Origin of the sequence: Catenovulum sp. 2E275 (assembly GCF_025515275.1) — a bacterium.
GTDB lineage: Bacteria > Pseudomonadota > Gammaproteobacteria > Enterobacterales > Alteromonadaceae > Catenovulum.
The window spans coordinates 1-92,951 of sequence record NZ_JAOPFU010000013.1 but is presented as its reverse complement, the minus strand read 5'-3'; the positions used below and the strand labels follow the sequence as shown (position 1 = coordinate 92,951).

General features: G+C 37.6%; 76 protein-coding genes, 1 tRNA gene and 1 rRNA gene. 14 read left to right on the top strand and 64 right to left on the bottom strand.

Translation table 11 applies throughout. The features are described 5' to 3' along the window. Positions 1–237: 237 nt before the first annotated feature. The 11 genes from N7931_RS08770 to N7931_RS08720 all read right to left on the bottom strand — a co-directional run bounded on the left by N7931_RS08770 (position 238) and on the right by N7931_RS08720 (position 16,521). Positions 238–1,026 carry a hypothetical protein gene (locus N7931_RS08770; protein WP_262793439.1) on the bottom strand — a complete coding sequence of 263 codons (789 nt, stop codon included), beginning with the start codon at positions 1,024–1,026 and terminating at the stop codon, positions 238–240. 115 nt (positions 1,027–1,141) lie between these two features. Beyond that, positions 1,142–2,122: a hypothetical protein gene (locus N7931_RS08765; RefSeq protein WP_262793438.1), complete on the bottom strand. Its 981-nt coding sequence runs from the start codon at positions 2,120–2,122 to the stop codon at positions 1,142–1,144. Between the two features lie 556 nt (positions 2,123–2,678). Further along, positions 2,679–3,602 carry a rhodanese-related sulfurtransferase gene (locus tag N7931_RS08760; protein WP_262793436.1) on the bottom strand — a complete coding sequence of 308 codons (924 nt, stop codon included), beginning with the start codon at positions 3,600–3,602 and terminating at the stop codon, positions 2,679–2,681. Between the two features lie 137 nt (positions 3,603–3,739). Then, positions 3,740–5,791: a glycoside hydrolase family 97 protein gene (locus tag N7931_RS08755; RefSeq protein ID WP_262793435.1), complete on the bottom strand. Its 2,052-nt coding sequence runs from the start codon at positions 5,789–5,791 to the stop codon at positions 3,740–3,742. Between the two features lie 240 nt (positions 5,792–6,031). Next, positions 6,032–7,525: a tryptophan halogenase family protein gene (locus N7931_RS08750; RefSeq protein ID WP_262793434.1), complete on the bottom strand. Its 1,494-nt coding sequence runs from the start codon at positions 7,523–7,525 to the stop codon at positions 6,032–6,034. A 17-nt stretch (positions 7,526–7,542) separates the two neighbouring features. Continuing rightward, positions 7,543–9,036 carry a 2OG-Fe(II) oxygenase family protein gene (locus N7931_RS08745; protein WP_262793433.1) on the bottom strand — a complete coding sequence of 498 codons (1,494 nt, stop codon included), beginning with the start codon at positions 9,034–9,036 and terminating at the stop codon, positions 7,543–7,545. Positions 9,037–9,187: 151 nt separating this feature from the next. Further along, positions 9,188–11,653: a TonB-dependent receptor plug domain-containing protein gene (locus tag N7931_RS08740; protein ID WP_262793432.1), complete on the bottom strand. Its 2,466-nt coding sequence runs from the start codon at positions 11,651–11,653 to the stop codon at positions 9,188–9,190. 430 nt (positions 11,654–12,083) lie between these two features. Then, on the bottom strand, positions 12,084–13,124 hold the full coding sequence (locus tag N7931_RS08735) for a LacI family DNA-binding transcriptional regulator (protein WP_262793430.1): 1,041 nt from the start codon (positions 13,122–13,124) through the stop codon (positions 12,084–12,086). Between the two features lie 167 nt (positions 13,125–13,291). Next, positions 13,292–14,734 (bottom strand): glycoside hydrolase family 32 protein, encoded by a 1,443-nt coding sequence (locus tag N7931_RS08730; protein WP_262793428.1) that lies wholly within the window; start codon positions 14,732–14,734, stop codon positions 13,292–13,294. 11 nt (positions 14,735–14,745) lie between these two features. Further along, complete coding sequence (locus N7931_RS08725) at positions 14,746–15,975, bottom strand: MFS transporter (RefSeq protein ID WP_262793427.1); 1,230 nt, start codon at positions 15,973–15,975, stop codon at positions 14,746–14,748. A gap of 132 nt (positions 15,976–16,107) precedes the next feature. Continuing rightward, a complete protein-coding gene (locus tag N7931_RS08720; RefSeq protein ID WP_262793425.1) occupies positions 16,108–16,521 on the bottom strand; it encodes a CBS domain-containing protein in 414 nt (137 codons plus the stop codon). A 191-nt stretch (positions 16,522–16,712) separates the two neighbouring features. Here N7931_RS08720 and grxB point away from each other — a divergent pair, with 191 nt between their 5' ends. Beyond that, a complete protein-coding gene (grxB, locus tag N7931_RS08715; protein ID WP_262793424.1) occupies positions 16,713–17,363 on the top strand; it encodes a glutaredoxin 2 in 651 nt (216 codons plus the stop codon). Positions 17,364–17,437: 74 nt separating this feature from the next. Here the strand turns inward: grxB and N7931_RS08710 are convergent, their stop codons facing one another. Beyond that, positions 17,438–18,010, bottom strand: coding sequence for an HD domain-containing protein (locus tag N7931_RS08710; RefSeq protein ID WP_262793422.1), 573 nt, complete (start codon positions 18,008–18,010; stop codon positions 17,438–17,440). A gap of 110 nt (positions 18,011–18,120) precedes the next feature. Here N7931_RS08710 and N7931_RS08705 point away from each other — a divergent pair, with 110 nt between their 5' ends. Next, complete coding sequence (locus N7931_RS08705; RefSeq protein WP_262793421.1) at positions 18,121–19,536, top strand: energy transducer TonB; 1,416 nt, start codon at positions 18,121–18,123, stop codon at positions 19,534–19,536. Between the two features lie 179 nt (positions 19,537–19,715). Here the strand turns inward: N7931_RS08705 and N7931_RS08700 are convergent, their stop codons facing one another. Next, positions 19,716–20,906 (bottom strand): ROK family transcriptional regulator, encoded by a 1,191-nt coding sequence (locus tag N7931_RS08700; protein ID WP_262793420.1) that lies wholly within the window; start codon positions 20,904–20,906, stop codon positions 19,716–19,718. Positions 20,907–21,116: 210 nt separating this feature from the next. Between N7931_RS08700 and fucP the strand changes: the two genes are divergently transcribed. Beyond that, the gene (fucP, locus tag N7931_RS08695) at positions 21,117–22,442 is read left to right on the top strand and encodes an L-fucose:H+ symporter permease (protein ID WP_262793418.1); all 1,326 of its coding nucleotides are present in this window, start codon (positions 21,117–21,119) and stop codon (positions 22,440–22,442) included. Between the two features lie 35 nt (positions 22,443–22,477). Further along, positions 22,478–23,443, top strand: a complete 966-nt coding sequence (locus N7931_RS08690) for a carbohydrate kinase family protein (protein ID WP_262793417.1) — start codon at positions 22,478–22,480, stop codon at positions 23,441–23,443. Positions 23,444–23,475: 32 nt separating this feature from the next. On the opposite strand, the gene N7931_RS08685 is transcribed toward N7931_RS08690, so the two are convergent. From N7931_RS08685 to rluD, 4 genes are all read right to left on the bottom strand, one after another. Next, positions 23,476–24,147 carry a PilZ domain-containing protein gene (locus N7931_RS08685; RefSeq protein WP_262793415.1) on the bottom strand — a complete coding sequence of 224 codons (672 nt, stop codon included), beginning with the start codon at positions 24,145–24,147 and terminating at the stop codon, positions 23,476–23,478. A 258-nt stretch (positions 24,148–24,405) separates the two neighbouring features. Beyond that, positions 24,406–24,654 (bottom strand): DUF2999 domain-containing protein, encoded by a 249-nt coding sequence (locus N7931_RS08680; RefSeq protein ID WP_262793414.1) that lies wholly within the window; start codon positions 24,652–24,654, stop codon positions 24,406–24,408. 67 nt (positions 24,655–24,721) lie between these two features. Continuing rightward, positions 24,722–25,456, bottom strand: coding sequence for a peptidoglycan editing factor PgeF (gene pgeF, locus N7931_RS08675; RefSeq protein ID WP_262793413.1), 735 nt, complete (start codon positions 25,454–25,456; stop codon positions 24,722–24,724). 47 nt (positions 25,457–25,503) lie between these two features. Continuing rightward, entirely contained in the window at positions 25,504–26,478 is a 975-nt protein-coding gene (gene rluD / locus N7931_RS08670; RefSeq protein ID WP_262793412.1) for a 23S rRNA pseudouridine(1911/1915/1917) synthase RluD, read from the bottom strand. Between the two features lie 129 nt (positions 26,479–26,607). Here rluD and N7931_RS08665 point away from each other — a divergent pair, with 129 nt between their 5' ends. Next, positions 26,608–27,366 (top strand): outer membrane protein assembly factor BamD, encoded by a 759-nt coding sequence (locus N7931_RS08665; RefSeq protein WP_262793411.1) that lies wholly within the window; start codon positions 26,608–26,610, stop codon positions 27,364–27,366. Between the two features lie 105 nt (positions 27,367–27,471). Here the strand turns inward: N7931_RS08665 and N7931_RS08660 are convergent, their stop codons facing one another. Next, positions 27,472–28,563 (bottom strand): AI-2E family transporter, encoded by a 1,092-nt coding sequence (locus N7931_RS08660; RefSeq protein ID WP_262793410.1) that lies wholly within the window; start codon positions 28,561–28,563, stop codon positions 27,472–27,474. 96 nt (positions 28,564–28,659) lie between these two features. Between N7931_RS08660 and folX the strand changes: the two genes are divergently transcribed. Together folX and N7931_RS08650 are read left to right on the top strand one after the other, a co-directional pair. Then, positions 28,660–29,028, top strand: a complete 369-nt coding sequence (gene folX, locus N7931_RS08655) for a dihydroneopterin triphosphate 2'-epimerase (protein WP_262793408.1) — start codon at positions 28,660–28,662, stop codon at positions 29,026–29,028. 121 nt (positions 29,029–29,149) lie between these two features. Then, positions 29,150–30,058 (top strand): TIGR01777 family oxidoreductase, encoded by a 909-nt coding sequence (locus tag N7931_RS08650; protein WP_262793406.1) that lies wholly within the window; start codon positions 29,150–29,152, stop codon positions 30,056–30,058. Between the two features lie 61 nt (positions 30,059–30,119). Here N7931_RS08650 and N7931_RS08645 read toward each other — a convergent pair whose 3' ends face one another. The 25 genes from N7931_RS08645 to clpB all read right to left on the bottom strand — a co-directional run bounded on the left by N7931_RS08645 (position 30,120) and on the right by clpB (position 59,150). After that, on the bottom strand, positions 30,120–32,267 hold the full coding sequence (locus tag N7931_RS08645; RefSeq protein WP_262793404.1) for an EAL domain-containing protein: 2,148 nt from the start codon (positions 32,265–32,267) through the stop codon (positions 30,120–30,122). Then, a complete protein-coding gene (locus N7931_RS08640) occupies positions 32,267–32,767 on the bottom strand; it encodes a Rab family GTPase (protein ID WP_262793402.1) in 501 nt (166 codons plus the stop codon). The genes N7931_RS08645 and N7931_RS08640 overlap by 1 nt, the downstream gene beginning before the upstream one ends. 27 nt (positions 32,768–32,794) lie before the next feature. Next, positions 32,795–34,576 carry an OmpA family protein gene (locus N7931_RS08635; protein ID WP_262793401.1) on the bottom strand — a complete coding sequence of 594 codons (1,782 nt, stop codon included), beginning with the start codon at positions 34,574–34,576 and terminating at the stop codon, positions 32,795–32,797. Then, positions 34,576–35,115: a hypothetical protein gene (locus N7931_RS08630; RefSeq protein WP_262793400.1), complete on the bottom strand. Its 540-nt coding sequence runs from the start codon at positions 35,113–35,115 to the stop codon at positions 34,576–34,578. Before N7931_RS08630 ends, N7931_RS08635 begins: the two co-directional genes overlap by 1 nt. 119 nt (positions 35,116–35,234) lie before the next feature. Then, positions 35,235–36,632, bottom strand: coding sequence for a UDP-N-acetylmuramoyl-L-alanine--D-glutamate ligase (murD, locus tag N7931_RS08625; RefSeq protein ID WP_262793399.1), 1,398 nt, complete (start codon positions 36,630–36,632; stop codon positions 35,235–35,237). Next, the gene (locus N7931_RS08620; protein WP_262793398.1) at positions 36,625–37,983 is read right to left on the bottom strand and encodes a hypothetical protein; all 1,359 of its coding nucleotides are present in this window, start codon (positions 37,981–37,983) and stop codon (positions 36,625–36,627) included. The genes murD and N7931_RS08620 overlap by 8 nt, the downstream gene beginning before the upstream one ends. A 552-nt stretch (positions 37,984–38,535) precedes the next feature. Beyond that, positions 38,536–38,611 (bottom strand) — tRNA-His (locus N7931_RS08615). Positions 38,612–38,768: 157 nt separating this feature from the next. Beyond that, a complete protein-coding gene (gene hemN / locus N7931_RS08610) occupies positions 38,769–40,151 on the bottom strand; it encodes an oxygen-independent coproporphyrinogen III oxidase (protein ID WP_262793397.1) in 1,383 nt (460 codons plus the stop codon). A gap of 95 nt (positions 40,152–40,246) precedes the next feature. Continuing rightward, positions 40,247–42,031: an alkaline phosphatase D family protein gene (locus N7931_RS08605; RefSeq protein ID WP_262793395.1), complete on the bottom strand. Its 1,785-nt coding sequence runs from the start codon at positions 42,029–42,031 to the stop codon at positions 40,247–40,249. Between the two features lie 132 nt (positions 42,032–42,163). Beyond that, positions 42,164–43,204, bottom strand: coding sequence for a DUF2955 domain-containing protein (locus tag N7931_RS08600; protein ID WP_262793394.1), 1,041 nt, complete (start codon positions 43,202–43,204; stop codon positions 42,164–42,166). A 36-nt stretch (positions 43,205–43,240) separates the two neighbouring features. Continuing rightward, positions 43,241–44,308 (bottom strand): HlyD family secretion protein, encoded by a 1,068-nt coding sequence (locus tag N7931_RS08595; RefSeq protein ID WP_262793393.1) that lies wholly within the window; start codon positions 44,306–44,308, stop codon positions 43,241–43,243. A gap of 1 nt (position 44,309) precedes the next feature. After that, entirely contained in the window at positions 44,310–44,822 is a 513-nt protein-coding gene (locus N7931_RS08590) for a MarR family transcriptional regulator (protein WP_262793391.1), read from the bottom strand. Positions 44,823–44,934: 112 nt separating this feature from the next. Further along, positions 44,935–45,546 carry a LysE family translocator gene (locus tag N7931_RS08585; RefSeq protein WP_262793389.1) on the bottom strand — a complete coding sequence of 204 codons (612 nt, stop codon included), beginning with the start codon at positions 45,544–45,546 and terminating at the stop codon, positions 44,935–44,937. Between the two features lie 179 nt (positions 45,547–45,725). Continuing rightward, on the bottom strand, positions 45,726–46,649 hold the full coding sequence (locus tag N7931_RS08580) for a LysR family transcriptional regulator (RefSeq protein WP_262793387.1): 924 nt from the start codon (positions 46,647–46,649) through the stop codon (positions 45,726–45,728). Positions 46,650–46,663: 14 nt separating this feature from the next. Beyond that, complete coding sequence (locus N7931_RS08575) at positions 46,664–47,776, bottom strand: DNA alkylation repair protein (protein ID WP_262793386.1); 1,113 nt, start codon at positions 47,774–47,776, stop codon at positions 46,664–46,666. A gap of 168 nt (positions 47,777–47,944) precedes the next feature. Then, positions 47,945–48,703: a sulfite exporter TauE/SafE family protein gene (locus N7931_RS08570; protein WP_262793385.1), complete on the bottom strand. Its 759-nt coding sequence runs from the start codon at positions 48,701–48,703 to the stop codon at positions 47,945–47,947. Between the two features lie 132 nt (positions 48,704–48,835). Continuing rightward, positions 48,836–50,347, bottom strand: coding sequence for an amidophosphoribosyltransferase (purF, locus tag N7931_RS08565; RefSeq protein WP_262793383.1), 1,512 nt, complete (start codon positions 50,345–50,347; stop codon positions 48,836–48,838). 14 nt (positions 50,348–50,361) lie between these two features. Further along, entirely contained in the window at positions 50,362–50,859 is a 498-nt protein-coding gene (locus N7931_RS08560) for a CvpA family protein (protein WP_262793442.1), read from the bottom strand. 64 nt (positions 50,860–50,923) lie between these two features. Continuing rightward, entirely contained in the window at positions 50,924–51,565 is a 642-nt protein-coding gene (locus tag N7931_RS08555) for an SPOR domain-containing protein (RefSeq protein ID WP_262793381.1), read from the bottom strand. A 5-nt stretch (positions 51,566–51,570) separates the two neighbouring features. Next, on the bottom strand, positions 51,571–52,821 hold the full coding sequence (gene folC, locus N7931_RS08550) for a bifunctional tetrahydrofolate synthase/dihydrofolate synthase (RefSeq protein WP_262793380.1): 1,251 nt from the start codon (positions 52,819–52,821) through the stop codon (positions 51,571–51,573). After that, positions 52,821–53,681: an acetyl-CoA carboxylase, carboxyltransferase subunit beta gene (gene accD / locus N7931_RS08545; RefSeq protein WP_262793378.1), complete on the bottom strand. Its 861-nt coding sequence runs from the start codon at positions 53,679–53,681 to the stop codon at positions 52,821–52,823. Before accD ends, folC begins: the two co-directional genes overlap by 1 nt. A 193-nt stretch (positions 53,682–53,874) precedes the next feature. Next, complete coding sequence (truA, locus tag N7931_RS08540) at positions 53,875–54,672, bottom strand: tRNA pseudouridine(38-40) synthase TruA (protein ID WP_262793377.1); 798 nt, start codon at positions 54,670–54,672, stop codon at positions 53,875–53,877. Positions 54,673–54,746: 74 nt separating this feature from the next. After that, the gene (locus N7931_RS08535; protein WP_262793376.1) at positions 54,747–55,559 is read right to left on the bottom strand and encodes a DUF1080 domain-containing protein; all 813 of its coding nucleotides are present in this window, start codon (positions 55,557–55,559) and stop codon (positions 54,747–54,749) included. A gap of 174 nt (positions 55,560–55,733) precedes the next feature. Further along, a complete protein-coding gene (pssA, locus tag N7931_RS08530) occupies positions 55,734–56,486 on the bottom strand; it encodes a CDP-diacylglycerol--serine O-phosphatidyltransferase (protein WP_262793375.1) in 753 nt (250 codons plus the stop codon). An 87-nt stretch (positions 56,487–56,573) separates the two neighbouring features. Continuing rightward, on the bottom strand, positions 56,574–59,150 hold the full coding sequence (gene clpB / locus N7931_RS08525) for an ATP-dependent chaperone ClpB (RefSeq protein ID WP_262793373.1): 2,577 nt from the start codon (positions 59,148–59,150) through the stop codon (positions 56,574–56,576). Between the two features lie 241 nt (positions 59,151–59,391). On the opposite strand from clpB, the gene N7931_RS08520 reads away from it, so the two are divergent. Then, positions 59,392–61,107, top strand: coding sequence for a diguanylate cyclase (locus tag N7931_RS08520; protein ID WP_262793372.1), 1,716 nt, complete (start codon positions 59,392–59,394; stop codon positions 61,105–61,107). Between the two features lie 65 nt (positions 61,108–61,172). Here N7931_RS08520 and N7931_RS08515 read toward each other — a convergent pair whose 3' ends face one another. From N7931_RS08515 to yegD, 4 genes are all read right to left on the bottom strand, one after another. Next, complete coding sequence (locus N7931_RS08515) at positions 61,173–62,894, bottom strand: potassium/proton antiporter (RefSeq protein ID WP_262793371.1); 1,722 nt, start codon at positions 62,892–62,894, stop codon at positions 61,173–61,175. Between the two features lie 344 nt (positions 62,895–63,238). Beyond that, on the bottom strand, positions 63,239–64,939 hold the full coding sequence (gene dld, locus N7931_RS08510) for a D-lactate dehydrogenase (RefSeq protein ID WP_262793370.1): 1,701 nt from the start codon (positions 64,937–64,939) through the stop codon (positions 63,239–63,241). Positions 64,940–65,062: 123 nt separating this feature from the next. Then, the gene (locus N7931_RS08505) at positions 65,063–65,629 is read right to left on the bottom strand and encodes a uracil-DNA glycosylase family protein (protein WP_262793369.1); all 567 of its coding nucleotides are present in this window, start codon (positions 65,627–65,629) and stop codon (positions 65,063–65,065) included. 23 nt (positions 65,630–65,652) lie between these two features. After that, positions 65,653–67,023: a molecular chaperone gene (gene yegD, locus N7931_RS08500; protein WP_262793368.1), complete on the bottom strand. Its 1,371-nt coding sequence runs from the start codon at positions 67,021–67,023 to the stop codon at positions 65,653–65,655. A 197-nt stretch (positions 67,024–67,220) separates the two neighbouring features. Here yegD and N7931_RS08495 point away from each other — a divergent pair, with 197 nt between their 5' ends. Then, on the top strand, positions 67,221–68,390 hold the full coding sequence (locus tag N7931_RS08495; protein ID WP_262793367.1) for a hypothetical protein: 1,170 nt from the start codon (positions 67,221–67,223) through the stop codon (positions 68,388–68,390). Between the two features lie 215 nt (positions 68,391–68,605). On the opposite strand, the gene N7931_RS08490 is transcribed toward N7931_RS08495, so the two are convergent. The 7 genes from N7931_RS08490 to N7931_RS08460 all read right to left on the bottom strand — a co-directional run bounded on the left by N7931_RS08490 (position 68,606) and on the right by N7931_RS08460 (position 78,681). Next, complete coding sequence (locus N7931_RS08490; RefSeq protein ID WP_262793365.1) at positions 68,606–72,109, bottom strand: response regulator; 3,504 nt, start codon at positions 72,107–72,109, stop codon at positions 68,606–68,608. A gap of 176 nt (positions 72,110–72,285) precedes the next feature. Beyond that, positions 72,286–72,576 carry a DUF1244 domain-containing protein gene (locus N7931_RS08485; protein ID WP_410369346.1) on the bottom strand — a complete coding sequence of 97 codons (291 nt, stop codon included), beginning with the start codon at positions 72,574–72,576 and terminating at the stop codon, positions 72,286–72,288. 5 nt (positions 72,577–72,581) lie between these two features. Continuing rightward, positions 72,582–73,346: a 3-deoxy-manno-octulosonate cytidylyltransferase gene (gene kdsB / locus N7931_RS08480; protein ID WP_262793364.1), complete on the bottom strand. Its 765-nt coding sequence runs from the start codon at positions 73,344–73,346 to the stop codon at positions 72,582–72,584. Beyond that, positions 73,346–73,531, bottom strand: coding sequence for a Trm112 family protein (locus N7931_RS08475; RefSeq protein WP_262793362.1), 186 nt, complete (start codon positions 73,529–73,531; stop codon positions 73,346–73,348). Before N7931_RS08475 ends, kdsB begins: the two co-directional genes overlap by 1 nt. Beyond that, positions 73,521–74,510 (bottom strand): tetraacyldisaccharide 4'-kinase, encoded by a 990-nt coding sequence (lpxK, locus tag N7931_RS08470; RefSeq protein ID WP_262793361.1) that lies wholly within the window; start codon positions 74,508–74,510, stop codon positions 73,521–73,523. The genes N7931_RS08475 and lpxK overlap by 11 nt, the downstream gene beginning before the upstream one ends. Further along, complete coding sequence (gene msbA, locus N7931_RS08465) at positions 74,510–76,279, bottom strand: lipid A export permease/ATP-binding protein MsbA (protein WP_262793359.1); 1,770 nt, start codon at positions 76,277–76,279, stop codon at positions 74,510–74,512. The genes lpxK and msbA overlap by 1 nt, the downstream gene beginning before the upstream one ends. 59 nt (positions 76,280–76,338) lie before the next feature. After that, entirely contained in the window at positions 76,339–78,681 is a 2,343-nt protein-coding gene (locus N7931_RS08460) for a DNA internalization-related competence protein ComEC/Rec2 (protein WP_262793358.1), read from the bottom strand. A 35-nt stretch (positions 78,682–78,716) separates the two neighbouring features. Here N7931_RS08460 and N7931_RS08455 point away from each other — a divergent pair, with 35 nt between their 5' ends. Then, complete coding sequence (locus tag N7931_RS08455; RefSeq protein WP_262793357.1) at positions 78,717–79,250, top strand: DUF2062 domain-containing protein; 534 nt, start codon at positions 78,717–78,719, stop codon at positions 79,248–79,250. A 9-nt stretch (positions 79,251–79,259) separates the two neighbouring features. Here N7931_RS08455 and N7931_RS08450 read toward each other — a convergent pair whose 3' ends face one another. Next, a complete protein-coding gene (locus N7931_RS08450; protein WP_262793356.1) occupies positions 79,260–79,628 on the bottom strand; it encodes a hypothetical protein in 369 nt (122 codons plus the stop codon). Between the two features lie 94 nt (positions 79,629–79,722). On the opposite strand from N7931_RS08450, the gene N7931_RS08445 reads away from it, so the two are divergent. The 3 genes from N7931_RS08445 (at position 79,723) to N7931_RS08435 (ending at position 83,656) form a co-directional block, all read left to right on the top strand. Beyond that, positions 79,723–81,048 (top strand): DUF2254 domain-containing protein, encoded by a 1,326-nt coding sequence (locus tag N7931_RS08445; RefSeq protein WP_262793354.1) that lies wholly within the window; start codon positions 79,723–79,725, stop codon positions 81,046–81,048. A gap of 135 nt (positions 81,049–81,183) precedes the next feature. Next, positions 81,184–82,299: a phosphoserine transaminase gene (locus tag N7931_RS08440; RefSeq protein ID WP_262793353.1), complete on the top strand. Its 1,116-nt coding sequence runs from the start codon at positions 81,184–81,186 to the stop codon at positions 82,297–82,299. 187 nt (positions 82,300–82,486) lie between these two features. Then, complete coding sequence (locus tag N7931_RS08435) at positions 82,487–83,656, top strand: 3-phosphoglycerate dehydrogenase family protein (RefSeq protein WP_262793351.1); 1,170 nt, start codon at positions 82,487–82,489, stop codon at positions 83,654–83,656. Positions 83,657–83,694: 38 nt separating this feature from the next. Here N7931_RS08435 and phoR read toward each other — a convergent pair whose 3' ends face one another. From phoR to N7931_RS08400, 7 genes are all read right to left on the bottom strand, one after another. Continuing rightward, positions 83,695–85,029 (bottom strand): phosphate regulon sensor histidine kinase PhoR, encoded by a 1,335-nt coding sequence (gene phoR / locus N7931_RS08430; protein WP_262793350.1) that lies wholly within the window; start codon positions 85,027–85,029, stop codon positions 83,695–83,697. Beyond that, positions 85,029–85,718, bottom strand: a complete 690-nt coding sequence (gene phoB / locus N7931_RS08425) for a phosphate regulon transcriptional regulator PhoB (RefSeq protein WP_262793440.1) — start codon at positions 85,716–85,718, stop codon at positions 85,029–85,031. The genes phoR and phoB overlap by 1 nt, the downstream gene beginning before the upstream one ends. Before the next feature lie 307 nt (positions 85,719–86,025). Further along, entirely contained in the window at positions 86,026–87,495 is a 1,470-nt protein-coding gene (der, locus tag N7931_RS08420) for a ribosome biogenesis GTPase Der (RefSeq protein WP_262793348.1), read from the bottom strand. 126 nt (positions 87,496–87,621) lie between these two features. Continuing rightward, positions 87,622–88,041, bottom strand: coding sequence for a phosphate ABC transporter substrate-binding protein (locus tag N7931_RS08415; RefSeq protein WP_262793346.1), 420 nt, complete (start codon positions 88,039–88,041; stop codon positions 87,622–87,624). Between the two features lie 11 nt (positions 88,042–88,052). Continuing rightward, the gene (locus N7931_RS08410; RefSeq protein ID WP_262793345.1) at positions 88,053–89,210 is read right to left on the bottom strand and encodes a porin; all 1,158 of its coding nucleotides are present in this window, start codon (positions 89,208–89,210) and stop codon (positions 88,053–88,055) included. Between the two features lie 95 nt (positions 89,211–89,305). Further along, positions 89,306–90,031: a UDP-2,3-diacylglucosamine diphosphatase gene (locus N7931_RS08405; RefSeq protein ID WP_262793344.1), complete on the bottom strand. Its 726-nt coding sequence runs from the start codon at positions 90,029–90,031 to the stop codon at positions 89,306–89,308. A gap of 101 nt (positions 90,032–90,132) precedes the next feature. Continuing rightward, entirely contained in the window at positions 90,133–90,624 is a 492-nt protein-coding gene (locus N7931_RS08400; protein ID WP_262793343.1) for a peptidylprolyl isomerase, read from the bottom strand. Between the two features lie 136 nt (positions 90,625–90,760). On the opposite strand from N7931_RS08400, the gene cysS reads away from it, so the two are divergent. Beyond that, positions 90,761–92,161, top strand: a complete 1,401-nt coding sequence (gene cysS / locus N7931_RS08395; protein WP_262793342.1) for a cysteine--tRNA ligase — start codon at positions 90,761–90,763, stop codon at positions 92,159–92,161. A 29-nt stretch (positions 92,162–92,190) separates the two neighbouring features. On the opposite strand, the gene N7931_RS08390 is transcribed toward cysS, so the two are convergent. Beyond that, positions 92,191–92,562: a c-type cytochrome domain-containing protein gene (locus N7931_RS08390; RefSeq protein ID WP_262793341.1), complete on the bottom strand. Its 372-nt coding sequence runs from the start codon at positions 92,560–92,562 to the stop codon at positions 92,191–92,193. A gap of 127 nt (positions 92,563–92,689) precedes the next feature. Next, positions 92,690–92,804, bottom strand: a 5S ribosomal RNA gene (gene rrf / locus N7931_RS08385). Positions 92,805–92,951: the final 147 nt, after the last annotated feature.

The following is a 92,951-nucleotide window of genomic DNA, read 5'->3' as shown; positions in this document are numbered from 1 at the left end:
ATGATGACCATGCTGGTTTGGTTGTAGTTGGCTGGAATAAACTTAGGCAAAATCAATCTCCTATGAAGATTTGATAATCCTATTAGATCACAAATAGATCTGCGCTTAAAGCTGTATTTTGAGGTTTTTCTACAGGCTCAACGCCGCAATATGGGCTTATTAAGCTTGGCTAAAATTAGCGAAGAATGAGCGCCAGCCAAGCTTTAGACGTCCCATCCATAATTGCCTTGTTAGCTTTTAGTAATACTCATCATATGGGTTTTCTGTTTCCAGCTTTTCATAGCAATCCTTGCAAAAATACTTCCAGTTTTCAATACCTTTCATATTACCGAAATCGACACCATGTATTTCACTTTCAAGTTCCAATTCCGAGCAACTTTCGCACTCAAGGGTAGGTTCGTAATAACCGCAAACATAACAAGTGTCAATTGCATCTTCAATAACAAATGAACCTCTTTTGCAAGCACTACATTCCCAAACATTTTCGGAGTTGATGCTTTCATTTTCTATTCTAGATTTTGCTCTTTGTTCAAGTTCATCGACATATTTGTCAAGTTTCATTACTTCTTGGTCTAAGGGGTAAGGTAAGTCGGCAATAATGTCTTCATCTAAATGTTTTTGGCAAAATTCAGTATAGAAGCCTACTAGTGTTACAAAATTTGATTTTATTTGCTCAATTGATAAATTGAATTCAAAGTGAACAATCTGATTTCTTAAGTCCGATGCTGTTTTTATCGCTGAAAAGTCTGAAGAATCCAATTCTACTTTTGATATTTTTTCTAACCGGCTAATGGCAAGCCATAGATCTACAGTGTGTTTTGGTCTATCAATATTAGAGTATATTAATACCTCTTGAGTCCACCTTAACCTTTCTTTTAAACAAGTTTCAATTGCTTGTACGAGTAATAAAATTGCAAATTTCCAATGTTCTTCTGACTTTTCTGCCAGAACTGCTTTTGATATTGACTCAATAAAAAAACTTTTTGAGTTCTCAAGTAGTGTCATTTTAAGTTTGGACAAATTCACCTCGATCAGAAATAAAAGCTAACGCTTGTGACAACGGCGGTTTAGGCTTGGCAATTTTTTTGCGTCTTTTTGCAAAAACAGTGACAAGACTAAAACGTCCGATTGCTCGCACTTGTTAAACATCAGATTGATCAAAGTTACCGTTAAGATCTGTTTGCCCCCAACGAATATAGCCTGTATCAAATATCCGTTCAGCAAAATTACTCTGGTCAATTGAAAATCCAACTTTACTTACTTGTTCGAAATCATTTTCATCGATTTCACGAAAGTGTGAATTTACAACAAACCTGTTCTCAGATATTAATCCCACACCCAAAATAAAATGAGGGAAAAGAGCACCTTTAACTGCAACTTCCCTTTGGCGAGGGTATAAACCCAAAGCCTTGTACGTTGGCAAACCACATCCAGTTACAACCGATTGATGATGGTCACTTACCCATGGTGCAATAGCATGAGCATGGAAGGGTTTAGGTATAAAATAATGAAATATAAGCTTTTCTTTAGGGTTTTTATTAACTTTTGAAAAACCCATTGCAACTCTTTTTTCAACGCTTGTTGAAACTAACTGTGTTTCAATACGTATGCCAGGCGAACCTGCAATATGTAGCCAATACAGGTAATAATCTCGAGCTTTTAACTTAGTTTGTTCTGTATATGCATTAATACTTTCTACAAAATTTCTGCAATTCCGTGGTTCATTAAAGTAGTCTCTAAACTTTCTAGAGGTGTTCTGTAATACTCGATTGCGTCGTTCCGGGGTATTTATAACGTTCGATATTCTCTCGAATATAAATTCTAACGTTCTCTCCGAACAATCATTAATACCAGTAAGAAATTCGCGATTTTCATCAAAATGATCCACTGAAAAATGCCGCGCTTTTTCCCCAAAATAGAATGCACGTTGAAATAGATCACCAGTTTCAAAGTCGCTTTGATCACCAAAGAGACGACGCCTTACATTTTTCTGCTCCTCACCTCTGTACAGCAAGAGAACTTCACCCTCTTTATCTTTCTCACGAATATAGCTTTTAAAAGAACAAAATTTCATTTGCTCTTCAATAGAGAGAGGAGTGAAGTCAGAATTTACGTATTCCATATGCCTTCCATGAGGTTTAACAATTTAATAGTGCGCGTTTTTCGCATTTTTCTTCCGAAAATTCGCTCATTTATCTACTTGCTGTATTTTTAGCAAATTAGCTAACACTTTGCCAGATATATTATTTCTTCTGTTACAAAAGATATTTTAAGCAAGAATATACGCAAATGGCGCATTTTCTTGAATATAGGGGAAAGGCAATGATTATGGGTGTGTACACAATCTACGCAGGCTGTATTTTTTACGACATATTACTTAATTACAAATTCGATTGTAAGTCGCCATTTCTGGCGAAATAAATAATACTTTACGGCTAAAGTCGAACCGACAAAACTCGGTATTTAGCTCAAAATAAAATTTTAAATAAAATACCAGCCGGTGTTTTAAAACAGATTAAATATGTACTGCTATTTAACGGCGAGACAAATGTAAGGTATGACCACTATTCACTATAATGCCTATAAAACAACAAACGGCCTGACGGCCTGACGGCCGTTTGATTGATAAACATTTGATAGCGTTAAAATCGCTTGGTCATTATACGGTGGGCAATCAATTAACCTTTTACCGCGTCTTCATCACCAATATGAACTGCGCCGCGTTGCTCGGCTAGTTCAATTTGGCGTTCACGCTCGGCAAAACGGGCTTTATCTTCCTCTGAGGTTTTATCAAAACAATGCGGACAACTTACGCCTTTTTGATACTGTTCGGTTTGTTTTTCAGCTTCGGTAATTGGCATGCGGCAAGCATAACATTGGTCGTAGCTGCCTTGATTAAGTGCATGATCAACCGTGACTCGCTGATCAAATACAAAACACTCACCTTTCCACATAGTTTGCTCGGCTGGTACTTCTTCTAAATATTTTAAAATACCGCCTTTTAAATGATAAACCTCATTAAACCCCTGCTCTTTTAAATAAGCAGTTGATTTTTCGCAGCGAATACCGCCGGTGCAAAACATAGCGACTTTTTTATGTTTATTTGGATCTAAATGTTTTTCAACATACTCTGGAAATTCACGGAACGTTTTTGTTTTTGGATCGACCGCGTTTTCAAAGGTGCCAATGGCAACTTCGTAATCGTTACGGGTATCGACTAATAATACTTCTGGATCAGAAATTAATGCATTCCAGTCTTTTGGTTCAACATAAGTACCAACCACCTGATTAGGATCAATTCCCTCAACGCCCATGGTCACAATTTCTTTTTTAAGCTTAACTTTGGTGCGATAAAACGCTTGCTCGTCAGCCTCTGACTCTTTGTGTTCAATATCCACTAATCGAGGATCAGATTTAAGCCAGTTTAAAACTGCATCAATTCCTGCTCGCGGGCCAGAAATCGTGCCGTTAATACCTTCATTAGCTAATAATAAAGTGCCTTTTACCTCGTTATCGGCCATTACATTGTGTAATGGCTCACGCATGGCTTCAAAGTTTTCAAGGCGGGTAAATTTATATAAAGCTGCGACAACAAATTTCATTGGATTTCCTCTTGTTTAAGTCCAATCGCAAATTGGATACAAAATTCAGGCGGCAAATTATACCCGGTTAAAACAAAAATGCGAGCTTAACAAGCTCGCATTGATTTATAACCCAGTTAACGAATTAAAGCGGTAGTTTAAAGTGCTTCAATTCTGGCTGTGTAACCGCCGCCGGGGGCAAGTTTCATCGTTAACTTAGATTGTTTATTCACTTTAATCACTCGTTTTTTGTAATCTTCAGCAAACCGGTCAGCGTTTATGCCATCTTCAAAAATGGTCATTTGATAAGTTTGACCGTCTGTTAAAAATGATAAATCTAAGCTAAGTTCTCGTGCGTTTTCATCATTTAATGTGCCGATAAACCAAGTATTAGCATGTAACCGAGCTACGCTAATGTAATCTCCTATTTTGCCATGTAAAACTTGAGTGTCATCCCAAACCGTTGGCACTTTCGCCATAAAACTGGCTGACTCGTTTTCCTGACGATAACGGCTTGGTGTATCCGCCATCATTTGTAGCGGGCTTTCGTAAACCGTTAACATTGCCATTTGGTGCACTCTGGTGGTTTGGCTCATAGGGCGATTAAAACGAATGGCAAAATCCTGATGATCTTCGGCTTTTCCACCATATTCAATATCTTCAAACGCTTTTGGACCAACCGCATTAGACATAGCACCCGGCGTATAATCCATAGGGCCGGCAACCATTCTAATAAATGGTAAAGTGGTATTGTGCTCAGGTGTACTATCTTCACTCCATTTATTCCACTCTAATCCTTTTACCCCTTCTCTTGAGATAACATTTGGATAAGTACGGCGAAGCCCTGCTGGTTTATATGAGCCATGATAATCAACTAATAAATGACGTTTGGCTGCCTCTTTTGCTATTTTCCAGTAAAAATTAACCATTTGCTGATCATCTCGCTGAAAAAAATCTGGCTTAATGCCAACGGCACCAAGTTCAGCAAATCTATCCATTGCCTGCTCAAATTGGTCTCTTAGGGTTAACCATGAGGTCCATAAAATAATATCTACATTTTTACTTTTTGCATAGGCAATAATTTCCGGTACATCCATATCCGGCACTGTGCCCATTAAATCACCCAGCGGATACCAGCCCTCATCCAAAATCACATATTCAAGGCCATAATCTGAAGCAAAATCAATGTAATACTTATATGTTTGTGTATTCACACCAGCTTTAAAATCTACCCCAAACAGGTTATTTGCGTTATACCAATCCCAAGCAACTTTACCCGGTTTAATCCAACTGGTATCGCCAATTTGATTCGGTTTAGCCAGTTGATAAGTTAATTGATTCGTCACTAGCTGGCCGTCGTTTTCAGCAATTGCCAGTACACGCCACGGAAAATCGCGTTTACCTTGAGTTTTAGCAATATAAGCAGCGCGTTTGGTAATTGGCTCGTTTCTATCTACCAAAGGTTTTAATGCTTGTTTAGCTAAAGGATAATTTGCAAAAGTACCGGTTAATCCTTTGCCATTACCTAATAGCCACAAGCCAGCATAGTCTTCCAGCGCAGTTTCGGTAATTAAAACTTTTATGCCCTGACTATCAACTAAAGCAGGCGTGCTGGCTAAATCTTGGGTTGAAATATCAGTAAGCTGCTTTTTTAAATAGCTTCTTTCGTTATGTGAATAAAAACCTTCTTCTTGCGGATAATAAACCAATGCATTTTTTGCAAAGTTAAATTCAGCAATTTCTTGATTTACCTGAATATCTTGATTGATATTTGTTTTAAAGCGGTAAGCAACACCATTATTAAATGCTCTAAACTGAACATGATATTGGTTATCAAAAATCAATTCTAACTGGTTATAATGATTTTTAATTTTGGCCGACTTTACTTTAACTTCCGGCGCTAGCCATTCATCAACCGACTCTGTAGCTGTATTGACCACTTTTACATTAGCTGACAAGTTTGGGTGTTTATCGACAACTAAATCAAGCTGTGATGGCGAAATAACTAACTTATCATCCACCTCAACCTGATAAGTTAACCCCTGATTAAAATTTAGCTCAACTTCAATATTTGAGTCTGGTGAAGACAATGTGTAGGTTTGCGCTTGAGCCGCAAAATTGGGTAATACGTTTAACCCTAAGATACTAAAAAAAATAAGCTTATGTTTGGAAGCTGTTAACCTACTCCAGCTTTGCTTGCTAAATATCATTTTGACCTCTCAATATGTATAGATAATGTTAGTGCGTGCTTTTAATAATAGATAAAAAACTTAAAATATCAACAAAAACTTAAACGTTTTAGTTATTATTTAAAAACAACATAAAAAGAAAAATAAAAATTATACAAAATGGTTTAAGTTTATTGAGTTTAGCAGTTATGCATACAAGAATAGTTGGACAGATAACCTATGTTGATCAAAAACAGGAAAGTGTCAGTTAGGTAAATTGCTTTATGTACAACTCTGATTAATATAATCTTGATGAGATGGCGCTTGTAAGGCAGCAGCTTGCATGGCTGCTTTTAAACGATTAAGCCAATCGACTGAGTCAAATTTTCGGTAAGCCATTAAAGGGTCACTCTTTTCAGGCAAGTTTAATTGACCAAAATGCACTGCTAACCAACTCGCATTACCAAATAAATCTTTTTCTCCTGCAATTAAACGCCCATATCTTTTAAAATGTTGTATTTTATAGCTCAAGCTCTCGGGTAACTGCATGGAGGCACAATAACGCCACATTTCACTATCAGTCCTTTGATTTAAGTAATAATGTAATATGATGAAATCTCTAATATTTTCTATTTCAGCAATCGCAATCCTGTTATATTCATCAATCACAAGTTGGTCAAAATCTTTATCTGGAAATAGAGCTAATAATTTTGCTATCCCTGCTTGTATTAAGTGAATACTTGTTGACTCTAGTGGCTCAATAAAACCACTAGAAAGCCCAATTGCGATTACATTTTTATGCCAGAATAGGTTTCTTCTCCCTGTGGTAAAGCTTAGCAATTTAGGCTCAGCTAAAACATCGGTTTCAATATGCTCAATTAACCTATCCTGAGCTGTTTGTTGATCTGTAAAATGGCTGCTAAAAACGTGCCCATTGCCTGTTCTATGCTGTAACGGTATTCGCCATTGCCAACCTGCTTCATGTGCAATTGAACGAGTATAGGGGGTTAGCTGTCCTTTTGCTGATGGCACTGCCCAAGCTTTATCGCAAGGTAACCAATGAGACCAGTTTTGATAACCTGTTTTTAAAACCCCTTCGATTAAGAGACCACGAAAGCCTGAGCAGTCAATAAATAAGTCAGCATCTACAATATCACCTGAACTCAATTCAACAGAGTCAATAAACCCATTTTCCAGATGTTGGTGAACTTTGACTATTTTTCCTTCATGCCGAGCGACTCCTCTTTGTTGTGCATACTCTCTTAAAAATCGCGCATACAAACCAGCGTCAAAATGATAAGCATATTCGTGAGTAGACAATACATTTCGAGGATCACTCAAAGGTGGTTGAAACTTATTTGCTTTGGCTAATTGCCAAGCCATACAGTAATCATCAAAAACGGATGCTTGTCCGTTTTGATACGCTTGCCACCAATATTGGTGCAGATTAACCATATCAAACGGTCTGGCATAACTACCAAATGGGTGAAAATAACTATGCCCTTTTTTACCCCAGTTAATAAATTCAATACCTAACTTAAATGTGCCCTGAGTAAAACAAAGAAACTCTTTTTCATTTAAGCCTAATGTTTTATTAAAACTACGAATAGGCGGTATAGTCGCTTCACCAACACCTACTGTCCCAATATCATCTGATTCAATTAGATGGATATCACAATTATGCTGTAAAGCATTAGCTAGCGCAGCTGCACTCATCCATCCAGCTGTACCACCACCAACAATAATTATTTTTTTTATCTGCTTTGTGTCATTCATATTATTCTTCCTAATAACTAAGGCCGTACATCAAAAGCAACAACTAATCTCTGCCCTTTATCAAACGGTACAGTGGAATGCCACATAGTAGACGGAAATAAAACCAATTTAGCTTTTTCCGGTTTAACTTGTGTATGGGCTGATAAATTAAGATTAAGTTCTGGTGGAGGCGTTCCAAACTGAAGGTATCCAGCTGGAGGATTCCCCATTTCTGAAGATTTAGGTAAATCTACGTACAAAGCGCTACTGATCCATCCCATTGGATGAGTATGACTAACGTTAAACCCTTGCGAATTTAATTTAACAGACCAACTTCCAGAGAAACGTATACCTATGTCAGATAATTGATTTCGGTTAACGCCCAACAAAGGATGTCCAGTTTCGTGAGCGGGTAAACTACTAATGTATTTTTTTACCTGTTTCTGAATTTCTATTTTTAATTTTTGAATAATAGGCTCGTGGCGCAAAAATAAATTCTGATCGGTTTGTGTTCCTTTTCGAACAGATTGTTGAGCAAAAGGGTTTACCGCGGTATGTAATTGCTCAAGCTTTACTTTTAATGCAGATAATTGTGCTGCATTAAAGTTAACCTGATAGCTTTGAATGAAATTACGAGTGCCTTCTTGTCTATGGCTGCCATCTAACCATGACGATTTATCTGCATTAGTTAAGCGCCAAATTAATGATAAATAAGGCCAAAATACCCGAGCTTGAGCAGTCTGAATATACATTAATGCAATTTTTTCAGCATCATTATACAAACCTTGTTTAAGATAGCTCCGAAGCAACGCCATATCACGTAATGGCTCTTGGATTTGCTTTGTTTGCTGGAATAGCACTTGTGCAGTGTCAAACTGACCGGATTCACTCGCTACAAACAAACGAGCCAATTTTAATGAGTCAATTTCACCGAATATATTCTCTGCTCGCTCAATAATATCAAGAGCTGGCTGCCACTGTTTTAGTTGCGCAAGCTGTCTAAACCAGCCTAACCATAACTCAATTTCATTAGGGTTATGGTTTATTGCTTGCTGATAAGATTGAGTAAATTGATTTAAATCACCCTGAGTATATTGTTGCTGGGCATATAATTTGTGCCCTTCCAGCCAAGTAGGGTGCTGCTTTAATACTTGATTTAACAAATTATGAGATTTTAATAAATCACCTTCTGCAGCTAAAGCCATAGCCAAGCCACGTGTTGCATTTAAATCTCCAGGTTTTAATCTGTCTAAATATTCAAATGCAGTTACAGCTGGCAAGCCACAATAAAAACGACTTTGCGCGTAGGCCAATGCTGTATCGTAATCATTTGGTTTTATTGCCAAGGCCCGTTTAAATGCCTGCATCGCATCCATTTCGGACTGAATTTCATGATAAGCAAAACCTAACAATTTCCAACCATCAAAGAGCTTTTCGGACTGCTTAACGATTTTTTGTAAAAGGGCTATCGCTTGTTTAAATTTAGATTGTTGCATCAGCAAATAAGCTTGCTGTGTAGATGACTGCATCATATTCAAAACCTTAAATTAGTCCTAATTGCTGGACTTTTAAGTTAATTTTTTGAACTACTCAGATTATATAAAAAGTAGTAGTTGCTTTAACTTAAAACAACTACTACTGTCATCATTTATCAATTTAGGTACAACTTAGTGTAGATATAAACTACTCAAAGCTTACCTTTACAGAAGCGGTTATTGTGCGCCCCAATGTTGGGTTAACTAATAACACGGCAGTTTCACTAGATTCGTCCACGCTAATAACCTGGCCTGGGCTTCGTACTGCAAACTGATCAAAAATATTATAACCAGTTACACTAAATTCAAGATTCTCTGTCGGAGCATAACGTAAGCTAGCCCCCCAAGTAGTTGAACCTTCATATTTATCTAACGAGCCACGAGCATAAGTTTCAGTTTGGCCTGTCATATTAATACCGGCAATAACCTCATCGGTAAACTCATAATTTGCAGACATGGTATAAGTTAGGTTTGGAATTTCCCATGCTTCGCTCCAACCAGAATCTCCGGCAGCTCGTGCTTTTGCATCTGTGATAGTCGCGTTTGCAATTAAATTCAACCCACCAAATCTCAGCGTCCCTAAAACTTCAGCTCCTTGTGATTCATATTCACTATCTAATACACAACCGCCATTAGGGCACGAAGGAGTTGAAGTCGGCTCGTAAGCACTTTGGGTAAAGTCACCCTGTAACAAGGTTAATTCAAAAGTATAATACCCATAACCATCGCCCACATCACCACGGTTTTTAACACCAATCTCATACTGATTCACAAAATCAACAGCAGCTGTACGGCCTGCTTGAGTTAATGAACCATCAGGATTAATTTTACCGCTCATTGTTTGACGATCTGCATTAAAACGACCGCCACGAGAACCCCGCATGAAAAAGCTGGTGTCATCACTGTATTTGTATAAACCACCAACAGTCCAAGAATTGTAGCTCACTGAATAATCTAAATACTCAGCATCTCCATCTGGTATTAAACCAGGAATAGTTACATCTTCACCAGATACATCAACATTAATCACTTCACCACTTGAGCCGACGGCCCAGCCTGATGCTTCCACTGTATCGCGACGCACACTTGCATCCAGCGTAAACATGTCAGTATCTAAATCAACAGATACATAAGGTGCGGTATCTGTGTAAGCTAAATCAACTTCACGAGCAACAGCTGCTCCCCATGCATCATTATAACCAGCAATACCATTCGCGGTTAATTGATTACCTTCATCATCTAATAATTCCAGCATCGCTGGGTTATTACCACTTAACTCTTTATAAGTTCTGTTAGGATGCCAATCTTGGGCAATATTTTGGTTCATGTAGAAAAAACCACCGCGTACAGACAGTGTATTTCCGTCAACATCAAACTCTTTTGACAAGGTCAAATCATTGACAAAACTACCGATATCGCTAATGTTTGTATGAACATTAACATTACCATCGTAATAAGCTTTATCATACGCTTCGCCCTGCATAGGTCCGTTTGCATATACTAAATTTAAATCGCCAACAGGTGTCATCCCTAAAAACGAACTTGAAAATGAACCACTCATATCGGTCCAACGCATTTTATTGTCTAAAATTAATTCATCTTCAAATTCGTAATGTAGCTCTGTACCGATAGCAAAAGTTTTTGTGCTAATACCTGATAAATTAACTCGTTCCAAACCGCCTTCACGATTTAAAACTAAAAAGTTTTGGTTATTAATGGAATAATTAGAAGTATCTCGACCATCAAAACCTGGGTATTGTTTAATGCCTGTTATAGAGTAGCTGCCATTGGCGTTTTTCTTGGCTTTTGCTAATGCCGGAGAGCCAGTATAATTTGGTTCTTGAGTATCTGCTAGCTTAACCAAAAATCGAATATAACTGGTGTCATCAGCCAGATACTTAGTTAAATTAGCCTTAATTTGCATGCTGTCACTGACAACATAACCAGCATCTTGCGGGCCTTTACCCACTTTATAAAAACCACCTACGTGATAATTAACGCTGTCGCTGGCAAACCCGCCGTATCTAAAATCAACTTTGGTTTCATCGTAACCAACACCGGTTGTTAATTTGACATGACCACCATCATATTGACCGTAATTACTGATATAGTTAATGATTGCACCTGGAGCTTGTGAAGCAAACGTGCCGGCTGTACCACCTCGAACCCCTTCAACTCGTTCTACTGATGAATCAAACCGTGTCCAATAATCATTGTTACCAAATTGAATATCGCCAAATAAAACAGTTGGTAAACCATCTTCTTGTATCTGAACAAAAGGCGAACCACCAGTCGCAACCGGTAAACCTCGAACAGCAATATTTGAATTCCCCCCTGGACCTGCAGTACCTGATACCTGAATACCTGGGATCATTCTAAATACTTCTGATTCAGAACTGGGTTGAAAATCTTTGATCATATCCGCATCAACGCTAGTGACAGCCATTGCCGACTCAATTTGAGTACGCCCACCCGGAGAACCGGTAATAACAATGGTTTCAAAATCTGACTTAGTTTCTTTTTCTGTAGATTGCTCTTCTTGAGCTAAAGCACCGGTAGCAAATACAGAATTAATTGAAAGTGCGATCAATGAGTACTTAAAGGTTTTATTCATCTTGATATCTCCAAGCATTTTTAAAATTACTTAAGCAATGCAGGTGCATACTTAAATATAGAACCAATTAATCGAAAGTTCTTCAAAACAAACTTAAACGATTAAGATTGAGTAAATATTAGACCTTTGTTTATCTTTTGTAAATAAATAAAGCTTATTTATTTTTATTTTTATCACAATAAACAAACAAGCCACTGAAAAATAATAAAAAATAATTTTATTATTTTGTTTAGAATTGAATATATCTAGCTGAATACACCTTAAATAAACTTAATGCATTAAGTTTATTTAAGGTGTATTCAGCTAAGAGTTAAGCATTGAAAGCAAGAGTAGGAAGGAGCTCACTATGGTATGAAGGCTAAATAACCCGTTCTACATCAAAGAAAAACGGGTTAATCTACAGAGAATTATTAAAAGCGAGTGTATAGCGTTAGCAAGATTGTCGAATAACAATATCAACATCTAAGATTTCTTTCGTTTCTAGCTCCCCTGCCAACAAGCGCTGAGCTGCGCGTATTCCTTTTTGTTTGATATATTGATGCACGCTGGTTAAAGGTGGATTAACCAATGCGGATTCCGGAATATCATCAAAGCCAACTAGTTTTAACTCTTCCGGTATTTTAATATTAAGTTCTTTCGCAGCTTCAATTACCCCGATTGCTAGCTTATCTGTCATGCAAATAATAGCATCTGGTCTGGGGCTAATAGTCAAAGCCTCTTTAGCTGCCTGATATGCAGCATCTAGTGTATTAAGTGGAACATGCCATATTCTATCAGGAGCAATTTGATGGTTATATTCTTGTAAAGCCTTAATATATCCATTTAATCGCCGCCTTGAAACAGCCTCCGACTCATCATATAACTCACCTTGTGTAATCCGACATACCCGATCAGAGTGGATCAATCTAAGTCCTAATATTGCAACATGATTGACTTTTTGAGCCATAACATGAGTGGCTATTTTATATGCAGCTTGAACATTGTCTATGTTGACTGAGCCAAGCTCTGGAACATCGAAGTCAACCGTAATAATAGGTTTACCTTGTTTAATAATTCGCTCAAATAATGGGTTATGATCCTGCGTCCCATAAATAATAAAACCATCCGGAAGAGCCTCAATTCCAGTTGAAGGAGCATCACCATGAGCGCCAGATAACATCAACAGTTGTTTCCCATTTTTTTCTAATACTTCGGATATACCTTGTAAAAACTGATTAGCAACCGGATCCGTAAAATGATAAGCCAGTGAATCTGTCAGCAAAACAGCAATCACCCCCGACTCCCCTTTACGTAATGAACGCGCTGCAATATTAGGGCCGTGATAACCCAAACGATCACATTCAGCTAATAACTTCTCACGCAGGCTAACAGAAAGTTGATCGGGCCGATTAAATGCATTTGAAATAGTCGCAGTTGATACGTTTAAGATTTCAGCGACTTTTTTAAGTGTTAGGGGTTTTTTAGCAGACATAAATTTATATAGTTTTTGATTTTGGTTTAATCTAAAAGCATTAAGTTGATAAATCAAATTTAATTTATAGCTGAGTAAATTAAAATCCGTACTAAGAGTGGATTGAGAATAAAGTTAACTGGCGCGTCTATTATGTTAACCTTATTCCCAATCCAGCAATAAAAGTGCTATGAATCTGTATGTTTGATACGAGATACATTAATCGTTTTCCCAGAAACTTCTGCAGTATCAACTTCTATTTTATTAAAAGCTTCTGTTGGTAACAGGCATATTGTCATACTGGTTGTACCGTCTTGCCAAAAGACTTCAAGCGAGCTGGAATCTAATACCAAGCGACAATTTATATCGCTATCACAGGTATGAGTAAATGCTTCTATCCTCGGAGTTCGCCAAAGTTTGTATTGCCAACCAGCTTTACTTCTATCGACCAGTATTTTTTGTTGTGCAGGTAAATATTTTAACTCAACAAGCTCTCCCAAGTCATTCGTTAATCTGATATATAGCTTGTCCGTTTGCTCAAGCTGTGAGCTAATTTTAATATCCAGCGCACTATCAGTTGGTAACTCTGTACTCAATTTTGTGTTTGTCTGAGCCTTTTGCTCAAATACAATTAAGTTATCATCAATTTCTTTAGCTGGCTGATTTGCAATAAAATATTGATGATTACGCTTAACTAATAATAAATCACGTGGCAAACACATAGCTCCGCGCCAAGGAAACGTTGGCATATCGGCAGCATAAATCCAGTTCGACATCCATGCAATTAATGTACGGCGGTTATCTAAACTTTGTTTTCCATCCCAAGTCACGCCAGCATAATTATCCGGCCCATAATCCAGCCAACGAACATCCTGGTGTTCAGCAGTAAAAGTTTGACCATCAAAGTCACCAATAAAATATTGAGTTCCGTTACCGCCATTTGGCCCACCCGGCACTAAACTAACCAATAAAACCCATTTTGTTTCATCCTCACCTGTTGTCAGTTCAAATAAATCAGGGCATTCCCACTCACCGCCATGACAGCCTTCATCTTCACCAAAGCTGCTAATAAATTGCCAGTTCAGTAAATTTTCAGAAGCATAAAAATCAATTTGATGACCGGCAGTTAAGACTAAAATCCAGCGCTGACTTTGCTTGTGCCAAAATACTTTAGGATCCCGAAAATCAACCAGCCCCGGATTATCTATCACTGGGTTATTATCGTATTGAAGCCAGTTAAAACCACCGTCGGTACTATAAGCCAAGCTTTGTCTTTGCGTTTCACAACCCGCTTGAGTATGGGTAAAAAGCGCCACTAACGGCGGATGCTCGCCTTGCTGTAAACCACTGGTATTATCAAAATCAACAACTGCACTACCAGAATAAATATAACCTAACCCCTGCACGTCCATTTCAATCGCAACCGGATGATGCTGCCAGTTAATTAAATCGGTTGATGTTGCATGCCCCCAATTCATATTACCCCAGTCATTTCCATGTGGGTTATATTGGTAAAATAAATGATATTGTCCGTTGTAATAAACCAAGCCATTCGGATCATTCATCCAATTTTTTTCAGGCGTAAAATGAACTTTTGGTCGCCACTGTGGCGTAAAAATATTATTTGGCATAATAAAAACCTCTATTTAGCTACATCAATTGGCGGCTCTAAATTCTCAATTTCTTTAATATGTTGATCTGTAGGATCAAATAACCAGTTATACACACAACCAGCGCATAATAAAAAAGCAAAACCGGCGGCCAATACAAAACCATGTCGAGCTTCTCCCCCCATCCAGTCACTATACACTCCCATAATCATAGGCCCGAATGAAGCAGCTGCAGCTGTTGAAAATAACAGCACGCCAGCAATAGCCCCGTGCTCGTGTTTAGGAAAACAGCTAATTCCTTTTGAATTTAAAGTTGGGTAAATCATTGCCATAAATAGGCCAGATAGAGGTAGTAAAAATACTGCGACTTCAAGACCAAACCAAATACTAGCTAGATAACAAATTGCAATAGCAGCAGAAAACACCACCATAGCAATTTTCCAATTAACCAGATTCAAAAACCATACAGCCAAAAATCGGCCACATGCTCTGAAGGTAAAGAAAATAGTTAATGACCAAGTCGCAGCCCAAGTATATGAACCTGTGTAATCTTTTAATAAGGTTGGCATCCAAACATAAATTGCAGCCTCGGCCGCCACATACAATGCAATTAAAATGGAAAAACCAATAGCATAAGGACTTTTAAGTATGGAAAAAGTACGAGATAAATTAATTTGCTCAGTATTAACTTGAGTTCGAACAGGATATGCAACTAATGCGGCAATTAAGCATAAAACAATACAAATGCCACCAGCGATTATATATAAAAACTTCCAGTTTACACCGCTGGCTAATAAAGCGGTAACAATAAACGGACCAATAATGGCCCCAACCCCAAAAAAACCTTCTGCTACATTCATGGTTTTAGTGTGGGATTCAGCCGTTTTAGAAATATCACCAATTAGCGCTAGCGCGCCGGTTTTAAAAATACCAATCGCCAGACCAGATAAAACCAATAAAAACAGAAAAAAGCTAAATGTATTACCAACCGCAAATAAACCACAAGCAGTAGAAAATAAAGCTAAACCAATAATGATTGTTTTTTTTCTGCCTATTTTATCAGCTAAAAAACCCAGTCCAATGCCACCAATGGCTATTGCAGCCATTGGTCCGTAATGAAAAGCACCAGCCGCAGTTAAACTTAAATTAAACTCGCGAATTATTTCAGGAATAATGACTCCAACTGCATCAGTAGTCATCGCAAACATCATAAACATTAAATAGGTGAGCCACTTAATGGTTTTTATATTATTAGATTGCATAGAATTAACCTTAACACAACAAACTTAAACGTTTAAGATAATTTAGTATTAATTTAAGATAAACACAAGAACAAAAAATTAACTTTTTAGAAATAATTTAAAAATAGCTTTAAAATCAATAATTAATGAAATTTATTTTTTATTATGTACTTTGATTGCTCGAATGATATCTCGCCAACTAATAATACCTATTGGCTGATTAGATTTATTCACTACGGGAATACATGAAATATTTTGCTCTGCAAATATATCAATCACCTCGTGAATACTGTTTTGGAGTGTTAAAGTAATAGGCTGGCGGGTCATTATTTGATGCACCCGTTTATTAAGGGTTGCTAAATCTTTTTGCTGCTCAGAAGCTGTTCCAATATTCGGGCTAATTGCTTTCAGCCAATCTCGATCTGAAACCACTCCAATTAGTACACCTTTTTCAACCACTAATAAATGATGGAATCGGGTATTATTGAAAATATCACTGACAATAACTAAAGAGTCATCTGGTTCAACAGTAACAACTGGATGCGACATAATTTCACTAATTTTCATGATATTACCTCCCAAGAAAGGACTCAATAAACTTGAATATTTCATATAACCATATATGAAATATCAATAACTTGATACCACTCTGTGTTCTTTTAGTTAATATCAATTTTAGAACTAACTTCATCGATCAAGTCGAAATAAAAAGTAAAGGCTGATATGATAACCCCGTACTAATCAAAAAGGGAAATCACATGAAATTATTTGTTTTTGATCATTGCCCATTTTGTGTAAAAGCCATGATGCCTGTTGGGCTTAAAAACTTACAGGTAGAAATAGAAGCAATTCAAAATCACGATGTGCAGGCTCGTATTGATAAAGTTGGCGCCAATATGGTACCGATTTTACAAAAAGAAGATGGCAGCTTTATGGCCGAAAGTTTAGATATCGTTAAATATCTGGATAAATCCGACAATCAACCCGTCTTAACCCCTGCTACACAAGCTAACCAAATTAATAACTGGTTAAGTCAAGCTAGCCAAGTCAGTCATATTTTAGTGTTTCCGCGCTGGTTAAAAATCGAGTTACCCGAATTTCAGTCGCAGCAAGCTAAAAACTGGTTTGAAAAAAACAAAACTAAAATGATAGATATGAGTTTTGAAAAAGCATTTGAACAATCTAATTTGGCAATTGAGCAAATGCATGCAGTTTTACAAAAACTGGACTTTATTCAACTGCCGTCAGATAAAAATAATCAGCTAAGTTTTGATGATATTAATTTATTTCCGTTTTTACGTAACTTAACTGTTGTTAAAGACTTAAAACTGCCGAATAAAGCAGAAGAATATGTCACTCAAGTCTCTAAACTAACCAAAGTACATTTATATAAAGATCAAGCAATTTAACGGTTTAAGCTCTAAGAGAATATATCTAAATAAATAGCTGAGCCCACCCTACAAATTTTGCTGCGGCTCAGCGTTTATTCGTTTATCAACCAACCTTGTTTAACTGCCTCAGCTACCTGAATTTCAATCCAGTTAAAAATCTCAGGAAATGTCTGTTTAATAAACCCATGTTTTGCTAAAACCTGTGATTTTTTAACCCCCAACTCACGCCAAGCACGGCCTTTGGTATGAATATTCATCATTAAAGGTAATAACCTGTCGGCTGCTTTTAACAATTTAACTTCAGCACTGTCGCCGTATTCCTGTTCATCCCATAGCTTAATTAAATCCGTTACATAATTGCCTTTATGCTGAGCTAAACGTAAAACCCCTTCTCTTTCTTTTATATCTGCATCTTCTCTATTATTGGAATATAAAAAAGTATCACCGGCATCAATTTCGCCTAAATCATGTACTAACGCGAGTTTTAATAATTTGCCGTGATCAACATCTAATTTAAAATATTCAGCTAAATTCCAACACGCCATTGCTAAATGCCAAGAGTGTTCGGCTGAGTTTTCCTGACGGCTTTGATCATTTAAATACGTTTTCCGGCTAACCAACTTTAAATGATCCAACTCAACAAAATAATCAATAATTGCTTGCATTTATGCTCCACTAAAACAGTCTGAAACTTGCTTATTAAAGCACATATATTCAGCTTCACTAAATGTAATTTATTTGTTAAATTAAAAGCTAAATATCAAAGGATCTGACCATGCATAAACTAAAACCTGCCTTATACCCATTTATAGTCTTGTTAATGTTAAGTTTTAACCTAACAAACACAGCATTAGCAGCAGACGATATTCCAACCAATCAACAATTATTACCCAGAGCAGCGGTAGGTGATGAAGTCGCTCAATATTTTATTGGTCAGAATTATTTGACCGGTAATGGTGTAGAGATTAACCGTTTAGAAGCCGCAAGTTGGATGTATTTAGCTTATGTAAATAGCCAGCGTGAAGATATTCAGAATAGCTTTTTAGACGCTTTTACACCGATGAGTGATGCTTTTATTGCCGAGATTGAAGTTAGAGTTAATGAGCTTTATAAAACTTATGGCAGAAAAGTTACTCTCGATAAGTTTAGTCCGCAATATTTATCAGATATTGAATGCGCAAAAAACCTGCCAAAAAAATTGAGTAGAGTTGACCCTTATTATCCAAGACGTATGGTTAAACAACTGAAAGACGGTCATGTTTTAGCTAAATTTACAGTGTCCAAACAGGGCCATGTACGCGATATAGAAATAGACACCTACACAGATATAAAATTTGTTGCCCCTACATTAAAAGCGCTATATCAATGGCGATATAGCAAAGGACAACGACGTTATACTGGTTACACCGTATCTTTACACTATTTAATAGCGGGTAAAAAAGATTATGATCGGGCCATTAGCAGCTTAAAAAAAGATGTTAAAGAGCTCGATAATAATAACCCAACAGAGCTTTACCATTTTAGCCGAAAGTTAAAAGTGCTCGAACAAATGTTTGACGACAAAGCAAAACAGACATTTAGCCAGTGGTATCAAACTGAAAAAAATATTCAACATTCTCCTTTTGAGTATCAGGAAATTAACCGGTTATTATTCCAAGCGGCACAAAAAGGTTCACCTCACGCTCAATTTGATCTGGCCGTTAACTTACAAAACGGAATAGGCTGCAAAGTAGACTTACCTGCTAGTAAAGCTTGGATGCAAGCTTCTGCAATGCATTATTATATTCCAGCACAAATTCATGCAGCTAAAAGTTACTTGGCTATTAACGATTTAAACAGCCAAAAACTCGGATTATCGCTATTTCGTAAAAGTTTAAAAGATAAAGATGAATTAGTTAAATTACACTTTACTTGGCATTTGGCAACTAATCCGTTTCAAGAGCTGCAAAAGCCACAGGAAGCAATTGATATTTTAGATAATTTATCGAATAAACTGATTGATAAAGTTCGCTATTACGAAACCTATGCAGCCGCTTATGCCGCTTTAGGTAATTTCAAAAAAGCCATTAATTATCAAAATGAAGCATTGGAACAAGCACAAGAGCAAGGCTGGGAGGTGTATCCTGATATTGAACACAGGCTCAAACTTTATCAAAACAAACAAGTTTCTAGTTCAGAGTATTACCTATAATAATTTAGCTTTATTAGCATTAAAAACTATATGAAACACCTTAGAGCAGTTTAATGCTATATAAAACCTATTTAACACAATCAAATTAGTAAATTTTATTTATTAATAGTGATTTTGCTCGAACTAAAACCTATCGAGGAATATACCTGTGATTTAGCCATTCAGCGTTAAATAACAAATTAATAATACTGTGCCAGCAAGGGTAAATTAGCGCTGCCTATTGCCTGCGCTTGCCGGCCTAATTCGCCACAGCAAAATTCAAGTTGAGTTAAACCCCGAGTATCTGAGCTTTGATATTTTTGTTTAACCGTTTCCACAATCCGCTGTTTAACTGCTTGCGGCACTGCTCCGTCAATAATCACAGCTTCTAAATCTAAAATAGCTGTTGCGGTTAAACTGGCATAAACCAAACCATCGGCAATGGTATCAATCCAGTTTGTTAAAATATCGTCAAATCCTTGCCATTGGCTATTTGCAAAATACAAAATTCGAGTATCAATTCCTTGTGTTTTAAGCCGATTTTCTAATAAAAATAAAGATGATTGATTAATAAGTTGGCGGTTTGGCGCAGAACTGGAAAGTGACGCGACACTAGAAAGCCCTAGTGGAATCGAGCCTATCGCGGCTGCATTACCGGATTTACCACTAAATATTTTTTGATTCAGCACTAAACCGCCCCCAATAAACGGGCCAATAAACATATATAAAAAATGCTGATATTGTTGAGTATTACCAAAACAAAGCTCTGCACTACAGGCTGCGGTATCATCATTTGAAATATAAATAGGCAAATGGGTTAAAGCTGACAGCTGGTTTTCAAAATCAAAATTTTGCCATTGATGCATCACATCCTGTGGCGCACCAGCCTCTTCTGCCCAGTTCCAAATTTGATACGGTGTAGCTATGCCGAGGCCTTTGATTCGGTTTTTACTCTCAGCTGATAAACTAACTGAAATCGCTTTGATACCACGTTTAACAAATGCCAGAAGCGCACCAACCGTCGGATAAGCAAAATTTTCACTTAAACTTGCACGCACATTACCAACAAAATCGATCAAGGTTAATTCAAAATTACGCCGGTCGACTTTTAGCCCAATGGCAAAAGCACCATCGGGGTTAATCGACAAAGGGACAATAGGCTTCCCAACTTTACCTTTTTGCGAACGCTGTTTAATGATAAGCCCTTCTTCTTCTAATTCAGTGGTGATCACAGTGACCGCCTGAGCAGATAACCCAAGATTTTTGGCAATTTCAGCTTTAGGCAGCTGCCCCTGCGTTCTGATTAATGAAAGGATTTGACGCACATTATGGTCACGCAATCCGGATTGGCTGCGTCCCTGAGATAAGGTTTTTTTAGCTGTTGGTTTCATGGGGCACGGACTTAAAAAATACAGGCTGAAAAATAACGTTTAAAAATACCTTAAATCTGTATTGCAAACAATCAATTAACTTATTTCAGTTAATTTTTTTAACCAATACTTAAGGCCAAAAACAATAAATCAACTTAATTGATTTATTGACATGTCGTTTTTTGAGTGGTTAAATTCGCTCAATCTTAATGTAAATGAAAAGTGATAAAGATGAAAAACCGCCCTGCCCTGGTCTCAAAAAATATGTACCTGCAATTTATTTTACTCACTTTATGTTTTGCCGCTTGGGGAACAGCAGCCAATATGACAGATCCGCTGGTTAAGGTGTTTAGCAAAACATTTAGCATGTCGGCGTTGCAAGCTGCATTAGTTCAGTTTGCTTATTATGGTGCGTATTTTTGTTTGGCGATTCCGGCGGCAATGCTCAATAAAAAATTTAGCTACAAAACTGGGGTTTTAACCGGATTAGGCTGTGCAGCTATTGGCGCATTTATGTTTTACCCAGCCAGTCAAACCATGACTTATAGCTATTTTTTAGCTGCATTATTTATTTTGGCTGGCGGTTTATCTATTTTAGAAACCTCGGCAAACCCTTATGTTATGTGCATGGGCAGTGAGCAAACAGCCACCCGCAGGCTTAATTTAGCGCAAGCTTTTAATCCGGTTGGCACTAATGTTGGGGTATTTTTAGCAGCTACTTTAATTTTGCCAAATTTAGATAAAGCCGACGCAATTGAGCGCAGCTTAATGTCACAGTCTGAATTAAAACAAGTGATCAGCCATGAATTATCTGCGGTAATGACACCTTATGTTGGAATGGCTTGTATTTTAGTCATTATCTGGCTGGCAATTGCTTTTAGCCGAGCGCCTGCATCTATAAAACCTCAGACAAAAATCGCGACTAATTCAACGTCATTTGTTTTGTCTAAAGTACTTAACCGCTTGTATCAAAACCGCCATTATCGTTTTGGCGTGATTGCGCAATTTTTTAACGTGGGCGCGCAAACTTGTGTCTGGACTTTCACGATTCAATACACAATGAAAGCACTTGGCGGTGATGAAGTCACGGGCGGTGAAGTGCTGCAATACAGCATGATCTTATTTTTATTATCCCGCTTTATTATGACTTGGCTAATGGGATTTATTCGCCCAGCTAAACTTTTATTATTAATGACCAGTACAGCAGCTTTGTTATCTGTATTTATGTTATTAAATGTCAATTTAGCGGGCGTGGTTGCACTGGTACTCATTTCAGCTTGTTTATCTTTAGTTTTCCCAACTATTTATGCGCTGGCATTAAAAGATTTAGGTGAAGATACCAAATTTGGTGCAGCCGGTTTAGTTATGGCAATTGTTGGCGGTGCAGTCATGTCTATGACACAAGCTTGGGTGATAGACCATTTTGGCATTGTGATTTCTTTTGTGGTGCCTGCAGGCTGTTTTTTAATGGTCGCAGCTTATGCCTTGTTTGATTTAACCAATACTCAAACGGTTAAAACCACTAAACAAACTCATGCTTATTCACATTCAATTTAACGTATAAATTTACTCTAATTCAAAAGGTTATAAATATGAAAGTCATTTCTGTTGGTGAAGCCATAATTGATATGATGTCAGTTCAGGCTGATGATAACGACAATCAAAATATGTATAAAGCTTGTGCCGGTGGCGCACCAGCTAATGTTGCAGTTGCTGTGGCTAAATTAGGCGGTGATAGCCGCTTAGTTGGTAAAGTCGGCGAAGATCAATTTGGCAAATTTTTACGCAGCGAACTCACCCGCTTTAAGGTGAATATTGATTGTTTAAATACCGCTAAAGATAAAAAAACTGCAATGGCGCTGGTTTCGTTTGATCACAACCGCGAGCGCAGTTTTGACTTTTATTTAGAAAATGCCGCACATACTTATATTGAACTGGCTGACTTTAACGCTGACTTATTCAGTGAACAAAGCTTATTTCATTTTTGTTCAGGCTCGGTTGCCAGCCCTGAGTTGGAATCTATTACCAATGCTGTGATTGAAAAAATTAAAGCCACTCAAGGTTTAATTAGTTTAGATATTAATTATCGCCATGCTTTTTGGCAAAACCCGAATACCGCCGCACCTAAAATAAATCAACTGGCTAAACAAGCCGATATTATTAAAGCTAGCCGTGAAGAAATCGAAGTATTATATGGCGCAACTAATGTCGATAGCACTATTCAAAATTGGGTAAATCAAGGTTCACTGGTCTTGTTAACCGATGGTAGCAAACCAGTTGAGTTTATTTCTACTCAATTTAAAGGGACCTATCCAACACCTAAAGTCACACCAGTTGATACCACTGCGGCGGGTGATTCTTTTATTGGTGGTTTTTTATTTTTTGCCTGTCAAAAAGCATCGAATACAGATGGGTTAAGCCAGTGGCTAAATTTGTTTGAAAATGTAATTGAAGCGGTTAACTTTGCAGCTCGATGCGGCGCTTATACTGTTACTCAGGTAGGATCTTTTATTGCACTGCCTCAACTTGAGGACTTAAATACAGCTAAAACCAATTAAGCTTTTTATTGTTTATGAGTTGATAAATGCGCTTATAAGCCATGTAAGCGCATTAATAAAATTGCAAAAACAGTTTTAACTAGATCACTTTTAGCTGCATCAAACTGAACTCCCACCATTATTTTACCATTTTTGCGAGCATTCTTAATTGTACCTGTAACTTCAAAATCAGATTCAAAGTCATTATTCACGCCAAAGTTGATTTTGACTTTATGATCAACTAGAGCCTCAATCTTTTCTTTATTGTAAGCTGCTTCCTGCTGTTCTGTCAGATTAAAGCTGCATTTCAATCCTGTTAAAGAAAAATCAGATACCATAGTCAAAAAAGATTCTTTAGATTCAACAATAACCAATTCAGCCATTGCTTCAACAGATAACCTAGGCTGTGTCCTGAGAGCCTGGCTATACACTTTCTCTGGATACTGTACTAATAGTACTGGTTCTCTTAATTTAGAAAGGCCTAAAGATGAAGCTTTAAATGTCAAAACATTCAGCCTTTCTTGCGCCAGCATAATTTTAAATGATAAATGAGCTCCAGGGGCTATACCTATTTTACTGTTAACATAAACTCTCTGATTGGGAAAACGTAAAATGAGATACTCATCTTCAATTAAACCAACATATATTAATTGAATATTCTGAGTTTTATGGCTAACGTCTAAATAACTGACACTGACCGAAGATCCAGGCTTTAATTCACTCAACAGACTCAATATGTCTGCTCCCTGTTTTATAGACTTATTATTGATTAAACAATAAAGCTATTAAAGGGTCAAATTTAATAACCAAGTCACTACCCACAATAAATAATACCCTGCTGTTTTTTGGTATCTCAATGTACGTTAAGGTAAGTATGGGTAAATATTAAATTTCAGATAATAAAAAATAGAATAGAGTTATTCTCCAGCCTCATAAACCATTAAATAAAGGTAGAGAATAACTGAAAATTAGTTTAATAATGCTTAGCCCAGCTTTGCTTTAGCCGATTCAACTTTACTAAAGTCTAAACCTAACTCATCGACTGCTTCTTTAATTAATGCAGGATTACTCATCACTAACATCATTAAGCCTTGTAATTTTTCTGGCGGTAACCCTAACGACTGAATGGTACTCATTGCCATAGTTGGGTTTTCAGTTAGTGTGGTGAATAACTCAGCTATTTTTTCATCGCTGATATTTAAGTCTTTTAATGTTTGAATAATTGGATTCATACTTAACTCCGATTTTTATGTATGGTTTTATACCTTGAATTTAATTGAATGTCAGTATAAAAACCGATTAGGGTCCTAGCCAAATTAAGCTGGCTTGCCTGCCGGTTATACCGTCGCGCCGGTACGAAAAATATTTATCAGGTTGCGACACGGTACATTCATAATCTGAAAAAATGTGTTTTATGCCCAAAGCCGTTAACTCATTATTGGCAAGCTGATAAATATCCGCCAGATATTTATCATTGCTTTGCTCGTTAAACGCCGTTGAGTTAACTGGATTTAACTTGCTAAATATTGATTTAACTTCTGCGCCTACTTCAAATTGCTGTGGACCAATTGCCGGCCCCAACCAAACTAGGATATTAGCCGGATCATAAGCAATATTTTGACTAATTTTTGCCAAGGTTTTGGTTAAAATTGTACTTGCCAAACCACGCCAACCACAATGTACAGCCGCAACAAACTGACCCTGAGTATCGGTTAATAAAACCGGCAGACAATCTGCTGTCATCACAGCGCAAACTTGATTAGGTTTAAAACTATAAACCGCATCGGCAGGTTTATCCAAAATACTATAATCTGCCAACGGTAACTCAAGCGCATTATCGCTATGAGTTTGATTCAACCATAAAACTGGCTGCGGTACTGCCAGTTTTGCTCGGTTGGTTGTGACATCTGCTAATTTATCACCAACATGAGCACCCAAATTCAGGCTGTTAAACGGCGCGTTACTCATACCGTTTAATCGGGTTGTTTGCAGAGTTTTAACGTGCGGTGGCACTGGCCAGTTAACTGAAAACATAGCTTTGGCGACTCATTCGAGGATCAATGTAAGCATTAATATCAATATTAATAATCTTTTAGTCCGTTTATTTTAGTATCTTCACGTAATGCAAGTGTCATCGCTTGCATGTCTTGAGGAATTTCGGCCTCAAATTGCATCCACTCGCCGGTCGCCGGATGCTCAAGTTCCAAAATAGCCGCATGTAAAGCCTGACGCCTAAAACCGCGTAAGTGCTCAATAAATTCAGGCGTGGCGCCTTTTGGTGGGCGTGCTCGGCCACCATAAGCTATATCGCCCACTAAAGGATGTTTTAAGTGTGCCATGTGAACACGAATTTGGTGAGTTCGACCCGTTTCTAAACGCAAACGTAAACGGGTATGCACTCTAAATTTTTCTGCCACTCTAAAATGTGTGACCGCAGGTTTACCATCGGATACGACCGCCATTATGGTTCTTTTATCGGGATGACGACCAATTGGGTAATCCGCAACCCCACCAGCAGTTAAATTACCATTCACTAAAGCCTCATATTCGCGGGTAACCGTTTTATCTTGTAACTGAGCAACTAATGAAGTTTGCGCAATTAAATTTTTGGCAACCACCATTAACCCTGTGGTGTCTTTATCTAATCTATGCACAATACCCGCTCTTGGGACAGCTTCAATTTCAGGGTAATGATGCAGTAAAGCATTTAAAATAGTACCACGACGATTACCAGCTCCCGGATGAACCACTAGCCCTGCGGGTTTATTGATAACTAAAATATCGTCATCTTCATAAACTATGTCTAATTCAATATCTTCGGCAACATCTTCAACTTCAACTTTAAGCTCGGCGTTTACTTCAATTAACTCTCCGCCAATGACTTTTTCACGGGGTTTAGTTGCCACAACCCCATTTACGGTAATTTGCCCCGCCAAAAGCCACTCTTTTAACCGAGAACGAGAATATTCAGGGAACAATTCTGAAATTGCTTGATCTAACCGACTACCGATTGCGTGTTCTGGTATAGTTCCGGTTAACGAAATTTGTTCTATCATAATGAGTCTCTGGTTATATTACTGATTAAACGGTGCAAGTTTGCTCACCCTGAGTTAGAATGCGCAAAAACCTAATTGTACCCCCGAATTGGGGTGAACTCATAATTTTTTAAAAAAGAGGGAGTCAAGTTGAACTTAAAGCAAACCATAATCGCCTCTTCATTGGCCTTATCAGTGCTTGCAGGCTGCTCAAGTGCACCTGACGAAATTGTAGTTGCAGAACAATCCGCAGTAGAATCACAATATTTAGAAGCAAAAGATTTATTAATTCAGGGCAATTATGTGCGCGCTGCTGAAATTTTATCAGCGCTGGATGCCAGCTTTCCGTTTGGGCCTTATTCGCACCAAATTCAGCTTGATCTGATTTATTCTTATTATAAAACCGATAATACTAGTCAGGCGCTTGCCTCTATCGACCGTTTTTTAAAGTTAAATCCAACTCATACTGATATTGATTATGTGTATTACATGCGCGGTTTAACTAACCTTAAAGCCGCTCAAAATGCCTTACAGGAAATGGTTGGCATTGACAGATTTGACCGCGATATTACAGAGCACAGAGACGCATTTAACGACTTTAATACAATTGTGACTCAATATCCGCAGAGCCAGTATGCCAAAGATGCCCGCCAGCGCATGATATTTGCGAAAAACTTTATCGCCAAAAGTGAACTGGCCGTAGCCGAATATTATATGCGCCGCAGCGCCTATGTTGCCGCCGCTAACCGAGCTAAATATGTACTTGAAAATTTAGGGGATACAGATCAGGTTGAACGAGCTTTAGAAATGATGTTAGTTAGCTATGATCAATTAGAACTTAAAGATTTATATAACAATACATATCAAGTTTTAAAATTAAATTATCCGGACAACTCATTGGTTAATTAATTTAAACTAGATTTTTTGTAAAAAACGCAGACTTGAAGTGATTCAACTCTGCGTTTTTTATACCTCAAACCCAAATAAAATATTTATTACTGTTTAGGTTAATATTTATGCTTGCTTTTCTTCAGATTCCACCTGTTCTTGAGGTTGGTTTTTATTATTCTCCATATATTCCAGCTCTTGCTGGTTAGACAACATAACCGCAAACCAACGGGTAGAATCAGACGCTTCTGTTGCAATTTTAACCACCATAGTTAAAGGTACAGATAATAACATCCCGACTGTTCCTAATAGCCATCCCCAAAAAATAAGAGATAAAAATACAACTAAGCTGGATAAACCTAAGCCACGTCCCATGTATTTAGGCTCAACAATATTCCCCATCACGGTATTAATCACCACATAGCCAATTGCCGTTATCCCCGCAGCCAATGGGCTAACCTGAATTAAAGCTAATAAAACAACAGGAATCGCTGCAATGATCGAACCTATGTTTGGAATGTAATTAAATAAAAAGGCTAAAACGCCCCATAAAACAAAATAATCAACCCCAACTGTCCAGCATAACAGCCCAGCTAAAATACCCGTGCCAATACTAATGACAGTTTTAATCGCTAAATAATGATTAACCGAACGTAAAAAGCGATATACCCGATCAATATGCTGATTTGGTTTTTTCCAAGCAGTTTGTAGTTTTTCCCGTACTGCATTGGCTTCAAACAACATAAAGACTGTGGTAATCAAAATTAAAAATACATTTGCCAATGTATTTCCTAAACCGGACAACATATTGGTTGCCAACGACATAGCGGCTCCGGGGTCAAAATACTCAACAAACTGCTCACGGTTTAAATGCACATTAAACTCAGCTAGTTTGTTAGTTAACCAGCCAATTTCGCCTTGGAGTTTTTCTTTATATTGTGGCAGGTCTTCACTAAAGCTATTAAGTGACTGTCCTACTAGACTCGCCAAAGAAAAGCCCAGCGTTACTATCACCAAAATAACCAAGGTCACCGCTAATACTTTTGGAATTTTAAAGCTTTCTAAAAAATTAATGACTGGCTGACAAATAATAGCGATAAATAAAGATAATAAAAAAGGCACAACTAGCTGTTGCGATGTTTTAATACCGGCCAAAATAACAACCAGTGCAGCTAAGGTGAGTAATAATCTAACCGCAGGATTTTGAGTAAAGGGCATAAAAATGATCCATCATTCAACATGAGACGTAATTTAATGAGTATAATGTCAGGAATTATTGCTAAATCAATAAAAAAACATTGGGATATAATCTAAATGAAACACAATAACATAGCAAAAATTAAAATAAAAAATCTAAGACTAAGAACCTATATTGGCATAAAGCAAGACGAAATTCAGAATAAGCAAGATGTGATTATTAATGTCACTATTCACTACAGTGCCGATAACGCTACTAATTCAGACAATATGGACGATGCGCTTAATTACCGTTCCATCACCAAACGTATTATCGCATTAGTTGAAAACAATAAATTTCACCTGCTAGAAAAACTCACTAATGATATTTTGGATATAGCTTGTGAACATAGCTGGGTTGAGTTTGCTGAGGTTGAAGTTGATAAACCCCATGCACTTAGGTTTGCCGATTCGGTGTCGCTAAGTTTAAGCCGGACCATTGATTAATTAAAACTAAACAACTAATTAATCGTTTATTTATCTCAAGTTCAGCTTATTTAAAAATTGAACTATGCTTATATCTTAAGTACTAACAACTTGTTTAACCTGCATTGTTGTAAGAGGTAAGATGAAGATATTATTAACAGGCGGCACTGGTTTGATAGGCCGGAATTTAATTCGGCATCTTAAACCTAATCATCAAATTAGCGTATTGACCCGTGCTCCAAGTAAAGCTTTTCAAATCTTAGGACATGATATTGATGCCTATACCTCACTAGATTTAATTAATCACTTTCATTTTGATGTGATAATTAATTTAGCCGGCGAGCCAATCGCGAATAAACGTTGGTCAAACAAACAAAAACAGAGAATTTGTAATAGTCGATGGGAAATTACTCAAGAGTTAGTCGATAGAGTATCTCAGTCATCCTATAAACCAAAAGTATTTATTTCCGGCTCAGCAATTGGCTTTTACGGTAGCCACAAACCGGAGGTAGTCATTGATGAACATCTACATGAAATCAATCCTGAGTTTACTCATCAAGTTTGCTTAAATTGGGAGAAAATTGCGCGACAAATAGAATCACAAACTCGAGTGTGTATTATCCGAACTGGTCTTGTTTTAGCTCGCCGTGGAGGTGCTATAACAAAGATGCGTCCAGCATACGAACTGGGTTTAGGGGGGCCAATTGGTAGTGGTGATCAAATGATGTCTTGGATTCATATAGACGATGTAGTTAGTGCTATAGATTTTTTAATTTTCAATGATACATGTCGAGATATCTACAACTTAACAGCTCCTGCACCAGTAACCAATAAGGAGTTTAGCCAAACATTAGCTCAAAAATTGCAGCGCCCATGTTTGTTTAGTATGCCTTCTTTTATGGCCAAACTGTTATTTGGAGAAATGTCAGTTCTACTTTTAAAAGGCCAAGCAGTACACCCTAGTAGATTAATAGAAGCTGGTTATCATTTTAGATTTACAGATATAGAGTCAGCTATGCAGCAGTGTATTAATAAAAAAAATCAATCATAAATTATATAAAACAGAGCGATACAAAAATATTTTTATAGTTTCACCACTGTTTTACTAATGCTTATTTACAATCAACTGAGCTGCATTGCTCTAATAATAGCTTTAATTGCTCAAAGCCAAGCGGCCGGCTAAATAAGTAGCCTTGGGCTGAATCACACTGATTTTCAATTAAAAAGTTTTGCTGTTCGGTTGTTTCAACCCCTTCCGCAATCACTTTTAGTTTTAATTGATGTGCCATTGCAATAACCGCCATAACAATTGCTTTATCATTTGGGTCTGTGACAATGTCTTGCACAAAAGACCGGTCGATCTTTAAAATATCAATCGGTAATCGTTTTAAATAAGCCAACGAACTATAACCAGTTCCAAAATCATCCACCGATACCGTAATACCTAACCCACGAACCAGAGTTAGTAACTTAAACACTTGATTATAATCATTAATTAAGCTACTTTCAGTGACCTCTAGCTCGAGAAATTCGGGGTTTACTTGATGCTGTTCTATAGTGCTCTTTATAAAACCAAAAAATGATTTATCTATTACCTGCAATGGCGATAAATTAATAGATAATTTTGTAGTTAAATTAAGTTGCTCAAGCTGTGTTAAATATTCTACAGATTTATTAAAAACCCATTTACCCAAGGGCACAATCAAACCGGTTTTTTCTGCGATTTCAATAAATTCTGAAGGCATAACCATCCCTTCCCCTGGGCGGTTCCAACGAACTAAAACTTCAGCTTTTTCTATTTTATTTGTGCTTAAATTTAAAATTGGTTGTAAGTTAAGCAATAACTCGTCATTTTCAATAGCATGCCGCAGAGCTTGCTCTATTTCGATTCTTCGATGAGATGCCTCTTTTAGCTCTTGCGAATAAAATACAATTGAATGTTTCACTTTTTTATTCGCACTATAAGCAGACAAGTCAGCAAATTTTAAGAGTTCTTCAGCCGTAGAGCTATCTGTAGGGTAATGTACAGCCCCAATTTGTAGACCAACTAGATAAGATTCATCTTTCTCTGTGTAAAAAGGTTGGTGAGTTATAGACATGATTTTTTCACATGCTTTTTGACATGTTTTAATATCACTTAAGTTATTTAAAACAATTGAAAATTCATCTCCTCCAACTCTGGCTAAAAAATCATTTTCTTCAATATAGTTATCTAATCTTTTACTTAATTCAATTAATAACCTATCGCCTTCACTATGACCATAAAACTCATTAATCTGCTTAAAATTAGCAATATCTATATAAAGGAGAAAAAAAGGTTGTTGTGTATCGACTTGATGCTCTAAATATTGCCAAAAAGCATAACGGTTAGCTAAGCCAGTAAGTACGTCTTGCTGGGTCAGTTTTTCATTTCTTTGCAATAAATATTTTTCACGGCTAATATCATTAATAAAAAACAACCAATTTTTTATATTTTGATTAGCATCTTTAACCGGATAAACCGCAACCTTTAGCCACTTTAATGTATTGGGTGGTTTCATCCAGCATAACTCGCCACTCCAACTTTCTCCAATTTCCCTGATACGCTCAAACTCTGGTAATTGTGAGCGAGCTAACTTTAAAATAATTTGGGTTGGTGAACCTAACCCTGGTTTTTTCACAGAAGAGTAATCAAAAACCTTATAAACAGCAGGATTTTCAATAATAACCTCAAAGCTAGCATCCAATATAATGACACCTATACTAGCATTTTCAACTGCTGACACTACCGGCGTGAATAAATGATTGAGTGATTTAGAGGTATATAACAAACTATTCAAACGTTCGTGTAAATGTTCGTATTGCGCTTGTAAATTATCATTGGCCAACAAAATATTTCGAGCTGTCTGTAGAGTTGACTGCTTTTGTATGTAAGATTCAGCCTGATTACGAATAATTAATAAATTACTTTGTGGCGTTTTGATAGCTTGTGCGTCTAAGTGTAAATTTTGTTCTGAATAAACTTCAGTCCAAAAACCAGAGCTAAACTGCCCTACATTCACCTGCCCCCAGAGATTTTTAGCATCAACAAAAAAATCTTGCAAAAAATAACTTTTAGCTTTGATAATAGGATAAGGTTGATGTAAGACAATCTCAGGAAAAATATCAGATACCCAGTCTGCATGACCTGCAATTAAAGTGAGTTGGTCTTGAGATAAATCAGGACAGACAAAAACAGCCTGACCCGTGTGCATGATCGCATCCATTAAAAGTTCATTCATTATCCAGCTTCCTTACATAAAAACTCTGCAAGTTCAGTAAACATTTGTTCAACTTGGTCACCCGTTTTTGCACTAGTTCTATACAAAAATGAAAACTGCTTTTCAAACGTTTCTTTTTTATCTTCTATGCAGGATAGGTTTTCTGCCAAGTCAGCCTTATTGAGAGCAAGTATAAATGGGCAACTAATACTTTGTTTAACAAGTGTAAATATATCAATCGCATCTAATAAAGATTGAGGGCGAGTTTGATCAACCACAATAATTACAGCAGCGGCACCGCGTAAATACCTTTGCTGAAACTGTGCGTATTGATCTACACCCTCAATATCCCAAATTAAAAACTGAACTTGATGGTCAGTTAACTCTACTATTTTTTTGTCAATTTTAACGCCGATAGTTGTTAAGTACTTTTCATCAAAAATGCCTTCAACAAATTGCCTAACTAAACTGGTTTTACCGACGCTAGATGCCCCCAATAAACAGACTTTTTTCTGAATCATACTTACAACCTATTCCATAGCAAATGATTAAAGATAAATCACATTAAATAATACTTTTCTTGCCTGAACATCTGGATCTTCAATATTCAGCTGGCCAATGCCACTTGTATATATCTCTCCAGGCTTTACACCAAATTTGATCAAAGCTTGTTTCACATTTAACGAACGCTCATCACTTAAGTTCTGATTAATAAATTGATTACCGCTTGAATCACTCGTTCCGATAACAATTAAGCGTAGTTTATACCCTAAAAGTTTAGCTTGTGTTTGTAGATGTTGATAATCCTGATGCAATTCTTCTACGATAGAGAGCATTTCTGGTGTTAGCTCAACTTTAGCCACTTCAAAATTAAGCTGTACCGTATTAATTTTGGATATTTGCTGTAAAAAGCTTTGCATTTGCACAGCGCTTTGCTGAGCTTGCGTTAATGGGGTAGCGGCTAATGCTACCGCGCTTAAATCAAAATGCTGAGCCTGATTTAACCCCTGCGCAGTTAACCCCTGAGATAATTGCTGATATTGCGGATAAGTTAATTTACCGGAAATTATCCACTTACCTTCACTCAATTTGGACTGTAAATTAGCAAACTGGCTTATTAAACTTTTAATATTTTGCGCAATCACTTCAGGCGCTTGTGAATGAAATAGCTTTTCTTGAATATCAAGCTTATCAAATTTAAGCTGATGTACCGCTAACCAGTCATTAACGCTTAGCGTATTTGGATCGCGGATAAGTTTGAGTTTTAATTGGCTACGCTGCAATAAATCTATATCAACATTTAAATTTAAAATACTGTAACCGGGAGTATTGTCCAGTTGATTAACCTGCTGTTTAAGCAGGTGTGCCTGCCAGTTGCACCAGCCCCAATACATCATAAAACCAATAATTGCGGTTAATAGCCCCCAAGCTAACCAAGGTTTTTTCGCTTGATTGTCACTGCTTTTTTGCTGGGCTAATAAACATTCATTAAGCTGATTATCTACAGCCTCAAAACCTGAGTTATCACCGTTAAAGGTTTTAAGTTCTGTTTTATATAAACTATGGATTTGTTCCAGCTTTTGCGCCATTAAATCAGATAAATCTGGCGGTAAAATACCACTCACCGCAGCCACTAACATTGCATGCGGACCAGGCTGAACCACTAAAGTAAAATTGTCGGTTGTTACCGTATGAAGCTGTTCTTCGGCCTGACCATTTTGCTGTCGAAACGAATCACTCACAAAATCATTAATTGCGGTCAGCATAGATGAAATTAAGTCCGGATCTTGATAATTTCCGGCCTGATAATCAACCGACTTTAGTAATAATCCGGTTTCGCGGTGAATTAAAAATAAATGCTCTACCCGATAAATATAGGTTTGAGAAACAACATATTGGGCAAAAGATAAATTAGCTTGCCGCGCTTTAATGCGCCACTTTAATCCTTTGACCGTTAAGCTGTTTTCTAATAACTGATTTGTTTTTTCAATAAAATCGGCCAAAAATGCTTTTACCGATTTACGCACTAAACTACCGACGATTGGATATAAATAACCAACAAATTTATCACTGTTATTTTCAACCGATTGCTCAACTGCTTTTTCTACCGTGGGCTGTAAAATATGATTAAAAGATTCATCCTTTTTTTGCCGATCGTGAATGGCTTCAACCACCACATCCGCTACCACAGCGCGAGCATGCTTTTGAATGGTTTGGGTGATAACCTGCTGGTCTTCACCAAGCAGAATCTGCCTGAGTTTATCTAACTCAGCCTGAGCATGGTTTGCTTGATCAGCCGAATGTTTATCCGGCGGTACTTCCAAACTCATTATGCTTGATCGTCTTGCAGATTATTTGCCATCGTTGAGAGTAAATTCGCCAGGGTTTTTCTGTCTGTTTTAGATGAACTAAGCTCTGCCGACACTTTGTTAAGTTGCTGTTTAAGCGCCTCAAGTTCGTGTGAAAAATTATCTTTTAACTGGTTAGCTTCTTTGTCCAGTTCATTATTTAACTGTTCAAGATTTTTTTCTGTACTGGCCGCAAACATTTCATGCTCTGCAGCTAGGTTATTCAACTCGGTGTGAATATTGTCTGATTTATCTTCATGCTGTTTATCAACGTACTGAATTCGGTCTTCCATTGCAGCAAAATTTTGATCGATTTGCTCGTTCAGCTTTTGAAACCTGTGATTAATATCGGCTGAAAGTGAAGAAAAACCTTTATCGAGAGATGTTTGCAAGTTAGCTATTTTTTGTTCCAGTTCAGCCTGAGCCTGACCAAAAACAATTTGCCTGAGTTGGGTTAATTCATCGACAGCAGAAGGCGTATGGCTGGATTTATTATCTTCGTTTTTAGCTACATCAGTCATTTTGTATTCCATTAACATCAATCAACTAACTTAGTGTAGTTAACTTTTTTTATTAGTATCAAAAAATTTAAACTCAAAATGACTGTTTGTCTATTAAATATACATTAAATTGATTGAAATTAACGGATTTTTTCAGCGTTGAGATGACTTAAAAATTGCTCGCCTCTGTGCTGATAATTTTTAAACTCGCCAAAACTGGGCGCTGCGGGCGACAATAATACAACGTCACCAGCCTGAGCTTGCTGCTTTATAATAGCCAATGCCTGCGTTAAATTTTGATAATAATTAAAGCTAAAAGCTGGTTTTTGATGATTTAATAACTGCTCAATTCGTTTACCAGTAACTCCGATTAAAGCAATATGTTTAATCGAAAATTGATTAAGCTGTTTTATAAGGGGTTGATAATCCTGCTCTCTTTCTTGTCCACCTAAAATTAAATAAACCGGCTTGTTAACATAACAATTAAGTGCACATAAAGTTGAATCTGGCGTAGTTGAAATACTGTCGTTCACCGCAATCACGCCACTGTCCAGTACATGCTCTTCTAACCTGTGTGCTAGTGCATTAAATTGGTTAAGCTGTGGCAAAGCGGCACGCCAGTTTAAGTTAAATGCCTGCATTAAGGTTAGACAGGCAGTTAGATTTTTAAGGTTATGTTCACCTTTTAAATTAAATTCAAACTGTAAAACTTCTTCTTGATAAAATACTTGGTTGTTCCGGCAATAAAACCCTTGGGCTTGATGAATTTGCTTATTGTTTAATTGATTAAAATACACAGGCTGTAACTCAATGCCCTGTTGTTTTGCCAGTTCAATTAAATATTGCTGTGTTAGCTCTGATTCAGCATTACAAATTAACAAATCACAATGTTGCTCGCGTGCTGGTTTAGTTTTATCAAGATAATACTGTTTTGCCGAGGTATGCCAAGGTACATGCTCCTGATACAAATTAAGTAAAATATATGCACTACAATGTGCTTGTAAATCAGCAAGCTGGTAAGAGGACAATTCTAATATAGTGTAATCTGCTGCTGGTTTTACTGAAATAAGCGGAATGCCCAAATTACCAGCAACAACGACCTTTAAACCGATTGACTGCATTAAATGCCCCAGCATACTAGCGGTGGTACTTTTGCCTTTAGTGCCAGTGACAATAATGGTTTTGGCCTGTGGGTAGCGCTCAAACCATAAATTAGTAGACGATGAAACCACACTGCCATTTTGCTGTGCTGCAATTAATTCTTTGCGGTACAAACTAATGCCCGGGCTTTTAATAACTAGGTTAAAATCGCCAGCCGCTAATTGTGCCAAACCAGATTCAGCATAAATATATTGCGGCTGTTCAGCCAGTTCGGCTTGGTATTCGTCGGTTAAAATCCAAATTTGATCACTTGCGATAATTTGCTGCAAATATTGATAACAAGCTTGACCTTCCTGACCAAAACCCCAAATAACCACTTTGCCTGTTTTAGCAATTTCATGCGCTGTCATTTTATTTAGCTGGATTAAATCAGACATCACTAAAACATCCCTGATAGTCGGTTGGAATCGCGTGAGGGGTACGAACTTTTAGCAAACTAATTAAAGCTGCCTGTAGTTTTTCTTCACCATAAGCCTGCACAAGTTGATTCGCTAATGCTTTAATAACCGGATAATCAGTTGATTCTGCTTGTTGGCTTAAATAATAAATAGCCGCAGCCGACTCTAATTTTTCGCCAACACACTCCCAAGGTTTGCTCTCGGTTAAACCCGATAACTCTTTATAATCTTGCAGAAAATCAATATTAGTCAGAGGATTGCCATTAAATATTCGATTTAAGCGAGCTTCATTCATACCGGAAACGGCAAACATTAAATAGACAAAATGACATTTTGGACAAGCTAAGCACCAGCGCGTATCCGATTTTTGGTGGTAAATTTTAAATGCTTTATTACACGAGGTGAAAACATCATCATATTGCTCAAAACGGGCAAACTCTTTCACAATCCGCATTTCAGTAAATGGCCTAAGCAATGAAAAATAAGCTAAATTTGGATTAACAAAATGCTGCACAAAACCGGTAAAATCTTGTTCAAATTCATACGATTTACTGTACTGGTGATTAATCGCAACGCCGTTTTTCACCAGAGTCGCTTCATTGGCGGAGGCTTCGTTAGAGGTAATAATGGCATCACATCCTAATGCTTGAGCGACAATAAAAGCCGTAAAACTAATAATGGCGGTGATAGGTACATGCCCGTTTAACGCGCCCTGCTCGTTTAATTTAAATAATTGAGGATCAAGCACCCGCTTAACTGCAACAAAAGGTAAACCAGATTGTTTAACACAATTTAAAATCGGCTGCACCGGATTCACGGCAAATAAAGTGACTTTTTTACCAGCTTGTTTTAGAGCCTCGATACTGACCAGCGAATCTTTACCGCCACCAATCAACACTAATGCATGTTGGGATTTTTTTTGAGATAAATCCGTAATGGTTTGGCTTTGTGGCTCAGATAAACTCGCTTGAGCAGCAATAGGAAAATGACAGCCCTGAGTAATATCTAAATTATTACGGTAAGCAAACTCAGCCAAACCGTTAATATAAAGTTTTTTAAAAAAGTCGGCTTCAAGCTGGTTTAATTGGGTTGTTTCAAGCTCAATACTGGCAAATGGCTGTAATTTAAAATAGCTTACACCTGCAACCAAATGCAGATAATTAATGGCTTTTGCAATTGAAGTTTGAGTTAAATCCAGTTGAATTTGAGTGCTATCAAAACTGAGCGTTTCACAAAAATGATAATCACCAAACTGGTAATTTAAATTAAGTTGATTGTGGGCATAATCAAAATCGGTATTTTTAAAAATAAAGGTATCAGCTTGAAACAAAGGTGCAGCCTACTTATTAATTTTATTCTGGCTGCATTGTAACAAAACTGATTTTAAATGCGCGGATAAAATAGCGAATTAAGTCTCGCTGTGAGTGTTTAAGTGGAAAGTTTTTATTGGTTATCTCACTATAAGTCATTCAACGGCATAAATGCCGATCTACAAACCTATTTTACAGAGAATTACTTTGATTTGAGTGTATTTTTAAATTAAGTTTTGAATAAAGCAAGAATAGAAAATGGGGTTGTTGATGGGACTTGAACCCACGCTAATTCAACAGGGGAATCACTTTGATTTGAGTGTATTTTTAAATTAAGTTTTGAATAAAGCAAGAATGGAAAAATGGGGTTGTTGATTAGAATTGAACCCACGCTAATTCAACAGGGGAATCACTCTGATTTCGGGTTTATATTTAAATTAAGTTTTGAATAAAGCAAGAATAGAAAATGGGGTTGTTGATGGGACTTGAACCCACGCTAATTTAACAGGGGAATCACTTTGATTTCGGGTGTATTTTTAAATTAAGTGTTGATTAAAACAAGAATAGAAAAATGGGGTGGCTGATGGGACTTGAACCCACGACAACCGGAATCACAATCCGGGGCTCTACCAACTGAGCTACAGCCACCATAAAGGTGCAAACACATTACTGAGGTAACGTCTTGAAGTGGCGCGGATAATAGCTAACTTAATCCCATCCGGCAACCCTTGGGTTTAAGTTTTTTGAATAAAATGGGCTTTTCTGGTCTGTTTGCCTAAATAACAGCCAGAAATAGCTAATTCAGTTAAATTACCCGTGAAAATCTTTGTTGGTTTAAATGCTTTTGCATATAAGCATCAAATGTCATCGCAATATTGCGGATAAACAAACAAGCATTGGCGTTGACTGAAATTAAGTTAGTATCTAGTGTGATTAAGTTATCTTTGATAAAAGTCGCTAAATTTTTAAGCTCATCGGCAAAATAATGGTCGAACTTAATGGCAAAGGTTTGTTCGATTTTGCGTTTATCCACGACTAAATTACACATTAGTGAGCGAATAACCTCGCCACGGATGATATCGTCTTGAGTTAATTTAAAACCTTTTTCAAGCGCACTGCCCTGCTCATTAATTGCCTGATAATAGGTTTTTAAATCTTTTACATTTTGACTAAAACTGCGCCCAACAGCACTAATAGATGAAACCCCTAACCCTAATAAATCGCAGTTGCCGTGGGTGGTATAACCTTGAAAGTTTCGGTGTAATTTCCCCTGTTTCAACGCTATGGCTAATTCATCGTCCGGTTTGGCAAAGTGATCCATGCCAATCATCACAAAACCAGCTTGAGTTAAACTTTGCATGGCTTGATGCATTAAATCGAGCTTTTGCTGAGCATTTGGCAACCATTCATCCTTTAATTTTCGCTGAGCAGCAAAACGCTGTGGCAGATGTGCATAACTAAATAAGGAAACTCTGTCTATATCCATTGCTAAAATATCGTTTAATGTTTTAGCAAAAGTGGCCTGATTTTGATGTGGCAAGCCATAAATTAAATCTAAATTAACCGATGATATACCAAACTGTTTGGCTCTACTTACTAACGAGGCAATAAACTCTGTACTTTGCAGACGGTTAATGGCCGTTTGTACTTTTTTGTCTGTATCCTGCACACCTATGCTTAAACGGTTGAATCCTACAGCCGCAAGGTGATCAATATAATCCAGCTCAATTTCCCGAGGATCTATTTCTATGCTCATTTCCACTTTGTTTTGAGCATTTTGCTCAATCACAAAAGCTTGTTTTAACTCATCAATTAACCGACTCATTTGAGCTTTGGTTAAAAAACTGGGAGTACCACCCCCTAAATGAATTTGCTTAACGCTATGACCGGCAAATAAAGGGGCTTGTTGATGAATTTCTGCGATTAAATGATCTAAATAAATATCAGCTTTTTCTCGGTGACGAGTAATCACTTTATTACAACCGCAGTAATAACAAAGGCTGTGACAAAATGGAATATGTAAATAAAGCGAGAGATTTTGTTTACCGGACTGCTTAACCGCAAATTCAAAGTCAGCTTGAGTAAAATCAGCGCTAAATTCTACCGCAGTTGGATATGAGGTATATCTTGGCCCACTGGTATTATATTTATTGAGTAGTTTTTGGTTAAATAATTGATGAACTTGCATAAAAAGCCTCCGAATGGTCAGAGGCATTGTATGGTCTTAATGCTTTTTAAACATTGATCAAAAACAATTTTTTATGCTTTTAGCCAATCATGGATTTAACTCATTTGAGTAGGGTTATCAGCATAAATCGTTAAAGTTTTAGCCCGCTCGCTTTGCAAGCTAAATTCGGTTTGAGTTATTGCGCTAACAAATTGCCAGTTAGCCGTCATTTTTTCCGGATCGGCTTTAATAATTAAAAAGCCTCTGTCAGCAACATTCACATATTGCAGATCATTAACCAATTGCACTAAACCAGCCTCAGTCGCTGCATATTCAGCTTCATTAATGCCTAAATAGCTTTCTAAACCCGGAGAAGTTACGGATGAAGTGGCAAACTCTACCCCAACTGCATCGCCATTTTGATCAACTAATTGATTTGCCCATGCATTATGCGTATCACCAGCCAATACAACTAAATTGGCATTGGCTGATTTAGCCGCAGCATAAACCGCTTCACGCTGCGCTGCATAACCATCCCACGCATCTAAATTATAAGGTAAACCCGGCAATTGTAATAATGCTTGAACCTGCTCGGTAAGTTTTGCCTGATTCGCTGTAAAATAATCAATTTCAGCTTGCGTTAAAGCCGGATCATTTGCCGAAATGCGCTGTGCTAGCACAGCTAAACCGGCATATTCTGCATATTGAGCAATAGATAATTGTTGAGTTGCAATCGCCCCCGGTAAGTACATTTTCCCCATTAATACTTGCTGAGCTAATACCTGCCATTTTGCAGTTGAGTTTTGCAGTTTTTGCTCTAACCAAATTTGTTGACTTTCACCTAATAACTGACGACTAGGGTCTGCCACAGCATTTGCAATACCTGCAAAATCAAATCCGCTTTCAGTGATAAAATCTGTCATAGCTAATTGTTTATCACGGCCTTCGTTACGGGTATCCAACATTAAAATATTTGCTAAATTGCCCCACTCAAACTGACGATAAATACTTGATGGCTCATCTAACTCATTGCCCTCGATTGGTCGAATTGGTAGCCACTCAAAATAGGCTTGTAATGCCGCCATTTTACGCTGATAAAAATTACCTTCACCTTGATCTTCGTTATGGTTTTCTGCGCCATCAGTCCAAGTATCATTCGTAATTTCATGGTCATCCCACACCACTAAAAAAGGTAATGCAGCGTGTACAGCCTGTAAATCCGGATCGCTGCGATATTGGGCATAACGGGTTCGATAATCACTTAAACTAATAATTTCGTTGTGTGGCATAGCAACTCGATTCATTTGTTCAGCTGCTTCAGACGCATAACCACCTGCGCCATATTCATAAATGTAATCACCTAAATGTAGCACCAAATCAAGCTCTGCGGCTTGCTCTGCAACTGCGCGATAAGCATGAAAATAACCAGCCGGATAATTTGAACAAGACATCACCGCCATTGCTAATGAATCGGCATGTTGATCAGGTAAAGTTCGGGTTTGACCAACTTCTGTCTGATTATTCTGACTACGAAAACGATAATAAAGCTGGCTATTAGCAGGTAAATTTTGCACATCCACTTTCACAGTAAAATCGGCGCTGGCTTTTGCCTGGCCAACATCAGATGCTATTACCTGAGTAAAGTTTTTATCCAGTGCAACATCCCACGCAACTTGCACAGATGTTTGCTGATCATTAATGGGGGTCACTCTAGTCCATAAAATAACACTGTTAGTCAGCGGATCACCCGATGCAATCCCGTGTAAAAAGTCAGCTTTTTCTAAACTGTCATCGGTTAAATCTAAACTTACATTACAACCGGTTAAAGCAGTCGAAACATAAACTGCGCCTAATCCGGCAAGTGTATTTTTAATAAAATCGCGGCGTGAAATAAATGGCATTTGAATTCTCTTTTAGCTATTAAAATTATAAAGAACTCAGCCACTTTGGCAGGGTTTTATGACAAGCCGATAAAGCTTTTTTGTAAACTTAATGACGCTAACATGCTAACCGAATGATTGATTATAACGAATTTAGTGATAAGTATGATGTCGGGTAGACTCAAATTTATTTAAAATCGAGTGCACCACAAAAATAGCCATTAAGCTGGCAATAATCGCAACACTGACAGACGAAAAGCGATATAAAGCGCTGTATACCAAATCCTGATTTGGCCCTAACGACTGACCAAATAAAATACCAAAGGTGGTTAAAACGCCAAACCCGACACCGGGAATACCGCCACCCAAAATATGATAACGGCTAAAAATAAAACAACATATCCATAAAATCAGCACCGGAAAAATTAAAACATCCGTTAAATCATAAAGTAATAATTGCGCCAGCAGTGCAATATTACAGCCAATTAAAGTGCCGACTGCTCGGGTCCAGCCAGCCATGCCTGCTGCTTTCCAACAAAGTGAAAACAAAACCAAAACCGATGCTGCCTGCGCCGAAACTGAATCCTGTAAATCGCAGCACTGAAATACAATAAAAGATAAAGTCGCAACACTTGAACATAATAATACTTCGTGACGAATGCTTGATTTATCTTTTGCGGGTCGTGAACGTATTTGTCTTGGAGCCACATCGGCAAATATACCGTGCATTAATCCAGCAATCACAATAGATAACAATATCGCCACCGCATTGCTAATAATCAGCGGATAAATACTACTGGTTTCGGTGACATAACTGGCAAAGTTAAGCTGAATGGATAAGCTGACCACACCGGTTGCACCAAATAAAAAATGCGTCCCTGTACTCATTTGATAAAACAATACCGCAAACGCCAGAAAACTAATTAAAATCATCACCACAGGCAAATGATTAAATAAGCCTTGAACCACCAGAACAATCAATGCGCTAAATGCTGCACTGGCCACAAACTGGCGAATAATATTCCGATTTAACACAGGTACTAAACCCAGTAACAGCATAGGATAAATAGTAAAAAATATGCCGTTTTGCCACGCCATTAATTTACAAATGGTAAACCCTAAGGTAGCGCCACCTGCGATCCTAAGTGCTTGTTTTAACCCATTTTGATCTAATACCGGAAGATTATTTTGCATAATATACTAAGTTGAGCGAGTCCTAATTCGGGTGAGTTAATAAATAAAATGTAACCAGCTAATAAACCGGATTTGCACACTGCCAAGCCACTGACCAACACTGGATTGTGGTAATAATTGAACAGTTGCTCTGGCACCGCTTTGTAGCTGATTTAATACATCAGCTTGATTGTCGGTTAGTTGCAAATGAATGCGCTGGCGCTGAGCGTCGCGTACCCAGCGATTACTTTTTTCAGTTTCGGTTAATAAGCCATTGGCGGTTAACTGACCATCACTAACACCGGCTTCAAAGCTGCTGATATGGGCATTAAAAACGGCTCCGGGACGGCTATCAAATGTAATTTTTGCCAAACTGCCCGGATGCATATTTAATAAAGATTTTTCTCTAAAATCGGCTATTAAATCAATCTGTGGTGATACCAAAGCCAATAAAGGCTGACCACTTTTTGCATATAAACCTTCGGTTAATTGCAAATTAGCCACTACCCCAGAGCTTACCGCTCTAACCTGAGTGTAAGCTAAATTGAGTTTTGCCTGAGCAATTTGGTTTTGTGCATGGCGCACAGTTAAATTATTTTCACCTTTTGCCCCTCGTTTTAATTTGGCTTCGCTTAATTGCGCCTGTAACGATAATAAATTAGCTTTGCTCACTTTGTAATTTGCTAAAATATTATCGCGTTGCTGCTGCGAGATTGCTTGCTGTTTAATTAAATTTTCAGCACGCTGCTTTAATAACTTTTGCTCGTTTAACTGAGCTTTTGCCGCTTCAATCTGGGCAGTAATTGCGGCAATTTGGCTATTTATTTGCTGATTAGTTAACTTTGCATCATCCAGCGCTAATTCAGCTTGTGCTAAAGCTAATTTAAACGGCGCATCATCTATTTTAAATAAAATATCTCCAGCATTAACACGCTGATGGTTTTTCACTAACACTTGAGTGATCCGGCCATTTATTTGGGGCGCCACTTGTACAACCGGATGATAAACTCTCGCTTGCGGCGTTACCGGCAGCCAAATATCGGCAATAATGTAATAAACAAAAACCAGTACAAAACCAACTAAAGATATTTTGACATAACGATTAAATTTTTGATCTGGTGTCATCTTAAACCTTACTTTGGGTGGATTCATTTATAGGGGTTAAGTCGTTAATCAGCTTGCGAGCATTGGCTTCTATTTCTACCAATCCACTCGCCATTAATTGCATTTGCTGATGACTCAAACTGCCATACAATTTTTCTTTAATATCGATCAATAAAACCTGAAGCTGATCTAATAGCGCGCGCCCTTTTTCAGTAAAATAAATATGTTTACTGCGTTTATCTTCTTCGCCTGTTTTACGAATAATCAGCGCTTGTTCTTCTAATTGTTTTAATGTGCGGGTGAGTGATGGCATTTCTATGCCTAAACTCTGTGCTAATTCAAGCTGGGTGACCCCTTCAGATAAATAGTCGATATGGACTAAAGCAGTCCAGCGTGATTGAGTTAACCCTAAAGGCTCAACCGCAGCCGTAACAGCATCGCGGCAAATTCTGTGTACCCTGCCCATTTGTAATGAAATAGACAAATCGAATGTATGGTAATTCACCTGTGATGAACCTAATGAATGAGAAGACATATAAAACCCAACTACTTAGCTTGCTAACTATATTTAGTTTATATTAGTTAGCATGCTAAGTAAATAATGAATTTTATCGGAGCTTGAATTCAGCTATCTAAAAATACGAGTATCAAGACAATAAAATTTTAGTGGCCAGAGCCAGCATAACAACACCACAAAATTTATCGATAAACCGAGATTTTTGCTGAATATACTGAATAATCAAAGGGCTAGATAATAAAATTGCGACAAAACAAAACCATATTCCATCTAGCATAACGGGCGTAATAACCAAAATTAATCTATCCGTTAAACTTTGAGATTGATTTATAAAAGGACTAAACAAAGCAATAAAAAATAAAGCTATTTTGGGATTTAAAACAGACACTAAAAAGCCCTCTTTTGCCGCAGCCCATGCAGAAATACTTTGGCCCGATTTTAAATTGTGCTCAATCCCCTGTTTAGAACATAAAGCTTTAACGCCTAATATAATTAAATAAATAGCCCCTAAATAACTAATCGTCTTAAAAATAACTGGGTATTGTTCAAGCAAAATAGCCAGCCCACTAACCGCAAATATGGCATAAACAGCAATACCTAAAGCATGCGATAAAGCCGAGGCAATACCATTTAAGCGCCCACCCGCAAGGGTATTTTTAGCAACCACATATAAACTAGGACCGGGTGACATTGCCCCCAGTAAACAAATGGCTAATAGTGAAAAATAAAATGCGATTGTCATGATTACCTCCGAATTTATTCCATTTTAGCTTTGGTTTTAATATGAGGTGAAATCAAACTTTATCATCATAGCCATGATTTAAAATCATGGCCTATTGATGAAATATTTAAATCCTAGAAAAAGAAAAGTAAGAAAGGTAAGCGTAAAAAGGAAAGTAAGGAAAGTAAGGAAAGTAAAAATTAGTCATCCAAATGAATGGAGTGTTGATTATTTTGCAGAGTATCTACAATTTGCTCACGCGCCCATTTATGAGCAATATCATTATCAAATTTAGAATGCCAGACTAACCAATATTGATGACTGTCTAATTCAAATGGCAAATCGCGATAGATAATGGGCCATAACAACTCAAGATGTTTGGCGATATGCAGCGGGATCACCATCAAAAATTGAGTAGATTGCAAACGGCTTATCGCCGCGCTAAAAAACGGAACCTGCAACATAATATGACGCTTGAGGTTTAGCTGGGTGAGTTTAAGTTCAATCCCCGAATCTTTATCTGCCCCACCGGTAATTTTAATATGCGGGTATTGAATAAACTCTTTAAGCGTTAACTTGGATTTAACCGCCAGCGGATGCAACTTAGACATCACCACAACCGATTTATCCTGCCCGATATAAGTGCTGGATACACCCGCAGGTTTCTCTGGCAAAATAGTTGAGGCAATATCAATTCCCTGCTCATGCAACTGACCAATATAATTCGGCTGCCAAAGCCGGTAGGTAATTTTTAACTCAGGTGCTTGCTCACTTAAACGGGCGCAAATATCAGGTAAAACATACTGCGCAATATAATCACTCGAAGAAATAACCAACTCACCTTGCCAATTAGCCGGGTCAAATGTTGAATCTTCCAAAATATGCTCAAATTCATTAAATAAAGCGTCCAGCTTTAGTTTTAATTGCTCTGCTTTTGGGGTTAAAACCAGTTGATTACCCTGACGAACTAATAACTCATCACGACACAATTCTCTTAATTGAGATAACTGACGGCTAAGTGCCGACTGGGTAATATAAAGCCGCTGAGCCGCCCTGCTAACATGCGCCTCATGCAATAAAATATGTAAAGACCGTAATAAATTTAAATTGATATTGGGTAGCATAATTTTTTTATCATCTAAACCAACTCAAATTCAGCCATTTGCATCACCACCCCATTCACCATAATTTCTAATTTATGTTCACCGGGATAATATTTACGGGTAGTAACAGGTTTAAACGAATGGCTTTTATTTATATTTAGGCTTTGTTCTGGCTGAATAGTTAAGTTTTTAAGTTTAAATACTTTGCCATTTTGTTTGCCGTTTGCGCGCATAAAATACAGTTTATAATCAATGACAAGTTGCTGAGTTTGTGCTGATTCTGAGTTAATTGAAAAATTAAAGCTTAAACTTTCGCCAGTTTTAATTGTATTTTGACTAAGCTCAAGTTGACTTAATTTTACTTGTGGATTGTCAGTAAAACCTAACAATTTAAAGGCTTCGCTATGCCCTGCTTTAATCAGACCACGGCAAGCATGTTTGATTAACCAAAGCGTATTCTCATCCGCGTTTTGATACCAGTCACTGCAAATTTGCATAACTAAGTCAGAATCGTGTTTAGCAATATCATTTAAATGATTCGCCACCGAGCGGCGAACATATAAACTAGGATCGGCTTTGAGCGCATTTAATAAAGCTAGATTAGGTGTTGGATCGTCAACAAACTGAGTTAAGCGAATTCCCCACGGTAATAAAGGGCGTGTGCCTTCAGAAACCAAACGGCGAACATGCTCGCTGTCGTCTTTCACCCAATGATTAAAATAACTTAAACACAACTGCGGATAGCGTTGAATAAAAGGACGGATAGCAAATTCAGCGCTAAATAAAGGCGTTAATGTTTTTAATACATTCAGTGAAATGTCGGGATGATTTAACCCATAAACAGCGACATAATCAATAATCGGCCAAGCGGCAAACATTGGGTGAATACTATCTTGATATTGCTCTGCTGTTTGCTGCCAAATTGGTGGAAGTTTTAGCAAAATAGCAGCCGTTTGTTCAAAATCTTGCGGTAAACATTGATTAAGTGCGCCAATAAAATGTAAAACTCTGTCTTTGAGCTCTAACTGCTCTAACCCATTTAAACTCAGTTGTTCAAATTTAAGCTGATCAAAATCAGTAATTTGAGCAAAACTTTGATTGATTCTGTCGATTGCCGGTTTGGATAAACCCAGTTTCATTGCTTCCATCTAAAAATATCCTGTTTTTTAGCTGCATTTAAAGCCCATTAATTTGGCTAGTATCGCTCTGAACACTTCAAATCACATTGTAGTTCGGGCTTTAGCCCGTTTTACGCCAGCCACTTTAAACACCATAAATGGCAAACTACACCCATTCAAAATCAAATGGAAATACAACTAGATTAAAGCTTTATACCATAAAGCAATCCCGGCCAGAATGGTCATTGCTTCAAATGCGCGTTTAACCAATTTATTGCCTTTCGCAATCACTAAATAAGCGCCTAAATAACCCCCAATGAGTGAGCCTAAAATTAATGCAGGTAACCAGTCCCACTTAATTTCTGTCAACATAGCTAAAGTCACCGCGCCCATCCCATTCCACAAAATACCAACCATGATCAGAGTATATGATACAGCTCTGCCATAACTCATCCCAAACCAATGAATCAGCCAAATCGTCACAAATAAACCCGTGCCGGAAGTTAATGAACCATTTAATACTGCAATCAAAAATAACCCCAATCCGCCACTGATATAACCGGCTAAGTTTCTGTGCTTAGGTGTATCATCCAACCCTAAATCCGGCTTTAAAATAGAATAAATTCCAAGCGCTATGGTTAATGTGCCCAAAGCAGACATCGCAATGGTTGGCGGTATATTTAAAATAACATTAGCGCCTAAAATCACGCCCGGAATCGCACTTAATAATAAAGTGAGCAGCAAAGCCGATTCAAACTGACCATGTTTTAAATGCTTAATTGATGCGCCTAACCCTAACGCAACAGACGCGATTTTGTGTGTGCCCAACGCAATAGAAAAAGGTAAGCCTAAAAAAATCAGCGCTGGTAATTGTAATAGACCCGCGCCGCCACCGGCTAATGAAGATAAAGTATTAGCAAATAAACTCACTATAAATAATAAAATTTGTTCAAACACTTATCTTTCCTTAATTTATCTAACTAACCAGAGGTGGCACGGTTATATAAAAACACAAACGCCGCTAAAAAGCGGCGTTTAAATCAAATTAACTTGTGTTGTGTGCTCAAAGCAAGCACCCTAAAACAAAGCTTAACTAAAGTTATGAATATCCAAACTTGAGCTTTGGTTTGCATTATCTTTTTCTTTAGCTGAATCACTGCGAAGTGCGTCTAGGTGATCTAAATAAGCTTGATCAACGTCTTTCGTCACATATTCGCCGTTAAATACCGAGCTTTCAAACTGAGTAATGCTTGGGTTGCCTTCTTTAACCGCTTCAATTAAGTCGGGTAAATCTTGGAAAATTAAACCATCGGCTTTAATTAACTGGCAAATTTCGTCCACTTCACGGCCATAAGCAATTAATTCATTCGCACTTGGCATATCAATACCATATACGTTAGGGAAACGAACTTCTGGTGCAGCAGATGCAAAATAAACATTTTTAGCACCGGCTTCACGCGCCATTTCAATAATTTGCTCAGAGGTTGTACCGCGTACCACTGAATCATCAACTAATAATACGTTTTTACCTTTAAACTCAGATGAAATCGCATTGAGTTTACGGCGTACTGATTTACGTCTTTGCTGCTGCCCCGGCATAATAAAAGTACGGCCAATATAACGGTTTTTCACAAAACCTTGGCGATAAGGCACATCTAATGTGCTGGCAATTTCAACCGCAATATCACAGCTAGTTTCAGGAATTGGGATCACAACATCAATATCTAGATCATGCCAAACACGTTTGATTTTTTCACCAAGCTTTTTACCCATACGCACACGAGTTGCATACACAGATACATTATCTATAGTCGAATCTGGGCGAGCGAAATAAACATATTCAAATAAACAAGGAGTTAACTGAGCTTGATCTGAACATTGCTGGCTATAAAGCTCACCTTCTTTAGTAATATAAATCGCTTCACCCGGCTCAACGTCGCGCACAAATTTAAAACCAACAGCATCAATCGCAACACTTTCAGACGCAACCATGTATTCATTGCCTTGCTCAGTTTCACGCTTACCTAAAACCAGTGGGCGAATCCCATATACATCACGAAATGCAACAATGCCATAACCAACAATTGAAGCAACAACCGCATAGGCACCACGTGCTTTAGCATGTAACTTAGTCACAGCACTAAATACATCCTGCGGCGTTAAATCCCAATTACAGGATTCGCATAATTCATGCGCAAACCAGTTCATTAATAACTCAGAATCAGAAGAGGTATTTACGTGGCGTCTGGCTTCGCTTTTTAAATTTTCTTTCAGCTCCTCGGCATTGGTTAAGTTACCATTATGCGCAAGTGCAATACCAAAAGGCGAATTAGTATAAAAAGGTTGGGCTTCAGCCGAAGTAGAAGTACCCGCAGTTGGGTAACGCACATGCCCTATGCCCCAATTACCTGCCAGTCTGTCCATATGTTTTTGTTCAAATACATCTCGAACCAAGCCATTGGCTTTTCTCAATTTGAACATACCGTTATTTATGGTCATGATTCCGGCTGCGTCTTGTCCACGATGCTGCAATACTGTCAATGCATCGTATAAAGCTTGATTAACCGGAGAATGAGCAACTATGCCAACAACACCGCACATGGATTATCTACCTCTTATACAGGTTTAATATCTTTAAGAAAGCTTGATGTGTTTTTCATATATTCAAAAAACCATTCAATCACAATCTTAAACTCAGGAATTAGAACTGAATCACTCCACCACTGTGCACTTGCCGCAGGGGTAAAAGCGTCCATAAAGAAAAGTATAGCTGCCACAATTAACACGCCTCTGAGCGCACCAAAAACTAAGCCTAAAACTCTGTCGGTGCCGGAAAGGCCTGTTTTTTGAACCAGCTGAGAAATTAAATAATTAGCAATCGACCCTAAGATAATGGTGACAATAAACAAAATTGCAATGGCCGCTGCGTTACGAAGCATGACATCTTCAATGTTTGTCAAAAAGGTCGCAAAGTCGAGATAAAACGTACTTGCGATAAAAAATGCCGCGATCCATACCACCAGAGACATAGCTTCGCGAACAAAGCCTCTGACTAAACTGACCAGTGTTGAAATACTGATCAAACCAATAATCGCGTAATCGATCCAGACCATATCAATCTTCATGCTAAAATATGCGGGCGAATTCTACCAGATCCCAGACCTATAATGCCAATCATTATTGAGCCGGTTGATAATTAACTAACTTACCTTTGAGGTTTGTTAGCTTTTTAAGTTCTGGCAGCATGTTTTGTAACTTATTTTGATCAAGTTCTGGACCAATAAAAACTTTGGTCAACTGACCATTTGAAGTATTAACTGCTTGCGTAAATACCAGATAACCTTCGCGTTTTAGCTTATCGACTAAGCTTTCAACATTTTTTTTATTACCAAAACTGCCTAACTGAATCACCCATGCATTTTGCTTAAATTGCTCAGATTGATTATTTTGAGCTTGAGCGCTTTGCTCTGGTTCGCTTATTTGGCTCGGGATAGTTTCTGGTTCGGTAGTTTGTTCTGGTTTTTTGTCTTCAATCAATTTGGCTTGATTAGGTGGAATTTGCTCAGCATTTTCAAGCAAATGATCCATAGGTTGTTCATCTTCAAGCGGCTGTTGCGCTTGTGCCATTTGCTGATCATATTCAGCTTGAGGAAAATCCGGTGCAATCGGAATCGCTTTTACCTGCGGCTTATTTGGAATGGTTTCAAATTGATCTGAATATTCACTTTTTTTACCGTCTAATAAATCCGGCAAAAAAATCACAATTAATGCGATAAAAACTATGCTGCCTACTAAACGATTCTGAAAGGTACTTGCCATTGCGTTTAATCCGTCAAAATATCTGTGATCACCCAAAAAGAGCCAAATACAACAATTAAATCATCCGCTGACGCCTGTTGCTGGGCAGCTTGATAAGCTTGCTCAATTGAGCCAAAACATTCAACCTGAGCATTTTTTGGTAAATATTCGGCTAAATCTGTCGCTTTAGCGCCTCGTGGTTGGTTAATGTCTGCCAATAACCAAAGCTCAAAACTGTCTTTAATGCTTTCAACAACCGTTTTAATATCTTTGTCTTTTAACATCCCAAACACAGCTATTTTTTTACCAGAGCATTGCGTTTGGTTTAGTTTTTCACGCATAAAACGAATAGATTCAGGGTTATGCGCAACATCAATAATCACATTTGGCGAATGCGCAATTTGCTGCCAGCGACCGGCCAACTGAAAGCTTTTAAAACACTGATTAACCGTATCCGTATTTAAACGGATATTTAATTGTTCAAAACAAGCTAACACTGTACTGGCATTTTGCAAAGGCATATTAGGCTTAATACAGTGATTAAATTCACTTTTTTGGCCTTGCCACGACCAAGTGTCGGCCTCAACCTGATAATGAAAATCCTGCTGTTGCCAGACAATATTTAATTGTTTTTCAAGTGCTTGTTGTTTAACTGTATCCGGTGGATTTAAATCGCCACAAACCGCCAAACCTTTGGTTCTAAAAATCCCTGCTTTTTCAAAGCCGATGACTTCACGGTTTGTGCCTAACCAATCCTGATGATCTAAATCAATTGTGGTGATAACAGATAAATCCGGCTCAACAATATTGGTTGCATCTAAACGCCCGCCTAAACCGACCTCCAGCAAAATAAAATCCGGTTTTGCCTGAGCCAATAAATAAATTGCGGCTAAAGTGCCAAATTCAAAATAAGTAAGCGGGGTTTCGCCTCTGGCTTGTTCAATCGCAGCAAATGCTTGGCAATGTTGCTGTTCAGAAAACCAATCGGTATTTAATGTAACTCGCTCACGATAGTCACTGATATGAGGTGAGTTATAACAACCAACCGAATAACCGTGCGCAGTTAAAATTTGTTGCATTAAATGACAACTGGTGCCTTTACCGTTAGTACCGGCAATTAAGATAACTTTAGATGAGGAAAAGTTCAGCGCTAACTGATTATAAACTGACTGAACTCGCTCCAAGCCTAATTCAATATCTTTAGGATGAAGCGATTCTAAGTGAGATAACCAGGCAGGCAGATTATCAAAATCTGCCGTTGCAGGGGTTGTTACCATTAAATTTGCTCAATCGAGGGTAAATTCATCAACTTAGTGATAATACGTGCTAATTTATCACGCATCTGGCGTCGATCAATAATCATGTCGATTGCACCTTTTTTAAGTAAAAACTCACTACGCTGGAAACCTTCCGGTAGCTTTTCACGAACGGTTTGTTCAATAACGCGAGGACCAGCAAAACCAATTAATGCTTTTGGCTCCGCCACATTAACATCGCCTAACATTGCAAAACTGGCTGACACCCCACCCATAGTTGGGTCAGTTAATACTGAAATATAAGGTAAGCCCTGCTCTTGCATTTTTGCTAAACCGGCGCTGGTTTTTGCCATTTGCATTAATGACATTAACGCTTCTTGCATACGCGCACCGCCAGAGGCAGAAAAACAAATTAACGGTAAGTTATGCTCTAAACAGGTTTCAACCGCTTTAATAAAACGAGCACCCACTACAGAACCCATTGAACCGCCCATAAATGAGAATTCAAAAGCAACCGCCACCACAGGTACACCTTTTACAGTGCCACGAAACGCAATTAATGCATCTTTTTCACCTGTGCTTTTTTGGGCAGCCGTGATTCTGTCTTTATATTTTTTTGAATCTTTAAATTTTAATTTATCCTGAGGCTCTAGATCTGACCCTAGTTCACTGCGATTGGCGCTATCCAAAAATGCCTCTAATCGAGCGCGGGCAGAAATTCGCATGTGGTGATTACACTTAGGACAAACATTTTGTTGCTGTTCTACTTCGGCACGATATAAAACAGACTGACAATCAGAACACTTAACCCAAACACCTTCCGGCACATTGCTTTTTTTGTTTGAATTTGGTTTTGGTAATATTTTTTCAATCCAACTCATTGATAATCTCGGGATACTATTTGAAATAGAAAAATTTGTTTATACAAAAAATCGATAAACCCTTAATGGCGCACATTAAATCATAAACTGAAACATATTTTAACTAAAACCTGCATCATCACAGATAAGTTTTAGCTGGTTTTTATAAATTATGATTATTAAAAAATAACTCATCAGACCAGTAAGTTAGTATTTAAACCGTTAAAGATTCAGGTAAAAAAACTGGTCCCATCGGTTCTAGTGGAATGCCCCACTGCTCAGGATAAAATACTCTCACCAAATAAAGCCCATTTGGTTTCGCCGTTGGAGCAGCTAAAGTTCTGTCTTTTGCATCCAATAATGTTTGAATCCAAGTAACTGGCTGTTCACCTTTGCCTATCTCAATTAATGAGCCGGTAATATTGCGTACCATGTGATGTAAAAAGGCATTTGCAGTGACATCAATCACCACATAATGGCCAACTCGGTTAACACTAATTTGATGTAAATTACGATAAGGTGTATTTGATTGGCAATGAGACGCTCTAAATGAGGTAAAATCTTGCTCGCCAACCAAAGCCTGCGCTGCCTGATGCATTTTTTGAGCATCTAATGCATGATAATAATGGGTAATGCCTTGAGGTAAAATAGCAGGTCTTAATGCATGATTGTATATAATGTAGCGGTATCGGCGGGCGGTTGCTGAAAAACGGGCATCAAAAGCTTGATCTACCTGTTTGGCCCATTTAACTGCAATATCTGCGGGCAAATTTGCATTAACCCCTAAAGTTAAAGCACGCATTTCCCGCGTAATATCCGTTTCAAAATGAACCACTTGCGAAGTTGCATGAACACCGGAATCGGTTCTGCCAGCACAAGTGACAACAATTGGGCTATTAAAAACTCGTGATAAAGCTTCTTCTAGCGCTTGCTGAACACTTGGCACATTCTGCTGGCGCTGCCAGCCCGAATACAAAGCCCCGTCATATTCAATACCTAATGCAAATTTCATATTAAAACCATTGTAATAAAAGTCGCGGTATTATACTCAAGTCACTTGTAAATGCGAGCCATCCGCCAGCTGCTTTAGAGTTGTTTTAACATGATATTTCTAAATTCAGTAGGATGAGATTCAGCCTGTAGTGAAATATACCCTTTATTGATTAATAAATTATCTAACCCTTTTGCTTCACTGCTATTAGGTTCAAATTGTGGCTGCTCATATTCAAATACCACTTCTCCGTTAATTCGGTGAATAATTTTTTCACTGCCATGTACTTCAATTTCGGCTTGCACCCACTCGTTTAACGGCAAGGCTTTACCCGTTGAGTTAATACAGTGATCGGTAACCAATTTTTTATTGATAACAACATTGGTGGATGGGGTACAAATATTGGCAGTGGTTCTTGGTTTTTGGTCATCATAAGCGCCTAATAGCTGAACCTCGATTGAACGCGGAAAGTCCTGTTCAAGCGCCATAGTTTCGGGTGCCTGACTATGCAACATAATGCCATTATTACGAAAAGCCCAAGCCGCGCCACCATAAACCTGCTCACCAATAAAACGGTATTCAAGTTTAATAATGTAATTAGAGAAAGCATGGTCATAAAAAATATGACCAAATTTATTATCAAATTGGCTGTAATTATCGTAAGAAACCGTTAATTTCCCGTCTTTAACACCAAAAGTATCTAAATAATTTTCACCTAGCGGATGGCCTTTAAATTTAATTTTCCAGCCCGTTAAATCTTTACCATTAAATAAACTAATCCATTCGCTGGTTTGAGTTTGATTTGCCTGTGTTTCGTTAGACGTATTATTGTTTTGTGAATTGCAGCCAGCAAACATAAAAACTGAAGCCAGTGCTGTACCTGCCACGATTATTTTTTTTGATTTCATTTGATTTAATTTCCTTTGCAAATGCTAAGTTTTGAGTGCAACAGGTCGATTATGCATGTTATTAACAAATACTCAACCTTTGCCCATCAACACAAACAAAAACGGCCAGTCAATTATCTTGACTGGCCGTTTAAAGCGAAACTAATTTAAAGCGAAACTAATTAGACGTTTTTGTTATTCAGAGTCTGAATTTTTGGCTTTAATTTCTTTAACACCGCGATACGTTAAAATTGGGCCGGATAAAGCATACAAAGAAAAAATACTGAATAAAACTAATGCAGGCTCAAACGCAACAATCACAAATACCAACACCATTAATAAAATAGCAATAAATGGCACTCGCTCTTTCCATTTAATTTCTTTAAACGAGCTATATCTGAAATTACTCACCATTAATAAACCACTTAATGCAGTAATAATCATGGCAAATACCCCAAAAGTATCTGGATTAAATTCATAATCTGCGCCTAACCACACCATACCACTTACAATAGCAGCAGCGGCTGGGCTGGCTAAACCGGTAAAATAGCGTTTATCGGCTGTGCCAACAGTTGTATTAAATCGGGCTAAACGTAAAGCAGCAGCAGCAGCATAAATAAACGCGGCTAACCAACCAATTTTACCTAAATCACCCAGTGCCCAGTTATAAGCAACCAGTGCAGGTGCAATACCAAACGAGACCATATCTGCCATGCTGTCATATTCTGCGCCAAAAGCACTTTGGGTGTTGGTCATACGAGCTACCCGACCATCCAGCGCATCAAAAATCATTGCAATAAAAATAGCCACTGCCGCGCTTTCAAAATGATTGTTCATAGAGGCGATAATGGCATAAAAACCTGAAAATAAACCCGCTGTCGTCAAAATATTGGGTAATAAATATATCCCTTTACTCGGGTGTTTTTGAGTCTCGTTTGAATCTGTCATAAAACTACGGAAATTCCTTAAAAATAAAGGTTTCTTTTGTCACCAAAAGAAACCTTATCATTTGAGTGGTTAGAATTGTACTCTAACTTATTTAGTTTTAAATACTAATTTATCATCTTTTTCATCAACAACAATGGTTTTTTCGGTTGGAAGCTCGCCAGCTAAAATCGACTGCGCTAACGGATTTTCAACTTCTTGCTGAATTGCACGTTTAAGCGGACGCGCCCCAAAAACCGGATCAAACCCTGCTTGAGCTAATTTAGCCAACGCATTGTCGGAGACTTCAAAGCCATATCCCCGTTCGGCCAAACGATTTGCCAATTGTTGTAACTGGATAGAAGCAATTCGCTGAATATGGTCTTGCGCCAGCGGATGAAATACCACAGTTTCGTCAATCCGGTTAATAAATTCTGGCCGGAAATGCTGGGCAACAACTTCAAGCACAGCAGATTTCACCTGATCAGCATGACCAGCCTGAGTTAGTTCCTGAATCACATCCGATCCTAAGTTAGAGGTCATAATGACAACCGTGTTTTTAAAATCAACAGTTCTGCCTTGTCCATCCGTTAAACGGCCATCATCCAATAATTGCAATAAAATATTAAAAACATCAGGATGCGCTTTTTCAACTTCATCTAACAAAATAACTGAATAAGGTTTACGGCGAACCGCTTCAGTTAAGTACCCGCCTTCTTCATAACCAACATAACCGGGAGGTGCACCTAATAACCGTGATACTGAATGTTTTTCCATAAATTCCGACATATCAATACGCACCATAGCGCTGTCTGAATCAAATAAAAAGTTAGCAAGCGACTTACATAGCTCGGTTTTACCAACCCCAGTTGGGCCTAAAAATAAAAACGAGCCAATCGGTTTATTTGGATCAGATAACCCTGCACGAGAACGGCGAATGGCATCGGCAACCGCTTTAACCGCTTCGTTTTGGCCAACCACCCGCTGATGAATGCCCTCTTCCATTTTTAGCAGTTTTTCACGTTCCCCTTCAAGCATTTTGGAAACAGGGATTCCTGTCCAGCGTGATAAAACTTCGGCTATCTCTTCGTCTGTGACTCTGTGTTTGAGCAAACTCATATCCTGCATTTCAGCTTGCACGGCTAAATCTAATTGACGCTCCAAAGCCGGAATTTTACCGTATTGCAGTTCCGACATTCGGCTTAAATCCCCAGCGCGTTTAGCAATATCCATATCTAATCTAGCTTGCTCTAATTCCGCTTTAATATTTTGTGTGCCCTGTAATGCTGCTTTTTCAGCATTCCAGATTTCTTCTAAATCACTGTATTTACGAGTAATGGTTTCAAGCTCTTCTTCCAGTGTTGCTAATCGTTTTTTACTGGCATCATCACGCTCTTTTTGCAGTGCTTGCTGTTCCAATTTTAACTGAATACTGCGCCGCTCTAATCTGTCCAGTTCCTCTGGTTTAGAGTCAATTTGCATCCGAATGCTAGAGGCAGCTTCATCAATTAAATCAATGGCTTTATCCGGTAATTGACGATCTGCAATATACCTGTGTGATAAAGAAGCCGCCGCCACAATTGCAGGATCAGTAATTTCAACTGAATGATGCAGCTCATAACGTTCTTTTAAGCCACGTAAAATCGCAATGGTGTCTTCAACACTGGGTTGATCAACTAATACTTTTTGAAAACGGCGTTCAAGCGCTGCATCTTTTTCAATAAACTGACGATACTCATCTAAAGTAGTTGCGCCAACACAATGCAGTTCCCCACGTGCTAATGCAGGTTTTAGCATATTCCCCGCATCCATTGCGCCATCCCCTTTACCAGCGCCAACCATAGTATGCAATTCATCAATAAATAAAATGACCTGACCTTCTTCTTTGGCCAATTCATTTAAAACAGCTTTTAAACGCTCTTCAAATTCACCCCGATATTTAGCACCCGCAATCAGTGAGCCCATATCAAGTGAAAGTACGCGTTTGTTTTTTAATCCTTCTGGTACTTCACCGTTAATAATTCGCTGAGCTAACCCTTCAACAATCGCGGTTTTACCAACCCCTGGTTCACCAATTAATACCGGATTATTTTTAGTCCGGCGCTGTAAAACCTGCACGGTGCGACGAATTTCATCATCTCGCCCAATTACAGGATCAAGTTTGCCTTGTTCAGCTTTTGCTGTTAAATCCTGAGTATATTTTTCAAGTGCTTGACGTTTTTCTTCGGCGTTAGGGTCATCCACATTTTGACCACCACGTACCTGCTCAATCGCGGCTTCTAATTTAGCTCGGTTTAGCCCAAGCTTTTCAAGCATTTTGCCAAGTTCGCCTTGTTGCTCAAGTGCAGCTAAAACAAAGAGTTCAGATGAGATATATTTATCTTTTCGTTTTTGCGCTAACTTATCAGATAAATTTAATAAACTAACCATAGTGCGAGACAGCTGTACATCACCACCAACGCCTTCAACTTTCGGATATTTATCTAAAGCTTCAGATAATTGAGAGCGCAGCGAAGCGATTGTACAACCGGCTTGATTTAACAAACTACGAACCGTACCTGAATCCTGATTAATCAGGGCATACATTAAATGAGTTGGTTCAATATATTGGTGGTCGCGACCTAATGCGAGCGACTGAGCATCAGAAATTGCTAATTGAAATTGGCTGGTTAATCTGTCTAATCTCATGATCTTAATACCTTATCAAATAACCTAATCAGCTAAACCTAAGTTGATTCTATCAGTTAGTTAATAAATGGTATTAAATCAAAAAATATCAAGCGCTAAACTTACCTCTAAATCTAAATTATTTGACTTAAATCAATTTATTTTTAGATGTTATAATTAAATTCGACTACTATAAGGGGCTTTATATTTAAGATTCGCTAAGGATAGCTCAGTTTAGCTATCAACACCTGAGATATTAATTGTGTATATAGTTACTCGTTTATTTTCAATATTAATTATTTTGTTCTGCTTTAGATGGGATGCTATTGCTAAACCAGATATTGAATTAACCTCCGATAAAATTAGCCTTACTGATTTTTCAATGAGTTACTACATTGATCAAACGGGCAGAATGCCCTTTGAGTCCATTAAACAACAAACTTTTACACCATCAACTAATAAACTAGCTTTAGGTACAAAAGCCAAAACAACTTGGTCAAAAGTAGTTATCCAAAATACAACACAGCAGAATTTAGCTTTGAATTTGCATCATCCTTATGCATATCACAACCACAAAATAGAGTTTTACCAAGAAAATAACGGGATTTTAATTAATTCATTATTAATTGATTTAGATAACCCGAATGATTACCAAAGCATGTACGGTGGCACTGCAATTTACCCTTTTATAATCAAAGCTGGTTCACAAAATACTTTTTATATAAACACGGTTTCATACTCTCACCAATGGTTTACCTTATCTATTTTAGATACCGAATCTTCAAAGCGTGCTTTAGTTGGTAACCAAAATGACATTGCCATACTAGTCGGTATTTTATTTGCCTTAATGCTCTATAACTTTTTGTTATATGTATCATCCCGCAAAAGAGAAAATATTCTTTACAGCTTGTATTTGATCTCTGGAACGATTTGGATTGCATTATCTTACGGGTTATTGGCTAATTTTTTTGGTTTGTATGGTGATGCTGTGATGAAACTGCATATCACACTGATAACAATGCCAATATTTTTAATTCTATTTATGATTTCAATTTTTGAAAGTAAACATAAATACCCAACAGAACATAAAGTTTTAATGGGTTTAATGATTATATTGGTAGCTGATTTTATTTATGGTTTAATCGATATAAAAGCCGCACTTGAACCTGCCAGCTCAATTGCAGCCTTGATGATGTTATTAACCTTGTCAGTCTGTATTTCGATTTTGCGTAAAGGTAACCCTTTAGCAAAACTATTTTTAATCGGCCACTCGCTATTTATTGGCTTTAATGTAATGGCAGTATTGTATTACAAAGGTTTGGCTGATTTTATGTATATTACTTGCTATGGCGTAGGAATCGGCATTGCTTTAGAGGCTTTAATGCTTGCTTTTATTTTATCTTATCGGATAAAACTTCTGGAAAAATTAAAAGCCTCTCAAGAAGAGTTAAAATATCAAGCTGCAACTGACTCAATGACACAATTGTTCAATCGCAGATATTTTAATGACAATGCCTGCCAACTTGTTCAAAAGTGTCGACAAGATAAGCAAACCGTTTCAGTCATCATAGTTGATATTGATAATTTCAAACGCATTAATGATACTTATGGACATCAAACTGGAGATAAAGTCATCATTCATTTTGCGAATATTTTAAAATCAAGTGTTCGAAAACAAGATCTAGTCGCCCGGTATGGTGGAGAAGAATTTGTATTATTGTTAACTGACTGCGATCAAAGACAAGCAAGTCAAATAGCAGAAAAGATTCGTTATCAGGTAGAAAAAAGTCAGCTAGCTTTAGCATCTGGGGATATATTAAGCTTTACCGTAAGCTTGGGTATTTCAGCAGTAGAAAATAATGATAAGATGATCGAAAATGCTTTAAGCCGAGCGGACAAAGCTTTGTATCAAGCTAAAAATAATGGGCGTAATCAAATTTGTAAATATTCGGAGAGTGCCTTATCCCCTGTCGGATAAAATCTAAACTAATAAAATGATACTCCATATTGTTACGTTGTTTAGCTGCCTGATACTCTTAATATTTATAACTTTAAACCAACAGATTTAATATTGCCGTCTTCCATTTCTTTTACCATAATTTTAATTGTGCCTAATTGAATATTGTCACCAATGACTGGGCGGCCGTGGAATTGAGCAGTCATAAACTCATTCAGAGTCATATCCAAGTATTTATCTTCAATTTGAACCCCATAAGCCTGAGCTACATCAATCAGTTTGGTTTGCGGGAATAAAGTAAATTCACCAAAAAAGTAATTGGACTCAAAAGATGGTGATACCGTCACTAATCCAAATGTACGGTTGAGTATCGTTTTTGCGCTAGAACCAGATAAAAAGATCACTTGATCATTTTCAGCCAATATTTGCTCAGTTGGGTTATCAATTAAAACGCCTCTTCGCATAATTCCGACAAGCTGAGCGCCTTCGGTTAATGGAATAAAACTGGCAGAAACGCCCAGCGCACTGCAATCCTGAGTGACTTGATATAGTAATAACTCTTTATCTTCATCACTTTTAATTGGTAAATATAAATATTCCGGCTCCTTGGCGGTTGGTGGTAATTCTAATTTTAACCATCTGGCCATGGGCGCAATTGTCCAGCCTTGTAATACCAGTGAGATAAGCACCACAAAAAAGACTAATTCAAAATATGTTTGAGTATGCTCAAGTCCGGCTAATGACGGAAATAAAGCAAGAATAATAGGTACTGCCCCACGTAAACCGCACCAGCTTAAAAAAACTTGTTCTCGCCACGGAAAACGAAAAGGTAATAAAGATAAAACTACCGCAAGCGGACGAGCAATAAAAATTAAAACAAAAGCAATACTAATGGCCGGAATAATAATAGGCAGCATATTACTTGGGGTAATTAATAACCCCAGCATTAAAAACATACCAATTTGGCTTAACCATGCAATGCCGTCGTGAAAACGGTGAATATCATTGCTATGCGGTAAAGAGGTATTGCCTATCATCACCCCTGCGATAAAAATGGCTAAAAAGCCGCTGCCATCCCATAAAGCGGTTAACCCAAATAAACTGAGTCCGCCCGTTAACGCTAATATAGGTAATAAAGAGGCTGATAAAGTTAAGCGTTTTAGCAATTGGGTTAATAAAAAGCCGCCAGTAAAGCCAATCGCTAAACCTAATCCCATTTGTCTGGCTAACTCACTAAACAATGTCCAGCCTAACCCATCGCTGGTATTTAATTGCAAAATTTGGACAAGGGTGACGGTTAAAAAAATCGCCATAGGATCGTTTGACCCAGACTCTATCTCAAGTGTAGCTCCAGCGCGCTCTTTGAGTTCTAAACCGGCATTGCGTAATAATCCAAATACCGCTGCGGCATCGGTTGACCCCACAATGGCGCCAATTAACAAGCCTTCCTGCCACGGCAAACCTAAAATTAAATGTGCTGCATAGCCTGTTAAACCTGCCGTGACCAATACTCCTAGTGTGGCTAAAGATAACGCAGGTTTTAAACTCACTCGGAATGTATCTTTGCGTGTGCCTAATCCACCATCAAAAATAATGACCGCCAGTGCTAAATTGCCAAATAAAAACGCCAGATTAAAATCATTAAACTTGATTCCACCTGGACCATCTTCCCCTGCCAGCATGCCCAGAATTAAAAAAATAAGTAAAAGAGGAGCGCCAATTTTACGTGTAAACACACTGGCGATTACACATAACAGGGTTAATAAAGAGGCAGCAAAAATAAACTTGTAGATCAATTCAATGGTCATTTATCTCTTTAACTCAGTTAAACAATTAATTCAGACGAAACAAAAATTAAGTGGAAAGATAGTTGAAACTAATTCAGCAGTTTAGTGATAATTTAACAGAATAAATAAAAATGTCGTCATTTATCAAAACGATATTTTATATGTAGAGCTAAATCAATATAAATTACGAGTATCAGAGCCATCACATACAGCTCAATTCAAGGCGTATCATTGCATTTAAAAATGATACAACACATAAGTGGGCTGTCTGTGAGGCTCCTGAAAGGCTGGGCTAAAAGCTATTTATATTGATTTAGCTCTATTGCACTCTGATGGGCCAGAGTGCAATAGAAATGCGTAATAGATTAATGCCAGTGCTTACATTTACTGGTTTTGCCGATCCCTGGATTAAATGAGTTAGTAGGATCTAACTTTTTGTAGAAAGATTTAAGTGCATCTTTGGCAAAATATTCGTGACCAACATTATGTTCTGCTGGGTACTCTGCTCCACGCTCATCAAATGTTTCAAGTATTTTCTGCTTAACTGCTTTAGCATCAACACCCTTCTTCATAATATAGTTTTGATGCATCACGTGACAAAATAAGTGACCGTAATACAACTTAACTGCAATTTGATCGTCTAGCTCTTTTGGTAAACGCTCAAACCATTCTTTTTCATTACGCGGAAATGCCACATCAATTGTCATGACAGCACCCAACTCATGCGAGCGCATTGCATGCATCCGACCTATTGCGCCACCGGCGACAAAGCGGTGTAAAATCGCTTTTTCACCTTCATCTTTAGTACACTCAAAATAATTACCATCATGCTCTTTAAAAAACTTGGTGAAATAAGCTCTGGCTTCATCAACACCTTCACCACTCATTTCAACAATCCAATGATGGTCATACTGCGCCCGATAAGCCTCCATTCTTTTTGGTAGATGGTTTGGCCACAAGTAACTTAAATATTGCATCACCCGATCAGAAAATTTGGAAGGCAAAAATGAAAATTTCTCGGCAATGCGATCAACGCTGCGCTTCATCGCAAACATTTTTGGAATAAACTTTGAACCTAATTTATTGATAACTAAAAAGGTATCTTTACCATACTTTTTAGAAGCATCGTAGCAGTCGCGGTGTAAATACTCTCCCGAAACAGGTAAGTTTTTAAAAGTTGATAACATATCACGGCGAATTTTTCCGAGTACATTCGCATCGTTAGTACCAATATAAAATACCTGATACTTTTCAGGAATTGGGAAAGTATCTAAACGAACGGCAAATACAGCGAGCTTACCGGCACAGCCAGACGCTTCATACAAACGACGACCATCGTTATTAAAGCGCGATGGCGTATCGGCATCAATTTCACGTACTCGTTCATGATATTCATTATCGGATGCACGTAATTTACCGTATTCAATATTTGACTCAGAATAATTTTTATTTTGTAAATTAGTCAGGATTTCTTCTGGAGTATCGCCTAAGTGAATACCTAAATTATTCACTAAAGATAGTCGGCCTTGCTCATCAATTTGTGCAAACAAAGATAATTCAGTATAAGCCGGCCCACGCTGAACCAAAGCGCCCCCAGAGTTATTACAAATCCCCCCCACAATAGAAGCACCAATACAAGATGAGCCTATTACTGAGTGTGGTTCACGACCATAAGGTTTTAATACGTCTTCTAAACCAAATAAAGTTGCACCCGCTAAACCCACTATTTGTTTAGCATTATCAATTAATTGAATGTCGCTGATAAGCATAGTGCTGATAATCACGATTGGCCGATCATAATCTTTACCGTCTGGCGTAGAGCCACCCGTTAAGCCAGTATTAGCGGCCTGCATAATCACGATAACATCGGCTTCAACACATGCTTTTAACGCTTGCCAAATAGCAAGTAAAGAAGTCGGTCTAATCACAGCTAACGCACTACCAGAACCAAAACGAAAACCCTTACAATAAGGCTGCATTTTGGCCTCATCGGTAATGGTAGACTTAACACCAACAATAGCTTGTAACTGTTGAATGAGGGAAGAATGCACTGCGTTAGTTGTCATTAATATTCCTGATCAATAATTAAAAAGAAAAATAGCTAAGGTATATAATACCAAATGTAAACGCAAAAATGATCAGTTATCGGTAGATTTAACGGTTGAGTATTTAATCTTAATCAAAACAATTTAGATAAGTTGTTTAACTTGTGCCTGCAATTGTGGTAATAAATCGCTTTCAAACCACGTATTTTGTTTAAACCAGTGCTGATTTCGTGGGCTTGGATGAGGCAATAAAATAGTTTTATCTGTTGTTAAATTTTGCTCGGCAACCGCTTGAGTCAAATTAAGTTTATTTTTACCAAGGTGGTAAGCACGAGCATATTGACCCAGCACTATGGTTAATTTAACCTCAGTTAAGTAGGCTAACACTTTTTCTCGCCAGAGCTGAGCACAAATTTTTGGCGGCGCTAAATCACCTGATTTGCCACTGCCGGGAAAACAAAAAGCCATAGGTAAAATAGCGATTTGAGCTGGATCATAAAAAACATCATCATTGATCCCCAGCCATTGTTTTAATCTTTTACCACTGGCATCCGCAAACGGTTTATTGGCTTTATCTGCCACTCTGCCCGGCGCTTGTCCGGCAATTAAAATTTTAGCTTTGGGGTTAATCTGCAAAACTGGATTTGGTGTTAGCTGCGCCTGACAATGCCGACAGGCTAATATTTGTTGGTGCAGAGTTTCAAATGACATAATCAGACCCATATAGCTCTATTCTACAGAGTATAAATTCGTTCTGCCCAGCGGGTTAATCCAGAGGCTACACTGCCAAAATAATCGCCAATCACTAATTCGGTTTCTGCCGGGCACTGACTTTGAATATATTGGCTCAGCACAGGCGATTTTGCACTGCCGCCGGTCACAAATACAATATCAGGCTGACAACCAGCTTGTAAAATCGCTTCGTTAATTAACTCACCAACGGCGGTTAAATTTCTCTGATTAGCTTGTGCTAAATCATCCTGCGATAAAGTTTCAAACAAATCCGTTTCGATAAAAGATAAATCAACTGAGTGCTTATCATGTTCAGTTAATTCAATTTTGGCCAATTCAGCCAAATTAACAAGTTGATGACTTAATTTTTGTTTTTGAACCGCTTGTAGTCTGGCAATGATTTGCGGCGCAGCAGCGTCTCTGCCCAATTGTGCCAAATAACGGGCATTTTCCGCACTATAAAAATACGTTTGAGCAACAATATTATTGATTTCGACTGCGTCGCTAAAGGCTTTTCTAGGCATAGGTTTGCCCGTTTTAAAGATTTCATTTAAACCAAATTGAGGCATTAAACCATGCAAAGATAATTGAATGTCAAAGTCATTACCGCCTATTCTTTGCCCGCTATGACTTAAAATATGCTGGCTGCGATCAAGCTGATTAACAAAATTCGGCCCCATTAGCAGCATAGAGCAATCACTGGTTCCGCCGCCAATATCAACCACCAGCACTTTTTTCTGGCTAGTTAAGCTGGCTTCAAACTCAACACCGGCAGCCACCGGCTCATACTGAAATTCAACTTGTTTAAAGCCTACCCGTTTAGCTGCTTTGGTTAAAATTTCAAGCGCCTGGCGATTGCTTTCATCGCCTTTTAATCCTTGAAAGTTAACCGGTTTGCCAATAACAACATTATCTAATGATTGGGTTATTCTTGATTCTGCACAGCTTTTAAGATGGCTCATCATAGCGGCGACTAAATCTTCAAATAATTCAATTTGTGGTTTAACTAACCCAGAGGCACCTAAAAAAGATTTAGGGGATTTAATATAATAACCTTCTTGAGGGTCTTCTAAATACCGTTTTAATGCCTGTAAGCCAAATGATAAGTTAGGATCTAACCCATCTAATTTAAGTTCGGCTAACTCACGCTGACCTTTTTGTAGAGCTGGGCGTCTTTGTTGCGCAAACTCGGTTTGCTGCTCTGCCGGTAATTGCTGATGTAACCAATTCACTATGGTATCTCGGCTGGCACTATATAAACTGGATGGTATATAACGACCATGCTCACCCAACTCAATTAAAGTTGGTTGCTGCAAGTGCATTATCCCTAATGCACAATTAGAAGTACCAAAATCAAAACCAACAGTTGCCATACAAAAATCCGCTACAAAAACATGCTAGCTTACCGATTTAGCCTGGTACGAACAATCATTTTCCCTGATTAATGCGTCGGCTGATTTAAAAATAACCGTTTAAACACAAATTATCGCTTAAAGATTGCCTATACTAAATAACCGCGTATCATCTCGCCCCCTGTAAAACCATGTAGCCACAGAGTTATTAAAGTTAGATGCGAAAGTTATTAGCCGCCCCAGTAAAAATGTCGCTGTCTGAATATGAAAGCCAGACTTATCAAACAATTTTAAAACACGCTCAGGAAATCAGCTTAAATTTAATGGCTGTGAAAGTTGAAAACCGACCAACCGAGTTTTTAGCTTGGAGCGAAGAATTTTACCGCCTGTGTAGTCAAGATCTAAACCTAGATTTATTAGAGCCTGAACAATTTGCGCCATTAAAAAAATTACAAGATACATTAAGCAATGCAATTAGTGCCAGCCAGCTAAAAATGTTAAGAATTGCACCCTGGCCAGTCTTTGCCGGTTTTATTCAGGAAAAAGCTCAGTTACATGCGTTAGATGAGCGTTTAAGGCTATTGTCTCATTGCCAAACATTACAAAATTGTGCTTTTAGTGAAATGATCGACGAAGATTTATTATGTTTGGCTGGCAAACATACCGCCAAACATGATCCGAGTGTGTATCAGTTTGATTGTGAATGGTTTTGCTCCACTAAAAATAACAAACCTTTTCACGAATTATGGCAGCTTAATGCCTCTCGTTTTGAGCAAGCTTTGCAACATATTCCACTTGAAGGTGAAGTTAACCTTACTGATTATCAAAACTTTGTTCGTGATTATCAGGCTATTTTCAGTGAACAAGAATTAGATGCCCCTTTGATTCCAGCAACCCGTTTATTAGCAATGCGCAGACCCGATCAGTTTATTGCTCTGACTAATCAAAATTTGGATTTAATTTGTCAGGGTTTTGCGATTGCAAAATTTAATAATAAAGATTTTAACGGCTACTGGCAGGATTTAATTTTAACTATGCGCCAGTTCGCTTGGTGGAAACAAGCGCAATCAGAAGGTGAAACCGAGCAACAAATTTGGCAAAACCGAGCGATTTTAATTGATTTATTTATGTTTGCAGATGAACAAACTGCCGAAAATTCAAACTATCTAAAACTCAAAAATAAACCGCTAAAAAATAGCAAATCCAGCGGCTCAACCGGCGGTAGACGCAGAACCAAAGAGTCGGTTGAAGCTTTAGTCGACAGAGCGCTTGCCGGTGATGATATCCCTGCTTATTTAAAAGCTAAACGGGAATCCATTATTACTGAAGTACAAAACGGTAAAAGTATTGATCAAGTGATAGGTTTACTACGTTCAATATTTGGTTAACGTTGATTCAATCCAATGACATTTTATGTGCTAGTTTTTGTTCTACCTCAATGCTTTTTAGAGCTAGAAATCGCTTTAAAATAGCCTTATAGGTTAATCAAGATACCGAAGCAAAACATAAAACGCATGTAGAACATGCATAAAGTTCATCATTTCTCTTGCCACACATGGATGTGGGTAAAGAAGCACAAAAAGAAAATCGAAATCAACACAAATTACATTGATAGTTGCAAATTATATTTATTTTCTTCAATTAAATTAAGGGCTTGTTTATATTCTACATCATCAATTAAACGAATTAACTCTTCAACAATATCACCATTTTCAAGCTGAAAAGCTAACTGCTTCAAATCACTAATATAATCTTCAACCTTTGCGTTTGATTCCTTTAGATAAAGACTTATCTGAACAAATATTTTTTCAACATCATCAGATGAATATACTTTATGTATAGCGGTTTCTTTTTTAGTGAAAGTATTATCCGGCATCTGGGGGGAAATATCTTGTAAAGCTATAACTAAACTAGAAAGTTTCTCTAACATTGCCTGGAACTCATACTCAAATGGCTCATTAGCTTCAAGTAAAGATTCAACCTCGGCAGCATCTTTAGACAATTGAGAAGCCCCTATGTAAGCTGCATTTGATTTAAGTGAATGAACTTTAAGTTTAAGTGTATTGAATTGCTCTTGCGATTTTAGCGCCTTTAACTCTTCAACAAGGCTTTGATTTTCTTCAATAAAAGTAATCAATAAATCAATATAAAGTGCTTTTTTCCCATGCATTTTATTTAAAGCATCGGCTACATCCAATAAACCAATTGTTTGCAAACTAAATAGCTGACTGTCTGTACTATCTATTTTAGATTTAGTCTTTGCTTTAGCAATGACTGGATTAATTTTTTCCCTATTAACCCATTTAATAATACAGCGATAAAGTTCATTGGGATCGACAGGCTTAGTTAAGTGATCATTCATACCTGCATCTAAACTACGTTTCTTATCCCCTTCCATTGCATGAGCTGTCATTGCAATTATCGGCAAGTCAGCAAATCTTTCAATATTCCTAATCTCTTGAGTCGCTGTTAATCCATCCATTTCGGGCATTTGGATATCCATCAACACTAAATCAAATGTTTGATTTAGTACTTTATCGATTGCCTGTAAACCATTTTCAGCAATATCAATTTGTATTCCTGTATGACGCAAAAAGCCTGCTGCAACTTGACGGTTTAATTTATTATCTTCAACTAATAACAATTTCACATTTGATAAATCAACAACCTTAGATTTATTCTCCTGATCAAAACATTCTTCATCTTCCTCTAGTAAATCAAGCGTTAAACATTCAGTTAATGCATTTAGTAAAGCAGATTCATTTACTGGCTTTTCGATAAATGCATCGATCCCTGCTGATTTCCCTAACTTCCTTGCTTCATCTTTATCGTACGCTGAAACCATAAGAATTGCTGGTAAATGTTTAATATTGAGCTCTTTTTTAATCATTTTAGCAGCTTGAATGCCATCCATTTCAGGCATCTTCCAATCCATAATTACTAAGTCGTAGTGGTAGTTTTCTATAATAGACTGTTGTAACTCATTAATTGCTTGAATCCCTGTTTTTGCAATCTTAATGTTGGCTTGATGCCGCTTAAATAGCTCAGCAATAACATCGCAAGCAACTTGGTTATCATCAACAATCAAGACACTTAAAGGCTTTCCTTTGATACTAAATTTTGCCAGGTTAATTTCTTTTTGAGTCGCTTTAGCATTGATATAAAAATGAAATGCACTGCCGACACCAGGTTTGCTATTGACCCAAATATCACCACCGAGTAATTGAATTAGCTCTTTACTAATAGCGAGGCCGAGCCCTGTACCACCATATTTTCTAGTAATAGATTCATCAGCTTGGGTAAAGGAAGTAAACAATTTATCAACCTGATCTTTTGTCATTCCAATACCGGTATCAACTATCGCAAACTCAAGCTTATATTCATCATTTTGTAGTTCACTGGCATTTACACGAATACTAACATGCCCAAAGTCTGTGAATTTCACAGCATTGGAAATAATATTAACTAAAACTTGTTGAAGTCTAAGCGGATCTGACTCTATGAATTTAGGAACATTAGGCTGAATGTCGAGAATAATCTCAATATTTTTGGTATCCGCTTTAAGTGAACATAAACTCACAGCCCGTTCAATACACCTAGATAGATTAAAGTTAATACTTTCGACTTTCAGTTTACCAACTTCTATTTTTGAATAATCCAGCACATCATTAATGATGCCAAGTAAAATATCTGCAGAACTAGCTATTTTACTGACATAATCTTTTTGTTCAAAATTTAACGGAGTACGCATGGCTAGTTGGCTTAAACCGATAACTGCATTCATTGGAGTCCGAATTTCATGGCTCATTTGTGCTAAAAATCGACTTTTGGCCTGATTGGCTTCTCGTAATTCTTGGGTTGTTTTTTCTAACTTTTTGGTTCGTTGTGCTATTTGTTCTTCGAGATTGTCGTTTAACTCACGGTTACGCTTGTTTACTAACCGAACATTATCAGCCATAGCAAAAGCCAATAATAATCCATCTAACATGCTACCAATTAAGCCCAGTAGATAAATATTGACGTTCATACTGGGAATTACGCCCATATTCATCAAATTACCCACCATATTTGGAGTTAGCAGCATAATATAAGCAAGTAAGAAATACCGAGCTGGCTTAAAACCATTTAGTAAAGATTTAATACCAAGCGTAAATCCAACAATCAACATGCCGGCAGTACCAATTGATGCGACAATTAATCCTATCGCGGGAGATTCTATTGCAATAGGAACACAAGCAAGTCCGATAATCCCAATTGCTAACCCTATTTTAGATAAGATAGGGTTGGTATCGCGAGCTTTAAGAAAGTTTATAAAAAATAAGGCATTAAAAAGAGGTAATAGAACAAAACCAGTCATCAAAAAACCGGGGTAACGGATCCCAAACCATTCTTCAGGTAAATTAAAAGTATGTCCCCATCCCCAAATCCAACTAGCAGAAAATAAAGCATAATATAAATACACTCTATCGCGTGACCCCATATATATAAATAGATTATATAATGTCAATGCCACACCAATTCCAAAGCACAATAAAATAATTGCATTTTCTAATTTGAACTGCGTAATGAACTGTTCTCTTGGCTTAAATTGCAACTTTAATGGAGCAAAAAAGAAGTCACTTGAAAGTCTGGTCACCAATAAATATTCGGTTTCAGGAGCAAGCTTAAAAGTAGCAGTATAATGATACGGAATTTCATGATCCGCAAAATATCCAGTTTGCGCTGATTGGGGCTCAAAAAAATGTCGTTCAGAGGTATTTAATGGGTATAGTTTAAAATCAATAAATTCCACAGCTGAACCGAAAACATAAGCAGTCCATTGGGATGAATGACTATCATTATATAGCCGATGTACAGACCAGACAGTATCACCATCGAATTGGATTGTTTCATGGGGTTTTAATTTAACGAGCCAATCAGAAAGACGATCCGTATTTTCTGGAAATGGTTCGCTTGTCCTATAGAATGCCTGACTAGCAAATAAATCTTGATTATCGAGTTCACTGAGTTTTATTTTTTCTAAATCTAGGACAGGCTCTGCCGCATAAGCAAATGACAAACAGAAAAACAAAAAAGTGTTTATGGCAAACTGTATTATTTTTTGCATTCAATTCCCTTAATCGACGTCATTTTAGCTTTTTGTAGAAGTCTAACTTTAGAGCATATAAAACATTTGATTATCATTTAAAATTTGGTTTATTTAGCTTTATATTAAATACGACTAAAGTAATATTTAATATAGAAAAGAGCTAAACAAACTAATACACTCTAACAATTATCCATCTATGATTTATTTTTATTATTAAATTCAGCTAATTGCTCTGCGGTTGCAGGCTCCTGATATTTTTCTTTCCATTCTGAGTATGGCATACCATAAATTATTTCACGAGCTTGCTCATAATTCACCGATTCACCTAAATGTTGAGCCTCTGCGCTGTACCATTTAGCCAAACAATTACGACAAAAGTTAGCAAGATTCATTAATTCAATATTCTGAACTTGTTTATTGTCATCTAAATGTTTTAATAAACGTCGTAAAACGGCAGCTTCAATTTGTTCTTGTTTATTTATCATTTCTTTTACTTCTTTTTATTTTTCAGATATTTAATTGCTTGTTCTAGATCATCAGGTGTATCTATTCCAGCAGGAGGTTTTTCGTTTGCAATACCGACATGAATTTTTTCGCCATGCCACAATACCCTAAGTTGCTCTAAAGATTCAATGGTTTCCAATGGGGAAGCAGGCCAATTTAGATACTGTTTAACAAAAGAGGAACGGTAAGCATATAGACCTATATGACGTAAATAAATAGGGCTAAGTTGTTTTATACTCTGCTTTGAAAACTGGTCTCTGTCATAAGGAATCGGCGCTCGACTAAAATATAATGCATAACCGTTTTTATCAGTCACAACTTTAACTGCATTAGAATTAAATATTTCTTCAGCATCTTCAATTGGGACCGCTAATGTAGCCATATCAGCTTCAGTATATAAAGCCATATTACTTGCTACTTGCTCGATAACTGCACTTGGAATAAAAGGTTCGTCTCCCTGAACATTAACTACAATCTCATCATCTTTAATACCAAGTGTTTGGATAACCTCACCAATTCTAGCTGTGCCAGATTGATGTTCTGAGTCCGTCATACAAATTTCAGCCCCTATTTTATCAGCTTCCTCAGCAATTCGGTCATCGTCTGTTGCAATTACAACACGATTCGCTGTAGTTTTTTTACACTGCTTATATACCCTATGCAGCATAGTTTTGCCTGCTATTTCAACTAAAGGTTTTCCTGGGAATCTAGTAGATGCAAAACGAGCGGGGATTATAATTGTGTAACTCATTATTCAACCTCTTCTAATTCAAGCGTACGAGCTTTAGGTTCAAGTAAAACAGGTATTCCATCTTTTACCGGAAAGCCCAAACGTTCACCTCGACACCAAAGTTCTGACAGTTCAAGTTGATAGTCTAATTTTCCTTTACAATTTGGGCAGGCAATAATTTCAAGTAATTTTTTATCAAATACCATATTGATTCCGTAAATGAGTAAGCTGGTTTAATAATAAACGAATAAATTCAGGGTCTGGTTTGATTGTTATTGGTAAAAACCACCAGTTTGGCTGTGCAAATGAATAACACTTCACTGCGTCTTTTTCAGTCATAATGACACCTGCACCTGTGCATTTGTCAAAATCTTTTAGCGTAAATTGATGATGGTCGATAAAGCTATATTTTTCAAGCAACTGAATATTTTTCTCATTAAGGGTCTGGTAAAAACGATTTGGGTTACCAATACCACAAACTGCATAATAAGCTAAGTTTAAGTCAAATTTTTGAACTGAGCCAGCCAAGATAGGTTTGGGCGGCAAAGCTTGTGTAGCAAATTTAAATTTACTGAATTCCGTTGGCTGCGATCCGTTTTGAATCACAAAAGGCGTGCTTGATAATCGCCACTTTCCTTCTCGTAGCGGTCCGGAGGGTAACAAACAATGGTTACCTAATTGCCTGCTGCCATCAATTAAAATAATTTCCAAGTCACGCTGAAGTTTGTAATGCTGCAGCCCATCATCACAAACTAAAATATTGCATCCCTGCGCCATTAATAAATTTGCACTTTTAATCCGATTACGACCAACAGCTACGGGCACTTTGCTATTTAACGCAATTAACTTAGCCTCATCTCCAACTTGTTGCGCTGTATCCTGAGTAGAAACAACTTTATTAATTTTACCTAGTTCACTACCATAACCGCGGTTAATTACCCCAGGCTTGAAACCCTGTTTTTGTAACTCAGCCACTAGCCATATTACAAATGGGGTTTTACCTGTGCCGCCAACCGTGATATTGCCAACGACCACAACCGGCACTGGCAGTTTATGACTTTTTTTAAGCCCTATTTTAAATAGCCAGCGGCGCAGCAGTGATAACAGCCAAAATAAACCGGATAACGGTAATAATCCATAAATCCAGTTATGCTGGCCGTACCAACCTTTTTCAAACCAATTCATTAATGTCCTACAAATTGAATATCATAAATTTGGCGGTAAACTCCATTTTGTGCCAACAAGCTTTGATGAGTGCCAGATTCAATAATTTTACCTTTGTCCATTACAACAATTTTATCGGCCTTTTCGATAGTTGATAGTCTGTGCGCCACCACAATTACGGTTTTATTATGGCTTAAACTTTCAATTGCCGTTTGAATTCGTTTTTCTGACTCAGTATCTAAAGCTGAGGTTGCCTCATCTAAAATCAGCACAGGTGCATCACGCAAAATAGCGCGGGCGATAGTAATTCTTTGCCTTTGTCCACCGGATAAGTTCATTCCGTTTTCACCTACCTGAGTATCTAACCCTTGCGGCATTGAATCTGTAAAATCAGTGACATAAGCGGCTTTAGCGGCAGCTTCAATTTGTTCACGGCTCACACTATCTAACATGCCATAAGCGATATTATTAGCAATTGTATCGTTAAATAAAATGACATGCTGAGATACCATCGCAAACTGCTGTCTTAACGAAGCCAGTTTAAGCGAGCGAATTGGCATCCCATCCAATTTAATGTCACCCGAATCATACTCATAAAACCGAGTTAATAAATTGGTAATAGTGGATTTGCCACTGCCAGATTTACCAACTAAAGCCACAGTTGTGCCTGGCTCAATAGTTAAATTAATATCGGTTAATGTTGGTTGTTCTTTACCTAAATAAGTAAAATTTAAATCACTTAGTTCAAGTTTACCTTTGGCCCGTTCAATCACTTTTTCGCCGCAGTCATTTTCAGCCGCTTCATCCAATAATTCAAATACACTGGCGCAAGCTGCCATCCCTTTTTGAAATTCACTGTTGACTGTGGTTAACAATTTTAAAGGGCGCAGTAAAGTCATCATACAAGTTAGTACAGTGGTAAACGCACCTGTTGTTAAGCTATCTAAAAAACTTGGATTACTGGCAATTAGTAAAACTGAAGCCAAAGCTAAAGATGCGATGATTTGAATAGCAGACACACTCAGCGCACGGGTGCTGACCAATTTCATCTGCTGCTGTCTGGTTTTACGGGTAATATCAGCAAACTTATCAGATTCAATATTTTGCGCGCCGTGCATCACCACAACTTTGTGACCATTAAGCATTTGCTCTGAAATTGAAGTCACATTACCCATTGCTTTTTGAATGCGTTTACTCACCATTCTAAAACGGCGACTAACATATTTAACAACCACGCCAACAACAGGCCCAATTACTAAAAAAACTAACGATAGCTGCCAGCTTAAATAAAACATCACCACCAGCAAACCTAAAACAAATGCGCCTTCACGTACTAATGTCATCAAGGCTTTGCTAGACGCCGCTTGCACTTGTTCAATGTCATAGGTGATTTTGGCGATCATATCGCCGGTTGAATTTTGATCGTGAAAAGAAACTGGTACTTTCATTAAATGATTAAACACATCTTGCCTGAGCTCATTAACAACATGTGTACCAACCCAACTTAAACTATAAGTTGCTATAAAATTAGCGATGCCACGCGCAATAAAAATAAAAGGAATAGCCAGCCCCATGTAAAATAGCAACTCACTATTTTTTTGAGTTAGCCCTTTGTCTATAAAGGTTTGAATTTGAGAAAAGAAAAATGCATCTATACTGGAATAAACAACCATTCCAACAATGGCTAGAATAAATCCAACACGATAATTTTGAGCATATTTGAGTAACCGTTTAAAAATAGGACCTGTAGAATCTGGCGCGATAGGTGGAGCAGTATAGTTTAGCTTCATAATCTGGCTTTTGGCGTTACGAATAATGAAAAAGACGCGCTATTCTAATCGCTATTTTGTTAAAGATCATCCTTAAAAATTTTCCCATGCCAAGGGAGTAAAAATGAATCAGCATAAGTGCTTAGCTTTATTCCTGATTCAGAGAGTTTAAATTGAATTTGCCCATGCTGGGCTGTATTTAAAAACGGAATATTAAATTGCCGATAACGCTCTGTGACTAATTTATTAGGGTGTGAAAATCGGTTAAATAAGCCACTGCTATTCACCGCCCAGTTAGGCGAAACGGCAGCGATAAAATCAAACGTAGACGAAGTTGCGCTACCATGATGAGGCACTAACATAATATCGGCTTTTAAATCTGTGCGATATTGCTGCGTTAAAAATGTTTCCGCTGGCGCTTCAATATCTCCGGTTAATAAAACCGAGTGCTGAGCAAAACTGACTTTAAATACGCAGGAATCATTATTCGTTGACTGGCCAGATAAAGCCAGCTGCTGTGTTGAGAAAAATTGCCAGTTAAGTCCTAAATAACCTTGCTCACTAAATGTTTTGCATTCTGCACTACCCTGCCACACTGGGACATGCGGATAATATTGCCGGATATATTTAAGTCCACCGGCATGATCTTTATCTGGATGGCTAATAACTACAGCTATCAACTGGCTTTGCCTGGCAATTAAAACTGGTTCAACCACAGCTTCAAATAAATTAAAACCGGATTGATACGCATCTCCGGTATCATACAAAACCGCATGATTATCTTTACTGATTAAAACGGCCAAGCCCTGCCCAACATCTAATACATCAAGCTGCCACTGTTGACTTACCGGTTTAAAATAAGCATAACTTAAGCTAATACAGCTGATGCTAATTAAAATCCAACTCTGCTTTTTAACTGGCATTAAATAAATCACAATGATTAATGTCAAAACAAGCAATAAAAAACCTAACCCTGTCAGATTAGATAAGGGGAAATAAGCATGATTAAACTCATTTAATCCATTGAGCCAATACCAAAGTAAATTTAAAAACCAATCTGTTAGCTTTAATAGCAGTTCCGAAATTGGATTGGCAACAGGCAAAAATAAAAGCAATAAAGCACAGATTAAAGACACTGGCAAAACCCAAAAACTAATTAAAGGGATTGCCAATAAATTCGCAAAAATACCAAGTAATGGAATATGTTGAAAAAAGATCACCTGAATTGGGATCAGTAATAAGCCCAACAATAACTGTAAGATAAAAAACTGTTTAATTAATAAAAAGCTGGATAACTTTAAATGCCAGCTAAACCACCAAATTAAACAGATGATTAACCCCGCAGCTATAAAGGATAACCAAAACGAAATAGCCAAACTACTTAACGGAAATATCACCAAAACAAGGCTACTTGAGACTAGAAACCGGAACCTTAACCTAACATGCCAATTAAACAGGCTAAACATGCTAAATGCCGTGATAAAAATAGCCGCTCTGATAGCTGCTAATCCAAACCCAGTAATAAAACAAAATAACCAGACAAAAATAAGAGCACACAATAAACTGGTATTTTCTAGGTTTAGTTTTAAAAGCAAGGCAAAGGGCCTAAAAACCAGTTTAAAAATCAGCCAGAAGAATCCAAATACCAAACCTAAATGCAAACCGGATACCGCTAATAAGTGAGCCGTTCCGGTTTGTTTTAATACTTGCCATTTATCATCAGGAATTAAGCCTCGCTCACCTAAAATAAGACCCATCATTAAATCCTGATGCTGATACTGACTTAATTTAATTTGATAAAAATCAAATAGCCTTTGCCTAAGTGCCGAGTCACTTTTCATCACATCCAGTTGCTTGATATAACCTGTCGCAACCATTTTTTCGCTGATAAGCCACTGCTGATAATCAAACCCTGCTTGATTATGTAAACCATAAACCGGCTTTAACCTAACCTTAAGTTTAAGCAAATCGCCTTGTTTTAACTCAATATTTGGCCGATACCATGATAGGCGGATTAAAGCAGGCACTAGCAAAGCTTGATAATCTTGGTTATTTGCGAGCTTACATTGTTCAACTATCAATAAATTAGGTGAATTTGTGCGGTTTTTAACATTTTTCAGGCAATTAATTTTTAAATTAAAACGAATTTGATCATTTTCATTTTTTATTAGTGTGCTGACTCTGCCTATTATGCTAATATCCCTGCCCACATCGGTATAGCTTGGTGTCCAAGGCGTGTAAACAATCATTGCCAAAGACACAATTAAAAAACCAAGTAAACCTGTGGCAAGCGCATAACGTCTTAAAACAATTAAGATTAATATCAGTCCAATTGTCACAATGCATTCATTAACCGAGAGTAAAGTCGGAAAAATGTTTGCAATAAAATTGCCGCCGATAAAAGCAAGTAACAACGCTTCCATGTGTTTAACCTAACTTTGATATTAGTAATGACTGTATGCCGAAAAAATTAATACAGCGATGTTTACCGGACCATCACAAAATTAAAAGCCAGAAGTCTCTGAAAATTTTTGGCACTTTATTGCATGATCCAAACCTATGGCATTTAAACCGTAAATCAGTTGCGGGGGCATTTGCTTTAGGCTTGTTTAATGCGTTTATGCCGGTACCGTTTCAAATGTGGCTCTCAGCCGCTGGTGCAATTTTATTCAGAGTAAATCTGCCCCTATCTGTCGTCATTGTTTGGCTAACGAATCCAATTACCATACCACCCATCTTTTTTGGTTGTTATTTATTAGGTGCAACTGTGCTAGGTATTGAGCCTTTGCAATTTCATTTTCAACTCAGTTGGGACTGGCTGGTACAAAGTATGTCGACTATCGGCCCTGCTTTGCTACTGGGTTGCTTTATCTGTGCGATTCTCTTTTCAACACTGGGTTATTTTTTAATGAATATTCTTTGGCGTGTCTCTGTACGTAAAAACTGGCAAAAGCGTCAGCAAAACAGAGTTGATAAAAGCAATACCGACTAACAATATTAACTATGTTTGCCGTTTTAGCCATTCAAAAGCTTTTTCTTTATTTTGAAAGCATTGGCACTTCCAATCTCGGCTCCGACTATAGTTAAATAAAGACTGAGTCGCTAAAAAACTAATTTTATTATAAGTTAAAAAAGCAAGAGCATTGATTTCTCTTAACGTCCCAATTTCCCTTATAGCTGCTTCATCGTAGCTATAAGAGTTGACTTTGTTAATCAATACATTAAATGGTGCTGTTAAATAATTTAATAAAAAACTATGGTATTCATCTACCTTAGGCAAATCCACCAAAACACCAGAATTAATAATTACTTCAACTAAACTAGAATCATGTATTATCAGTTTTGCAAAACTAAGTTCGTATTCTTTCACTGGCTTATTATCTGAATAAAATAATTAATATAGCTTAGTTACACTTAGTTGTCATTAAGAGCACTTTATCATTGAAATTAGATAAGGATTTCAAATGTTTACACCTAGGAAATTAGCGAAACACTACAGAGAATTAATTAGTAGCATAGGTTTTTTGCCATCGTTATTAAGTGTCGTATTTTTACTGTTTGCTTTTATCTGTATTATTTTGGAGTACCACCCTGTTTTTACCAAACTAAAAGAAGTGATTTCTTTTGTTTTGATAGACTCACCAGATAACGCCAGAACCATTTTAAGCATCTTAATTGGTAGCACTATTTCGCTGACTGTCTTTAGCTTTTCTATGGTGATGATAGTGCTAAACCAAGCGAGTTCTGCGCTCTCACCCAGAGTCATCCCTGGGTTAATTACCCGAAAATCCCACCAGATTGTCTTAGGGGTTTATTTAGGCTCCATCATTTATTCGATTATTTTATTAATTAACTTAAAACAAACAAATCAAGGTGTGCCAAGTTTAAGTATTTTATTTTCATTACTGTTTGGTTTGTTATGTTTAGCTTTATTTGTCTTTTTTATTCACTCAATATCCAAAGCGATTCAAGTCGATAATGTATTAAATGATTTGTTTATTCATACCAAAAACGAGCTTGACAATATAAAACAGCATCAGCAAAACACTGACTCTCCTGACATGCCGGATTTTAGCCAGTGGTATGGCATTAAAAGTAAATATGCAGGCTATTACAAAGGCGTTAATACCAATAAGCTTTGTAAAATATTGGAGCAAAATAATTTAAGATTATTTATTTGTGTCAAACAAGGCTACTTTACCGTTGAGGGTTATCCTTTTTTAAAGTCCAGTCAGGATCTATCAACAAACCCAGAGCTACAGGATGAAATTTTAAGTTGCTTTGTATTTTATGTAGAAGAGTTTATTAGCGACCATTATCGTTACGGTTTAACCCAAATTTCTGAAATTGCCGTAAAAGCAATGAGCCCGGGAATCAATGATCCCGGCACCGCACTTAAAGCAATTGATATGCTGAGCATATTATTAATTAAGCGGCTGGATATTAAAGATGTAAATTATTCCTTTAACCATGCAAAAGAGAAACCTTGGCTGTTTTTTCATGAAACCTCGCTAATGGAGTTATTGCACGATAACTTTAGTCCAATTCGTTATTATGCAAAAACCGATGCGGTGGTCATGTCTAATTTACTTGAAGCAATTAAAAATATTTTATTTGTGGCGCGGCAAAATCAAGAAGCGATAAACATATTATGCCAGTATTTAGAATCTGTTGTATTTGATATCAAAACTCATATCTCAAACCCGTTTGATTTAAATGAAATACAAGCAATGTTGACAGAAATTGAAGAGATCCTGCCCAAAAATCATCCGTGCCAGCTTAAAATTTAGTGAAAAATAACCAAAAGTTAAGGTCTGAAATTGAGCGAATAAGTCTGCTAATGACAAACAAATCTTGAGAGAAAATAAAAAATAAGGCAATATCAGCAAAATTTATTCATCACGAATTAACCCAAAGGATATTAAATGAAACCTAGCATCAAACCTGCTAATCCTAACTTTTCATCAGGCCCGTGTACTAAACGTCCGGGTTATAATTTATCTGCGTTAGATACTTCATCTTTAGGGCGTTCTCACCGCAGCAAATTAGGTAAAAATAAGTTAAAACTGGCAATAGATGAAACCGCCCGTTTACTTGAGTTACCACAAGGATACAAAGTAGGTATTGTGCCCGGTTCTGATACTGGAGCAATGGAAATGGCAATGTGGTCTTTATTAGGTGAAAGACCAGTTGATGTATTTTCATGGGAATCTTTTGGGGCCGGTTGGGCAAGTGATATAGCAAAACAATTAAAATTAGAAAATGCGCGTTCATTTAGTGCCGCTTATGGTCAATTACCGGATTTTAGTCAAGCAAATCCGGATCACGATATTATCTTTACTTGGAATGGAACAACTTCTGGCGTAAAAGTAAATAATGCAGATTGGATCTCAGATAATCGCACTGGTTTAACAATTTGTGATGCTACCAGCGCTGTTTTTGCGATGGAAATGCCTTGGGATAAAATTGATGTTGCAACTTTTAGCTGGCAAAAAGTATTAGGTGGTGAAGGTGCGCATGGGGTGATCGTATTAAGCCCAAGAGCGGTTGCCAGATTAGAAAGCTATACCCCAAGCTGGCCAATGCCAAAAATATTTATCATGGCTAAAGGCGGTAAACTGATCGATGGTATTTTTGAAGGCTCAACCATTAATACCCCATCTATGTTATGTGTTGAAGATTATTTAGATGCACTAAACTGGGTTGACCAAATTGGTGGCTTATCTGCTGCTATAGCTAAAAGTGAAGCTAATTTAGCTGTATTTAAAGAGTTTGTTGCTCAAAATGATTGGATTGAATTTTTAGCTGAATCAGACGATATTTGTTCAAATACCAGTGTTTGTTTCCAATTAAAAGCCAGCGAAGATCAAGTTAAAGCTATCATAAAATTATTGGATGATGAGCAAGTTGCTTACGATATTGGTGCATACCGTGATGCGCCTGCCGGATTGAGAGTTTGGTGTGGTGCAACCGTAGAAGAAAGCGACCTTAAAGCTTTATTGCCTTGGTTAAGCTGGGCATATCAGCAAGTAACAGCTTAGGTTAATTACTTTTCTAATGAAAAATGCCAGCGTGATGCTGGCATTTTTGTTGGTGCTGTCTAATTTTATTTTCTTTTTCCTGTTTGCCCTTTTACAAATTAAATGTTATTAATTTGTTGATTTAAAATCATTGAAAGTTTGCTGTCTTCAATCAGTCTGTTAAACCTTAAATGTAAGCACTAATAAAATGAAAACAATCAGAACTTATAATAATATTGCGGCCAAAGGGCTAAACCGCTTCCCGTCTCAAAACTATCAGGTGAGTCCAACCGAAAATGATCCTCAGGCAATTTTATTGCGCAGCCATAAACTCCATAGTGAAACTCTGCCAAAATCCGTTTTAGCTGTCGCCAGAGCTGGAGCTGGTGTGAATAACATTCCGGTTAATGATTATACTCATCAGGGCATTGTGGTATTTAATACGCCAGGTGCAAATGCCAATGCAGTCAAAGAGCTGGTGATGGCCAGTTTATTACTGGGCGCAAGGGGCATTAGCCAGAGCATGGCGTATGTTAAAAATTTGGCTGATATTACTGACTCCTCTCAATTACATACCCAAGTAGAAGCTGGAAAAAAACAATTTGGTGGTTTTGAGCTTGAAGGCAAAACTTTGGGGGTTGTCGGGTTAGGGGCGATTGGTGCAAAAGTTGCGAATATGGCACTTAATTTAGGCATGCAGGTTATCGGCTATGATCCAAAGCTCAGTGTTGATGCGGCATGGCGGCTTTCTAGCCAAGTTGCAAAAGCCGATAACTTAAACTCGTTATTGGCGCGTTCAGATTATGTCACTTTGCATGTACCAGCCATTGAAGCAACGATTGGTTTAATCAACCAGGAAACCCTGTCAGCAATCAAACAAGGCGCTAAATTAATTAACTTGGCCAGAGGCGAATTAATTAATGAAGCGGATGTGATTAATGCATTAGATAACGGCAAACTCGGTGCTTATATTGCAGATTTTCCGACTCAAGCTTTGATTAAACACGACAAAGTTATGTTATTCCCGCACTTAGGCGCCAGTACTGCAGAGGCAGAAGAAAACTGTGCTGTGATGGCGGCTGATCAGCTCATCGATTTTTTAGAAAACGGTAATATTAAAAACTCGGTGAATTTTCCGCATATCAGTATGGAAAGAACACAAGGTTACCGCATTACTTTTGCCAATGATAATGTGCCTAAAGTGCTCGGTGAAGTGCTTAATTTACTAGCTGATTTAAATATCAATGTGATTGATATGGTCAATCGTAGCCGAGACAACATCGCTTATACTATTTTAGATATTGATCAGCAGGCTCATCCTGATTTAATTGAAAAAATTGCTCAGGTTGAGCATGTGTTTCATGTAAGAGCGGTATAAAAAACCCGGCTTTATAGCCGGGTTTATCAATAAAATGATTATTGAATTTTGCGTTTACGGCGATGCGCAATGAGATCCGAGGGGAAACTAAAAGAAAAGCAACTACCCTCACCCACTTCACTATCAATCTCTAATTCTGATTTATGGTGTGCCAGTACATGCTTAACAATAGATAAACCTAAACCTGAGCCACCCGTTGAACGGGATCTGGCTTTATCTACCCGATAAAAACGCTCTGTTAATCTGGATAAATGCTGTGCTTCAATCCCATCACCATTGTCGGTGACAGCAAATTTAGCCTGCTGATTCACTTTACACCAGCATACTTTAATTTCACCGCCATTTGGCGTGTATCGAATTGCATTTTTAACTAAGTTAGTAAAAGCACTTCTTAGTTCATCTTCAATACCATGAATCAATAAATTTTGATCAATTTCAAACGTGATTTTATGTTGTCGATCTGAGTTTAACTGCTCTGCTTCTTTTTCTAATACCATCATCATCGCCGGAACATCCACTATATGCTCATAAACATTATCGCGGTTTGCTTCGATTCTGGATAATACCAGCAGTTGATTGACCAGATTGAACATACGATCACATTGATCCGACATCATACCAACCGCTCGGGTACTCGGTACTGCACCACCCATTTCAGGATCTTGCATCATTTCAAGGTAACCTTGCAATACAGTTAATGGCGTTCTTAATTCATGTGATACATTCGCAATAAAGTCTTTACGCATTTGGTTAAGGCGCTGCATTTGAGTCACATCACGCCCTAAAATAAGCAACTGGCCTAAAGCATAAGGCACCATTCTTATTTCAATTGTACTTTCACGATCAATCGGAGATGGCATTAAGACAGCTTCAACAGGCGCGTCCAAATTGAGTTTTTGCTGACTAAACTGTTCAATAAAATTAGGGTGACGTAACAGATTAGTAATTAATAAACCTGTGTCTTCTGGCCAACGTAAGCCAAAAACATGACGAGCAAGTTTATTACACCACAAAATTTGACCGTTAGACTGCACCACTACAGCGGCATCTGGCAGAGCTTCAGCGCCATCACGAAAGCGTTTTAATACTTGACCTAACTCTTTACGGCGAGAACGGTTTTTTTTCTGGAGCCGATAAATTCCATCAAAAACTTCGGACCAAATCCCGTTACTAGATGGCGGATAAAGATTTTTTTTACTCCACAACCATTCATTTAAACGAATTAAATTATAGCTGTACCAAGCAAATAAGCCGGCTAATAAAATAACAAATACAAGCAGTATTTGATCAATCAGCCAGCCAATAAATAGTGCGATACAAGCTAAAACTAAAAAGCGACTGAATGCGCTTATGTACTGGCTTGGCTGATTCATTATACTTTAGAAGAAAACCTGTAACCTGCACCACGTACAGTTTGGATCATTTGATCATGCCCATGCAACGAAATAGCTTTGCGTAAACGTCGGATATGAACATCAACCGTTCTGTCTTCAACATAAACATTCGTGCCCCACACATGATCTAATAACTGTTCACGACTGTAAACTCGCTCAGGATGTGACATAAAGAAATGTAATAATTTAAACTCAGTTGGTCCCATATCTAGGCCATCTTCATTAGCGCTAACACGGTGAGATACAGGATCTAATTTTAAGCCTTGAACCTGAATCATATCTTCAACACTGGTTGGAGCCGCACGGCGCATAACGGCTCTAATTCGAGCTAACAACTCTTTTGGTGAAAACGGCTTCGTCATATAATCATCCGCGCCTACTTCAAGGCCTCGGATTTTATCTTCTTCTTCGCCACGAGCCGTTAGCATTATGATTGGAATTTGACGGGTATATTCGTTTTGTTTAAGCTGCTTAGCAAGCTGAATACCACTTCCGCCCGGTAACATCCAGTCTAACAGGATTAAATCCGGATACGGTTCTACAATTTTATCAAGTGCTTCATTATAAGTTTCAGCTTCCAGCGTGTAGTAACCTTTTTGCTCCAATGCAAAAACCAACATATCGCGGATTGGCATTTCATCTTCTACAACAAGAATTCTGCGTGACATATTATTGGGTCTCATATAATCATTCATCCATTCGATTATCGTTTAGGTTTTTGACACTTTTATGAAATAGACGCAATATTTAAGACAAAATTGCAATAATTGTGTCACTGAGTTGGAATACCCGACTAAGTTAGTCCCTGATAATCAGTCATTTAAACTAATCAACTCAGTTTATTAAATTAAAACTGAAACAAAAGTGTAATATAAACCAAGGCTAGGTGTCAGTAAATTTATCACTTTATAGATAAAAATAAGGGAGAATAGTTTATTCTCCCTTAGCGTACTTTAAATTTGCTGAGTATTGAGCTTAACGCTTGCCAATACTAAACCTTTGCATGCGGCGACGGTTTCTGATTTGAGTTAAAGTTAACTTACTATCATCTTTAGTCGAAAATGGGTTGCTGCTTTCTTTAAATTCAATCCGAATCGGTGTTCCCATCATATCTAATGACTTTCTGAAATAGTTCATTAGATAACGCTTATAAGAATCCGGTAAATCACTCACCTGATTACCATGAATAACAATAATCGGTGGATTATGTCCGCCAGCATGTGCATATTTTAATTTAACTCGACGACCACGAACTAATGGCGGCTGGTGTTCATAAATTGCAGACTCCATTACTCGGGTCAGTAATGAAGTTGTAATTTTACGAGTCGCTGATTCATACGCTTCGGTAACAGATTCAAATAAATGTCCAACGCCGGTGCCATGTAATGCAGAAATAAAATGCAAACGAGCAAAATCAATAAAACCTAAACGGCGATCAATTTCAGATTTAATGCGCTCTTTTACATAAGTATCTAAACCGTCCCATTTATTAACAGCCAATACAACCGAGCGACCCGCGTTTAAAGTAAAACCTAATAAACTTAAATCCTGATCACTAATCCCTTCACGTGCATCAATCACAATTAATACCACGTTGGCATCTTCAATTGCTTTTAGGGTTTTAATAACAGAGAATTTTTCAACGGTTTCATTTACTTTTTTACGTTTTCTAACCCCAGCGGTGTCGATAATGACATAAGGTTGGTTATCCCGCTCCATCGGAATATAAATGCTATCCCGAGTTGTACCCGGCATATCAAAAACAATAACCCTTTCTTCCCCTAAAATACGGTTGGTTAAAGTTGATTTACCAACATTAGGGCGACCAACAATAGCCAGTTTAATCGCTTTAGGGTCAAGGTTAGCTAATTCATCGGTATTTTCGCTGTCATCTTCACTCTCGGCTTTTTGAGCTTTTTCTTCTTCAGACAATACTCGCATTTGAGGAAACTGCTCAACTAAAGGTGCAAGTGTTTGCTCAAGTAAAGCATTAACGCCACGTCCATGAGCTGCCGCAATTTGATAAACAGGGCCTAAAGCTAAACTATAAAATTCAGCAACGGCTGAATCGCCGTCAATGCCATCGGTTTTATTGGCAACTAAATAGGCTGGTTTGCTTATCTTTCTTAAATGATCAGCCAACATTTGATCCGCCGCAGTTACGCCATCACGTGCGTCTACCAAAAACATGACGACATCGGCTTCTTCAATTGCCTGAAGCGACTGCTCCGCCATTTTAGAATCAATACCTTGCTCATCACCTGTGATCCCACCAGTATCAATCACAATAAATTGATATTCGCCGTATTCAGCAGAGCCATATTGACGATCGCGTGTTAACCCAGGAAAGTTTGCAACCAATGCATCACGAGAACGCGTAAAACGATTAAATAAGGTAGATTTACCAACATTTGGCCTGCCAACAAGCGCCACAACAGGGATCATTAAGATTCTCCACAAAAAACATACAAGCTAAAATACTCAGCAGAGTATATCACAGCTTTAATGATTCACAGATAAGAAAAAACCGCCATACAGCGGTTTTAAGCTAAGAATTTCACTATGTTAGTATTACTCAAATTTAGTAATAACTTTTACCGATGAATCAATATTACTACTATCTACATAGCCGATCATATTTGGGTTGCTTGAAACCAGCTTGATCACTTCTTGTGCCGAATCAACCTCTTTAGGTGGTGTCCCTTTACCGGTAAATACCAGTTTTGACCAATATGCTTTTAACTGGCTGCTACTTTTATTTAGCGCCTTTTCGTTAAAACCATCTCTGGTGCTATTACTTTCATTTAAATTAATCGGAACTGCGGTTTCACCTGATGAGAAAGTCTTCTTTTTACCTAAAAAAATGCGTTCAATATCATCGGCTGAAATTTCTGCCGTATTAGACGGATGAACGACAACGGCAATTTCAGCAAAACTTTGACTACAAATAAATACACTTATCAAAAGAAAAACTTTAAAAATCTTGGACATTGTTTTGCTCCTTAAAATACCATATCTACTGCAAACGAAATAACTTGCGCATCTTGGGTATACTCACCGTTCCAAATCGTTAAATCGGCTTTAAAGCTAGCCGATGGATGAAAATCATAACGTGTGCCGATTGAATAATATTCGCCTTCTGCATCTTGCTCCTGACTTTGTAAAAATGTCTTAATACCTGCAAGTACATCAGCAGGTAAAACGCCACTTTCGACAGCCAAGTTATAACCGGTTGGATTCGCTTTATCATCAATTTTTTGATAAGTAATATAAGGGGTTAATACATCAAATCTATGCGCTAAAGACACATAGCTGCGGTATCTGTCCGCAATAAAAGAGTCATCTACTTTTGTTTGGGTAATTTCGCCTTGAAAAATCCAGTCTGATTTATCGACTCCAAAACCAATACCAGCAAATGAACTTGAATCTGAATCGACTTTAATTTGCTCTGCAGCATTGCTATTTCCAGTTAACATTAACGCCTGCAATAATTGGTTTAACTGCGGATTAGAAATATCAAAACTGGCTTGGCCTATCATATAAACAGCACGTAGATAAAGCCAATCATAAGTGGCTGATAAATTAAGCCCGTATAAATCATCTAACTCAGTATTTGCTGGAGTGCCTTCAACTTCAATTTCTTCAGAAGCGGTCCCTAAAGTTCCTTGCACTTCTATATCAAAATCGCCAAGAGTAGTAGAGTGTAAAATGCTTAAACCATCATACGAGCTATAAGGTAAATCATAAACAGCCTGAGGTGGGCGCACCCAAGTATAGGCATAACCAACATCTAAAAAATCTGAATACCTGAAAAACGGTAAGCGTAAACGGCCGGCATTAATACGGGTAGAGTCTGTTAGTTCATAAGACAAATAAGCCCATTCTACATCTACTTCAAAATCATCTCGACCGCGTGACATAAACTGAGCTGTTGCTGACAAGCCATCATCCAAATTAGCTGATGCCTGCAATGCAAATAAACTTTCATTTTTAAAATCAAGACTATCTTTATAGCCCATTACAGCTTCATTACTTTCTAAAGTAGTTCCAGCTGCAATACGGGCAAAACCATTAAAATTAATATCTGCAAATGCCGATATTGAAGTGAAATATAGTGCAGAACATACAGCAGATGTGCAAAACCCTAGTTTGTATCTCATAACGTCCCCGTTTTAGTGTGTCAGTTTTAACCTGAATTAAACTCAGTTAGCCTAAAATATGGCTAAGTAACTCAGCTTGTATTATCTCCAAACAACTAAAATTGTAGACTATACAATAGGTAACCGTCTTGATTTACTTCTAAAACACTTCCCTGGTCATACCAGTCACCAAGCACTATTCTTATTCCAGTGTTTTGCGCGATCGCATTTTGGTGAATAGCGGGTCTGTGAGTATGCCCGTGAATTAATATATTAACCTGATATGCCTGCATTTCATCAGCAACCGCTTGTTGACTCACATCTAAAATTGACATGTTTTGAATATTTTGCTGCTTTTGTTTACTTTTTGCCCGGCCTGCACCAAATATTTTCTCTCGCGTTGCTTTTGGCAATAAAGAAAATAAAAATTGAAGCCAAGGTTTTCGCACCCATTTACGGTAGCTTTGATAACTTTCATCCTGTGTACATAAGCTATCACCGTGCATAATTAATACTTTTTGCCCATATAGTTCAACAACACTGGGTTCTGGTAATAATTGCATGCCACAACGTTTTGCAAATTTTTTACCGACTAAAAAATCTCGATTTCCATGAATAAAATAAATAGGGCAAGTGTTTTCAGATAAGTCTTTTAATGCCAGTTCAATTGGTTTAAACCATTCTGATGGATGATCATCACCAATCCAATATTCTAAAAAGTCGCCTAGAATATATAAAGCTTGTGTTTGTCTTGGCAATTGATTAAGAAATGTTAACAGGGCTTGGTTAATATTCGGTGTTTGTTCAGACAGGTGCAAATCAGAGATAAAATATACAGACATTAATTAACCAAAATAAAGAATCATTTGAGTGACAGATAATAAAAAACCATTACTCATTTAACAAAAGTAAAAGTAGCCTGCTAGCAGGCTACTTAATGATATTAATCAATAATTGTTTCTTGAATCACAACATCTTCAACTGGCACATCCTGATGCATACCAGCATTACCCGTTTTAACAACCTTAATTTTTTCAACCACATCCATACCTTCAACGACTTCGCCAAAAACACAATAGCCCCAGCCATCCATGCTTTTACCACGAAAATCTAAAAAAGTATTATTAGCGACATTAATAAAAAACTGTGCAGTTGCTGAATGTGGATCCATAGTACGAGCCATCGCTAGCGTACCAATTTTATTGCTAACCCCATTATCAGCTTCGTTTTCGATTGGAGCGCGAGCCGTTTTTTCTTTCATACCCGCTTCCATTCCACCGCCCTGAATCATAAATCCGTTAATAACACGATGAAAAATAGTATTGTTATAAAAACCATCTTTTGCATATTGTAAAAAGTTAGCTGCGGTTTGTGGCGCTTTGTCTTCAAAAAGCTCAATTTTAATATCGCCAAAGTTTGTTTTAAACGTAATCATGAATCCACCTAAAATAGAAAAAAACTTATTTTAGCTTAACTTAAACATATCGAAAAGTGATTAACCTTTTAATGCCTGAAATGCTAGAATAGCAAATTCAAAATATTATTAGAGAATTCATTGATTAGAGAGTCTTATGTTGCAGATTTTTAATACCTTAACCCGTGAAAAACAAGAATTTAAGCCCATACAAGCTGGCAAAGTTGGTTTGTACGTATGCGGAGTTACTGTTTATGATCTGTGTCATATTGGGCACGCTCGAACCTATATCGCATTTGATAATATGGTCAGATATTTACGTGCCAAAGGCTTAGAAGTGACTTATGTACGTAATATTACCGATGTAGACGACAAAATAATCAAACGAGCAATTGAAAATAACGAAAGCTGCGAATCACTAACACAAAGAACAATTGCAGATATGCATCAGGATTTTGATTCATTAAATTTAATTCGCCCTGACATTGAGCCTAAAGTGACTCAACACATGGATGCTGTAATTGAGATGGTTAAAACTCTAATAACAAAAGAACATGCTTATGTAGCAAGCAATGGCGATGTTATGTTTAGAGTTAATAGTTTTGCGGATTATGGAAAATTAAGCAAACAAGATTTATCTCAACTACAAGCAGGAGCACGGGTTGAAACCGATTCGAGCAAAGAAAATCCATTAGATTTTGTATTATGGAAAATGGCCAAAGCAAATGAACCAAGCTGGCACTCGCCTTGGGGCGATGGAAGGCCCGGTTGGCACATTGAGTGTTCGGCCATGAATAGCATAGTTTTAGGAAATCACTTTGATATTCATGGGGGTGGCTCAGATTTGGCTTTTCCTCATCACGAAAATGAAATAGCGCAATCTTGCTGTGCACTTGATACACCTTATGTTAATTACTGGATGCATTCTGGTATGGTGCAGGTTGACCAAGAAAAAATGAGCAAATCACTCGGCAACTTTTTCACGATCCGCGAGGTGTTAGAAAAGTATGATGCCGAAACCGTACGTTACTTTTTATTATCTGGTCATTACAGAAGCCAGCTTAACTATTCCACAGACAATTTAGAACAGGCTCGTGCATCATTAGAAAGATTATACACAGCAATTCGCTATTTAACTGTCACTAAACATACCATAGAGCTGTCTGCAAACAGTGACAATATTTATATTAAACGTTTTGTACAGGCGATGGATGATGATTTTAATACCCCGATTGCACTGTCTGTTTTATTTGATTTAGCAAAAGAAATTAATCAAAACAAAGCAACTGACTCAAACAAAGCAACTGAATTAGCTAATCTATTAGTGAGTTTGGCTGAAGTTTTAGGTTTATTACAAAATTCAGCGGATGGATTTTTTCAGGGCAATCAGGACGATAGTTCAGATGAAGTTGCTGAAATTGAACGTTTAATTATTCAAAGAAAAGAAGCCAGAGCCAATAAAGACTGGGCAAAAGCAGACGAAGCACGTGATAAACTTAATGCCATGAATATTGTACTGGAAGATGGTCCAAACGGAACCACTTGGCGTAAAAAATAAATCGCTGGAAAATAAAGCTCTCAAGCCGCCTAATCGGGGGTGACTTGAGATCCTGAGTTTGTTTTATCTGCTTTATAATTAAACCTTTGCTCTAACCATAAATTTACCTCACGATAAGTATTATCATCTGGTATTAAAACATGCTCTTTTTCTGGCGGCATCTCTTTATGCTTTAGAGAATAAGCGACATCTTGCCATATAAGTGGATGATCATTTAAATTCCCCTCAACTATTTTTGTTAAATCCAAATTACCTTTCATTTTGTCTTCGTTATGGCAATCAACACAATATTCTTGCACTGTATCATATAAAATTGATGGCTTAATTGGGTAAATTGGCGCATCTGCTAATGGATTCGGTCTAGGAGTAGGAAAACAGCCAGTAAGAGAAATAAGTGCCATACAGGCACATAAAAATAAGCAAAAAATGTACTTCATTAATAAGTTCTAGTAGAGGTCAAAATCTGGTAGGTATTGTAATTAAATTTAAGATATAAAAAAACCCGCAAAAAGCGGGTTTAAAATAGGAACCTGACAATGTGCTACTCTCACATGGGAACTCCCACACTACCATCGCCGCTATTGTGTTTCACTTCTGAGTTCGAAATGGAGTCAGGTGGTGCCACAATGCTATTGTCGTCAGGAAAAACTGGTACTTATCGTTTTTCTTTTTATGCTCAGACATTATCTGAGTAGGAATTAAGAGCCTGGCAGTGTGCTACTCTCACATGGGAACTCCCACACTACCATCGCCGCTATTGTGTTTCACTTCTGAGTTCGAAATGGAATCA

Excerpts from the sequence above, each read along its gene's own strand:
- purF (WP_262793383.1), bottom strand. The coding sequence starts at position 50,347 with ATGTGCGGTGTTGTTGGCATAGTTGCTCATTCTCCGGTTAATCAAGCT.
- N7931_RS08390 (WP_262793341.1), bottom strand. The coding sequence starts at position 92,562 with ATGGCACTTATTTCTCTTACTGGCTGTTTTCCTACTCCTAGACCGAAT.
- N7931_RS08745 (WP_262793433.1), bottom strand. The coding sequence starts at position 9,036 with ATGATGCAGTCATCTACACAGCAAGCTTATTTGCTGATGCAACAATCT.
- msbA (WP_262793359.1), bottom strand. The coding sequence starts at position 76,279 with ATGAAGCTAAACTATACTGCTCCACCTATCGCGCCAGATTCTACAGGT.
- N7931_RS08640 (WP_262793402.1), bottom strand. The coding sequence starts at position 32,767 with ATGATTCAGAAAAAAGTCTGTTTATTGGGGGCATCTAGCGTCGGTAAA.
- N7931_RS08490 (WP_262793365.1), bottom strand. The coding sequence starts at position 72,109 with ATGCAAAAAATAATACAGTTTGCCATAAACACTTTTTTGTTTTTCTGT.
- N7931_RS08485 (WP_410369346.1), bottom strand. The coding sequence starts at position 72,576 with ATGATAAATAAACAAGAACAAATTGAAGCTGCCGTTTTACGACGTTTA.
- N7931_RS08445 (WP_262793354.1), top strand. The coding sequence starts at position 79,723 with ATGTTTACACCTAGGAAATTAGCGAAACACTACAGAGAATTAATTAGT.
- N7931_RS08735 (WP_262793430.1), bottom strand. The coding sequence starts at position 13,124 with ATGTCTGCTAAAAAACCCCTAACACTTAAAAAAGTCGCTGAAATCTTA.
- yegD (WP_262793368.1), bottom strand. The coding sequence starts at position 67,023 with ATGGCAACTGTTGGTTTTGATTTTGGTACTTCTAATTGTGCATTAGGG.
- accD (WP_262793378.1), bottom strand. The coding sequence starts at position 53,681 with ATGAGTTGGATTGAAAAAATATTACCAAAACCAAATTCAAACAAAAAA.
- N7931_RS08505 (WP_262793369.1), bottom strand. The coding sequence starts at position 65,629 with ATGTCATTTGAAACTCTGCACCAACAAATATTAGCCTGTCGGCATTGT.
- hemN (WP_262793397.1), bottom strand. The coding sequence starts at position 40,151 with ATGCAAGTTCATCAATTATTTAACCAAAAACTACTCAATAAATATAAT.
- N7931_RS08680 (WP_262793414.1), bottom strand. The coding sequence starts at position 24,654 with ATGAATCCAATTATTCAAACATTAAAAGACTTAAATATCAGCGATGAA.
- N7931_RS08700 (WP_262793420.1), bottom strand. The coding sequence starts at position 20,906 with ATGAAACCAACAGCTAAAAAAACCTTATCTCAGGGACGCAGCCAATCC.
- N7931_RS08740 (WP_262793432.1), bottom strand. The coding sequence starts at position 11,653 with ATGAATAAAACCTTTAAGTACTCATTGATCGCACTTTCAATTAATTCT.
- N7931_RS08605 (WP_262793395.1), bottom strand. The coding sequence starts at position 42,031 with ATGCCATTTATTTCACGCCGCGATTTTATTAAAAATACACTTGCCGGA.
- N7931_RS08560 (WP_262793442.1), bottom strand. The coding sequence starts at position 50,859 with ATGGTCTGGATCGATTACGCGATTATTGGTTTGATCAGTATTTCAACA.
- N7931_RS08630 (WP_262793400.1), bottom strand. The coding sequence starts at position 35,115 with ATGACTGATGTAGCTAAAAACGAAGATAATAAATCCAGCCATACGCCT.
- N7931_RS08475 (WP_262793362.1), bottom strand. The coding sequence starts at position 73,531 with ATGGTATTTGATAAAAAATTACTTGAAATTATTGCCTGCCCAAATTGT.
- N7931_RS08650 (WP_262793406.1), top strand. The coding sequence starts at position 29,150 with ATGAAGATATTATTAACAGGCGGCACTGGTTTGATAGGCCGGAATTTA.
- N7931_RS08555 (WP_262793381.1), bottom strand. The coding sequence starts at position 51,565 with ATGGCAAGTACCTTTCAGAATCGTTTAGTAGGCAGCATAGTTTTTATC.
- cysS (WP_262793342.1), top strand. The coding sequence starts at position 90,761 with ATGTTGCAGATTTTTAATACCTTAACCCGTGAAAAACAAGAATTTAAG.
- der (WP_262793348.1), bottom strand. The coding sequence starts at position 87,495 with ATGATCCCTGTTGTGGCGCTTGTTGGCAGGCCAAATGTTGGTAAATCT.
- N7931_RS08580 (WP_262793387.1), bottom strand. The coding sequence starts at position 46,649 with ATGCTACCCAATATCAATTTAAATTTATTACGGTCTTTACATATTTTA.
- folX (WP_262793408.1), top strand. The coding sequence starts at position 28,660 with ATGAAACACAATAACATAGCAAAAATTAAAATAAAAAATCTAAGACTA.
- fucP (WP_262793418.1), top strand. The coding sequence starts at position 21,117 with ATGAAAAACCGCCCTGCCCTGGTCTCAAAAAATATGTACCTGCAATTT.
- N7931_RS08410 (WP_262793345.1), bottom strand. The coding sequence starts at position 89,210 with ATGAGATACAAACTAGGGTTTTGCACATCTGCTGTATGTTCTGCACTA.
- N7931_RS08755 (WP_262793435.1), bottom strand. The coding sequence starts at position 5,791 with ATGATATTTAGCAAGCAAAGCTGGAGTAGGTTAACAGCTTCCAAACAT.
- N7931_RS08720 (WP_262793425.1), bottom strand. The coding sequence starts at position 16,521 with ATGAAAATTAGTGAAATTATGTCGCATCCAGTTGTTACTGTTGAACCA.
- N7931_RS08760 (WP_262793436.1), bottom strand. The coding sequence starts at position 3,602 with ATGAAATTTGTTGTCGCAGCTTTATATAAATTTACCCGCCTTGAAAAC.
- N7931_RS08400 (WP_262793343.1), bottom strand. The coding sequence starts at position 90,624 with ATGATTACGTTTAAAACAAACTTTGGCGATATTAAAATTGAGCTTTTT.
- N7931_RS08660 (WP_262793410.1), bottom strand. The coding sequence starts at position 28,563 with ATGCCCTTTACTCAAAATCCTGCGGTTAGATTATTACTCACCTTAGCT.
- N7931_RS08725 (WP_262793427.1), bottom strand. The coding sequence starts at position 15,975 with ATGCAATCTAATAATATAAAAACCATTAAGTGGCTCACCTATTTAATG.
- dld (WP_262793370.1), bottom strand. The coding sequence starts at position 64,939 with ATGACAACTAACGCAGTGCATTCTTCCCTCATTCAACAGTTACAAGCT.
- N7931_RS08635 (WP_262793401.1), bottom strand. The coding sequence starts at position 34,576 with ATGAGTTTGGAAGTACCGCCGGATAAACATTCGGCTGATCAAGCAAAC.
- pssA (WP_262793375.1), bottom strand. The coding sequence starts at position 56,486 with ATGACAGATTCAAACGAGACTCAAAAACACCCGAGTAAAGGGATATAT.
- clpB (WP_262793373.1), bottom strand. The coding sequence starts at position 59,150 with ATGAGATTAGACAGATTAACCAGCCAATTTCAATTAGCAATTTCTGAT.
- phoR (WP_262793350.1), bottom strand. The coding sequence starts at position 85,029 with ATGAATCAGCCAAGCCAGTACATAAGCGCATTCAGTCGCTTTTTAGTT.
- lpxK (WP_262793361.1), bottom strand. The coding sequence starts at position 74,510 with ATGAATTGGTTTGAAAAAGGTTGGTACGGCCAGCATAACTGGATTTAT.
- N7931_RS08585 (WP_262793389.1), bottom strand. The coding sequence starts at position 45,546 with ATGACAATCGCATTTTATTTTTCACTATTAGCCATTTGTTTACTGGGG.
- N7931_RS08750 (WP_262793434.1), bottom strand. The coding sequence starts at position 7,525 with ATGAATGACACAAAGCAGATAAAAAAAATAATTATTGTTGGTGGTGGT.
- N7931_RS08435 (WP_262793351.1), top strand. The coding sequence starts at position 82,487 with ATGAAAACAATCAGAACTTATAATAATATTGCGGCCAAAGGGCTAAAC.
- N7931_RS08600 (WP_262793394.1), bottom strand. The coding sequence starts at position 43,204 with ATGCAAAATAATCTTCCGGTATTAGATCAAAATGGGTTAAAACAAGCA.
- N7931_RS08595 (WP_262793393.1), bottom strand. The coding sequence starts at position 44,308 with ATGACACCAGATCAAAAATTTAATCGTTATGTCAAAATATCTTTAGTT.
- murD (WP_262793399.1), bottom strand. The coding sequence starts at position 36,632 with ATGTCTGATTTAATCCAGCTAAATAAAATGACAGCGCATGAAATTGCT.
- N7931_RS08705 (WP_262793421.1), top strand. The coding sequence starts at position 18,121 with ATGCATAAACTAAAACCTGCCTTATACCCATTTATAGTCTTGTTAATG.
- folC (WP_262793380.1), bottom strand. The coding sequence starts at position 52,821 with ATGGTAACAACCCCTGCAACGGCAGATTTTGATAATCTGCCTGCCTGG.
- N7931_RS08710 (WP_262793422.1), bottom strand. The coding sequence starts at position 18,010 with ATGCAAGCAATTATTGATTATTTTGTTGAGTTGGATCATTTAAAGTTG.
- N7931_RS08645 (WP_262793404.1), bottom strand. The coding sequence starts at position 32,267 with ATGAATGAACTTTTAATGGATGCGATCATGCACACGGGTCAGGCTGTT.
- N7931_RS08495 (WP_262793367.1), top strand. The coding sequence starts at position 67,221 with ATGCGAAAGTTATTAGCCGCCCCAGTAAAAATGTCGCTGTCTGAATAT.
- N7931_RS08415 (WP_262793346.1), bottom strand. The coding sequence starts at position 88,041 with ATGTCCAAGATTTTTAAAGTTTTTCTTTTGATAAGTGTATTTATTTGT.
- N7931_RS08405 (WP_262793344.1), bottom strand. The coding sequence starts at position 90,031 with ATGTCTGTATATTTTATCTCTGATTTGCACCTGTCTGAACAAACACCG.
- N7931_RS08765 (WP_262793438.1), bottom strand. The coding sequence starts at position 2,122 with ATGGAATACGTAAATTCTGACTTCACTCCTCTCTCTATTGAAGAGCAA.
- grxB (WP_262793424.1), top strand. The coding sequence starts at position 16,713 with ATGAAATTATTTGTTTTTGATCATTGCCCATTTTGTGTAAAAGCCATG.
- phoB (WP_262793440.1), bottom strand. The coding sequence starts at position 85,718 with ATGTCACGCAGAATTCTTGTTGTAGAAGATGAAATGCCAATCCGCGAT.
- N7931_RS08730 (WP_262793428.1), bottom strand. The coding sequence starts at position 14,734 with ATGCCAAATAATATTTTTACGCCACAGTGGCGACCAAAAGTTCATTTT.
- rluD (WP_262793412.1), bottom strand. The coding sequence starts at position 26,478 with ATGATAGAACAAATTTCGTTAACCGGAACTATACCAGAACACGCAATC.
- N7931_RS08515 (WP_262793371.1), bottom strand. The coding sequence starts at position 62,894 with ATGACCATTGAATTGATCTACAAGTTTATTTTTGCTGCCTCTTTATTA.
- N7931_RS08690 (WP_262793417.1), top strand. The coding sequence starts at position 22,478 with ATGAAAGTCATTTCTGTTGGTGAAGCCATAATTGATATGATGTCAGTT.
- N7931_RS08460 (WP_262793358.1), bottom strand. The coding sequence starts at position 78,681 with ATGGAAGCGTTGTTACTTGCTTTTATCGGCGGCAATTTTATTGCAAAC.
- kdsB (WP_262793364.1), bottom strand. The coding sequence starts at position 73,346 with ATGAGTTACACAATTATAATCCCCGCTCGTTTTGCATCTACTAGATTC.
- truA (WP_262793377.1), bottom strand. The coding sequence starts at position 54,672 with ATGAAATTTGCATTAGGTATTGAATATGACGGGGCTTTGTATTCGGGC.
- N7931_RS08440 (WP_262793353.1), top strand. The coding sequence starts at position 81,184 with ATGAAACCTAGCATCAAACCTGCTAATCCTAACTTTTCATCAGGCCCG.
- N7931_RS08590 (WP_262793391.1), bottom strand. The coding sequence starts at position 44,822 with ATGTCTTCTCATTCATTAGGTTCATCACAGGTGAATTACCATACATTC.
- N7931_RS08535 (WP_262793376.1), bottom strand. The coding sequence starts at position 55,559 with ATGAAATCAAAAAAAATAATCGTGGCAGGTACAGCACTGGCTTCAGTT.
- N7931_RS08575 (WP_262793386.1), bottom strand. The coding sequence starts at position 47,776 with ATGGAAGCAATGAAACTGGGTTTATCCAAACCGGCAATCGACAGAATC.
- N7931_RS08455 (WP_262793357.1), top strand. The coding sequence starts at position 78,717 with ATGCCGAAAAAATTAATACAGCGATGTTTACCGGACCATCACAAAATT.
- pgeF (WP_262793413.1), bottom strand. The coding sequence starts at position 25,456 with ATGTTTTCAGTTAACTGGCCAGTGCCACCGCACGTTAAAACTCTGCAA.